Here is a 115,043-nt window from a genome sequence, read left to right as displayed (position 1 = left end):
TCTTCGTCTTCAAGGACTTCGCGCACTTCATCGAGGTCTACCTGTCCGTGGTGGACCTGATCCGCGACGCCGAGGACGTGCGGCTGCTGACGTACGAGGTCGCTCGCGACATGGCGCGGCAGAACATCCGGTACGCCGAGCTGACCGTCACCCCGTACAGCTCGACCCGGCGGGGCATCCCGGACGCCGCGTTCGTCGAGGCGATCGAGGACGCCCGCAAGTCGGCCGAGTCCGAGCTGGGCGTGGTGCTGCGCTGGTGCTTCGACATCCCCGGCGAGGCGGGCCTGGAGTCGGCCGAGGAGACGGCGCGGATCGCCACCGAGCTGCGCCCCGAGGGGCTGGTGAGCTTCGGTCTCGGCGGTCCCGAGATCGGCGTGCCGCGCCCCCAGTTCAAGCCGTACTTCGACCGCGCCATCGCGGCCGGCCTGCACAGCGTGCCGCACGCGGGCGAGACGACCGGTCCGCAGACCATCTGGGACGCGCTCACCGAGCTCCGCGCGGAGCGCATCGGCCACGGCACCAGCGCCGTGCGGGACCCCAGGCTGCTGGCGCACCTGGCCGAGCACCGCATCCCGCTGGAGGTCTGCCCGACCTCGAACATCGCCACCCGCGCGGTGGCCACGCTCGACGAGCACCCGATCAAGCAGATGGTCGAGGCCGACGTCCTGGTCACCGTCAACAGCGACGACCCGCCGATGTTCGGCACCGACCTCAACACCGAGTACGCGGTCGCCGCCCGGCTGTTGGACCTGGACGCGGCAGGCGTGGCGGCGCTGGCCAAGAACGCCGTGACGGCGTCCTTCCTGGACGAGCCGGCCAAGGCGCGGCTGACGGCGGAGATCGACGCCTACACCGCGAGCGCGGCGGGGTGACGGCCACGGCCGGCTGCCACGCCGTCGGGCACCGCGGCGACCCGTACGTCCAGCGGGAGAACACCCTGCCCTCGATCCGCTCGGCGGTGCGCGCGGGTGCCCAGGCGGTGGAGATCGATGTGCGGCTGACCCGCGACGGGGTGCCGGTGCTGCTGCACGACGCCACGCTGGAGCGGCTGTGGCGCCAGGACCGCCCGCTGGCCCGTCTCTCCGCCGCCGAGGTGCGCGGGCTGACCGGCGGCGGGGTGCCCACCCTGCACGAGGCGCTGGCCCTCACGGAGTCGGTGCGCACCCTCGTCGACCTGCCCGACGCGGCGGCGGCGTCCGCCGCCGTGGCCGGGGCGCGTGAGAGCGGGGCGGCCGACCGGGTCTACTACTGCGGCTCGGTGGCCGCGATGCGCGCCGTACGCCGCGCGGACCCGGCCGCCGAGCTGGCCCTGACCTGGACCACCCTGGCCCCGCCGCGCCCCACCCTGCTCGCCGAGTTGCGCCCGCGCTGGATCAACTACCGCTTCGGGCTGCTCTCCCGCGCGCTGGTGGACCGCAACCACGCGGACGGGCTGCTGGTCTCCGCGTGGACCGCGGACACCCGTTGGTCGATGTCCCGGCTGCTGACCGTCGGCGTCGACGCGATCACCACCAACCGGGTCGGCGCGCTGTGCGCGCTGCTGGCCACGCGCCGCTGAGCGAGCGGCCCACGACGCCGCCGCGGGCCGACGCCCACGGCGCCCACGGCGCCCACGCCCACCCTCGCAGGGCTACACCACCGCCCGGCACACCGCGCCGTCCTCTCCGCAGAACCCGCGCCCGCCCCCGTAAGCCCACGGCGCCCATCGCACCATCGCACGGCACACCGCGCCGCCCTCTCCGCAGAGCCCGCACCCACGCGCCCTCGCCCCGCCGCCCATGCCGGACGACAGCCTCCGCGCACCGCCACCGACGTGACGGCCGGGGCCGGTCCGCGGCCGGGGTACCGGGCCTCCGGAAGGCCGGTGCCCGCGGCGCGCGGGGGTCACGAGCGGAAGCTGTCGTGCCCCTGCCACGTAGCGCGGAACGGTGCCATGCTCGCTGACGTCCAGCAGCTCTTCGGCACGGCCGCCACAGAGGGAGTCTGTCGTCGATGTCATCACCCACACCCCCCACCGCCCGCCCCCGGTTACCGCGTCCACGGCGGGGTGCGGCGCGGCGGGGAAGCACCGCAGCCCTCGTGCTCGCCGCCGCGAGCGCGCTGATCTTCAGCGGAGCGCAGGGTGGCGCGGCGGGCGCCGCCGGCGCGCGGCGCGCGACACCCGTCGGCGCCGAGGCCGTCCCGCTCGCCCCCGCGCAGCGGACCGCCCTGATCGCGGACGCCCAGGCCGCCGGCGCGGCCACGGCCGACCGGCTCGGCCTGGGTCCGCGCGAGAAGCTGATCGCCGTCGACGTGGTCGAGGACGCCGACGGCGCGCGGCACACCCGCTACCAGCGCACCTTCGGCGGCCTCCCGGTCCTCGGCGGGGATCTGGTCGAGCACCGCGCGGCCGGCGGGCGCACCACGGTGACCCGTGCCTCGGCCGCCGCCATCGCGGTTCCCACCACCACTCCCGTCCGCACCCCCGCCACCGCGCGGCGGGCCGCGCTCGGCGCCGCCGCGGCGGAGGGCGACTCGAGGGTCCGCGCGGACCGCGCGCCACGGCTGGTGGTCTGGGCCGCCGCCGGCCGGTCCGCCCTGGCCTGGGAGTCGGTGGCCACCGGGCGGCGGCCCGACGGCTCGCCGAGCGAGCTGCATGTGATCGGCGACGCGACCACCGGGAAGGAGCTGTTCCGCTACCAGGCGGTGCGCAACGGCACCGGGATCAGCACCTACAGCGGTCCCGTCGGCCTGGACACCACGTACAACGGCACGACCCGCCGCCATGAGCTGGTCGACCCCAAGCGCGGCAACCACCGCACCTGCGATCTGCGCCGGCAGACCTCGGGCGCCTGCGTCCCGATGTCCGACCTCGACGACGTCTGGGACCACGTCAGCCAGCGCACGGGCGTGGACGCCCACTACGGGCACGCGGTCACCTGGGACTACTTCTCGTACGTGCACGGCCGGAACGGCATCAGGAACGACGGCCGGGCCGGCACCAGCCGGGTCAACTACGGCAACGGCTACGTCAACGCGTTCTGGCAGGACAGCTGCTTCTGCATGACCTACGGCGACGGCGGCGGCTCCCGCCCGCCGACCAGTATCGACGTGGCCGCGCACGAGATGTCCCACGGCGTCACCTCGGCCACCGCGAACCTGCTGTTCAGCGCGGAGGCGGGCGGGCTGAACGAGGGCACGAGCGACATCTTCGCCGCCTCCGTGGAGTTCCACGCGGCCAACCCGTACGACCCGGGCGACTACCTCATCGGCGAGAAGCTCAGCGCCGACGGGACTCCGCTGCGGTCCATGGACCGGCCCTCCCGGGACGGGCGGTCCAAGGACCACTGGTACCCCGGCATCGGCTCCATCGACGTCCATCACTCGTCGGGCGTCGCCGACCACTTCTTCTATCTGCTCGCCGAGGGCAGCGGGCGGAAGGTGATCAACGGGGTCGCGTACGACAGCCCGACCTTCGACGGCGTGCCGGTGACCGGCATCGGCCGGGCCGCCGCCGAGAAGATCTGGTACCGGGCGCTGACCGTCTACATGACCTCCACCACCGACTACCGGGCCGCCCGCGCCGCCACCCTGCGCGCCGCGGCCGACCTCTACGGGCAGGGCAGCGCCCCGTACGGCGGCGTCGCGGCCGCCTGGGCCGCCGTCAACGTGAGGTAGAGGCAGGCGCCGGGCACAGGGCCGGGGTCCGGGTTCTCGGCCGTGCGCCGCCGCGTAGGGCTACAGCCCCACGATCGAGTTCCACTCCCGCGCGAAGTCCCCGCGCTCCGCCGACGTGATGTCGCGGGCCACCGCCAGCCGCCCGCGCATCGCGTCGTCGGGGAAGATCAGCGGGTTCTCGGCGAGCTCGGCGGTCTCCGCGTCCTTGGCGGAGGCGAGGATGTCGCGCGCGGCCGGCACCGGGCAGACGTAGTTGACCCAGGCCGCGAGCTCGGCGGCGACCTCCGGCTCGTAGTAGTAGTCGATGAGCCGCTCGGCGTTGCGCTTGTGGCGCGCCCGGTTGGGGATCATCATGCTCTCCGCCCACAACTCGGCGCCCTCCTCGGGCACCACGAACTCGATGTCCGGGTTGTCGGCCTGGAGCTGGATGATGTCGCCGGAGTACGCCTGGCAGGCGAGCACGTCGCCGCTGGACAGGTCCTTCAGATAGTCGTTGCCGGTGAACCGGCGGATGTGGCCGCGGTCCACCAGGCGGCGCAGCTGGTCGGTCATCCGGTGGAAGTCGTCGGCCGTCCAGCGGGTGACGTCCACCCCGTCGCCCTGCATGAGCAGGGTGAACGCCTCGTCGAGCCCGGACAGCAGGGTGACCCGGCCGCGGAGGTCGGAGTGCCACAGGTCGGCGGTGCTCCGGATCTCGCGCCCGAGCCGCCTGCGGTCGTAGGCGATGCCGGTGATCCCGGACTGCCAGGGCACGCTCTGCCGACGGCCGGGGTCGAAGGCCGGCTTGCGCAGCAGCGGGTCCAGGTACTTCTCGACGTTGGGCTGGTGGGGCCGGTCCATCTCCTGGACCCAGCCGAGGCGGACGTACCGGGCACACATCCAGTCGCTGATGACGACGATGTCCCGGCCGGTGTCCTGGTGGTTCATCAGCGCCGGGCTGATCTTCCCGAAGAACTCGTCGTTGTCGTTGATCTCCTCGACGTAGTCGACGGATATCCCGGTGCGCTCCTCGAAGGCGTCCAGCGTGGGCCGCTTGCGCTCGTCCGCGTCGTCGACGTCGATGTAGAGCGGCCAGTTGGCGAAGGTCAGCCGCTTCTCCTGGGCGGACCGGTCGCGGGCGGCGCGGTCGCCCGGCTCCACGTAGGCGGCGGGCACCCCGCACCCGGCGGTCGCGGCGGCGAGGGCGGCGGTGAGCCCCGCCGCGCCGGAGGAGCGGAGGAACCCGCGACGGGAGAGCCCACGGCCGGGGGCTCGCAGGCCCGGAGCCGCGAGGTCGGGGGCCCCACGGCCGAAGAGCCCGCGGCGGGAGGGCGTGGGGCGGTTAAGCGCTGGCATGCGGAACACCTTGATACGCGAGGGGCGGAGGAGGCAACCGACGGATCGTCGGCCCGGCCCCCTCCGCCCGCTCCACACCGTCAGGCGACGGCCGGTCGGGACCGGCCGTCGGTCGGCGTGTCGTCTCGTCAGCCGTCGAGCGAGGTCATCACGTGCTTGATGCGCGTGTAGTCCTCGAAGCCGTACGCCGACAGGTCCTTGCCGTAGCCGGACTTCTTGAAGCCGCCGTGCGGCATCTCGGCGACCAGCGGGATGTGGGTGTTGATCCACACGCAGCCGAAGTCGAGCGCCTTGGACATGCGCATCGCGCGGGCGTGGTCCTTGGTCCACACCGAGGAGGCCAGCGCGTACTCGACGCCGTTGGCGTAGGAGACGGCCTGGTCCTCGTCGCTGAAGGACTGGACGGTGATCACCGGGCCGAAGACCTCCTGCTGGACGATCTCGTCGTCCTGCTTGAGGCCCGAGACGACGGTGGGGGCGTAGAAGTAGCCCTTGTCGCCGACGCGGTGGCCGCCCGCCTCGACCTTGGCGTGCGCCGGCAGCCGGTCGATGAAGCCGCTGACCTGTGCCAGCTGGTTGGCGTTGTTCAGCGGGCCGTAGAGCACGTCCTCGTCGTCCGGGGCGCCGGTCCGGGTCTCGGCCGCGGCCTTGCCCAGCGCCGCCACGAACTCGTCGTGGATGGACTCGTGGACCAGCACGCGGGTGGCCGCGGTGCAGTCCTGGCCGGCGTTGAAGAAGCCGGCCACGGAGATGTCCTCGACCGCCTTGGCGATGTCGGCGTCCTCGAAGACCACGACCGGGGCCTTGCCGCCGAGCTCGAGGTGGACCCGCTTGACGTCCTTGGCCGCGCTCTCGGCGACCTGCATGCCGGCCCGCACCGAACCGGTGATGGAGGCCATGGCGGGCACCGAGTGCTCGACCATGAGCCGGCCGGTCTCGCGGTCGCCGCAGATGACGTTGAAGACGCCCTGCGGGTGGCCGAGCTCCGCGAGCACCCCGCCGATGATCTCGGCGATGAGCACGGTGGAGGCCGGGGTGGTGTCGGACGGCTTGATGACGACGGTGTTGCCCGCGGCGAGCGCCGGGGCGAACTTCCACACGGCCATCATCATCGGGTAGTTCCAGGGGGCGACCTGCGCGCAGACGCCGACCGGCTCGCGGCGGATGATGGAGGTCATCCCGTTCATGTACTCGCCGGCCGAGCGGCCCTCCAGCATCCGGGCCGCGCCCGCGAAGAACCGGATCTGGTCGACCATGGGCGGGAGCTCCTCGCTCCGCGTGAGGCCCAGCGGCTTGCCGGTGTTCTCGGACTCGGCCGCGATGAGCTCCTCGGCCCGCGCCTCGAAGGCGTCGGCGATCTTGAGCAGCACCTTCTGGCGCTCGCCCGGTACCAGGTCGCGCCAGGCGGGGAAGGCGGCCGCGGCGGCGGCCATGGCGGCGTCGACGTCGGCCGCGCCGGACAGCGGTGCGGTGGCGTACGCCTCGCCCGTGGCCGGGTTGACCACCTCCGTGGTCCGCCCGTCCGCGGCGTCCCGGAATTCTCCGTCGATGTAGTTGCGCAGACGACGCAGCTCGGTGGTCACTGCCACCCCTCCAAGTCAGATGTCCGATGGGTGAGACACCCACACTAGTCGGCCAGGCGACGCATTCAACATACCCGCCGGGCCACAACTACGGAATCCGTGAAATCTGGTCCGTGGGACAACGAATTTCATATGTCCAGGGGTTGCGAGACTGCTGACTTCTCGTGCACAGTGAGGACGTGGCCACACCTGACAAGAACGGCACGCCGTCGATCGACTCCGTCTCCCTGGCGATCATCGAGCAGCTCCAGGAGGACGGCCGACGGTCCTACGCCGCCATCGGCAAGGCCGTGGGCCTGTCCGAGGCGGCCGTACGGCAGCGCGTGCAGAAGCTGCTCGACCAGGGCGCGATGCAGATCGTCGCGGTCACCGACCCCCTCACCGTGGGGTTCCGGCGGCAGGCGATGGTCGGCATCAACGTCGAGGGCGACCTCGATCCGGTGGCGGACGCGCTGACCGCCATGGACGAGGTCGAGTACGTGGTGGTGACCGCGGGCTCCTTCGATCTCCTCATCGAGATCGTCTGCGAGGACGACGACCACCTCCTCGAGACCATCAACAAGCGGATCCGCACGCTGCCCGGCGTGCGCTCCACCGAGAGCTTCGTCTACCTCAAGCTCCGGAAGCAGACCTACACCTGGGGAACGCGATAGCCATGAGCGCCGACCTGTCCAAGACGGCCTACGACCACCTGTGGATGCACTTCACCCGCATGTCGTCGTACGAGAACGCCCCCGTGCCCACCATCGTGCGCGGCGAGGGCTGCTACATCTACGACGACAAGGGCAAGCGGTACATCGACGGCCTCGCCGGGCTGTTCGTGGTCAACGCCGGTCACGGACGGGTCGAGCTCGCCGAGACCGCCTACAAGCAGGCCCAGGACCTCGCCTTCTTCCCGGTGTGGAGCTATGCCCACCCCAAGGCGGTGGAGCTCGCCGAACGGCTGGCCGACTACGCCCCCGGCGACCTCAACAAGGTCTTCTTCACCACCGGCGGCGGCGAGGCCGTGGAGACCGCCTGGAAGTTGGCCAAGCAGTACTTCAAGCTCCAGGGCAAGCCGACCAAGTACAAGGTCATCTCCCGCGCGGTCGCCTACCACGGCACCCCCCAGGGCGCGCTCTCCATCACCGGCCTGCCCGGGCTGAAGGCCCCCTTCGAGCCGCTGGTCCCCGGCGCGCACAAGGTCCCCAACACCAACATCTACCGCGCGCCGATCTTCGGGGACGACCCCGCGGCCTTCGGCCGCTGGGCCGCCGACCAGATCGAGCAGGAGATCCTCTTCGAGGGCCCGGACACCGTCGCGGCCGTCTTCCTGGAGCCGGTGCAGAACGCCGGCGGCTGCTTCCCGCCGCCGCCCGGCTACTTCCAGCGGGTCCGCGAGATCTGCGACAAGTACGACGTGCTGCTCGTCTCCGACGAGGTCATCTGCGCCTTCGGCCGACTGGGCACGATCTTCGCCTGTGACAAGTTCGGCTACGTCCCGGACATGATCACCTGCGCCAAGGGCATGACCTCGGGCTACTCCCCCATCGGCGCCTGCATCGTCTCCGACCGGATCGCGGAGCCGTTCTACTCCGGCGACAACACCTTCCTGCACGGCTACACCTTCGGCGGCCACCCGGTCTCCGCCGCGGTGGGCCTGGCCAACCTCGACATCTTCGAGCGCGAGGGCCTCAACCAGCACGTGCTGGACAACGAGAGCGCCTTCCTCTCCACCCTCCAGCGCCTCCACGACCTGCCGATCGTCGGCGACGTCCGCGGAAACGGCTACTTCTACGGCATCGAGCTGGTGAAGGACAAGGCCACCAAGGAGTCCTTCGACGCGGAGGAGACCGAGCGCGTCCTGTACGGCTTCCTCTCCAAGGCCCTCTTCGAGAACGGCCTGTACTGCCGCGCCGACGACCGCGGCGACCCGGTCGTCCAGCTCGCCCCGCCGCTGATCGCCGACCAGCGGCAGTTCGACGAGATCGAGCAGGTGCTGCGCGGCGTGCTGACGGAGGCGTGGACGAAGCTCTGACGGACGGTCCCGTCGACGCGCCGCGGTGCCGGTCCCACGGGCACGGGACCGGCACCGGGGCGAGCGCGGGGAGCGGGGGTAGGGGGCGAGCACCCATGGGTGCTCGCCCCCTACGCGTCTGCCGTCGCCCCCCCCCGGCGGGGCCCGCCGACGGCTGATCGGAGGAACCCCGGGGCCGCCCGCGCCGAGCCTGGGCGCCGGCACGGGGTCGGAGTCCTTACCGTGCCAGTGACTCATCGGCCCTTGTCGTCGTTCCCCCAAGCGGGGGAACAGACAAACATCAGTCGAACCGAGGTGCTCTGCATGGTGGCCCCGCCGGACAACGACGTGCTCTGGGCACGCACCCTCACGTACGCGTACCGCGGGTCACCCGCCCTCGTCGGTGTCTCCCTCGGCGCGCGCGAGGGAGAGATCCTCACGGTGCACGGCCCGCGCGGAGCCGGGAAGACCACCCTCCTCAAGTGCCTGTCCGGCCAACTCGCCCCCGACCACGGCGAGGTGTGGTTCAACAGCCGCCCCGTGCACACCCTCTCCGCGGCGCGCCGGGAGCGGCTGCGGCGCGAGCGCTTCGCCTGGATCGGCAGCGAGCCGGCCCTGGTGCCCGAACTGACGGTCTGGGAGAACGTCGCGCTGCCGCTGATGCTGCGCCGCGCGGGCCGCCGCGTCGCGAAGCACACCGCGCGGGAGTGGCTGGACCGGCTGGACATCGGCGACCTGTGGCGCGCCCGGCCGGCCGCGCTGCCCCAGTCGCAGCGGCAGCGTGTCGCCGTCGCCCGCGCGCTGGCCGGTGCCCCCGCGGTGCTGTTCGCCGACGAGCCCACCGCCCCGCTGCACCGCGCGGACCGCGGACAGGTGCTGCGGACGCTCACCGCCGCGGCCCGCTCGCACGGCATCACCGTGCTGCTCGCGACCCACGACGAGGAGGCCGCCGAGTTCGCCGACAGCGCCGTCACCCTGGTGGACGGCCGCCGGGTCGGGGCGATCCCGGCCCCCGACGCGGAGGGCCGAGGCGCGTGCTCAGTCTCCGCCTAGCCCGCGGCACCCACCCGCTCGTCCTGCTCCGCCGGCTGCTGGTCACCGCCGCGTCGGCGGGCACGAGCTTCCTGCTGCTGTGCACGCTGGCGTACGCGGCCGCGCACCCCGAGGAGGCCGGCCACGCGCTGCTGCGGCTGCTGTGGTGTCTCATCCCCCTGTCCGCGACGGCGCAGCTGGCCGTCGTGGTGGCGCGCACCGCCTTCGGCGCCCGCACGCACCGAGGGCTGACCGCCGCCGGTTTCGGGCCGGCCCGCCACACGCTGCTCGCGGCGGCCTCCACCGCGCTCTTCTGCGCCCTGGGCAGCGCGCTGGCGCTGCTGGCGTTCCTGGCCGTGCGGGGGCACTTCGGCGGCTGGCGGCCGTCGGCCCGGCTGGTCGCGGAGTTCGGCGACGGCGGACCTCTCCCGCTGGGCGCGGTGCTCATCATGGTGGCCGTGGCCCCGTTGACGGCGGCCGGGGCGACGGCGGTGTGTCTGCGGCCCCCGTCGTCGACGTCCCCGCGCGGCCCCGTCGGCCGACGCCGCGAGGCGGCGTTCGCGCGGTTCCTGTCGGCCGGCCGGCCGGCGCCGCTCCCTCAGCCCGACCTGGGGGACGGGGAGGTGACGGAGCCACAGCCGCTGACCGGGGCGACCGGCGGGCCGCGGGCCACGGCGGCGGCTCCTCCCCCGGGCGACGCGCCGGAGCGGGAGGCGGCCGCGCACGAGGCGCCGCACCAGGGGACTTCGCGGGAGGGCGCGCCGCGGGACGGGGCGGCGCCCGAGGCACCCCGGCCGGCCCCGGCGCCGCTCGACCTCGGCGCCCTGCTGCCGCCGGCCCCCGAGCCGCCGTCCGCGGCCACGCTGGCCGGACTGCCCTGGGGCACCACGCTGATCGCGGCGGGCCTGGCGCTCGAGGCGTACACGGCGCACGAGAGCCCCGACGCCACCAGCGATCTGCTGCCCTTCCCGGGCCCGGTCGCCGGGAGCCCGCCCGGCATCGTCGGCGGCTGGGCGCTGACCGTGCTGGGGCTGATCCTGGCCGGCCCGGGTCTGACCATCGTCTGCGGCCGCCTGCTGGCCGCCTGCCGGCCCGGCGCGCTGCGGCTGCTCGCCGGCCGGGCCCTCCAGGAGGAGGCCGGGCTCATCGGCCGCCCGCTGGGCGTGCTGTGCGCCGTCGCCGCCGGTGCGTACACCGTGGTCGAGCTCTACGGCCCGGCCCTGCGCTCCGCCGGGCCGCTCACCGGCCTGGGCGCGGCCCTCGTCATGATGTGCACCACCGCCGCCGCGCTCACCGCGACGCTCGACGTGAAGGCCGTACGCGAACCCACCACCGCGGCCCTTCGACAGCTGGGCACCTCCCGCCGCGCCCTGCGCACCGCCGCGACCCTTCGCGGTGCCGCGCTCCTCACCCTCCTGGCGGCGTTGACCTGGGGGATCGCCGAGCTCATGACCCTGCCGCTCACCCGCTGAACGAAAAGCCCGCCCGGCTACCTCAACACCACGACGTCCTCCGCCTCGAAGGCGACCCGCACCCGCGCGCCGGCCTCCGGGGCGTCCCGCAGCGCACAGGACGCCTCCAGCCGGGGCCCTGCCTCGGGATCCAGGAGCAGGGCGACGTGGTCGCCCCGGAAGGTGCGGCCCGCCACCGCGCAGGGCAGCCCGTCGTCGTCGGCTGTCAGCCGTACCCCGGCGGGGCGCACCAGGAGCCGGCACGGGCCGGCCGGCGAGCCGGCGGGCACGGGGACCGGCCCCCAGGGGGTGTCGGCGACGGCCTCGCGGACGGTGGCCTCGACCACGTTGTCGAAGCCGAGGAAGCGCGCGACGAACTCGGAGGCGGGCCGCCGCCACACCTCCAGCGGGGTGCCGGTCTGGGCGATCCGACCGCTCTCCATGACCACCACCCGGTCGGCGAGCGCGAACGCCTCGCCCTGGTCGTGGGTGACCGCCAGCACCGTGGTGCCGAGCCGGTCGAAGAGCTGGCGGAGTTCGACGACGAGCCGCTCGCGCAGGGAGCGGTCGAGTTGGCCGAGCGGCTCGTCCAGCATGAGCAGCCGCGGCCGCGGGGCGAGCGCCCGCGCGAGCGCCACCCGCTGTTGTTCGCCGCCGGAGAGCGCGGCCACGGCCCGCCGCTGGGCGCCCGGCAGGCCGACCAGGTCCAGCAGTTCGGCGACCGTGCGTTCCCGCTCGGCGCGCGCGACGCGCCGCATGCGCAGCCCGAAGGCGACGTTGCCGCCCACGTCGCGCTGCGGGAAGAGCTGGTGGTCCTGGAACATCAGGCCCACGCCGCGCCGATGGGTGGCCACGCCGCTCTGGTCCCGCCCGGCGAGCCAGACCCGACCGGCGTCGGCGCGCTGCAAGCCGGCCACCACGCGCAGCAGGGTGGACTTGCCGCTGCCGCTGGGTCCCAGCACGCACACGGTCTCCTCTTCGGCGACCTCCAGGTCCACCGCGTCCAGCACCGCGCGGTCGCCGAAGCGCACCGTCACCCCGTCAAGTCGCAGCGAGGCCATCAGAACTCTCCCGAACGGTCGGTGCGGATGCGTTCCAGCGCCAGCAGCGCCACCGCGCACACCAGCATCAGCAGGGTGCTCAGCGCCATCGCCTGCCCGTAGTTGAGCTCGCCGGGCCGGCCCAGGAAGCGGGCGACGGCCACCGGCAGCGTCGGGTTGTCGGCGCGGGCGATGAACACCGTGGCCCCGAACTCGCCGAGCGAGACGGCGAAGGCGAAGCCCGCCGCGATGCCCAGCGCCCGGCCGACCAGCGGCAGGTCCACTTCGCGCCAGGCGCGCAGCGGGGAGGCGCCGAGCACGGCGGCGGCCTCGCGGAGTCGTGCGTCGACCGCGCGGAGCACCGGCAGCATGGTCCGTACGACGAAGGGCACGCCGACGAGGGCCTGGGCGAGCGGCACCAGGATCCAGGAGGCGCGCAGGTCCAGCGGCGGCTCGTCCAGCGCGATGAGGAAGCCGAAGCCGACGGTGACCGCGGAGGTGCCCAGCGGGAGCATCAGCAGGGCGTCGAAGCCGCGTACCAGCCGGCCCGCGCGGCGGGTGAGGGCGGCGGCCGCGAGCCCGCCGACCAGCAGCGCGATGAGGGTGGCGACGGCCGCGTAGCTGAGGGAGGTGCCGATGGCCTCCACCGGGGGCTCCAGAAACATCCCGCCGCTGTCGGCGGCGGAGCCCAGCGCGCGGTAGTAGCCGAAGCCGTAGCCGTCGGGGGTGTCGAGGGAGCGCTCGACGAGCACGCCGAGCGGCAGCAGCACCAGGAGCACGACGGTGAGCAGCACTCCGCCCAGCAGCGCCCACTGGCCCGCCCCGCGCGGGCGGCGGGCGGTCAGCGCCGGGTCGACGAGCCTCAGGGCGCTCTCTCGGCGGCGCACGGTCCAGGCGTGCACTCCCAGCAGCGCGGCGACGGCCGCGAACTGCACCAGGGTGAGCACGGCGGCGGCCGGCAGGTCGAGCAGCTGCGCGGTCTGCCGGTAGATCTCCACCTCCAGGGTGGCGTAGTGCGGTCCGCCGAGGATCTGGATGACGCCGAAGGAGGTGAAGGTGAAGAGGAAGACCATGAGGGCGGCGGCGGCCACCGCGGGGCCGAGCGCCGGCAGGGTCACCCGCCGCCACGCCCCGAGCCGGCTCGCGCCGAGTACCCGCGCGGCCTCCTCCTGGCGCGGGTCGAGCTGGGCCCACAGCCCGCCGACGGTCCGTACGACGACGGCGTAGTTGAAGAAGACGTGCGCGAGCAGGATCGCCCACACGGTGGTGTCGAGCCGTACGCCCCACAGCTCGTCGAGCAGCCCGCCGCGGCCCAGCAGGGCCAGGAAGGCGCTGCCGACGACGACGGTGGGCAGCACGAAGGGCACGGTGACGACGGCGCGCAGCAGTTGCTTGCCGGGGAAGTCCAGCCGGGCGAAGACGTAGGCGCCGGGCAGCGCGATGAGGAGGGTGAGAGCGGTGGAGGCGGCCGCCTGCCAGGCGGTGAACCACAGCACGTCCAGGATGTGCGGGTCGGCGAGCGCCTCGCCGACCCTGCCCAGCCGCCACCGGCCGTCCTCTTTCAGGCCGCGGGCGACGATGGCGGAGACCGGATAGCCGAAGAAGACCGCGAGGAAGGCGATCGGCACGGCCATCAGGCCGCAGCGCACCGCCGCGCCGCGCGGATCGCGCTCGCGCGGGGCGGCGGTGCGGGGCGCGCGCGGCCGGGTGCCGGCCCTGCGGCCGGCGGAGGTCCCGTCGGGCCGTTCCGGTCCGGCGGGCTCCGTGCCGGGCCGGACCGGAGCGGCCTTGGCGGGGTCGTTCCCTACAGAACGAGGGAAGACCATGACTTGATCCACCGCTCACGGTTCTCGGCGATCTTGCCGGGTTCCATGGTCTGCGGCTTGTCGACGGTGACTCCGAAGTCGGAGTAGAGCTTCGGGAGCTCGGCGCCCTTGACGACCGGGTTCACGAACATGGTCAGCGGCATGTCCTCCTGGAACCGCTTGCCGACCAGGAAGTCCAGCAGCGCCTTGCCGCCCGCCTCGTTCTTGGCGCCGTCGAGCAGGCCGGCGAACTCGGTCTGGCGGAAGCAGGTGCCGGTGGCGACACCGGTCGGCGCCTTCGTGGGCTGCGGCTTGGAGAAGTACACCTCGGCCGGCGGGCTGGAGGCGTAGGAGACCACCAGCGGCCGGTCGCCGCCGGCCTTCTTGCCGCCCGTGGAGCCGGAGAAGCGCGCGTTGTACGCCTGCTGCCAGCCGTCGGTCACCTCGACGCCGTTGTCGCTCAGCTTCTTCCAGTAGTCCTCCCAGCCGTCGTCGCCGTAGCGCGCGGCGGTGCCGAGCAGGAAGGCGAGGCCGGGCGAGGAGGTGGCGGGGTTCTCCACCACCAGGAGGTCCTTGTACTCCGGCTTGACCAGGTCGTCGAAGGACTTCGGCGGGGCGAGCTTCTTGTCGGCGAAGTACTTCTTGTCGTAGTTGACGCAGACGTCGCCGGTGTCGATCGGGGTGACCCGGTGCTCGCCCTTGTCGAGCTGCAGGGCGTCGGGGATCCGGTCCAGGCCCTTGGGCTCGTACGGGGCGAACAGGTCGTTGTCGAGCGCGCGGGACAGCAGCGTGTTGTCGACGCCGAAGAAGACGTCGCCCTGCGGCTTGCCCTTGGAGAGCACCGCCTGGTTGACGGCGACGCCGGCGTCCCCGCTCTTGAGCACCTTGAGCCGGTAGCCGCTCTCCTCCTCGAACCGCTTCTGCACCTCGGGGGAGATCTGGAAGGACTCGTGGCTGACCAGGACCACGGTCTTGGAGCCGGCGCCACCCTTCGCGTCGGAGTCGTCGTCCGAGCCGCAGCCGGTCAGGGCGGTGGCGCCGAGCGCGCCGAGAAGGGCGGTGCCGATGGCACGCCGAAGGATGGTGTTCATGGTCGAGCTGACTCCCTACGCCGGTATGACCCGGATCAGGTCCGAGGGTCTGCGGCCGTGCCGCACTCTCAGCGCTGTGTGCGCTCCCCTGTCGGAATGTTCATTTGTGCGAATGCACCGTATCAGCCGGTGCGGGCGGGAACGGCCGGCGGTGAAGCCCGCCCCGTGGGCGGCCGTACGGGCGGGCCCGGCGCCGGCCTGCCCCTGCGGCTCGCGCTCGGCGACGGGCCCGGCGACGGCCTGCCCGCGCGGGGCGCCCTCGGCCGTGGGCGGGCCCGGCGCCGCCTGCCCGCGCGGGTCAGCGCTCGGCGGCCGCCAGCTGCCCGCAGGCGCCGTCGATCTCCTGGCCGCGGGTGTCGCGCACGGTCACCGGCACACCGTGGGACTCCAGCGCCGCCACGAACGCGCGCTCGTCCTCGGGCCGGGAGGCGGTCCACTGGGAGCCGGGGGTCGGGTTGAGCGGGATCAGGTTGACGTGCACCCGCTTGCCCTTGAGTAGCCGGCCCAGCAGGTCACCCCGCCACGCCTGGTCGTTGATGTCGCGGATCAGGGCGTACTCGATGGAGACCCGGCGGCCGGACTTCTCGGCGTACTCCCAGGCCGCGTCGAGCACCTCGCGGACCTTCCAGCGGGTGTTCACCGGCACCAGGGTGTCGCGCAGCTCGTCGTCCGGGGCGTGCAGCGAGACCGCGAGACGGCACTTGAAGCCCTCGTCGGCGAACCGCAGCATCGCCGGGACGAGGCCCACGGTGGAGACCGTGATGCCGCGCTGGGACAGGCCCAGGCCGTCCGGCTCCGGGTCGGTGAGTCGGCGGATGGCCCCCACGACCCGGTTGTAGTTGGCCAGCGGCTCGCCCATGCCCATGAAGACGATGTTGCTGAGCCGCGCGGGGCCGCCGGGGATCTCGCCGTCCCGCAGCGCCCGCATGCCGTCGACGATCTGGTGCACGATCTCGGCGGTGGACAGGTTGCGGTCCAGGCCGGCCTGGCCGGTGGCGCAGAACGGGCAGTTCATGCCGCAGCCCGCCTGCGAGCTGATGCACATGGTGACCCGGTCCGGGTAGCGCATCAGCACGGACTCCACCAGCGTGCCGTCGAAGAGCCGCCAGAGCGTCTTGCGGGTGGTGTCGTCGTCGCAGGAGATGTGGCGGACCACGCTCATCAGGTCGGGCAGCAGCTCGCCGGCGAGCTTCTCACGCGAGGCGGCCGGGATGTCGGTCCACTGCGCCGGGTCGTGGGCGTACCGCGCGAAGTAGTGCTGCGAGAGCTGCTTCGCGCGGAACGGCTTCTCGCCGATGGCGGCGACGGCCTCACGGCGCTCGGCGGGCGAGAGGTCGGCGAGGTGCCGCGGGGGCTTCTTGGCTCCGCGCGGGGCGACGAAGGTGAGCTCACCGGGTGCGGGCGGTGCCATGGGCGGAAACTCCTCAGTACGACTGGCCGGGCGATCCCCGCTGTCGCGGAGCAGGCGGCTGGATGACGCCGACGCCCGGCGATCACACGGGGCGCTCCCGCGGCCGCGGGGCCGGAAAAGGGCCCGCCGCAGAAGCGACGGGCCCCTCCAGGGTACCGGGCGCCGTTCAGCCCGCCCCGACGAAGATCACCAGCAGCAGCCAGACCACCGGCGCCGTCGGCAGCAGCGAGTCCAGCCGGTCCATGATGCCGCCGTGGCCGGGCAGCAGGTTGCCCATGTCCTTGATGCCGAGGTCCCGCTTGATCATGGACTCGCCCAGGTCGCCGAGGGTGGCGCTGACCGCCACCGACAGCCCCAGCAGCAGGCCCTGCCACCAGACGCCGTCCTCGACCACGTACTGCATGCACAGCGCGCCGGCCACCATCGCGAACGCCACCGCGCCCAGCAGCCCCTCCCAGGACTTGCCGGGGCTGATCCGGGGCGCGAGCCTGCGCTTGCCGAAGCGCCAGCCCACGGCGTACGCGCCGGTGTCGCTGACCACGGTGAGCAGCAGGAAGGTCAGCACCCGCTGCGGACCGTCGTCGGCCGCCAGCATCAAAGCCACGAACGTGGCCAGGAAGGGCACGTAGAAGGCCGCGAACACGCCGGCGGTGACGTCCCGGAGGTAGTTCTCGGGGGGCTCGGTCATCCGCCACACGAGCACCGCGAGCGCGGTCAGCGCGACCGCCACCCACGCCCCCTCGGCTCCGCGCACATAGCCGGCGACGACCATGGCGACGCCGCCGACGGCGAGCGGGATCAGCGGGGCCCGGATCTCCTTGCGCTCGGACAGCCGGGAGGTGAGCTCCCAGAGCCCGACGACCACGGCGAGCGCTATCACGCCGATGAACACCGGCTTGTAGACGAAGAGCGAGGCGACGATGACCGCGCCCAGCCCGACGCCGACCCCTATCGCCGCCCGCAGGTCGCGGCCCGCGCTCTTCTTCGCGGGCGCGGGCTGCGGTGCGGGCTCCGACGGCCGCGCGGCCGGATCCGAGGGGGAACCGGGCGAGCCGGGCGGCTGCGGCGACTGGTGCGACCGGTTCGCCGAGTCCGGCTCCTCACGGAACAGGGGGCCGCTCAGCCGAGCGGCCCCCAGGTCACGGTCGTCCTGGTCTCCGCCTGCGTGGGGCACGGTGGGCATGGGCCGAGTCTGCGCCGCCTCGCCCACCTGATGCGCGGGACCCGCCGAGACGGCGGGACCCTGGTCGGTCGGGCCCCAGTAACCGGCGCTCGGCGGGGCTCCCCAGGAAGAGTCACTCATCAGACTTCGAGCAGCTCGGCTTCCTTGTGCTTCAGCAGCTCGTCCACCTGCGCGACGTACTTCGCGGTGGTGTCGTCGAGCTCCTTCTCGGCGCGGCGGCCCTCGTCCTCGCCGACCTCGCCGTCCTTGACGAGCTTGTCGATGGACTCCTTGGCCTTGCGTCGGACGCTGCGGATCGAGATCTTCGCGTCCTCGCCCTTGCCCTTGGCGACCTTGATGAACTCCTTGCGGCGCTGCTCGGTGAGCTCCGGGAACACCACTCGGATGATGCTGCCGTCGTTGCTCGGGTTGACGCCCAGGTCCGAGTCACGGATCGCCTGCTCGATGTTGCGCAGCGCGCTCTTGTCGAACGGGGTCACCACGGCCATCCGCGGCTCCGGCACCGAGAAGGACGCCAGCTGGTTGATCGGCGTCATCGCACCGTAGTAGTCCGCCACGATCTTGTTGAACATCGCCGGGTGCGCACGCCCGGTGCGGATCGCGGCGAAGTCCTCCTTGGCGACCACAACGGCCTTCTCCATCTTCTCCTCGGCCTCGAGGAGGATCTCTTCGATCACCACTTGCTCCTGGTGTTATGGGTAAGCAGAGCCTCGCCCCTGCGTGCGTCTTCTCCTGCACGGTGTCCGACCGGCAGGCCGTTGTCCATCCCCGTAACGGGCTGTGTACGAGCGGTGTCGGCCCGGCTAGGACCGAGTGCCCTGGTCGCTCACGAGCGTGCCGATCTTCTCACCCTTGACCGCGCGGGCGATGTTGCCCTCGGTCAGCAGCTCGAAGACCAGGATCGGCAGGTCGTTGTCCCGGCACAGGGTGATGGCGGTGGCGTCGGCGACCTTGAGGTCCCGCGCGATCACCTCCCCGTACTCCAGCGCGTCGAACTTCACCGCGTCCGGATTGGTCTTCGGGTCGGAGTCGTAGACCCCGTCCACGCCGTTCTTGCCCATGAGCAGCGCCTCGGCGTCGATCTCCAGGGCGCGCTGGGCCGCGGTGGTGTCCGTGGAGAAGTACGGCATGCCCATGCCCGCGCCGAAGATCACGACGCGTCCCTTCTCCAGGTGGCGCACGGCACGCAGCGGGATGTACGGCTCCGCGACCTGGCCCATGGTGATGGCGGTCTGGACGCGGGAGTCGATGCCCTCCTTCTCCAGGAAGTCCTGGAGCGCCAGGCAGTTCATGACCGTGCCGAGCATGCCCATGTAGTCCGAGCGGGCCCGGTCCATGCCGCGCTGCTGCAGTTCGGCGCCGCGGAAGAAGTTACCGCCGCCGATGACGATGGCGATCTCGGCGCCATCCCGCACCACGGCGCCCACCTCACGGGCGATGGCGTGCACGACGTCGGGGTCGACGCCGAGCCCGCCGCCTCCGGAGAACGCCTCTCCGGACAGTTTCAGCAGGAACCGGCGGCGCTTGGTCCGAGCGTCGGTGCGCTTGTCGTCGGCGGCCAGTGTGGCGTCCGCACCCTGATTCATTGGAGATCTCCTCGTGCACATACCAAGAAGGCCATTGCCGAATGGGTCCTTGTTCGACCTCTGCGGCAATGGCCTCCTCGTCACATCTGCGGCCGGCCGGGTGACGGCTGGCTGCGTACGACCCTATCGGGCCGCACACCGATCGCTGCCCGCGTGGGCTCAGGCGTCGCTGCCCTGGTGGGCTCAGGCGCCGACGCGGATGCGCGCGAAGCGCTTCAGCGAAACGCCGGCCTCGGCCAGCACCTTCTCGACGGACTTCTTGTTGTCCTTGGCGAACGGCTGGCTCAGCAGCACGCTCTCCTTGAAGAAGCCGTTGACGCGACCCTCGACGATCTTCGGCAGGGCGGCCTCCGGCTTGCCCTCCTCGCGCGCGGTGGCCTCGGCGACGCGACGCTCGTTCTCGACCGTCTCGGCCGGGATCTCGTCCTTGGTGAGGAACTTCGGCGCGAAGGCGGCGATGTGCTGCGCGACGTCCTTGGCGGTGTCGGCGTCGGCCTTGTCCAGCTCGACCAGGACACCGACCTGCGGCGGCAGGTCCGGGCTGGTGCGGTGCATGTAGGCGTAGACGAAGCCGTCCGCGTACTGCGCGAAGCGGTCCAGGACGATCTTCTCGCCCAGGGTGGCGTTGGCCTCGTCCACGAACGCCTGGACGGTCTTGCCGGCCTCGATCTCGGAGGCGAGCAGGGCCTCCAGGTCGGCCGGGGTGCTCTTGGCGACGTGGGCGGCGAGCGCGTCGGCGACGGCCACGAACTTCTCGCCCTTGGCGACGAAGTCGGTCTCGCACTTCAGCTCGAGCAGCACACCGGAGGTGTGGTCGTCGGCGATGAGGGAGACGACGGCACCGTTCTCGGCGCTGCGGCCCTCACGCTTGGCCACGCCCTTCTGGCCCTTGACGCGCAGGATCTCGACGGCCTTCTCGACGTTGCCCTCGGCCTCGTCCAGCGCCTTCTTGCAGTCCATCATGCCGGCGCCGGTGAGCTCGCGGAGCTTCTTGACGTCAGCGGCGGTGAAGTTCGCCATGGTCTGTGAATCTCTTCTCGAAAGTCTCGGAAGTCTGAGAGGTCAATGCTCTACGGGTGGACGGCGGGGGCGTGTCGCCCCCGCCGTCAGCAACCGCGAGGTATTGAGGTTCAGGCCTGCTCGGCGTCGGCGGCCGGGGCCTCGGCGGCCTTCTCGGCCTCGGCGGGCTCGGCGGCCTTCTCGGCCTCGGCGGCAGCCGGCTCGTCGGCCTTCTTGTCGCCCTCGAGCAGCTCGCGCTCCCACTCGGCCAGCGGCTCGCCCGCGGCCTTGTCGCCCTTGCCACCCTCGGCGACACCGGAACGGGCCATCAGGCCCTCGGCGACGGCGTCGGCGATGACGCGGGTGAGCAGGGTGACGGAGCGGATCGCGTCGTCGTTACCCGGGATCTTGTAGTCGACCTCGTCCGGGTCGCAGTTGGTGTCGAGGATCGCGACGACCGGGATGCGCAGCTTGCGCGCCTCACCGACGGCGATGTGCTCCTTCTTGGTGTCCACGATCCAGACGGCGCTCGGCACCTTCTGCATCTCGCGGATACCACCGAGGGTCTTCTCCAGCTTGGCCTTCTCGCGGGAGAGAACCAGCAGCTCCTTCTTGGTGAGGCCGGAAGCGGCCACGTCCTCGAAGTCGATCTGCTCAAGCTCCTTGAGGCGCTGCAGACGCTTGTAGACGGTCGAGAAGTTGGTGAGCATGCCGCCCAGCCAGCGCTGGTTGACGTACGGCATGCCGACGCGGGTCGCCTGCTCGGCGATGGCCTCCTGCGCCTGCTTCTTGGTGCCGACGAACATGATGGAGCCGCCGTGCGCGACGGTCTCCTTGACGAACTCGTAGGCGCGGTCGATGTACGACAGCGACTGGAGCAGGTCGATGATGTAGATGCCGTTGCGCTCGGTGAAGATGAAGCGCTTCATCTTCGGGTTCCAACGGCGGGTCTGGTGCCCGAAGTGGACGCCGCTCTCCAGCAGCTCCCGCATCGTGACGACGGCCATGGCCGTACTCCTTGAGGTACTCGGTTCCGCGACGGCCGGGCGGCCGTCACGCCTGACGCCCCGACGCGCCATGCCGCGGAGCTCCGAGCGGAGCCTGCCGAGGACCGAGGAACGCGACCACCGGTTCTGCGCCGGTAGCGGGGCGTGCGAAGTCGACCCGGTGACCCGGATCGCCATAAGAAGTGTACGGGACCGTCGCTGTGCTGGGTGACGGCGATGTCCACAACCAGCGAGTAGTCCCCAGATCTCACCCGACCTCCCCACACCCCGCCCCCGCTGGGCCACCCTGCGGACATGACCCAGACCACGCGCGCACGGACACCACGGCGGACCCGCTCGAGCGACGCGCTCCACACCCACCACGGGCACCGAGGCCACGCCCCGACCGGTCGGGGCCGGGGCGGCCGGAGACCGGTCGGGCGGAGCCGGGGCGGTCGCGCCCCGGATGATCGCGCTCTGGGCGGTCTGGGCCCGGACGATCGCGCCCCGAGCGGTCGCGCCCTGGGCGGTCGGAGACCGGGCCGCCGGAGCCGAGGCGGTCAGCCGGTGGGCGGTCGGGGCCCAGGCGCCCGGGGTCCGGGCGGGCGGGATCCGGGCGGGCGGGGTCCGACGTGCGTCGGGGCGTGCCGGCCGGTGCGGGGCGACTCTCTGCCGACCCCGCGGACGGCGGCTCCCCGCGGGGTGGGGGCGGCGCGGAGCGTCGTGCCCGCAGCGACGGGAGCGTCCGGGGCCGGGCCAGCGTCGCGGGTCCGCAGACCGTGGGCTGCGCGGCGCGCCGCGCAGGGGGCGGCGGGGGCGGCGGGGATCGGCACGCGCCGTGCGATGTCGCTGCTCGCACACGGGGCGGCGCGCGCCGTCGGGGCGGCGCTGATGGGCCTGAGCGTGCTCATGGTGCTGGTGGTGATGGTGCTCGCGCTGGCGCCGCGGTCCGCGGCATACGCGACACCCGTCGGGGCAGCGGCGGGCTTCGGGGTCACCGTGTCTGCCGAGGTCGCCGAGGTCGCCGGCGGCGGGGCCGAGGGGGGCCGTTCCTGGCCGGTCGGCGGCCGTCCGCCGGTCCTGCGGGGCTGGGAGCCGCCCGACTCGCCATACGGCCCGGGACACCGCGGGGTGGACCTGGCGGCCTCTCCGGGCGAGCCGGTGCTGGCGGCCGCCCCCGGTCGGGTGTCCTTCGCCGGCCGGGTGGCCGGTCGCGGAGTGGTCTCCATCGAACTCGACGGCACCGGCGCCCCGCCGCTGCGGACCACCTACGAGCCCGTGCGAGCGAGGGTGCGGGTGGGCGAGGCGGTGAAGGCGGGGCAGGTGGTGGGGGTGCTGGAGCCCGGACCGTTCCACTGCGCGGTCGGCTGTCTGCACTGGGGTCTGCGCCGTGCCGATCGCTATCTCGACCCGCTCTCCCTGCTGCCCCCGTGGCTTCTCCGGCGCGGCCCCTCCCGACTCTTGCCGATCTTCGACGTGCCGCGGGGCGCGCCGCTGGTGCCGAGCGGGGGCTCGGCGGCAGGAGCGGTGTGGGCCGGCGCCACGACGTTCGACCCGGACCGTCCCGGAGGCGCCTCCATGCCCCGGGCCCGGACCGCCGCAGGCGGCCAGCCGACAGGCTGCGCGGACCTGGCCCCGCCGGCGATGCTGGCCGGCGCCGCGGCCTGGGCCCGGCGCCGTCTACACCGCCCACCGACGCGCCGGACCGCCCGGAGGCCGCGACGGGCCCCCGTCGAGCCGGCCTCCGGCCGCTGCCGGGGATACCGGGGGCAAGCCGGTCCAGGTCCCATACGGATACGCGATCGGCGTTGCGCCAGCCCGAGCGGCCGGCCGACCAGCGGCGCCGCCCGGTCACCGAGCCGGGGGGCCGCCCCCGGGTCAGCCGCACCTGGAAGCGGCATCGCCCGCCGGGCGTGAAAGCGCGACGGCCAGCCAGACCACCGACGCGCCCGTCAGGGCGACGGGCGCGGCCGCGAGACAAGCGGCGCGGCCACGCGCGCACGGCGCAGACAGGCACGAGGGGCAGGCACGACGGCGGGCCGGAACGGGCAACGCCCGCTCGAAGACGCTGACACCCGCCACCACGGCAAGGCGCCACCCGCCAGACGAAGCGACCAGGCCGCGCGCACGGCGGAGACACCGCAAGGGGCGAGCGCAGCGAGAGGCCGGAACGACCAACGGCCACTCCAACACCGCGGGCCCCGTCAGGTCGTCGGTGAGCAGGCCCAGGGCTATGGGTCGGGACAGCGCCCGTTGGAGGCGGACCCGGCGAGGGAGCGGGTCAGCCCCGCACGCCGCGGAGGGCCATGGCGACGGCGGCCTCGGTGATGGTGTCCGGGTCTTCGGCGGCGCCGAGCTCGATACGGCGGACGGCGGCGTCGACCACGCCCTGGAGCAGCATGGCGGCCAGCCGGGGCTCCTGGTGGCCGAGGGTGCCGAGGGCGTCCACGACCATGGCGACCAGCCCGCCGTGGGCCGCGCGGATCTTCTCCCGGGCGCCGGCGTCCAGCTCCAGCGCGGAGATCGCGACCACGGCCCGGTGGCGCCGGTCGCCGACGAGCGTCAGCTGCTGGCGCACATACGCCTCGATCTTGTCCTCGGGCGTGTCGGCGCGCTCCATGGCGGCTTCGACCTCGGCGGCCCAGACGGGGAAGTCGACGGCGCACAGCTCTTCGACGACGGCCGCTCGGGAGCGGAAGTACTCATAGACCGAGGACCGCGCGAGGCCCGTGCGCTCGGCGAGGGCGGGGAAGGTCAACGCCTCCGTTCCACCCTCGGACAGCAGGGAGCGGGCGGCGTCCAGCAGGGCGCCGCGCTGCATCGTCCGGTGCTCAGCCACTGAGGCCGCTCGAATCCTTGGCACATGACCACTTTACGGAGCACCCGGCCGAGGGGCGATGTTGGAGGGACGATTCAGCGTCCGAGGTCCTGCAGTTTGGCCCGCAACTGGAGCACGGACTTGGTGTGGATCTGGCTGACCCGGCTCTCGGTCACGCCCAGGACCTGCCCGATCTCGGCCAGGGTGAGCCCCTCGTAGTAGTACAGGGTGACCACCGTCTTCTCCCGTTCCGGGAGCGTGTTGATGGCGCGGGCCAGCAGCCGGCGCAGCTCGCGGTCCTCGGCCACCTCGACCGGGTTGTCGGCGGCGGTGTCCTCCAGGGTGTCCATGAGGCTCAGTCCGTCGCCGCCCTCGCCGCCGACGTGCAGCATCTCCTCCAGCGCCACCACGTTGGCGAGCGACAACTGGCTGAAGAGACCGTGCAGTTCGTCCAGCGAGATCTGCATCTCGGCGGCGACCTCGGCTTCGGTGGGGGTGCGGCGCAGCGCCGCCTCGAGCGTGGCGTAGGCGCGTTCGACCTCGCGCGCCTTCTGGCGGACCGAGCGCGGGATCCAGTCCAGGGCGCGCAGTTCGTCGATCATGGCGCCGCGGATCCGGGTGATGGCGTACGTCTCGAACTTGATGGCCCGTCCGGGGTCGAACTTCTCGATGGCGTCGATGAGTCCGAACACGCCCGAGGAGACGAAGTCCGCCTGCTCGACATTGGACGGAAGCCCCACGCTGACCCGACCCGCCACGTACTTCACCAGCGGCGAGTAGTGCAGGATCAGCTGTTCCCGCAGTCGCTCGTCACCGGTGGCCTTGTACGTCCGCCACAGCTCGTCCAGCGATGAGGGCGCGGCGGGGCGCACGACACCGCGGGCAGCGGACGGCGCTGCCGTGCGGTCAGACCCGGAGATGTGCTGGGGCATTCGTCGCCTTGTGCCGTTCTGCGGAGATGAAGGTGTGGGGGTTGGAGTGCTGCGTTCCCGCCAGAAGCCTTGTGAGCGTAGCGTGACGGAGGCGTCGCGTTAAGCGATGAGACTCGATTGCGTGGTGTGGGGATACGGTCATCGCCCCAACCCTTTCACCCGATTGCCCCAAATTCAGGGACCGCCTCGCCGTGGGCCGCCCCGCCGACCGCCGGCGTGGTTCAACTCCCATCGATCGCCCTGTCGGTTGACGAATCCCAGCGCGAGCAGCTCCTGGAGCCGGCGGAGCGCCTCGTCGCGACCGGTCCCGGAGCCCCGGGCCACCTCTTCCACCTCGTTGCCGCCCCGCGCGGACAACGCTTCCAGGACGCGCGCCGTCACGGGATCGAGCGCGTCGCGTGCCACCACGGGTCCGCGCCGCTCGGGGGGCGGCTCCTCCCCCACCTGCCCGACCAGCTCGGTCACGTCCGCCACGTCGGTCACCAGAACGGCCTCCCCGCGCAGGAGTTCGTGCACCCCCGCGGAGAGAGCGCTGGTGACCGGGCCCGGCACCCCCATGACGACGCGGCCCAGGTCCCGGGCGCGGCGCGCGGTCACGAGGGAACCGCTGCGGTAGCAGGCCTCGACCACGACCGTGCCACGGGTGAGGGCCGCGATGACCCGGTTGCGGAGCACGAACCGACCGCGGGTGGGGTGGGCACCCGGCGGCAACTCGGCGAGGATCAGACCCTGTTCCGCGATGCGGGCGATCAACTCGGCGTGCCCGCGCGGGTAGGGCACGTCCACCCCGGAGGCGAGTACGGCGACGGTCGTCCCGCCGGCGGCCAGCGCCCCCCGATGAGCCGCCCCGTCCACGCCGTGCGCCGCGCCGGAGGTGACCACGAAGCCGCGCTCGGCGAGCCCCGCGCCGAGGGTGGTCGCGACCCGCGCGCCGTAGTCGGTGCAGGCCCGGGCGCCGACCACGGCGACCGACCGCAGCGCCCACAGCCGCAGCGACGCCCTGCCGCGGACCCACAGTCCGACCGGTCGGGCGTCCCCGAGGTCGTCCAACTGTCGAGGCCAGTCCAGGTCGCCGGGGCAGACGAAGGCGCCGCCCAGCCGGGCGATGGCGGCGAGGTCGGCCGCCGGGTCGAGGTCCGCGGCGCGGAGCGCGCAGCCGGCCAGCCGCTGCGGGCCCGCCCCGAGCGGGGGCGCCGCCTCGCCGATGAGCGCGCGCCACAGCTCCACGGGCCCGAGCTCCCGCAGCCACCGCCCCACCGTGGCGTCCCCGGGCTCGACCAGGCGGGTGAGCGCCGCCCTCGCCATCCGCTCCTGATCGGCGACCTCGGCCACCCCGACCTCGTCCGGCACCTCCGCCTCCTCAGACACCTCGGACACCTCGGACATCGGCTCCGGTGGGCGCCCCGCGCGGTGGGCCCGGCCGAGTCCGGCGCACCTCCCTCGTGTGCCGGGTCACCAGTCCGCCCCGACAGGCGTGCCGCGGGTGACGCCGGTGCGCAGCTCCAGAGCCCGGACCACGTCGTCGTGGGTGGGGCGGTCGTGGCCGGCGAGGTCGGCGATCGTCCAGGCGACGCGGAGCACCCGGTCCAGGCCGCGCGCGGTGAGCAATCCGCGCTCCAGATCGACCTCGGCCTCCCGCAGGGCGTCCGGCTCGACCGGCCAGCGCGTCCGCAGCTCGTGTCCCGGGACCTCGCTATTGGTGCTCCAGGGAGTGCCGGCGTAGCGGGCGAGGGAACGCTCCCGGGCCTCGCGCACCCGGGCGGCGACCCGGGCGGTCGGCTCGCTGTCGCCGGGTGGGCCGGCCAGCTCGGCGCGGCTCACCGGCGCCACATGGACCCGCAGATCGATCCGGTCCAGCAGCGGGCCGGAGAGCCGACCCTGGTAGCGGCGGATGGCCATGGGCGTGCAGTCGCAGCCCTCGCCGACCAGTGAGTAGCGCCCGCAGGGGCAGGGATTCGCGGCGAGCAGCAGCAGGAACCGGGCGGGCATCCGCATCATGCCCGCCGACCGGGCGATCACCACATGCCCGGACTCCAGCGGTTGCCGCAGCGCGTCCAGCGCCCGGCCGCTGAACTCGGGCGCCTCGTCCAGGAACAGCACTCCGCGGTGGGCCAGGGAGACCGCGCCCGGCCGCGGCATCCCGTTCCCGCCGCCGACGAGCGCGGCCATCGTGGCCGAGTGGTGCGGGGCGCAGTACGGCGGGGTGTCGACCAGGGGCTTGCCGGGCGGCAGCACCCCGGCCACCGAGTGCACGGCGGTGACCTCCAGGGCGTCCTGCGCGGCGAGCGGGGGCAGCAGTCCGGGGAGCCGCTCGGCGAGCATGGTCTTCCCGGCACCGGGCGGGCCCAGGAAGTACAGGTGGTGCGCCCCGGCGGCGGCGACCTCCAGGGCCCTGCGGGCCGCGTGCTGCCCGGCCACATCGGTCAGGTCCGGCTGGCGGGGGTCGCCGGCGACCCGGGACAGTACGCCGGTGCCGGTGCCGGCCCCGGGAACGGTGAGACCGGCCAGCATCGCGTCCGGCCGTCCGCTGTCGGCCGGCTCCGGTTCCTCCGGCACCGGCTCGTCGGTCAGCACCGCGATGAGCTGCCGCAGGCTCCGTACACCCAGCACCGAGACGCCGGGGACCAGAGCGGCCTCGGCGGCCGTCTGCTCGGGGACGACGACCTGGCGGTACCCCGAGTCGGCCGCCGCCAGCACCGCGGGCAGCACCCCGCGCACCGGCCGCACCCTGCCGTCGAGGCCCAGCTCGCCGATGAGCACCAGATCGGCGATCTCGCGCGGGTCGATGCGCTCCGCCGCGCCCAGCACCGCGCAGGCCACCGCCAGGTCGAAGCCGCTGCCCGCCTTGGGCACGGAGGCCGGGCTGAGCCCCACGGTGAGCTTCTTCTGCGGCCACTCGGCGCCGGAGTTGACCACGGCGGCGCGCACCCGGTCGCGGCTCTCGAACAGGCTCTTGTCCGGCAGCCCGACCAGTGTGAAGGCGGCCACCCCGGGCTCCAGGTCCGCCTGGACCTCCACCACCACGCCCTCGACGCCCACCAGCGCCACCGAGCAGGTGCGCGCGAACCCCATCAGGCGACCCCCCTGACGTGCTCGACGACGGGCCCGCCCCGGTCCGGCAGCACCACGCCCACCAGGTCGATCCGCACCCCGTCCGGCGGCGCGCCGCCACAACGCTCCAGCCAGCACTCGGCCAGCCGTCGCAGCCGCTCCGTCTTGCCGTGGGTGAGGGCCTCCATCGGGTGCTCGTACCCGTGCGACCTGCGGGTCTTGACCTCACAGACGACGAGGGTGTCGCCCTCGCGGGCGACGATGTCCAGCTCGCCCTCCCGGCACCGCCAGTTGCGCGCCAGCACCGTCATCCCGGCCTCGGTCAGCCGTCGGGCGGCCAGCTCCTCCCCGTACCGCCCGAGCGCTCGACGGGCCGCGTCCCGGCCGGGCGGCCTCGCCGTGCCTGTCGACCCCGCCGTCCCCGGGCCCCGTGCCGTCCCCGGGCCGAGCGTCGTCCCCGAGCGCTGGGTCGTCTTCCTCAGGCCCACGGTCGACCCCGAGCCCTGGGCCGTCTCCCCCGGGGCCACCGTCGAACCCGAGCCCTGGGTCATCCTCCCCGGGCCCGCGGGCGTCTCCGCTCCCGCGCACCGCCGCGTCCGCGACATCGGCACCACCTCCGGCACCGACTGTGACGCCTCCGCCCCACCTTGTTGGATCTTGGTGGACAACCGGGCGGATGTGGAAAACCCGATCACTCGAACGGGTGGTCATACTCGGCGCCGCGGCCCCGGAGGTCCGCGGCGCGGCCCCGGACGCGGGCTCGGCCGAGCGCCCTCGGACCGCGGGATCAGCCGCCCGGAAGGTCGAGGTCGCTCTTGTTCAGCTCCTCGATGTTCACGTCCTTGAAGGTGAGCACCCGCACCTGCTTGACGAAGCGGGCCGGCCGATACATGTCCCAGACCCAGGCGTCGGCCATCGACACCTCGAAGAACACCTCGCCCTGGACCGAGTGCACCTGCATCTCGTAGTCGTTGGTGAGGTAGAACCGCCGCTCGGTCTCGATCACGTATTTGAACAGTCCGACGACGTCGCGGTACTCCCGGTAGAGCTTCAGCTCCATCTCGGTCTCGTACTTTTCGAGGTCCTCGGCGCTCATGGCATGTTCCCCTTCAGCCGTGCGTCCCCCCATTGTGCGTCAGACACACTCAGTCTCCAGGATCACCGGTGAGGCCGGGGGTCCCTCGTCCAGCAGCGTACGCAGGAGTCCGGCGAGCCTGGTCGGGTACACGGTCTCACGGGTGGCGGCCAGTTCCTCGTACGTCCACCACCGGAGCCCGGTGACGCTGCGCCGCTCCAGGTCCGTATGGCCGCCCGTCTCGGTGGCGGTCCGCTCGGTGCGCCCCAGGTAGTACCACTCGTCCTGATCCCAGCGCCGGCCGTCGAAGGGGAAGGAGCACACCCGCCGCCAGAGCACGGGCCCCAGCTCCACCTCGGTGATGCCCGTCTCCTCGGCCAGCTCCCGGCGTGCCGCCTGCTCCCGGCTCTCGTCGCCCTCCAGCCCGCCGCCCGGCGTGAACCACCAGGTCGACGAGGGGTCGTCCGGCTCGAAGCCGTGCAGCAGCAGGATCCGGTCCTGCCGGTCCAACAGCACGACCCGGGCGACCCTGCGCAGCTCCTGCCCGCCCCCGGCCGCCGCCGCGGTCCCCGTGCCCATGTCCGGGTTCGTGTCCGCGCCCGCGTCCGCGTTCGCGCCCGGCATCGTCTCAGCCACCGACCGTCGCCGCCTTCCGTTCGCCCTTGTCCCGGCGCCGCGCCGCGATCTTGGCGATCGGGCCGTACGCCGCACCTCCCAGGATGAGCACGGCGCCGATGGTGACGGCGTAGGTGAGCGGTGTGACCGGGCCCGGCTCGGAGATCCCGCCGGGGAGGGCGGCGAAGCCGGTCGGCCGCTCCAGCATCCCCATGGCGTCCTGCGGCCAGACGACGGCGTCGACACGGGCCCGCACCGTGTCCCGGGGCACCGTGCCGTGGGCCCCGTCGGCCAGGTGCTCGGGCGAGTCCACCGAGTCGACCCGGTGGTCGCCGAGCAGGAACAGCTCACCCTTGGGCACGGTGGCGGAGAAGAAGCTGCTCGTGCCGGTGGCCTTGGTGTCGGGCAGATACGGTTCCTCGATCGGCTTGCCGTTGACCATCAGCCGGCCCCGCCGGTCGCAGCACTCGACCTTGTCGCCGTCGACGCCGACGACCCGCTTCACCATCGGCGTGTCGCCCCAGACCTTGTCCTGGAAGACGACGACGTCGCCGCGGCGCACCTCGTCGCCGTCTATTCGCTCGGCCAGCACCCGCGCGCCCTGCTTGATCGACGGCGCCATCGAGTTGGTCGGGACGGTGTACGGCTTGTAGAGGAACGCTCCCCAGGCGAATCCGCCGAGGAACAGCACGCAGCCGATGGCCACGGCCACCCCGGAGAGCACGCTGCCCCGGGTGCGCCTGCCGCCATCCGTGCTTCTGGCCCCGCTCATGCCCACTCCCACCCCGCGGAGGCGATGCCGTGTTCCGCGTAGAACATCCGGTTCCGTATGCCCTTCGGCATGGAATCGCACCCTACCCGGCAGTACGACGGCCGTCAGCCGTCGTACCCGACGCACCGGCCGTCACGCCCCGGCTTCGGCCATCGTCCGCGCGTCAGCCCTCGCTCCCGTGCCCGCTGCCGTTCCCGTCGCCGTCCTTGGCCAGGAGCCGGCGGCGGCGCCACAGCACGATCGGCAGCGCGCCCGCCAGTCCGAGGGCGGAGGGGGCCGCCGCCATCGCGGTGCTCAGCGCCGGCTGGTCGAAGGTGTCCGGCACGGGAAGCGTCGACCAGCGGTCGATCGGCCAGGCGACGACGATCGCACGGCCCACGACCCCTTCCACCGAGATCGTGCCCTTCTCCAGATCCTGGTGGTAGCGCGAGTCGAGCGAGTCCTGGCGGTGGTCGCCCATCACCCACAGCCGACCCTCCGGGACCTTCACCGGCCCGAACGGCTTGTCGTCGCAGGCGGTGTCGCCGGGGAAGATGTACGGCTCGTCGAGGGGCTTGCCGTTGACCTTGACCGGGCCGCCCTTCTTGCACTCCACCGTGTCGCCGCCGACCGCGATGACCCGCTTGATCAGGTCCTTCTCCTCAGCCGAAGGCATCAGCCCGATGAAGCTGAGCACCTTCTGGACGCCCTCCATGATCGGGCCGGAGTCCTGCGGCTCGGTCTCCCCGAGCCAGCCGCCCGGATCGTGGAAGACCACGACCTCGCCGCGCTCCGGCTCGGCTCCGAACCACGGGGTGAGCTTGTCCACCAGCACCCGGTCGCCGCGCTGGAGGGTGTTCTGCATCGAGTCGGACGGGATGGAGAACGCCTGCAGCAGGAAGGTCTTGATCAGGAGCGCCAGCAGCAGCGCGATACCGATCAGCAGCGGCAGCTCCTTCCAGAAGGAGCGCTGCTTCGGCTTCGGCTTCCTGTCGTCGGCGCCGTCGCCCCCGGGGGCCGCGCCGCTCCGGTCCTCGCCGTCACCATCGGAGCCGGCGGAGTCAGCGGAGTCACCGGCGGAGTCGGCGGAGCCGGGGGCGGAGTCGGCGGAGCCCGCGCGGGCGTCAGCGCCGCGGTCGCCGCCCTCGCCCCGCCCGGCCGCGGGGCCGCCCACGCCCTCGGCGTCCTCCCGGGCCGCCACCCCGGCCTGCGCTGCCCCGCCCGTGGGCCGCGTGCCCGCGGGCACCGCTTCGATACCGGCCGGCGCGCCGGCTCCCGCAAGCGCAGCGCGCTCGGCCCGCGCGTCGTTCTCGTGCCGCGGGGAACGCTCGGGTGAGGGTGGCACGGTCCCCGGAGCGCCGCCTACCGGAGCCGCGGCGCCCGGAGGTACGGCCCCCGGCACCCCGGCCCGTTCAGCCGTCTCCTCGACGGGCGCGCCCTCCGGCGGCCCGGGCTGCCGCTCGGGCTCCTCGTGACCGGATCGTGCGCCGACCGCCAAATCCCCCACATCCACTCCTCTTGCCGCACTGCCGCCTGTGCCACGAACGGCGCAGGCCCACCACTCCCATAACGAGCGGGAGTTCCGCAGGGGTCGGGAGCTGGACCATTCCGTGCTGGTCCATGGGGGCAAGCCTATGCTCCGAGCCGCCGTCCGCCCGTGTCGTCGCCGTCGGCGCGTCCCGCACGGAGGCGTATGTTTCGGGCTCCTCCAGTCGCCGCCAGTGTCCGAACGGCCACGCGATGACCATGGCCCGGCCGACCACCAGGTCCTCCGAGATCGTGCCCTGCCCCTCCTCGTCGAGGTGGTAGCGCGAGTCCGCGGAGTCCTCGCGGTGGTCACCCATCACGAAAAGCCGTCCCTTGGGCACGGTGACCTTGAACTTCACCTCCGAGGGCCGGTTGCCGGGATGCAGATAGGACTCGTTCAGCGGGGTTCCGTTGACGGTGACCCGACCGTCCTTGTCGCAGCACTCCACCGTGTCGCCACCGACGCCGATGACGCGCTTGATGAGGTCCTGCTCGTCGTCGGAGGGCAGCAGCCCGATGAAGGTCAGGAACTGCTTGCCCTGCTTGATGACGACCGGATCCTCCTTGGGGGGCTTGCGCTCGTCCTTCAGCCAGTCGCCCGGGTCCTTGAAGACCACCACGTCCCCGCGCTCCGGCTTGGCGCCGAACCACGGGGTCAGCTTGTCCACCAGCACGCGGTCGCCGATCCGGATCGTCTGCTCCATCGAGCCGGACGGGATCACGAACGCCTGCACCAGGAAGGTCTTGAGCACCAGCGCGATCAGCAGCGCCACGCCGACCAGGATCGGTATCTCCTTGACGGCCGAGCGGCGCCGCCGACGCTTGATGCGGCGCAGGGTCTTCCGCCGCTCCGCGCGACCGACCGGCGCACGCCTCGGCGCACGCCCCGGCGGGCGCATCTCCTCGCCCGCGCCCGTATCCGTGCCTGTATCCAGGCCCGTGCTCGTGTCCGGAACGGCGCCCCGCGCGGGGCCCGACGCCCGGCGGCTGCCGTAGCGGGGGCGCCCACGGCTACCCATGCGCGCCTCCCGGCGCTCCGGCGCCCGCCCGCTCGCTCGGCGCGTCACCACCGCTCGCACCGCCATGGGCGCCCCCGTGCGCCCCGCTGGGCTCCGGCACCCGATCGAACGCCCGGGGCCGGTCCACCGACGTCCAGCGGCCGATCGGCCAGCCGATCCAGTCGACCCTGCCGATCACCTTGTCGAGCGGGACACCGCCGCCGCCCGGCGCACCGAGGCGGTCGCGGGAGTCGCGGGAGTCCGAGCGGTGGTCGCCCATGACCCACAGCCGCCCGCGCGGCACCACGATGTCGAAACGCACCTGAGAGGGGGCGTCCCCCGGATACAGGTAACCCTCCTCGTCCACGGATTCCCCGTTCACGCTGATCCTCCCCCGTCTGTCGCAGCAGGTGACGCGGTCACCGCCGACGCCGATCACGCGCTTGATGTAGTCGGTCTCGGCCGGCTCGGCCAGTCCGACGGCCGCCCCGACCTTGCGCAGGAGCCCGGTCACCGGATTCTCCTGGGGCCCCTCCGGCGCGAAGGAGCCCGCGCCGTCGAAGACCACCACATCGCCGCGACGCGGCTCATCCCCGAAACGGTACGCCAGCTTGTTGACCATGACACGGTCTCCGGGCCGGAAGGTGTTCTCCATCGAGCCGCTGGGGATCAGGAAGGGCTGCACGACAAAGCTGCTCAGCAGCAGCACCACGGTGCAGCAGACCGCTGTGATCAGGACGTACGTCCGCCAGCTCCGCCACCGGGAGCCGTCCTGCGACGGCTCGCCCGGGTCGGAGGCATCCGCCGGGTCGGAGGCATCCGCCGAGTCGCGGGCGTCCCCCGACTCTGGGACATCCCCCGCATGTCGACCGCCGTCCCGCGACTCGGCTGCGGCCACAGCGTCCCGGCCCTCCCCCGAGCGGGAAGCGGTCCCCGCGTCCCGGCCGTCCCCCGAGCCGGAGTCAGTCCCCGCAGCGTCCCGGCCGTCTCCCGAGCCCGAGTCAGTCCCCGTCTCCGAGACCTCCCGCTGGTCCGAGAGAACCCGCGAACGCGAAGAGCGCGACCCCTCCTCCATCCCCTCGTCGGGTGCGGAAGAGCGGTCGCGCTCTGAGCGCTTCGCGAGCTGTGCCTCGGTGCCGGTCTCGGTGTCCATCGGGCCCAGAGCCTATCCGGCCGGGCCCGCCGGACCCCCGGCGCCTGCTCAGTTCTCGCGCTTCTCCTTGATCTTCGCGGCCTTGCCGCGCAGCTCACGCAGGTAGTACAGCTTGGCGCGACGCACGTCACCGCGGGTCACGACCTCGATCTTCTCGACGATCGGGGTGTGCACCGGGAAGGTGCGCTCGACGCCGACGCTGAAGCTGACCTTGCGGACGGTGAAGGTCTCGCGCACGCCCGAGCCCTGGCGGCGGATCACGACGCCCTTGAACTGCTGCACACGGGAGCGGTTGCCCTCGATGACGCGGACGTGGACGTTGACCGTGTCACCGGGACGGAAGCCCGGGATGTCGCTGCGCAGCGACGCGGAGTCGACGGTGTCGAGCACGTGAGACATGATCGTCTGCTTTCCTCGCTGATGCCACAGGTCATCAGCGGTACGTTGGGAGTTGTCGGTTGCCGCGCCCCGGGCCGAAGGGCCGTTCGCGGCTCTGTGCCCGGCGGCGTCGTGTCCCCCTGTGGCAGGGGCGCGCGCCGGACGCACAGCAGCTGCCTATTGTTCCACGGACTCGCCCGGGCGCCCAAATCGACCGTCCGGCAGCTGCTCCCAGCCCAGCTCGGCCAGCAGCCTGCGGTCGTGCTTGTCCAGCGCCGCCGGATCGCAGCGCTCGATCAGATCGGGACGGTTGCGGCTGGTGCGGCGGAACGCCTCGTCCCGCCGCCAGCGGGCGATCTTGCCGTGGTGCCCGCTGACCAGCACCTCGGGGATGCCGCGGCCGCGCCACTCCGGCGGCTTGGTGTAGACGGGACCTTCCAGCAGGTCCGCCATGGCGCCGGGCGCGAAGGAGTCGTCGCGGTGGGACTCGGCGTTGCCCAGTACACCGGGCAGCAGTCGTGCCACCGCCTCGGTGATCACCAGGACCGCCGCCTCGCCGCCGGCCAGGACGTAGTCGCCGATGGAGACCTCGTAGACATCGAGGCTCTCGCCGTACGCCTCGATGACGCGGCGGTCGATGCCCTCGTAACGGGCGGGCGCGAAGATCAGCCACGGGCGCTCGGAGAGCTCGACGGCCAGCGTCTGGGTGAACGGGACGCCGCTGGGCGTCGGCACGACCAGCACCGGCTTCCCGGTCGCCGCGCCACCGCCGGCGGAGTCCTCCCGCTCGCCGCCGACGGAACCCGCGTCCGCGCCCGACGCGATGATCTCGTCCAGCGCCTCGCCCCACGGCTCGGGCTTCATCACCATGCCGGGGCCACCGCCGTACGGCGTGTCGTCGACCGTGTGGTGCCGGTCGTGCGTCCAGGCGCGCAGATCGTGCACGCGCACATCGAGCTGGCCGCGGGCGCGCGCCTTGCCGACCAGCGAGACGTTCAGCGGCTCCAGGTACTCGGGGAAGATCGTGACGACGTCGAGCCGCATCAGGACTCGTCCCGGTTGGAGGCGATCTCGGCCTGGGCCTCGTCCAGGAGTCCCGGCGGCGGGTCGATGACCGCCCGCTGCGCCTCCAGGTCGATCTCCGGCACGATCTCGGAGACGAAGGGCACCAGGACCTCGCTGCCGTCGGGGCGCTCCACGACCAGCAGGTCCTGGTACGGCAGGTGCGAGATCTCGGAGATCCGGCCGACCTCGGTGCCGTCCACGGTGACCACGTCGAGGTCGACCAGCTGGTGGTCGTAGAACTCCTCGGGGTCCTCCGGGGTCTCCTCGGGGTCGACATCCGCGATCAGCAGCACGTTCCGCAGCGCCTCCGCGGCCGTACGGTCCGCGACCCCGGCGAAGCGCAGCAGCAGCCGTCCGCTGTGCACCCGGCCGGTCTCGATGGTCAGCGGGCCCACCGAGGCGGGCTCGGTGGCCAGCCGGGCGCCCGGCGCGAGCCGCTGCTCCGGCTCGTCCGTCCGCACCTCCACCGTGACCTCGCCCTTGATGCCGTGGGCGCGGCCGATCCGCGCGACTACCAACTGCACTTAGCTCAAGTCCTTCTGCACTCAGCTCACGTCCCTTCGCCCGCGCCGTCTCGCGCCGGCCGGGCCTGTCACCCGCGCCGCGCCCCCCGAACGGGCCTGTCACCGCACCGTCGGCGCGGGCCCGGGCCTGTCGCCCGTATCACGCACACGGGCCGGGAACGGCAACTGCCGCCCCCGGCCCGTGCCGGTACTCCTTGCCGCTGCTCAGCGGACCTGGTCCACGTCGACGAGGTCGACCCGGATGCCCCGGCCGCCGATCGCGCCCACGACGGTCCGCAGAGCGCGCGCGGTGCGGCCGTTACGGCCGATCACCTTGCCGAGGTCGTCGGGGTGCACCCGGACCTCCAGCACGCGCCCACGGCGCAGGTTGCGCGAGGCGACCTGCACGTCGTCGGGGTTGTCGACAATGCCCTTCACCAGATGCTCAAGGGCTTCCTCAAGCATGCTGCTCAGGCTTCGGTCGACTCGGTGGACTCGGCCTCGGCAGCCTCGTCCGCCTTCTTGTCAGCCTTCTTGGCCTTCGGGGTGATGGCCTCACCCTTGGCCTCGTCGCCCTCGAGCGCCTTGGCGAAGGCGTCGAAGGAGGCGCGCTTGTCTTCCTTGGTCGCCGGGGCCAGCAGCGGCTTCTCCGGGGCCGGCAGGCCCTTGTGCTTCTGCCAGTCGCCGGTGAGCTTCAGGATGGCCAGAACCGGCTCGGTCGGCTGGGCGCCGACGGACAGCCAGTACTGGGCGCGCTCCGAGTTCACCTCGATGCGCGACGGGTTGTACGTCGGGTGGTACAGACCGATCTCCTCGATGGCCCGGCCGTCACGGCGGGTGCGGGAGTCGGCGACGACGATGCGGTAGTGAGGCGAACGGATCTTGCCCAGACGCTTCAGCTTGATCTTGACTGCCACGGGAGTGGTGTCTCCTGGTCTTGACGTGGTGGGGCACAACGAGATGCCACGTGGGGTTGCGGTACCCGAGTGCCCGATGGACGCGTCAGCCGGAGGAGAGAGGGGTCCTATGCGACTGTCGAGTACAGCTGACCATTGTGCCACACCGCGGCGGCGACACCGCACGCTGGTCGCGCCGCCGCGGTCGCCCGGACCCCCGCCCCGATGACCGGCATGGCGCCCATGGCCGGACCGGCGGGACGCGGAGTCCGACCACTCAGGCGGCGGCGGCCTCGGGGATCCGGAACGGCTGGCCACACCCTCCGCACATGATCGGCGCCTGCGCCAGGACCGAGGGGACGACCCGGACGTTGCGCCCGCAGTCGCAGACCGCCTTCACCCGGACCCCTCCACCGGAGGAGCCGTGCCGCGCGGCCGGACCCCGGAAGGTCCGGGCGGTGTCGGCGGCGGTGGCGACGGTGTGCGCCTTGAGCGCGCGCTGCAACCGGTCGATCGTCGGCCGATACCGCTTTCTCGCCTCGGGGCTGAGGCTGACCAGGGAGAAGCCGCTACTGGGGTGTGGCTCCTCACCGTGCTCAAGCCCCAACTCCTCGGCGATCGCCAGAAAACGGCGATTGTGATAGCGGCCGGCGCGCGAGGTGTCCCGGATGCCGCGGGCGGCGGCGATGCCGTGGACTGCCTCGTGCAGCAGCCTCTCGAAGGAGAGCTCGGCTCCGCAGGCGGACGACGACTCTCCGATCAACGATTCGGGCGCGGCGAGATCCGGCAGCTCGGGGTGGTGCCGTTGAATGTCGGCCCACGCCTGCGCCAGCTCCGCGGCGAGAACAGGTGGTGTCGTGCTCACGTCGTGACAACGAGTCGGGACCGCCTGGTGTTCCGATTCCGGGCCATCCCAAATAATTTGCACGTACCAGTCAGTTCACGCTGATGCGACCCGACGAGGGCGGGTGCGCCAATGTGTGGACGAGCCCGCGCAGCTCCCACCAAGGCGGTACGTACCCGCGCGTACGCCCCGGCGCGTAGGCAATGCCCACGCGCCGGGACAACACCACGTCGTCGGCCCACGTGTCCGTGACCGAGCGACCCCGATCAGTAAGCGCGCGCGACGATGGCGACGTTACCGGGTGCGTCATCGGCGTCCGGCACCGACCCGTCCTCGGCCACCAGGCAGCGCACCGACACCGCCTCGCCGGCCAGCACCGCCTCGCCCTCGGGGCCCAGGTCGGCCCACGGGATACGAGCCCAGCCGCCGGCGGCCGCCACCTCGGCGGCCTCCGCCACGGTGCGCACGTCCTTGGTGCGGGCCTCGCGGCGCTCGCGCGACTGGCGCAGCAGCAGCGCCTGGTCCTCTTCCAGGATCTTCGGCAGCAGGTCGGTCAGCGCCTCGATCCGCACCGGCTCCTTACCGCCCGGGATCCGGCGGGCCACCATCGCGGTGCCGTTCTCCAGGTCGCGGGGGCCGACCTCGATGCGGACCGGGACGCCCTTGAGCTCCCAGTCGACGGCGCGCCGGCCGAACGGGGTGTCGGTGCGGTCGTCGACCTGCACCCGCACGCCCGCCGCGCGCAGCCGGTCGCCCAGCTCGCGGACCTTGGCGATCACCGCGTCATCGCCCTTGATCGCCAGCACGACGGCCTGCACCGGCGCCAGGCGCGGCGGCACGCGCAGCCCGTTGTCGTCGCCGTGCGACATGATCAGACCGCCGACCATGCGGGTCGACACGCCCCAGGAGGTCTGCCAGACCAGCTCCTGCTTGCCGTCCTTGGACAGGTAGGAGGTGTTGAACGCCTTCGCGAAGTTCTGGCCGAGCTCGTGGCTGGTGCCCAGCTGCAGCGCCTTGCCGTCGCCCATCATGCCCTCGAGGGTGAGGGTGTTGATCGCGCCGGCGAAGCGCTCCTTGGGGGTCTTGCGGCCCAGCACCACGTCGATGCCCAGCACGTTGACCATGAAGTCGTAGTAGACGTCACGGTGGATGCGGGCGGCGTAGTCGCGGGCGTCCTCGTAGGAGGCGTGCGCGGTGTGGCCCTCCTGCCAGAGGAACTCGCTGGTGCGCAGGAAGACGCGGGGGCGCATCTCCCAGCGCACCACGTTCGCCCACTGGTTGATCAGCAGGGGCAGGTCGCGGTAGCTCTGCACCCACTTCGAGAAGTACTCGTTGATGATCGTCTCGGAGGTGGGCCGGACCACGACCGGCTCTTCCAGCTCCTTGCCGCCGCCGTGCGTGACGACCGCCAGCTCGGGGGCGAAGCCCTCGACGTGCTCGGCTTCCTTCGTCAGGTACGACTGCGGGATGAACAGGGGGAAGTACGCGTTGGAGGCGCCCACGGCCTTGATGCGGGCGTCCATCTCCTGCTGCATCCGCTCCCAGAGCCCGTACCCGTACGGTCGGATGACCATGGTGCCGCGCACGGGGCCGTTGTCGGCCAGCTCGGCCTTGTTGATCAGATCCTGGTACCAGCGCGGGAAATCTTCCGCCTGGGGGGTGAGTACGGGAGCCTTTGCCATGCCGCAGATCGTACGGCGCTGGCGCGCGGAATCGTGAATCGGGCCGCGGCGGCGACGGCCGCGCGACCTCCGCGCGGGGCGTGGCGGCGCGACGCGCGCACGGGGGCGCATCGGGGCGTACCGAGGCGCACGTGGGGGGCATGCAAGCACGGCCGTCGCAACTCTGGACGCGCGCGCGGAAGCGCTGTTGGCTGGCATGAGGGACCGCCGCGAGCTGAACCGGGCGGCGGTTCCGGCACGGCCGGGGGGCCACACGTCACGGGCAGCACCACGCGCACACTTCACGGGCACTTACCTGGGGGGCGGACCTCGACACGGCACGCTCACGGCGGATTGAGGCGCTTTCGATGACACCGAGGACACCGACGCTCGCACAGCCGCACCACCGGAACCCGCACCCGTACGACTCCACCGACGCGACGACGATCGGCACGGCCGAGGCGACCGGCGGGGGTGGCCCGGCGGACCGCCCGGCCGACGCCGGCTCCCTCGTCGGCCGCCCCACCGGCGCCGGCTCGGGCACCCTGCGGCCCGCCGCGGACGCCCGCGGACGCGCCGTCGACTGGGCCGAGATCCAGGAGAGGATGCTGGCCCCGCTCTACGAGGCGGTCTACGACCGGCTCTCGGTGGGTGCCGAAACGCGTCTGCTGGCCCTGCGCTGCGGCGCCGGCCTGTCCCTGCTGATGGCCGCCGCCCGAGGTGCCGCGGTGTACGGGGTCGAGGCCGACCCGGAGCGGCGGGCGCTGGCCGGGGAACGGCTGGCGCGGCGCACCGGCGAGGTGCGGGAGTCGGGGGCGCGAGAGCCCGACGGCGCGTCGGAGCACGGCGGGCGCACCCCGCGGACGTCCCGCGCGCTGCCCGCCCCGGAGCCCGACGGCCCGCGCTTCTCGGTGGTGACCGCCTTCGAGGTGCCGCCGCCGCTGGGCGGCGACGCGACCGGGGCGCTGGTCGAGGAGGTGCGGTCGGCCGCCGCCCGCACCGAGCGCGGCGGCGCCGTCGTCCTGGCCGGCTGGGGACCGCCCGAGCGGTGCGCGACCTCCGCGGTGCTGCGGGTGGCCGCGCGGCTGGCGGACCCGATGTGCGCCGCCGCGCGGTGGCGCCCCTGCGGCCGCGACGACCTGGAGCGCATCGCCGACCGCGCGGGCCTGCGCCCGGACGGCTCCGGCCGGGTGGCCTGCCCCTTCGGCTACGCCGACCCGGACAGCGCGGTCCGCGGCCTGTTGTCCACCGGGCTCTTCGACCCGGCGGAGCGGGCGACCGACCTCGCCCAGGTGGCCAAGGAGATCGCGGAGGCGGTGCATCCACACCAGCGCCATGACGGCACGGTGTGGATGCCCAACGTCTTCCGCTACCTCATCACGCGGGTCTGAAGAGACGCGCACGTCGCCGTAACGCGTCGAGCGCGCATGCGGTTTCCCTTGCGGCGCCCGGTTGTCCCGAGCGCTCGTCCGCGCGGAGTCGCCCGGCGATCCGCGGAGCGGAAACGCTACGGGGTTCACGGGGCGGTGCGTTTCGTACGCCCGCCCCGAGGCCCGTTACTTGCCGCCCAGCATGTCCTTGAACTCTGCCGGCAGTTCGAAGTCCGCCGCGCTCTGGCCGGCGCCCGGCAGCCCGAACGCGCCGCCGTCCTCGCCCTCCGCCCTGCGCTGCGCGGCGGCGGCCTCCTCGGCCTTCCGCTTCATCGGGTTGCCGCTGCGCTGGCGCCCCTTGGCCTGCTTCTGCTTCTTCTTCTGCCGGCCCGGGCCGCCGCCCATGCCCGGCACGCCCGGCAGCCCCGGCATGCCGCCGCCCTGGGCCATCCGCGACATCATCTTGCGCGCCTCGAAGAAGCGCTCGACGAGGTTCTTCACCGCGCTCACGTCGACGCCGGAACCGCGGGCGATACGGGCGCGCCGGGAGCCGTTGATGATGGTCGGGTCCTGGCGCTCGCCCGGCGTCATCGACTTGATGATCGCGGCGGTGCGGTCCACGTCCCGCTCGTCGAGGTTGTTGATCTGCTCCTTGATCTGCCCCATGCCGGGCAGCATGCCGAGCAGCTTGGAGATGGAGCCCATCTTCCGGACCTGCTCCATCTGGGCCAGGAAGTCGTCGAGCGTGAACTCCTTGGGGCCCTTCGCCAGCTTGGCCGCCATCTTCTCGGCCTCTTGCTGGCTGAAGGTCTGCTCGGCCTTCTCGATGAGCGAGAGCATGTCGCCCATGCCGAGGATGCGGGACGCCATGCGGTCCGGGTGGAACGCGTCGAAGTCGTCCACCTTCTCGCCGTTGGAGGCGAACATGATCTGCTTGCCGGTGATGTGCGCGATGGAGAGCGCGGCACCACCGCGGGCGTCGCCGTCGAGCTTGGAGAGCACCACGCCGTCGAAGCCGACGCCGTCGCGGAACGCCTCTGCGGTGTTGACCGCGTCCTGACCGATCATGGCGTCGACGACGAAGAGGACCTCGTCGGGCTGGACCGCGTCGCGGATGTCCGCGGCCTGCTGCATCATCTCGGCGTCGATGCCGAGGCGGCCGGCGGTGTCGACGATGACGATGTCGTGGACCTTGGACTTCGCGTGGCCGATCGAGTCCTTGGCCACCTGGACCGGGTCGCCCACGCCGTTGCCCGGCTCCGGCGCGTACACCGCGACGCCGGCGCGCTCGGCGACGACGCTCAGCTGGTTGACGGCGTTCGGCCGCTGGAGGTCACAGGCGACCAGCAGCGGGCTGTGCCCCTGCCCCTTGAGCCACCAGGCCAGCTTTCCGGCGAGGGTGGTCTTACCGGCACCCTGCAGACCGGCGAGCATGATGACGGTCGGCGACTGCTTGGCGAAGCGGAGGCGCCGGGTCTCACCGCCCAGGATCTTGATCAGCTCGTCGTTGACGATCTTGATGACCTGCTGCGCCGGGTTCAGCGCCTGGGAGACCTCGGCGCCGAGGGCCCGCTCCTTGACCTGCTTGATGAAGGCCCGGACGACGGGGAGCGCGACATCCGCTTCCAGTAGGGCGATGCGGATCTCACGCGCCGTGGCGTCGATGTCCGCCTCGGAGAGGCGGCCCTTGCCCCGGAGGTTCTTGAACGTAGCTGCGAGGCGGTCGGAAAGGGTATCGAACACGGTGGTCGCGAATCCTTCTGGTCGGATGTCGGGTCGGTGGTCGGCCTCCAAGGGTATCCGCACGCTGCGGGAACGGTCTGCCCCCGTGCCGCCGACAGCGGCGGCGGAATCCGCGGCCGGGGCGCGTGCGGCGGCTCCGCCCCGCTCCGCCGGTGCCCGTCGAACCGGGACCCGCGCCCAGGGCCCCTGGTCGGCGAGGGTGCGCTAGTCGGCGAGGGCCCGCTCGATCTTCCGGGCCAGCTCCGCCGCCTCCGCGTCCGGCAGCGGCGCCCCGCCCGGCCCCGTCACGTAGAACGCGTCCACCGCGTTGGATCCCAGCGTGCTCACGTGCGCGCTGCGGACCCGCGCCCCGGCGCCCTCCAGGGCCCGGCCGATGCGATGCAGCAGACCGGGGGCGTCCTGGGCCCGCACCTCGATCACCGTGGCGTGCTGGGAGCCGTCGGGGGCGACGGTGACCCGCGGCGGCGGGGCCTGCGGCCCGCGGCGGCGCGGGTACCGCGCGTACGCGGCCTCCCGCTCGGCGAGCCGGGCGGCGATGTCGAGCGAGCCGTCGAGCGCCCGCAACAGGTCCTTGCGCAGCCGTACGGGCTCCGGCAGCGAGCCGTACTCGGCGGCGACCCGCCAGCTCAGCACCAGCGCGTAGCCGGGTGCGGCCCCGGGGGAGGCCGCGTCCGGGGCCGTCAGCTCGGCCGGCAGCTCCACGGAGCGCAGGTCCGCCGCGCGGACCGTCAGCCGGTGCAGGGCCAGCACCCCGGCGGCCGCCGGGAGCACCCCGGGCTGGTCCGGCACGGCGATCAGGAGCTCCACCCCTATGGGCTCGGTTCCGGTCGGCTCGGTTCCGGTCGACCCGACGTCCGTCGGTTGGCGCGCGGGCTCCGCGGTGCCGGCGGCCGCCGTCGCCCCGTCCGGGCAGGCGCGCAGGGCCAGCACCGGGCCGCCGGTGCGCCATGCCTCGACGGCGAGCCGTTCCTGCTGGGCGGTGGTCCGCGGCGCGGGCGCACGGGCCGGCTGCGGCTCGCCGTCGAGCCGCGCGGAGACCCGGCCGACCAGGTCGGCGACGAGGGAGCCGCGCCAGGCGCTCCAGGCGGCGGGCCCGGTGGCGAGCGCGTCGGCCTCGGTCAGCGCGTGCAGCAGCTCCAGCGTGGAGCGGCCACCGACGGCCTCGGCGACCGTCCGTACGGTCGCCGGGTCGTCCAGGTCGCGCCGGGTGGCGGTCTCGACCAGAAGCAGGTGGTGGCGGGCGAGAGCGGCCAGGACGGCCGTGTCGGCGGCGTCGAAGCCGACCCTGGCGGCGATCTCCCGGACGACGGCCTCGCCGGCCTCCGAGTGGTCGCCCGGCCAGCCCTTGCCGATGTCGTGCAGCAGCGCCCCGACCAGCAGCAGGTCCGGGCGGTCCACCCGGCGGGTGAACGCGGTGGCCCGCACCGCCGTCTCCACCAGGTGCCGGTCCACGGTCCAGCGGTGCACGGGGTTGCGCTGCGGCCGGAAGCGGACCCGTTCCCACTGCGGCAGCAGCGCGGAGATCAGGCCCTCGGCCTCCAACGCCTCCCACACCGGCACCGTCGAGTCGCCCGCCCCCAGCAGGGTCACCAGCTGGTCGCGGGCCTCGGCGGGCCACGGCACCGGCAGCGGGTGCTCGGCGGCGACCGCGGCCAACCGACGGACCGCGTGCGGCGACAGCGGCAGCCCGGCCTGGGCCGCGGCCGCCGCGGCGCGCAGCGGGAGCACCGGGTCCCGCTCGGGGCGCGCGCTGCGGGCCAGCACCACCTCGCCGTCCTGCTCGACGACGCCCTCGGCCAGCGGGCGGCGGCCGCCGGCCGCGTCACCGCCCGGCACCCGCCCGCCGCGCCCGGCCAGCAGTCCGCGCAGCCGCGGCCGGGCCGACCGCGCGCGCAGCACCCGACCGACCTCGCGCCAGGTGACGTCGGCGGCGTAGGCGACCGTACGCGCCGCCTCGTAGACCTGCCGCAGCAGCGCGTCGGCGTCCGCCAACCCCAGACCGGCGGCCACCTGGTCCTGCTCCTGGAGCGCGAGCCGGTCGGTGGCCCGCCCGGTGGCCAGATGCAGCGCGTCGCGCGTGTCCAGAAGCCGCCCGCGCGCCTCCTCCAGCCCCTCGCGCGGGGCGTCGGCGAGCCAGGAGGCGGCGATGGCGCGCAGGGCGGTGGCGTCGCGCAGCCCGCCACGCGCCTCCTTGAGATCGGGTTCGAGCAGGAAGGGGAGCTCGCCGTGGCGGCGGGCGCGCTCCTGGCACATCTCCCGCAGCTCGGGCAGTCGCTTGGGGGCCCGGGCACGCCAGTCGGCGAGGAGCGTGGTGCGCAGCGCGGCGGTGAGCGCGGGGTCGCCCGCGATGTGCCGGGCGTCCAGCAGCCCCAGGTGGGCCTTGAGGTCCTCGGCCGCGGTTCTGCGGGCCTGGGCCGGGGTGCGCACCGAGTGGTCGAGGTCCAGGCCCATGTCCCACACCGGATACCAGACGCGGTCGGCGAGCGCCGCGACGGCGGCCGGGTCCGCCCTGTCCTCGTGCAGCAGCAGCACATCGAGGTCGCTGCGCGGGGACAGCTCCCCGCGCCCGTAGCCGCCCACGGCGACCAGCGCCACGCCGGGCGCGTCCCCCAGCAGCGCGGCCAGCCAGGCGTCGGTCAGCCGGGCCAGCGCCGCCCGGCGCGGGGCGCCCGTGCGCGGCTCCTCCTGGAGAAGCCGCAGCCGGGCCGCCGCGTAGCCGCCGGGCCCCGGGCCGCTGGTGTCGGTCATGGTGACGCTCTCCGTCAACTCGGGCTCCTTCGTGACGTCAGCTGTACGCCGGAGGGTCGGGCCCGCCGGCTTTCGCACCGCCCTCCGGCGAGCGCCGAGCCGAACGGCTCGGCACGTCCGGGCCCACCGGACCGCCCCGGCAGGCGCCGGAGGGCGGCGCCCCCGACTCGGCGGATCCGGCTCCGTCGGACCAGCCGCCTTCGCCAGACGCCGAGCCAGGCGGCTGGCTCCGAACGTCCGGGCGCACCGCCGCAACGGAAGGGCCCCGGCAGGCGCCGGAGGGCGCCGCCCCCCGACCCGGCGGATCCGGCTCCGTCGGACCCGGACCGTCCACCGGACGCCCCCTCCCGAGCCCACCACCCGGAACACCCGGCCCCGAACCACCGCCCCACCACATCCCGAGAGGCGCCGGCCCCACCGGCACCGCCCCGATGTCGACGCGTTCGCCGACGGCCGGGCGACGGCGAGGCACCGGCCCGCGCCACCCGCGGTGTCCCGCGGTCCCGGTTGGCCTTGGCCGGCGACGCCTGCTGGCGGTGCGCACCGATGGCGGGCCCACGCTGGTCCCCGACGGGGCCGCCGCTCCCCCGTGAAGCCAGGCCCGGCAGACCGTGTCCGGAAGACCCGATCCCCGGGTGACGGCTCCCGCCGGGAAGCCGTCGCCGGCCGTTCGCCCCCGGCCTCGGCTCGGCCTGTCGGCCGCCGCCCGGCCCGCCCGAGGGCCGGACCCGCGCGGCGGCCGGTGCCGGTGACCGGTGGTCCCGCCCCCGCCGGGACCTTCCATACGCCGCCGGCCGTCCGGCCCCGGGGCGCCCGGCCCCGACGGGTGACCCGACGGGCCGAGGTACAGGCCCCGTGGACCGGGGCCGCGCGGCCGTCGGAGAAGGCCGGTCACGGTAGGCAGCGCCGCCGCGCACCGCCCCGCGGGGCCCCGACCGCGAGGCCGCCGACCGGAGAGGGCCGCACGTCCCGCCAGGCGTCCTCCACGGGACCGCCCGGCCTGCCGGAACTCCCGACTCCCGGCTCCCGGTGCGCCAAGCCCCCGGCCACCCGAGCCACCGAGCACCGGCCCTCCGGAACACCCGGGCGGCCGGCCCGGTCAGGCCAGTCGGCCCGGCCGGCCCGGTCGGGCCCGCTCACGCGGGGTGCTACAGCGCCTCGGGGCCGCGCTCGCCCGTGCGGACGCGGACCACCGTGTCCACGGGGATGCTCCACACCTTCCCGTCGCCGATCTTGCCGGTGTGGGCGGCCCGGACGAGGACGTCGATGACGTCGTCGGCGTCGTCGTCCTCGACGAGTACCTCTATGCGCACCTTCGGCACCAGGTCGATCTTGTACTCGGCGCCTCGGTAGACCTCGGTGTGGCCGCGCTGCCGTCCGTAGCCGCTGGCCTCGCTGATGGTCAGGCCCTTGACCCCGAACGCCTGGAGGGCCTCCTTGATCTCGTCGGACTTGAACGGCTTCACAACCGCGGTGATGAGCTTCATGCGTCCACCTTCTTGCTGATCGGGGCGGCGGCGGCCTCGGCCGGCCGGGGCGCCGCGGTGCGGCCGGTCGGCGCGCCGCCCACCGCGCTGAAGTCGTACGCCGTCTCGGCGTGGAACGCCTGGTCGACGCCGCTGACCTCGTCGTCCTCGCTGGCTCGGAAGCCGATGGTGGAGTCGACGAGCTTGGCCAGGAGGTAGGAGACGACGAAGGAGAACGCCATCACCGAGAAGGCACCGACCGCCTGCCTGCCCAGCTGCTCCAGGCCGCCGACGCCGTCGATGGCGAGCACGCCGACCAGCAGCGTACCGATCACACCGCCGACCAGGTGGACGCCGACGACGTCCAGCGAGTCGTCGAAGCCCAGCTTGAATTTCCAGCTGACCGCCCAGGAGCAGGCGACGCCGGCGACCAGGCCGATGAGGATCGCGCCGAAGGCGTTGACCGCGGCGCCGGAGGGGGTGATGGCGACCAGGCCGGCGACCGCGCCGGAGGCCGCGCCCAGGGTGGTGAACGCGCCGTGCCGGATGCGCTCGTAGGCGAGCCAGCCGAGCATCGCGGCGCCGGTGGCGACCTGGGTGTTGAACGCCATGGTGGCGGCGGTGCCGTTGGCGGCCAGCGCGGAGCCGGCGTTGAAGCCGAACCAGCCGAACCACAGCAGCGCGGCGCCGAGCATCACCAGGGGCAGGCTGTGCGGTCGCATCGGGTCCTTCTTGAAACCGATCCGCTTGCCGACCACCAGCACCGCGGCGAGCGCGCCGACGCCGGCGTTGATGTGCACCGCGGTACCGCCCGCGAAGTCGATCACCTCAAGCTGGAACAGCCAGCCGTCGGCCTGCCATACCCAGTGCGCGACCGGGAAGTAGACGACGCTCACCCACAGCGTGATGAACAGCGCCCAGGCGCTGAACTTCACCCGGTCCGCGAGCGCGCCGCTCATCAGGGCGGGCGTGATGATCGCGAACATCAGCTGGAAGAGCGCGAAGGCGAGGACCGGGATGCCCTCCTTGCCACCGGTCAGCGTCTCCGGGTCGATGCCCTTGAGGCCGATGTGGCTGAAGTCGCCCAGCAGCCCGCCCCCGATGTCGTCACCGAAGGTGAGCGAGTACCCGTACAGCACCCACAGCACGCTGACGATGCCGAGCGAGATGAAGGACATCATCAGCATGTTGAGGGCACTTTTCACCCGCACCATGCCGCCGTAGAAGAAAGCCAGGCCGGGCGTCATCAGCATCACGAGCGCGGCACTGATCAAGACGAATGCCGTGTCTGCACCATTCAATGTCGACGTCTCCCTCGAAGCGGCGGCCCGTGCGGGAAGTGGAGAAAGGGATGGGCCGGTTTTCGCCATGAGGTTGGCGCGCCGCGGTTTCCGTCGATGCCCGACGGTGTTTCGCGGCAGTGACGAAGGCGCACGACGTGTTACGTCCGCGTGAACCCGCGGTACGGCGCGCGGGCACGCCCGGTGGCTGAAAGCGGTCGGTCAGACCGCGCGGGCCGCGCCCTCGCCGGAGTCGGGCAGCTGGACCATGAGCTGCTCGTGCAGCTGCGCCACCGCGGGCACGTCGCCGAAGTCCCGCACGGCGGTGTCCACCGTCTTGCGGAGCCGGTTGTTCACCCGCTCCGAGCGCACCCGCTTGGCGAAGGGCAGCGCCTTCTCGGCGAGCTGCGCGGACTGCTCCGGCTCGCGCTGGAGCAGATGGACGGTGGCCATGCCGATCAGGTTGAGCGCGTACGAGCGGGTGTGCCCGTCCTCCTGCTCGGCCTCCTCGGCGAACAGCTCCACGGCCCGGCGCATGTACGGGGTGGCGCGCTCGGCGTAGGTGGGGCTCCGCCCGGCCACATAGGCCAGATCGCGATAGGAGTGGGCGTTCTCCGCGTTGAGCTCGGCCTCGGAGAAGAACCGGATCCAGTCCGGGTCGCCGTCGCCGCGGGCGCAGTCGCTGAAGGCGTCCTCGGCCAGCCGCACCGCGCGGTGGCACTTGTTGGGCTGGCCCATATTGGCGTAGGCCCGCGCCTCCATCGCATACAGCATGGCCTGGGTGCGCGGGGTGGCGCTCTGCTGACTGCCGTACTGCGCCAGGTGGATCAGCTCCAGGGCGTCGTCCGGGCGCCCCAGGTGGATCATCTGTCGGCTCATGCTGGAGAGGATGTACGACCCCAGGGGCCGGTCACCGGCCTCCTTGGCGGCGTGCAGCGCGAGCACGAAGTACTTCTGGGCGGTGGGGTGCATCCCGATGTCGTAGCTCATCCACCCGGCCAGCTCGGCGAGCTCGGCGGCGACGGTGAACAGCCGCTTGCCGCTGGCCTCCGAGTGGTTCTCCTGGAGCAGGTCGGTGACCTCGTGCAGCTGGCCGACGACGGCCTTGCGGCGCAGCCCGCCGCCGCACTGGGCGTCCCACTTGCGGAACATGACCGCGGTGGCCTCCAGCAGCTCGAGCTCCGGCCTGGAGAGCCGGGACGACCGGCGCGAGCGGTCGCCGTCGGCCTGCGACGGCTGCCCGCCGGTCGGCAGCGGGGTGAGCCACCGCTGCATCGGCTCGATGAGCGCGGGGCCGGCGGCCAGCGCCAGCGAGGTGCCGAGGAAGCCCCGGCGGGCGAGCATCAGATCGCTGCGTGAGAACTCGCTGAGCAGCGAGACCGTCTGCGGGCCGGCCCAGGGCAGGTCGACACCGGAGACCGAGGGCGACTGGTGCACCGGGCGCAGTCCGAGGTCCTCGACGCCCACCACGCACCCGAAGCGCTCCGAGAAGAGCTCGGAGAGGATCCGCGGGATCGGCTCGCGCGGCTGCTCGCCGTCCAGCCAGCGCCGCACCCGGGAGGTGTCGGTGCTGATGTGGTGCGCGCCGATCTGCCGCGCCCTGCGGTTCACCTGGCGCGCCAGCTCGCCCTTGGACCAGCCGCTGCGCACGAACCACGATCCCAGCTGCTCGTTGGGGCGCTTGTCAGCGCTTCCGCCGGTGCCGCTCACAGGAACGCCCCCATCCCACGAAACCTTTCGAATCGCCATCAGAACGCCGCCGTCGGAGCCCGGTTGGCCTCTTGGAGGAGGACCGTAACGCGCCGAACGAGCCACTCCGGACGGGCCGCCGTGTCATCGGCATACCCCGCGGCGGGCGATGGCACCCAGGGCTCATGCACCGAAAGTAATCCTACGATCACGCTCCTGGCGAGGTCGTTTACTTAAACGCCACCATTCGCCACCCCTTCGACTGAACTGCTGCGCGGCTTCGCGCGATTCACTTGACTCAGGACGATCAGACAGTGGGTGCAACGGCGCACACAAGGGCGCGAGCGGCGCTGCACGCCACTGCGCCTCGCCTCCATGCGCCGCCGCCACGCCCGACGGCGACACCCTGTGAGCGCGAGACTCCGGGTCGTAACCATCGATGAGCGCGACCCGTTGGAGGGGGCATGGGCTTCACGATCGGCGGCATCCGGGACCACCGGAACAAGGGGGCCGGCCCACGGCGCCGCGGCCGCACGCCCGAGTGCACCACGGTGGCGGAGTACACCGGGCTCTGGGGCTGGGACGTGGTGCCCGGCGCCCGCGCGGCCGTCCGCGGCTCGGGCGGCAGGGCGGAGTGCTCCTGCGGCACGGCCGGATGCCCGGCACCGGGCGCACACCCGCTCTCCTTCGCCCCGACGGTGCCCGCCGGGGCCACCCTCGACGACGCCGCGGCGGCATGGGGCGAGGTGCCCGGGGCCGCCGTGCTGCTCCCGGTCGGCGGCGCCTTCGACGTCCTGGACGTCGCCGAGCAGGCCGGCCAGCACGCCCTGGTGCGGATGGAGCGGATGGGCCTGCCGCTGGGCCCGGTGGCCGCCACCCCGCACGGGCGGGCGCAGTTCTTCGTCGCCCCGGGCGCCGCCGCCGAGTTGCCTCGGCTGCTCTACCGGATGGGCTGGGACGACGCGGACCTCGATCTGCGCTGCCTGGGCCCCGGCGACCACGTCACCGCCCCGCCCTCCGACCTCGGCGGGCTCGGCCCGGTCCGCTGGCTGCGCCCGCCGACGCTGGAGACGGCCGGCCGGCCGCCGGAGGCCCGGCTGCTGCTGGGCACGCTGGCGTACGCCTGCAACCGCGCCCCCTTCTGCGGCTGAGCGGCCGGCCGCGGCCGAGCCGCCCCCAGGGGAAGACCGCACGCCCGGGGGAAGACCGGCATGCCCACGGACCCGGGAAGACCGCAGCCCGGAAGCCAGGGAAGGGCCCCACCCCGAGAGACGACGACGCCACGCGGCGACAGGCCGCCAGCGAGGGCGGACTTCCGACGGCCGCCCCCGCCCGCGGAGCGGTTCTCGCGTGGCGCCGGGAGAAGCCGGGAGAGAAACGGACGGGCCCGCCGACTCGCTGGAGTCGGCGGGCCCGTGGTGCGGTCCGCGGCGCGAGCGCCGTGGCGGCGCTCGGTCAGGTCAGTCCCCGTTGCCGATCAGGGCGTCGACGAACGCCTCCGGCTCGAAGGGGGCCAGGTCGTCCGCGCCCTCGCCCAGGCCGACCAGCTTGACCGGGACGCCCAGCTCACGCTGGACGGCGATCACGATGCCGCCCTTGGCGGTGCCGTCCAGCTTGGTGAGGACGATGCCGGTGATGTCCACGACCTCGGCGAAGACCCGCGCCTGCACCAGGCCGTTCTGACCCGTGGTGGCGTCGAGGACGAGCAGCACCTCGTCCACCTCGCCGTGCTTCTCCACGACCCGCTTGACCTTGCCCAGCTCGTCCATGAGCCCGGTCTTGGTGTGCAGTCGGCCGGCGGTGTCGACGAGGACGACGTCCGCGCCCTCGGCGATGCCCTCCTTGACCGCGTCGAAGGCGATGGACGCGGGGTCGCCGCCCTCGGGGCCGCGGACGGTGCGGGCACCGACCCGCTCGCCCCAGGTCTGCAGCTGGTCGGCGGCGGCGGCGCGGAAGGTGTCGGCGGCACCGAGGACGACGGACTTGCCGTCGGCGACCAGCACCCGGGCCAGCTTGCCGGTGGTGGTGGTCTTGCCGGTGCCGTTGACCCCGACGACCAGGACGACGCCCGGCTTCTCCCGGCCGTCCTCGGTCATGCCGCTCTCGGTGTGCACGGAGCGATCGGCCTCGGTGCCGATGAGCAGCAGCAGCTCCTCGCGCAGCAGGCCGCGCAGCTCCTCGGGGGTGCGGGTGCCGAGCACCTTGACCCGCTCGCGCAGCCGGTCGACGAGCTCCTGGGTGGGCTTCACGCCGACGTCGGCGGTCAGCAGCGTGTCCTCGATCTCCTCCCAGGTGTCCTCGTCGAGGTGCTCACGGGACAGCAGCGTCAGCAGGCCCTTGCCCAGGGAGTTCTGGGAGCGGGACAGCCGGGCGCGCAGCCGCACCAGGCGGCCGGCGGTGGGCTCGGGGACCTCGATGGCGGGGGCGGCCGGCAGGGCCTCCTCCGGTGCGACCTCGACCGGCGCCGGAGCCTCGGGCTCGGCGACCGGGAGGTCGACCTCCTCGATGGTGCGGCGCGGTTCGGCGCGTGGGGTCTCGGCCTCCTCGCCGACGTGCGGCTCGGCGGGCGGCGCGGTGACGGACGGGCTGCTCGGCGGGGCCGGGGGCAGCTGCCGCTTCTTGCGGCCGCTGACGACGAGCCCGCTGATCGCGGCGAGCGCGACCACAGCGATGACTACGGCAAGGATGACGAATTCCATAACGCACCCAGTATCAACCACGCCTCCCGCGGAACAGCCCCTGTCGCCGGGATCGAGGACCAATGGCTCTAATCAGGCGAAGTCGGAGCAAACTACTATGGCGACCCGGGACGCGACGCGCGTAGAGTCCCTTGCGTCCCCCATCCATCTCGGCTTCCCGCCCCACGACCATCTCGTACGGAGCGCTCCAACCCCATGGAAAACATGGCCCATACGGACAGCCTGGACAACGACGTCACCGCGTCCTCCGCCTCCGCCACCGCGGAGGCGGGCGCCATCGAGACCAGAGGCATCGAACCGGTGCCGGAGAGCGAGCGACACGGGCGGGCGCGGGAGCTCTTCCCGACCTGGGTCGCGGCCAACATCAGCGTGCTGCTGCTCACGATGGGCGCCGGCCTGGTGGTCTTCAACGGTCTGAACATCTGGCAGGTGCTGATCGTCGGCGCCTGCGCCTCCGCCGTCTCGTACGGCATGGTCGGCCTGGTGTCGATCGCCGGCAAGTGGGGCGGCGCCCCCGGGCTGCTGCTGTCGCGCGCCACCTTCGGCGTCCGGGGCAACTACTTCCCCGGCATGATCCTCTGGATAGCCCGCTTCGGCTGGGAGACGATCAACGCCGTCACCGGCGCGTACGCCCTGCTGACCGTCCTGCGGCTGCTGTTCGGCATCGAGTCCAGCACCCCGCTGATCGTCGTCACCCTCTTCGCCTTCGTCGCCTGCACCTTCCTGGTGAGCGGCATGGGCCGCAAGGTGCTGGCGGTGTGCAACACCTGGTCGACCTATCTCTTCGGCGCGTTCAGCGTGCTGGTCCTCGGCTATCTGGTCTGGAAGATCGACTGGGACCAGATCTTCTCCCGTCCGGCCGGCTCCACCGCCATGCTGATCGCGGGCATCGGCACCATCGCGGCCGGCGGCATCAGCTGGGTGCCCTCGGGTCCCGACTTCACCCGCTACCTGCCCGGCCGCACCTCCAGCCGGGCGATCGTCGGCACCACGGTGTCGGGCGCGGCCATCGTGGTCGTCCCGATGGTGCTGATGGGCGCGGTCATGGCCGCCGCCCAGCCGGACCTGGCCTCGGCGCCGGACCCGGTCTCCTTCCTGGGTGACGTGCTGCCGACCTGGCTGGCCGTGCCGTACCTGATCACCGCGCTGGTCGGCATGCTGCTGATCAACAGCCTGTCGATGTACTCCGCCGGGTTCACCGCCCAGACGATGGGCGTGAAGCTCCCGCGCGCCCTGGCCGTCAGCGTCAACGCCGTCATCAGCCTGGTCGGCGGTCTGATCCTGATGCTGGTCGCCAAGAGCTTCCTCTCCTCCTTCATCGCCTTCCTGACCCTGCTCGCGGTCTCCTTCTCCGCCTGGATCGGCGTCTTCGGCGTCGACATGCTGCGGCGTCGCGACCGCGCGGTGAAGTACGACCCGGAGGGTCTGATGGACACCGGGCGCGGCAGCCGCTACTGGTACGCGGGCGGCTTCTGCTGGCAGGCGATGACCGCCTGGGGGCTGGCCCTGGGCTTCGGCCTCTGCTTCACCAAGGTCGACTGGTTCACCGGGCCGCTGGCCACCACCTGGATCGGCCGCAACGGTCTGGGCTGGGCGGTGACGATCCTGGTCTCCGCGCTGCTCTACGCGGTGCTGCCGGCCGCGCGGGAGGACGTGGACGCCCCGGAGCGGGCCGAGACCGAGCGCGAGACGGTGTCCGCGGGCTGATCCCGCCCCCGCCGCGGGCCGGTCCGACCCGCGGGGACGAGAGAGCGGAACAAGCGACTGCCCCGGCTCACGGTGTGAGCCGGGGCAGTCGCTTGTGGAGATGAGGCTGGCGGGGGGGTTAGCCCATCTCCTCCAACGCCTTGCCCTTGGTCTCCGGCACCCACTTGAGGATGAACGGGACGGAGAGCGCGGCGAAGACCGTGTACATCACGTACGTGCCCGAGAGGTTCCACTCCGACAGGCTCGGGAAGCTGGCGGTGATGGCCCAGTTGGCGACCCACTGGGCGGAGGCGGCGACGCCCAGCGCGGCGGCGCGGATCTTGTTCGGGAACATCTCACCGAGCAGCACCCAGACCACCACACCCCAGGACAGGGCGAAGAAGAGCACGAAGGCGTGCGCGGCGATCAGCGCGACGGTGCCCTCGGTGTCCGGCAGCACCACGTCGGCGCCGGCGCCGGTCTTGGCCGAGAAGGCCCAGGCGACCAGCGCGAGCGAGACCGCCATGCCGACCGAGCCGATCAGCGCCAGCGGCTTCCGGCCGATGCGGTCGACGAAGATCATCGCGATCACGGTGCCGAGGATGTTGATGATCGACGTGGTGAACGAGTAGAAGAACGAGCTGCTCGGGTCGACGCCGACCGACTGCCACAGCGTGGAGGAGTAGTAGAAGGCGACGTTGATGCCGACGAGCTGCTGGAAGACGGAGAGGCCGATGCCGATCCAGACCACCGGAAGCAGTCCGGCGCGGCCGCCCATCAGGTCCTTGAAGGTCGACTTCTGCTCGCTGTCCATCGCCTGCTGGATCTCGGCGACACGGGCGTCGAGGTCGGTGCCGGCGCCCTCGACCTCGGCGAGCACCTCCTTGGCGCGCTCGGTCTTGCCGACCGAGATCAGGAAGCGGGGCGACTCCGGGATGGCGAAGGACAGCAGGCCGTAGAGCGCGGCCGGGACGACCATCACGCCGAGCATCCACTGCCAGGCCTCGATACCGGCGATCTCACCGCGCTGGTCGCCGTCGGCGAGGTTGAGGATGCCCCAGTTGACGAGCTGGGAGATGGCGATGCCGATGACGATCGCGGCCTGCTGGAAGGAGGCCAGTCGGCCGCGGTACGCGGGCGGGGCCACCTCGGCGATGTAGGCCGGGCCGATGACGGAGGCCATGCCGATGCCGATGCCGCCGAGCACCCGCCACATGGCCAGGTCCCACAGCGAGAACGGCAGCGCGGAGCCGACCGCGCTGACGGTGAACAGCGCCGCCGCGATCTGCATGACGCGGATCCGGCCGATCCGGTCGGCCATCCGGCCGGCGGTGGCGGCACCGACCGCGCAGCCGATCAGGGCGACGGCGATGACCTGGGCGAGGGCGGCGGAGCCGATCTCGTAGCGGTCACGGATCGCCTCGACCGCACCGTTGATCACGGCACTGTCGTAGCCGAAGAGGAAGCCGCCCATCGCGGCGGCCGCGGTGATGAAGATGACATGGCCGAGGTGGTCCGGCTGGGCCTTGCGGCCCTCGGACGCCTGCGCCGTCGCGGTGCTGGTCAACGTTCACTCCTCTGGCCCGGCTGCGCTGCCGGACCTTGAAGGTAAAAACAACGTTGCAGAGACTATGCCTTCAAGTTTCGAAGTCAATAGGGCGTGGCTAAGAAGTTACGCCGCAGCGCTCCCCGGCTTGACTTCAAGAATTGAAGTACTTTGAAGACGATCTTCAGCGCAGCCGCTGACTGACGACCTTGGAGACCCCGTCACCCTGCATCGACACGCCGTACAGCGCGTCGGCGACCTCCATGGTCCGCTTCTGGTGGGTGATCACGATCAGCTGCGAGCTCTCCTGGAGCTCCACCATGATCCGGATCAGCCGCTGGAGGTTGGTGTCGTCCAGCGCCGCCTCGACCTCGTCCATCACATAGAACGGGCTGGGACGCGCCTTGAAGATCGAAACCAGCAGCGCCACGGCGGTCAGCGAGCGTTCGCCGCCGGACAGCAGGGACAGCCGCTTGACCTTCTTCCCCGGCGGCCGGGCCTCCACATCCACCCCGGTGGCCAGCATGTCCTCGGGGTCGGTGAGCACCAGCCGCCCCTCGCCACCGGGGAACAGCCGGGAGAAGACGCCCTCGAACTCGCGCGCCGTGTCGCGGTACGCCTCGGTGAAGACCTGCTCGACCCGCTCGTCGACCTCCTTGACCACCTGGAGGAGGTCGGCGCGGGTCTTCTTCAGGTCCTCCAGCTGCTCGCTGAGGAACTTGTGCCGCTCCTCCAGCGCCGCGAACTCCTCCAACGCCAGCGGGTTCACCTTGCCCAGCTGCTGGTACGCGCGCTCGGCGGCCTTGAGCCGCTTCTCCTGCCGGCCTCGGTGGAAGGCCACGGGCTGGTTCCGGGGATGCTCCGGATCCTCCGGAAGCACCTCGCCCTCGGCCGGTGGGGAGGGCGGAACCGGCTGGTCGGGGCCGTACTCGGCGATCAGCCCGGCCGGCTCGACACCGAGCTCCTCCAGCGCCTTGGCCTCCAGCTGCTCGATGCGCAGCCGCTTCTCCGCGCCCAGCACCTCGCCCCGGTGCACCGAATCGGTCAACTTGTCCAGCTCGCCCTTGAGCTCACGCCCCCGGTTGCGCTCGGCGATCAGCTCCTGCTCGCGCTCGGCCTTGGCCCGCTCGGCGGTGTCCCGCTCCGCCTCGGCCCGTACCAGCGACACCTCCACATGCGCCAACAGCTGCCGGGCGCCGGCCGCGACGGCGCCGGCCACCCGCGCCTCGTGCCGCAGCCGGTCCCGTCGCTGCTCGGCCCGCGCCCGCGCCTCCCGCTCGGCGCGCGCTCCCCTGTCCAAGGCGTCCGCCCGCCCGGCCAGCCCCTTGACCCGCTCCTCGTGGGTGCGCACCTGGAGCCGCGCCTCCATCTCGGTCTGCCGGGCGTTGGCCCCGTCCGCCGCCAGCCGGTCCCGTACGGAGGTGTCCGGCTCCTCCTGCCCGGGCTCCTCCTCGGCCACCGCCAGCCGCTCGGCCAGCTCCTCGGCCTCCTCCTGGGCCCGCGCCAGCGCCTCCTCCGCCTTGGCGGCGGCGGCCGTCATCCGCTCGGCCTCCCCCGCGGCCGCCCGCGCCTGTCCGGCCAGCCGCCCCAGCGCCTGCGCGACCTGCGACTTCTCCCGGTCGGCGGCGCTGCGCCGGGTGGCGAGCTCCTCCACCAGCGCGGCGCCGGCGGTACGCCGCTCGGCCGCCCGCCGCTGCGCCTCGGCCAGCTCCTCGCACCGGGTGCCCAGCTCGGTCAGCTCCGCGGCCGCCTCGTCGACCGACGCCCGCACCTCCAGCAGGCTCGGTGCCCCGGCGGACCCGCCCTGGGCGAAGTGCGCGCCCAGCAGATCGCCCTCGGCGGTCACGGCCGTCCACCGCCGATCGGACCCGACCAGCTCTTCGGCGTCCTCCAGGGTGTCGACCACGGCGACGCGGTCCAGCAACCGCCGCACCGCGGGCAGCAGCCCGGCGGGGCCGCTCACCAGGTCCGCGGCGGCAGCCCACCCGGCGGGGGCCGCTGCCGGCGCGGCCGGTTCGGCCGCGCGGGCCCCGGGCACCTGACCCGGCCGCACCGCCGCGGCGAGGGGCACGGCCGCCGCCGGGCCGGCGCCGTAGGCGGCAGCGCCGGCACCCGTCTCTCCGGCCGCCACGCCCGGGGCCGGCGCGGAGTCGTCGCCGGGCGCCGGGGCCGACGGGTGCGGGCCGGGATCGTCGGGAACGGCCAGCAGCAGGGCCGCCCGGCCGGCGTCGTGCTTGCGCAGCAGACGCAGCGCGTCGGCCGCGGTGGCGGGGTCGGCGACGGCCAGCGCGTCGGCGGCCGCGCCGAGGGCGGCGGCGACGGGGATCTCGTAGCCGGGGGCGACGGTGAGCAGTTCGGCGGCGGGGCCGAGCAGCCCGGTGAGCCGGTCGGTGGCGGCCAGCAGGGCGCCGGTGCCGTCCTTCCGGCGCAGCCCGAGGGCGAGCGCGTCATGTCGGGCGGAGGTCGCGGCGCGCTGGCGCTCGGCCGTGGTGAGGGCCTCGCGGGCGGCGGCCAACGCGGCGTCGGCGTCGGCCAGCTCGCGCTTGGCGGCCTCGTGCCGCTCGGTCAACTCGGCGTCGCCGGCGTCGAGTCCGTCCACCTCCGTCTGGAGCTGCTGGTACTCCTCCTGCGCGGTGACCGCCCGCTGGCGCGCCTCGTCCCGTGCGGCGGCCAGCCGGTCGATCTCGGCCTGGGCGGAACCGGCCCGGCCACGGGCGGCGTTCACCTGTCCGTGCAGCCGGGCCAGCCCCTCGCGGCGGTCGGCGACGGCGCGCGCGGCGTCCCGGAGCCGGCGCTCCTCCTCGGCCAACCGCCGCTCCAGCTCGGCGCGGTGCGCGACGGTGTCCTCCAGCGCCCGGGTCGCCGCCTCCAGCGCGGCCTCCAGCTCCGCCTCCTGCTCGCGGATGCGGGCGGCCTCGCGCTCCATGTCCTCCGGATCGCGGCCCCGCCGCTCCTCCACCGGCGCCGAGGTGGCGCTGGTGACGCGGGCGTCGGCCAGGCTGACGGTGCCCCGGACCCGCTCCGCCAGCTGCGAGAGCTCGTACCAGGTCTGCTGGGCGCGCTGGAGCCGGGGGGCGAGCCGACGCACCTGCTCCTCCAGCGCGGCCTCCCGCTGGAGCGCGCCGCGCAGCTGCTCCTCCGCCGCCTCCTTGCGCTCCTTGAGGGCGGCCTCGTCGGCGATCTCGGCGCGCAGGGCCGAGCGCAGGGTCACCAGGTCGTCCGCGAGCAGCCGCAGCCGGGCGTCGCGCAGATCGGCCTGGATGACGGCGGCGCGCCGGGCCACCGCGGCCTGCCGGCCGAGCGGCTTGAGCTGGCGGCGCAGCTCGTCGGTGAGGTCCTGGACGCGGGCCAGGTTGGCCTGCATGGCGTCCAGCTTCCGCAGCGCCTTCTCCTTGCGCTTGCGGTGTTTGAGGACGCCGGCGGCCTCCTCGATGAACGCGCGGCGGCCGGCCGGGTCGGCGTGCAGCACGGAGTCGAGCTGGCCCTGGCCGACGATGACGTGCATCTCCCGGCCGATGCCGGAGTCGGAGAGCAGTTCCTGGATGTCGAGGAGCCGGCAGGTGTCGCCGTTGATCTGGTATTCGCTGCCGCCGTTGCGGAACATGATCCGCGTGATGGTGACTTCCGAGTAGTCGATGGGCAGCGCGCCATCGGAGTTGTCGATGGTGAGGGAGACCTCGGCGCGGCCCAGCGGGGGCCGGCCGGTGGTCCCGGCGAAGATGACGTCCTCCATCTTTCCGCCGCGCAGCGACTTGGCACCCTGCTCCCCCATGACCCAGGAAAGCGCGTCCACCACATTGGACTTGCCCGAACCGTTGGGGCCGACGACGCAGGTGATGCCGGGCTCGAACCGGAGCGTCGTCGCGGAGGCGAAGGATTTGAAGCCTCTGAGGGTCAGGCTCTTGAGGTGCACGCCGTTGGACTCTACCGTTCGTGTTCGGTTTCACCGGTGAACGTGCAGGGCACATCAGACGGTAAAGGAATCGCGGTGGCGACATCGCGGTGAAGAGAGACTCTCGTCAGCACGGCTTCGGGGGTGCCGCGAGGTCACGGCAGGGGCTTCGCGCGGACGGCGCGCATGGGATGCACGGCGGACGACGACGATCCGCGGCGCTTACGGGGACGGCGGCACGACAGGACGCGACGGGACGCGACACGACGCGGGTCGACGGACGGACGCGGAGGACACGGCCAGGCACCGCGGCGGCACCGCGGACCGGACATGACACGAGCAGACGACACGAGCACGGGTACGACGCCTGGATGCCGGCGGAGGCGAGACGGATACGACGAAGGGACGCCGAGGCGTCCCTTGCAAAATCTCCAAGCGGCTGACGATTCAGCCCGACCGGCCCGGGCGGGCTCGGGTCAGGCGAGCGCAGGCTCCGCCTTGGGTACGTCGATGCTGTCGAGCAGCGAGTCGCTCTGGTGCGCGGCGGCAGCAGAAAGCGCGTCGTTCTCGGCCTGGATCCGGATGAGCTCGGATTCGAGGTCCTGGACGCGCTGCTGAAGCCGTCGCATCTCGGCGAGGACTCGGGGGTCGGAGCCGCCGACGTAACCGAGAAGCGCCTTTGCCATGATGGATGGTCCTCCACACTGAGTGACCGACCGAAGCGGTGTGGGTCGTGAGGGATTCGCACCCGCGGTGTCTGTCATCACTACCGTGCTCAATGCCAAACAGCTAAGGTGCGCGGGGCTTCCAGCGTCTCACCAAATGGTTTGACGGTCAACACGATCACACACCGCAACGACCACCGGGCCGGGGGCGTACGGCCGCCCGATCCGGCGGCTTCGCCTCTCCAAAGACCCCGCAGGGGTGTGGAGATCATCCTTAGCCCGCAGCCTTCCATGGAGCGGCCCGCTTGGCAACCACCTGCCGGTTTCTGCCCCGCGCGGCCCGGCGTAACACCATGAGACGGGTAAGGCTGTGCTGCGGCGAGACCGGCTGGGGCGCCGGGCTCAGCGGATCTCGAAGGTCTCGTAGCCGCCGCGCGGTGTGCCCCAGATCTCGGTCACCCCGTCGACGCGCCCGGGCGTGTCGCCCGCGCGCAGCCAGTCGAGCAACTGTTCGCATTCGTTTCGCGGCCCCTCCGCGACCACCTGCACCCGCCCGTCGGCGAGGTTCGAGGCGAAGCCCACCAGGCCGCCGATGGCCAGCGCGTTGGCCCGCGTGAACCAGCGGAAACCGACTCCTTGCACCCTGCCGCGCACCCAGGCCGTCAGGCGGACATCGTCATTCATGCCTGCACGCTAACCGGCCAATTGCCTATGGAGCACCTCGACTCCAAGTCCCATGGCGTACAGTCCCGGCACACAAGTACTCACCCATATGAGTGATAGACGTTGACGCCGAGCACGCAAGGAAGGCGGGAGACAGCAGATGGGTCGCCATCGACGATCTGCCCCCGAAACCGAGGCAGCGCCCGAGCGGGTCACCACCCCGACGAGGGCCACCACGCCCGCTGCCCCCGCCCCCACCCCCGTGGCACCCTCGGACCCGGCCGCCGGACGGCATCGGAGCGGCCGCCGCGGCCGCCTCACCCCGGTGCGCACCGGCCTGCTGGGCGTTTCCGCCGCCGTCGCGCTGGGCGCGGTGGCGATGGCCTCCGGAGTGCTGCCGGGCGGTGACCACACCCTCGCCGGGGGGACCGACGACCACGGCACGGTCCGCGCCCACCAGCCGCCGGCGGGTGTCCCGGTGAACGCGGGCGCCCCGTCCAGCGCCACGGAGGACCGCGAGGAGCCGGCCGCCAGCCGCGCCGCGGACCGCTCCGCCAGCCCGTCGGCGACCTCCTCGCCCTCGCCCTCGACCTCGGCCTCGCCCCGCTCCCCCCGCCCCGCGCCGTCGTCCTCGACCCCGCCCTCGGCCCCGGCGGAGCGGGAGCCGGACCGCGCCGACGACGAGGGCCCGCGGCCGTCCCGCGGCGCGCCCGCGCCGCACAAGCCGAAGGCGCCGCACCCGACCAGCGCGCCGGACTCCCCGTCGCACAGCCGCCACTCCGCCGTCGAGCGCGAGGTGCTCGCCCTGGTCAACCAGGAGCGGGTCGAGGCCGGCTGCTCCCCGGTGACCGCGGACCCGGAACTGGCGGACCTGGCCGGCGACTTCAGCCGGGACATGGACCAGAGGGACTTCTTCGACCACACGGACCCGGACGGGGCCACACCCTGGGACCGGGCCAAGAAGCGGGGCATCGACGATCTGGGCGGGGAGAACATCGCACGCGGCCAGAAGGACGCGCCGGCGGTGATGGACACCTGGATGGGCAACACCGGACACCGCGCCAACATACTCAACTGCGAGTACAGGACCCTGGGCGTCGGCGCGCACTTCGCCGAGGGCGGTCCCTGGTGGACCCAGGAGTTCGGTTTCTGAGGAAGCCCCGACATGCGCCGATGCCCGCCTCTCGTCCAAACGAGAGGCGGGCATCGGCGCGTTCGGCGGCGTACCGGCCCGGAGGAGGCCGCCGGCGCGCGGCGCGGCCGAGGTCGCGGGGCGTACGGACGGGTCGTCAGACGGCGGCGACCGCGGCGCGGCCGGCGATCTGCACCCGGGCCTGCTCGGCGACCCGGCGGCCCAGGTGGTCGGCGGTGGCGATGTCGGCCTTGTGGACGCCCTCCGGGCCCTGGTCGTCGTTGCTCTGCGCGGCGGCGCCCAGGAAGAAGCCGAGGCGGTTGATGTCGTTCTCGGAGCCGGTGGAGCTCTTCCAGCCCGGGAGCAGGTTGAGGCTGACCCAGTGCATGCCGTGCTGGGCGGCGAGCACGGTGAAGAACTGCAGGGTGTGCAGCTTGTCGCCGCTCTTGGAGGCGGAGTTGGTGAAGCCGGCGGCGATCTTGTCCTGCCAGGCCCGGGTGAACCAGCGCTGGCTGCTGGCCTCGGCGAAGGCGTGGAAGGCGCCGGAGGCGGTGCCCATGTACGTCGGCGAGCCGAAGACGATCGCGTCGGAGGCGTCGAGCAGCTCCCACTCGGCCTCGGTGATCTCGTCGACCTTGACCAGGTGCACGGTGGCCCCGGCGGCGACCGCGCCGTCCCGAACGGCCTCGGCGAGGACGGCGGTGTGGCCGAAGCCGGAGTGGTAGGCGATGGAGACGACAGGGGTGGTCACGGCGGGGCTCCTTGGCTGGTAGAGCGCTCGGTGGCGGCGCCCCACCAGAGAAGCACTAACTTTTAGAAAGCGCAACCCACAAGTTAGCGCTGTGCGCGAGTAGGGTGGCTCTATGGAGACTCAGAGCAGCACGGCGCCCGCGGGAGCGGCGGTGGGGGAGGCGGGCGAGGCGGACGAGAACCTGCCGTTCGACGTCTTCGCCAAGTCCTGTCCCTCCCGGGCCACGCTGGAGCACGTCACCGGCCGCTGGGGCGGCCTCACGCTGACCGCCCTCCGGGAGGGCACGCTCCGCTTCAACGAGCTGCGGCGGCGGGTGGACGGCGTCAGCGAGAAGATGCTGTCCCAGACCCTGCACGCGCTCGAACGCGACGGTCTGGTCCGTCGCGAGGCCCAACCGACCAACCCGCCACGGGTGGACTACGAGCTCACCGCGCTCGGCCGGGACGTCGCCGATCGACTGCTGTCGCTCATCCACCTCCTTGAGGACCGGATGGCGGAGGTGCTGACGGCCCAGGAGCGCTACGACACGGAACGGGGCTGAGCGCGGCGGGCCTGGGCGGCGGAGCGGGGCGAGGCCGAGCGCGGCGGGGCGGGGCTGAGCGCTTGCGGACGGGGCCTAGCGCTTGCGGGCGGGGCCTAGCAGACGGCGGGTCGGGGGGCCCGCTGACAGCGCGGGCAGAAGTAGCTGGAGCGGTTCATCCACGGCCGGCGACGCATGGGCGTCCCACAGCGGTTGCACGGCTCGTCCTCACGGCCGTAGGCGTCCAGGGAGCGCGAGAAGTAGCCCGACTCGCCGTTCACGTTGACGTAGAGGCTGTCGAAGCTCGTGCCGCCCACCGCCAGCGCGTCGTTCATCACGTCCCGGACGTGTCCGAGGAGTTCGGTGCTGCGCGGTCGGGTGAGGGTCGCCGTCGGCCGCTCGTAGTGCAGTCGGGCGCGCCAGAGTGCCTCGTCGGCGTAGATGTTGCCGACCCCGCTGATCAGCGACTGGTCCAGCAGGGCCCGCTTGAGGGTGGTGCGGCGGCGGCGCAGCGCCGCGTGGAAGGCCGCCTCGTCGAAGGCCGGGTCGAGCGGGTCCCGGGCGATGTGCGCGATGACGTCCGGAAGGCCGTCGGGGGTGGTCTCGTGCAGCGAGAGCCCGCCGAAGGTCCGCTGGTCGACGAAGCGCAGCTCGGTGCCCTCGGAGTCGTCGAAGCGGACGCGGATGCGCAGGTGCCTCTCGTCGGCGGCGTCGCGCGGCTGGACCAGCAGCTGGCCGCTCATCCCCAGGTGGGCCAGGACCGAGCTCTGAGCGCCGTCGACCGGCAGCCACAGGTACTTCCCGCGGCGGTGCGCCTCCCCGATGCGCCGCCCGGTGAGCCGCGCGGCGAAGTCCGCCGGCCCCGCGGCGTGCCGCCGGATGGCCCGCGGGTGCAGCACCTCGACCGACGCCACCGTACGGCCGCTCACCCAGCGGGCCAGTCCACGGCGTACGACCTCGACCTCGGGCAGCTCGGGCACGGTTCTCCTCCGGAGCGGGTGGCTGGTCCTGGTGCGGGCACCCCACGATTCCGGTGCGGGCACCGGTGGCTCGTGGCGCGGGCACCCCGCGATTCCGGTGCGGGCATTGGTGGCTCGTGGCGCGGGCACCCCGCGATTCCGGTCGGGCACCGGTGGCTCGGGGCGCGGGCACCCCGCAGTATGCCCGGTCCCTCGCCGGCCGGGTGTCCCGGCCCTACCTCTCCAGCGTCGCATCCGCGACGGGGGCTTCCGCCCGGGTGCGCCCTTCGGTGGTTTGGCCGCGGCCGCCGGCCATTCCGCCGGACCCGCGACGTCGCGGCCGTTCGCCGTCGCGGCGGAAGGGGTTGCGCGCCTTCGCGGCGAGCTCGCCGACGCGGCGGACGGAGGGTGCGCCTCCCTGGCGGGCTCGCCGACGCGGCGGACGGAGGGTGCGCCTCCCTGGCGGGCTCGACGTCGCCGATGGCACCCGGGGGTTCCTGGCGTGGGCACCCCGCCTCGCCGCCCGGGCGTCTCCCCCTCAGGCGTTCGGCCGCGGCCGACGGCCATTCCGCCGGACCCGCGACGTCGCGGCCGCTCGCCGTCGCGGCGGAAGGGGTTGCGCGCCTTCGCGGCGAGCTCGCCGACGCGGCGAAAGGAGTGCGCGCCTTCCCCGCGGGCTCGCCGACGCGGCGGACGGAGGGTGCGGCTCCGAGTGCGGACATACGCACGCGCCGGTGGTGGTCAGGCGGGTGCCTCTCCACCACCGGCGCGCGGGGTGTCGATTCAGCAGGCGGGTCAGAGGGTGTCGCCGGCCGCCGCGGGGGCGGCCTTCGCCTCGTCCGCCGCGGCGCGGATCGCGCGCCAGGCGGCCTCGGCGGCCTGCTGCTCGGCTTCCTTCTTGCTGCGGCCGGTGCCGGTGCCGTACGCGACACCACCGACGCGGGCAGCAGCCGTGAAGGTCTTCTCGTGGTCGGGGCCCTCCTCCGTGACCAGGTACTCGGGCACGCCGAGTCCCTCCGTCGCGGTGAGCTCCTGGAGGCTGGTCTTCCAGTCCAGGCCGGCACCGAGATTCGAAGACTTCTCGATGAGCGGGTCGAAGAGCCGGTGCACCAGCTCGCCAGCGGCGTCCAGACCCTGGTCCAGATAGACCGCGCCGATCACCGCTTCCAGGGTGTCGGCGAGGATGGACGCCTTGTCCCGGCCTCCGGTGCCCTCTTCGCCCCGGCCGAGCCGGATGAAGGCGCCGAGGTCGAGGCCGCGACCCACCTCCGCCAACGCGCGCGAGTTGACCACCGCGGCCCGCAGCTTGGCCAGCTGACCCTCGGGCAGGTCGGGGTGGACGCGGTACAGCGTGTCGGTGACCACCAGGCCGAGCACGGAGTCCCCGAGGAACTCCAGCCGCTCGTTGGTGGGCAGCCCGCCGTTCTCGTACGCGTAGGAGCGGTGGGTCAGCGCACGCACCAGAAGGGCGGACTCAACCTGATAGCCGAGCCGCCCTTCCAGAATCGTGTGGGACGAGGCTGTGTCCGCCGGCGTCGATTCACCCCCGCGCTTGCGGGGAGACGTATAGGCGTCTGACATGGAGCCGTATCCCCCAGCCGATCAGACCGCGAGGACCTGACGCTTGTTGTAGGTGCCGCAGCTCGGGCACGCGATGTGCTGCTGCTTCGGCTCGTGGCAGCGCTCGCACGCCACCAGGGTGGGGACCGCAGCCTTCCACTGCGACCGGCGGTGGCGCGTGTTGCTGCGCGACATCTTCCGCTTCGGAACAGCCACGGCTACTTCTCCTGCTTCTCGTCGACGCCCGCATCGGCGCCGCCCATGTTGTCCTTCTCGCCGTCCTTGATGGTGTCGGCGAGTCCCTGCAGTGCCGCCCAACGGATGTCGACGGCGTCGTGGTGGTGGTCCGGGTCGTCCGTCAGCCGCATCCCGCAGTCGGGACACAGGCCGAGGCAGTCCTCCCGGCACACCGGCTGCAGCGGCAGTGACAGCACCACCGCGTCCCGCAGCACGGGTTCGAGATCGAGCAAGTCGTCCTCGAGGAAGAGCCTGTCCTCCTCCTCGGCGTCGTCGTCCGAGTCCGCTTCGCGGCCCCAGGCGTCGGCGTCGGGGTAGGAGTACATCTCCTGGAAGTCCGCTTCGAGCTCACGCTCCAGCGGCTCCAGACACCTTACGCACTCCCCCGTGAGCGGTGCACGGGCGGTGCCTGTGACGAGCACCCCTTCCATGACCGACTCCAGGCGGAGGTCGAGCTGCACCGTCGCGCCCTCCCGCACCCCGATGACCTCGATACCGAGGTCCTTGGGGGCGGGCACGGAGCGGGAGAGCCGCTTGAGCGCACCAGGACGCCGCCCGAGCTCGCGTGTGTCGAACACGAGCGGGGCACGGTGGTCGAGGCGGGCGTTCAGGGCTTCCTGCTTTCTACGTGTTACGACGCTTTACGCTGCGGAACGGCTCACCCCGCCACGGCGCGTCGACGCGAAGCGGGCAGCCTAGATCGCGGACGTAGGCGCGACCGAAGAGCCAGGATACTGGACGCGCCGCTCTCGTCCCAATCCGCGGCCCCCGGCGACCGCCCGGCGTCGGTTTCGACGCCGCCCGGCAGGGGCGCGGCGGCGGCCCGGCGAGCCCCTGCCGGCCCGCCCTCCGGGCTCAGCGACCTTGCTCGTACTGGCGCAGCTGATCGAGGTTGATCATGCTGGTGTCGAAGAGGCTGGTCTCGTCGAGCGCCGCGCCCTGCACCCCGTGCTGCGCCGGCTGTGCCTGGTGCCCGCCGTAGCCGCCGCCCGTCGCGTAGCCGTCGTAGCCCTCGTAGCCGGACGCCTGGGGCTGCTGCCAGCCGTACGGGTCCTGTTGCGGGTAGCCGGCGGTCGCGGGCTGCGCGGCGTACGGGTCGTGGCCCTGCGGGTACGTCTCCGGATAGCCGTAGCCGCCCTGCTGCTGGTAGTCCGCGGTCGCGGCGTAGTAGTCCTGCTGGGCCGGCGGGGCGGGGATCCGCGGGGGCGCGGTGGGGGCGGCCGGGATGTCCGGCTGCGCCGAGGGGACCGGGGGAACCGGGTCGTGGGCCGGCGGCTGGGGCACCGCGGGGGCCGGGGCCTGGGGGGCGGCGTGGCCCGCGAGGCCGGCCAGGAAGTCGGCGTCGCTGGTGTGGTGCAGCGCGGCGGGGTCCTGGGCGGCGTCCTGCGCGGCCATGTGGGCGCCCAGCTCGTCGATGGGGCGCGCGCCCAGCAGCTTCTGCCGGCCGCGGCCGGCGGCCTCCAGGGTCTTGGCCAGTACGGCGGAGACGGCGCCCAGCTTGGCGTCCACGTACTCGTCGGCGCGGCGCCGCAGGGTCTCCGGGTCGGCGCTGCGCTCGGGGGCGTCGTCCGGCCGGCCGTCGGGGGTCATCCCGTCGCCCCCGGGGACCCGGCCCAGCAGCTTCTCGCGGCCGCGGTCGACGGCGCCGATGGTCTTGGTGAGCACGACCTCGAAGTTGGCGAGCTTGCTGTCGACGTAGTCGTCGGCCTCGGCGCGGATCTCCTCCGCCTCCCGGCGGGCCTCGGTCAGGATGCGGTCGGCCTCCTCCCGGGACTGCCGCGCGACCTCGGTGTCGGAGATCAGCGAACCGCGCTGGGCGTGCGCGGACTCGATGATCCGGTCGGCCTCCTGGCGGGCCTCCTCGACCATCTGCGCGCGGCCGCCGAGCACCTCCCGCGCCTGGGCGAGGGAGCCGGGGAGGGCGGCGCGCACCTCTTCGAGCATGGCGAGCAGCTCGGCGCGGTTGACCACGCACGAGGCCGACATGGGCATGGACCGGGCGCCGGCGACGGCGTCGACGATCTCGTCGAGCTTCTTCGATACGTCCACCTGGGGCTCGCCACTCTCTCTGACGGATGGGAGGGAACACGAACAGACGCCGACGACTGTACGGCCCAGCGCCCCCGCCCGACACCTACTGACGGGCCGTCACCGGGTCAGCGCTCGCCGAGCCGCTCGGTGAGTGCCCGGAGCACCGTCGGGGGCACCAGGTGGGAGACGTCGCCGCCCCAGGCGGCGACCTCCTTGACCAGGCTGGAGGAGAGGAAGCTGTAGGTGGGGTTGGTCGGCACGAAGAGCGTCTCCACGCCGGACAGGCCGTTGTTCATCTGGGCCATCTGGAGCTCGTAGTCGAAGTCGCTGACCGCCCGCAGCCCCTTGACGATGGCGGGGATGTCGCGTTCCTTGCAGAAGTCGACCAGCAGCCCGTGGAAGGCCTCGACCTCCACATTGCCGAACTCGGCCGTCACCTCACGCAGCAGCGCTATGCGCTCCTCGACGGTGAACAGGCCCTGCTTGGACTTGTTGATCATCACCGCGACGTGCACGACGTCGTACAGCTTCGACGCTCGGGCGATGATGTCCAGGTGTCCGTTGGTGACGGGGTCGAAGGACCCCGGACAGACTGCGCGGCGCAACAGTGGTTCCTCGCTCTCCAGACCGGTCATGACGCGTTGTCGCACGTAGAGGCGGCGCGACCGTACCAAAGCGTGCCCTCGCCGTAGCGACGGGCCCGCAGCCCCTCGAAACCTGCGGGCCACCGGAACTCCCCGCCTCTGGTGCTGCGCTCCACGGTGGCCAGCGCGTCGTCCGTCAGCCACCCGTTACGGAGGAGTGTGAGCAGGATCTCCCGGAGATCGTCGTCGCCGACGGCGTAGGGCGGGTCCAGGAAGACCACGTCGTACGGGCGGTCCGGGGCGGGGGCGGCGGTGATCTGCTCCGCCTTCGCGGTGCGCACCTCGGCGCCGGGCAGCCCGATCGCGCGCACGTTCTCCCGGATGGTGCGGGCGGCTCGGGTGTCCGCCTCCACCAGCAGCACATGCTCGGCGCCGCGCGACAGGGCCTCCAGGCCGACCGCGCCGGAGCCGCCGTACAGGTCGAGCACGCGGGTCCCGTGCAACGAGCCGAGCAGGGACTCCCAGGTGGAGAAGAGGCCCTCGCGCGCCCGGTCCGAGGTGGGTCGGGTGCCGTTGCCTGGCGGCACCGCGAGGCGGCGCCCTCCTGCCGCACCGGCGATCACGCGGGTCATGTAGGTGGGCCGCCCTTCGGTTCGGTCCGCGGCTCGGGCCGCGGCTTCGGTCCGCGGCTTCGGTCGGAGTGTCGGTCCGCGGTTTCGGTCTGCGCTCGCTGCGCATCCATTATTGGCGCATTCCCGACCGGTCCGGACCCGGGCTCAGCCCTTGTCCAGGTACTCCTCCCGCTCCGCGGACAGCAGGGCGTCCAGGACGGTGCGCAGCTCGGGCTGGCCGGCCAGCTCGGGATCGGCCGCCACCAGCGCCTGGGCCTCCTCGCGGGCCGCGGCGATGACCTCCTCGTCGTCGATGACGGCGAGCATCCGCAGCGAGGAGCGGGCGCCCGACTGAGCCTGGCCCAGCACATCGCCCTCGCGGCGCTGCTCCAGGTCGATACGGGACAGTTCGAAGCCGTCCAGGGTGGCGGCGACCGCGTTCAGCCGGGTGCGCGCCTGGCTGGCCTCGGGCATCTCGGTGACCAGCAGGCACAGCCCGGGGGCCGAGCCGCGGCCCACCCGGCCGCGCAGCTGGTGCAGCTGGGAGACGCCGAAACGGTCCGCGTCCATGATCACCATGACGGTGGCGTTGGGGACGTTCACGCCGACCTCGATGACGGTGGTGGCCACCAGCACGTCCACCTCGCCGGCGGAGAACCGGCGCATCACGTCGTCCTTGGCCTCCGGCTGCATCCGGCCGTGCAGCACCTCCACCCGCAGCCCGCGCAGCGGGCCGGCGCCGAGCTGCTCGGCGATGTCCAGCACCGCCAGCGGCGGGCGCTTCTCCGCCTCGTCCTCCGGCGACGGCTGCGCCTCGCCCTTGCCGGCCTTGCCCCGCTTCGCCTCGGCCGCCTCGTCGACGTCGTCGCCGATGCGCGGGCAGACCACGTACGCCTGGTGGCCGCCCTCGACCTCCTCGCGGACCCGTTCCCAGGCGCGGGTCAGGAAGTGCGGCTTGTCCCGCGCGGGCACCACATGGGAGGCGATCGGGGAGCGGCCGGCCGGGAGCTGGTCGAGGACGGAGGTCTCCAGGTCGCCGAAGACGGTCATGGCGACCGTGCGCGGGATGGGGGTCGCCGTCATGACCAGCAGGTGGGGCGTTCGCCGCTCACCCTGGGAGTCCCCCTTGGCCCGCAGCGCGTCGCGCTGCTCGACGCCGAACCGGTGCTGCTCGTCGACCACGACCAGGCCCAGGTCGTGGAACTTCACCTTGTCCTCGATCAGCGCGTGGGTGCCGACCACGATCCCGGCCTCGCCGGTGACCAGGTCCAACAGCGCCTGGCGGCGGGCGGCGGCGCCCATGGAGCCGGTGAGCAGCACCACCTTGGTGCCCGTCTCGGCGCCGCCGGGCATGTCGCCACCGTCACCCTCGCCGGATGGCGCTCCGCGCCACAGTCCCCACCGCTCGGCGAGGTCGCCCATCATCTCCGTGATGGAGCGGTGGTGCTGCTGGGCGAGCACCTCGGTGGGCGCGAGCATGGCGGCCTGGCCGCCGGCGTCGACCACGCCGAGCATGGCGCGCAGCGCGACCATGGTCTTTCCGGATCCGACCTCGCCCTGGAGCAGCCGGTGCATGGGGTGTTCGACGGCGAGGTCGGTGAAGATCTCGGCGCTGACCCGGCGCTGGCCCTCGGTGAGCTCGAAGGGCAGCCTGGCGTCGAAGGCGTCCAGGAGGCCGCCGGAGGAGGGCTTGCGGGCGACCGCGGGCGCCTGCGTGTCGGCGTACCGGCGCCGGGCGAGGGCGACCTGGAGCACGAACGCCTCGTCCCACTTGAGCCGCTCGCGGGCGTCGTGGATGTCGGCCTTGGTGCGCGGCCGGTGGACCTTGAGCAGGGCCTCGGGAAGCGGAACCAGGCCGCGGCCCTCGCGCAGCGCGGGCGGCAGCGGGTCGACGGCGTCCCCCGCGCTCGGGAGCACCGCGTCAACGGCCTTGGCCAGCTTCCAGGAGGCCATCTGCTGGCAGGCCGGGTAGATCGGGATCAGCTGGTTGGCGAAGGCGTCGACCGTCTCCTCCCCGCTGTCCTTGTCCAGCAGCTGGTACTCCGGGTGGGCCAGCTGGAGCTTGCGGTTGAAGACGGAGACCTTGCCGGCGAACATCGCGCGGCGACCGGGCAGCAGCTCCTTGTGCGGCTTGTGGATGCCCTTGCCGAAGAAGACCAGCTGGAGCCGGCCGCTGCCGTCGGTCAGGGTGACCTCCAACCGCTGGCCCCGGCCCCGGTTGAAGGTCAGCACGCGGGCGTCGGCGACCTGCGCGACGACGGTGACGTGCTCGTCCAGCGGCAGGTCGGCGAGGCGCGTCAGCTCGCCGCGCTCGGCGTACCGCCGCGGGTAGTGGTGCAGCAGGTCGCCGACCGTGTGCAGGTCGAGGTGGTCGGCCAGCACCTTCGCGGTGGTGCCGCCGAGGATCTTCTTCAGGGGTTCTTGCAGCGCGGGCACGTCACCCATTGCACACCACACCGGTGACATCGGGGACCGAACCGCGCACCGCGCCGCCGACAACCGACCCGCCCCGCGGCACCTGAGCGGCCCCGATCGCGCTGCCGAAAGGAAGAGCGCCCGGCCTCACGGCTGCGGACACACTCCGGCCCCGTACGCACCGGCGAGTGAGCCGAAGGGCGCGCGGCTGCCGAAAGGGAGAGCGCCCCCGCCTCACGGCTGCGGACGTCCTCCCGCCCCGCACGCACCGGCGAGTGAGCCGAAGGGCGCGCGGCTGCCGAAAGGGAGAGCGCGCGGAGCCTGTGAGGAACGAGCAGGCGAGCACGGTCGAGTGTCGGCAGTCGCTTACAGCGCCCGGAGGCGAACCGAGCCCTGAAAAGGCGCGCGCCCGTTATTCGATGCCGATGATCAACGGTACGGCCTGCTGCTCGCCCCGGTACGCGACCGTGTCGACGGCCAGGTGCCCCTCGCGTACGTGCCCCGTCAGGAGCTCGGAGACGGTGTCGGGGACGCCCTCGCCCAGTACCAGGGTGACCAGTTCGCCGCCGGCGGCCAGCATCCGGTCCAGCACCGTGCGGGCGGTGGCGACCAGGTCGCGGCCGATGACCGCGACATCGCCGTCGATCAGTCCGAGCACGTCGCCGGCCTGGCACACCCCGGCCATGGTCCAGGACTGGTGCTCGGCCACCACCAGCTCGGCGTGGCGGGTGGCCCCGGCGGCGGCGGTCATGGCGACGACGTCCTCGTCGAAGCGGCGGCCGGGTTCGTGGACGGCGAGCGCGGCGATGCCCTGGACGGCGGAGCGGGTGGGGATGAGGGCGACGCGCACTCCCTCGGTGCGGGCCTGTTCGGCGGCGGCCGCGGCGGTGTGCTGGAGCGTCGCGTCGTTGGGCAGCACCACCACTTCGTGGGCGTGGGCGCGCCGGATGGCCTCCACCAGTTCCCCGCTGACCGGCGGCTCCCCGGGCCGGGTGGCGACGACGACGGCGCCCGCCTCCCGGTGGAGCGCGGCCAGTCCGGCGCCCGGCACCACCGCGACGACCGCGCGGGGGGCGCGTTCGCGGCGCGGACCCGGGCCCTCGCCGCCCGGGGCGTCCTCGGCGGTCGCCGCGCCCGGGGCGCCGTGCCCTCGTCCGGCGGCGGCTGCGGCGCCGAAGTGGGTGATGCGGATGCGGTACGGGCGGCCCGCCTGGACGCCGGCCTCGACGGCGGCGCCCGCGTCGTCCACGTGCACATGGACGTTCCACAGCCCGTCGCCGCCGACGACGACCAGGCAGTCGCCGAGCGCGTCCAGCCGGGCCCGCAGCCGGTCGACCGCGGCTTCCTCGGCCTCCAGCAGATAGATCACCTCGAAGGCGGGGCCACCCGCGTGTGCGTCGGCCGTGGTCGACGCGTCGACCACGCAGCTCGCCGCGGGCCCCGCTCCCGGAGTCCTTCCCGAGGCCGGAGCCTTCCCCGATCCGCCGCCGGCCTCGCGTCCGGCGCCGGCCCGCGATCCCGGTGCGGCGGTGCGCGGCGGCGCCGCGGTCGCGCCCGAGAGGGCCTGGGCCAGCGCGCCGAGGACCGCCACCAGGCCGGAGCCACCGGCGTCGACGACGCCCGCGCGGGCGAGCACCTCCAGTTGGTCGGGGGTGGCGTCCAGCGCTCCGCGGGCGCCCTCGTGGGCCGCGCGGGCCACGGCGGCGGTGTCCCCCTCGGCCCGCTCGGCCGCGTCGGCGGCGGCCGCCGCCACGGTGAGTACGGTGCCCTCCACGGGGTGTGCGACGGCCGCGTAGGCCGACTCCGCGGCGTGCCGCAGCGCGCGCTTGAGTACTCGGGGGTCCGCCGTGCGGGGGGCGCCGGCGGCCGCCATCACGTCGGCCATGCCGCGCAGCAGCTGCGCCAGGATGGTGCCCGAGTTGCCGCGCGCGCCGATGAGCGCGCCGTGGGCCATGGCCCGTACGGCATCCGCCAGGGTGGGGTGGGAGGGCGTGCCGGTGGCGGCGGCGTGGCCGTCGAAGGCCGCCTCGACGGCCTGGGCGGCCGACTCGGCGGTCAGATAGAGGTTGGTGCCGGTGTCCCCGTCGGCGACCGGGTAGACGTTGATCGCGTCGATGTCCGCACGGGCTCGTCCCAGCGCCTCCAGCGCCAGCCCGCACCATTCGCGTACCGCCTCGGCGTCGAGCGTGTGCGGCACGGACGTCCTCCTCGGGGGGAGACTCTCGGGGGAGACTGGCTGGCGGATCGGCTTCGCAGCGTAGTCCTGGTGCCAGGGCCCGCGCGGCCCGGGTCGCGCAGGTCATGGTAGTTTCGTTGTACGGGAGCGGTCGTTGTATGCTGCTCCGGTTGCCTGATGCGAATCGGGCCTTTTTTCCCCCTGGCTCTTTCCGCCGGGGCACCTACCGTAAGTGTCTGTCTCCTCGCGAATGCGGGGCTGACCCGTCTTTGGAGTAACCCGTGGCTGCCAACTGCGACGTCTGCGGCAAGGGGCCGGGCTTCGGCAACAACATCTCGCACTCGCACCGCCGCACCCCTCGTCGTTGGAACCCCAACATCCAGACGGTGCGCGCTGTGATCGGTCGGACGCCGAAGAAGCTCAACGTCTGCACCTCTTGCATCAAGGCCGGCAAGGTCTCGCGCTAACGCTGAACTGTCAAGCCGGTCCACCCTGCGGGTGGGCCGGCTTTTCGCATGCCCGGAAACCCCATGGCGCATCCCCCGCGCCCTGCCCCGACCAGCGCCCGAGCGATCAGCCCGTCCGCCAGCGCCAGCCGTGGTCGACCGGGCCGATGCCGGCGCCCAGTGCGAAGCCGGCCGCGATGGCGCCGGTGACGTAGTCCTTGGCGGCGGCGACGGCCGCCGGCACCGGAAGCCCCCGGCCGAGCCCCGCCGCGATCGCGCTGGCGAGGGTGCAGCCGGTGCCGTGGGTGTGCCGGTTGTCGTGGCGGGGAGCGCGCAGCCAGTGCTCCTCGGTGCCGTCCGTCAGCAGGTCGACGGCGTCCGCGGCACCGCCGTCCAGGTGTCCGCCCTTGATCAGCGCCCAGCGCGGCCCGAACTCCAGCACCGCGTCGGCCGCTCGCCGCATGTCGGACTCGTCCGCGACCCGCACGCCGGTCAGCTGAGCCACCTCGTCGAGGTTGGGGGTGGCCACGGTGGCGGTCGGCAGCAGCCTGGTCCGCATCGCGCCGAGGGCGCTGGTGGCCAGCAGCGCGTCGCCGTGCTTGGAGACCCCGACCGGATCCACCACCACCGGCGCCCCGACGTCCGTGAGCAGTTCGGCCACGGTCTCCACCAGTTCGGCGGAGGCGAGCATCCCGGTCTTGACCGCCTGGACGCCGATGTCGTCGACGACGCTGTGGAACTGCGCCCGTACGGCGGCCGCCGGCAGCTCCCAGGCGCCCTGCACACCCACCGAGTTCTGGGCCGTCACCGCCGTGAGCACGCTCATGCCGTGCACGCCCAGCGCCAGCATCGTCTTCAGGTCGGCCTGGACGCCCGCACCGCCGCCGGAGTCGGAGCCGGCGACGGTGAGGACACGGGGCGGTATCGGGGCGGGTGTCTGCGGCATGCCGCAGAATCTACTCGGCCTCCGGCTCGTCGCCGAAGTGGTCCCAGCCGCCGTGCGGCCAGGGCGCGCCGTCGACCGTCACCTGCGGCAGCGCCGAGGGGTTGAGCACCTCGCCGATGACCTTCCAGCGGGCCGGCAGCTTGGCGTCCGGCGGGAAGGTGGCCACGATCGCGTGGTCTTCTCCCCCGTTGAGCACCCACTGGAGCGGGTCCACGCCGACCGCCTGGGCGATGTCGGACATCTGCGAGGGGACGTCGATGTCGCCGGAGCGCAGATCGATGCGCACCTTGCTGGCTTCGGCGATGTGCCCCAGGTCGGCCACCAGCCCGTCGCTGACATCCGTCATCGCGGTGGCGCCGAGCCCGGCGGCCGCGGGGCCGGCGTGGTACGGCGGCTCCGGCCGGCGGTGCGCCTCGACGAAGGCGCGCGGGGAGCGGAAACCGCGGGAGAGCACCGCGTGCCCCGCGGCCGACCATCCCAACCAGCCGGTGACCGCGACCACGTCGCCCGGCTGAGCACCGGATCGAGTGACCGGGTCATGGTTACGGAGGTCCCCCAGCGCGGTGATGGCGACGGTGATGGTGTCACCGCGCACCACGTCGCCGCCGACCACGGCGGCGCCGGCGACCTGGCACTCGTCGCGCAGCCCGTCCATCAGCTCGGTCGCCCAGGTGGTCGGGAGTTCGGCGGGGACGACCAGGCCGAGCAGCAGCGCCGTGGGCACCGCGCCCATCGCCGCGATGTCGGCGAGGTTCTGCGCGGCCGCCTTGCGGCCCACGTCATAGGCGGTGGACCAGTCCCGGCGGAAGTGCCGTCCTTCGAGCAGCACGTCCGTGCTCGCCACCACCCGACGGTCGGGGGCCGCGACCACCGCCGCGTCGTCCCCGGGGCCCAGCCGTACCGCCGATGTGGTGGTGAGCCGGGCGGTGAGCTCTCTGATGAGCCCGAACTCACCCAGCTCCCCCACGGTGCCTTTCACTGCGCTTCTCCTCACGGTGTCACGGTGTTGGTGTCCACGGGCGTCCACGGCCTCGCCACGCCGGGGACGCCGCGCGGGTCTCCCCTCGCCACTCGGCGACGCGGTACCGTGGCGTCCCTTCTCCCCACATGATCCTCGAAGCCGCCCTGGAGGTTCCGTGGTACAGGCGTACATCCTGATCCAGACCGAGGTCGGCAAAGCGTCGACCGTGGCCGATGTGATCAGCAAGATTCCCGGTGTCATCCAGGCCGAGGATGTCACCGGTCCCTACGACGTGATTGTGCGCGCCGAGGCCGAGACGGTGGACGAGCTCGGACGGATGGTGGTGGCCAGGGTGCAGCAGGTGGACGGCATCACCCGCACGCTGACCTGCCCGGTCGTCCATCTCTAGTCCCCCGTCCCCGGCCGCCCCCGTACGGACGGTCGCCTGCGGCCCCCGTATGCTCGGCCGGTGACTCCAGCACGTCCCCGGTCGTCCCGGCGCTCCGCCCTCGTCACGATGGCGGCCCTGTTCGCGGCGACCGGTTGTTCCTTCGCTGACGACTCCGACGCCGCCCCCTCGCCCGTGGTTCCCACCCCGCCCGCGAGGGAGGCGGCGCTCTGCCGTGCCCTGCACCGGGCGCTGCCCGAGCGGGTGGACGGGTTGGCGCGACGGGACACCGCACCGGCGTCGGATCTCACCGCGGCCTGGGGCGATCCGGCCGTGGAGCTGCGCTGCGGCGTGCCCAAGCCTGACGTGCTCACGCCCGGGACGGAACACTACAACCCCAAGCACCCCGCCGTGGAGATCAACGGTGTGGAGTGGCTGCTGGAGGAGCTGGACGAGGGCTATCGCTTCACCACCGTGCTGCGGAAGACCTTTGTCGAGGTCTGGGTTCCGGGGGCTCACGCCCCCGAGGTCAACGTGCTCACCGACCTCGCGAAGCCGGTGCGGAAGACGATCCCGTTCGGCATCTGAACCTGAGGTACGGCCTCCGGGGCACGGGCGCGCACGACACCGGGGCGGAGGGAGACCCCGCCCCGGCGGCACGCGCGTCGGCGGCTAGCGCAGCCCCGTGGAGCGGCGCAGCGCGGCCTGGATCAGGCGGTCCACCAGCTCCGGGTAGCTCACGCCGGACTCCTGCCACATCCGCGGGTACATCGAGATGGGGGTGAAGCCGGGCATCGTGTTGATCTCGTTGATCACGAACTCTCCGCTGTCCAGCAGGAAGAAGTCCGCCCGCACCAGGCCCTCGCAGGACGCCGCGTCGAAGGCGCGCACGGCGAGCTCCCGCACCCGCGCGGTCTGCTCCTCGGTCAGCGGGGCGGGCACGATCCCGGAGGCGGAGTCGATGTACTTCGCCTCGAAGTCGTAGAAGTCGTGGGCGGTGACCGGCGGGATCTCGGCCGGCACGCTGGCCCGCGGCCCGTCCTCGAACTCCAGCACGCCGCACTCGATCTCGCGGCCGCGCAGCAGCGCCTCCACGATGATCTTCGGGTCGTGGCGCCGGGCCTCCTCGATCGCCTCGTCCAGCCCCGCGGGGTCGTCGACCTTGGTGATGCCGAAGGAGGAGCCGGCTCGCGCGGGCTTCACGAACAGCGGCCAGCCGTGCTCGGCGGCGAACTCCACGACCTTCTTGCGGGCCGCGGCCGGGTCGTTCTCCCACTCGCGGGGGCGGATCACCTCGTACGGGCCGACCGGCAGCCCGAAGGAGATGAAGACCCGCTTCATGTACTCCTTGTCCATGCCGACCGCGGAGGCGAGCACGCCGGAACCCACGTAGGGCACACCGGAGAGCTCCAGCAGGCCCTGAAGGGTGCCGTCCTCGCCGTAGGGGCCGTGCAGCATGGGGAAGACGACGTCCACGTCGCCCAGCGCCTTGGGCACCGCGCCCGGCTCGGTGTAGACCACCTCGCGGCTGGTCGGGTCGACGGGCAGCAGCACCCCGCCGTCCGCCGACTCCGCCAGGTCGTCGACGCTCGGCAGCCGCCGCTCGGCGATGGCCATCCGTTCGGGTTCGTCGGCGGTCAGCGCCCAACGGCCGTCCGCGGTGATGCCGATCGGCAGCACGTCGTACTTGGTCCGGTCGATGGCGCTCAGCACGGCGCCGGCGGTGACCACGGAGATGGCGTGCTCGGAGCTGCGGCCGCCGAAGACGACGGCGACGCGCGGCTTACGGCCGCCTGCAGGGCTGGGGGTGGAGGTCTCGCTGCTCATATCGCGATGAGGTTACCTTGCGGTCGCGTCCACGTCAGTGCCGCTCCGGCTTGGCGCTCCGCGACATCAGCTCCTTCAGTGCCACCAGCGGCGGCTTGCCCTCGTGCACGATCCCCACCACGGTCTCGGTGATCGGCATGTCGACGTCGTGCCGGCGGGCCAGATCCAGCACCGACTCGCACGACTTGACCCCCTCGGCGGTCTGCTTGGTGACCGCGATGGTCTGCTCCAGCGTCATGCCGCGGCCCAGGTTGGTGCCGAAGGTGTGGTTGCGGGAGAGCGGCGAGGAGCAGGTGGCGACCAGGTCGCCCATGCCCGCCAGGCCCGCGAAGGTGTGCGCGTCGGCCCCCATGGCCAGGCCCAGCCGGGTGGTCTCGGCCAGGCCCCGGGTGATCAGGGACGCCTTGGCGTTGTCGCCGAGCCCCATGCCGTCGGCGATGCCGACGGCGAGCGCGATGACGTTCTTCACCGCGCCGCCGAGCTCGCAGCCGACCACGTCGGTGTTGGTGTACGGACGGAAGTACGGGGTGTGGCAGGCGGCCTGGAGGCGCCGGGCCACATCCTCGTCGCGGCAGGCCACCACGGCGGCGGCGGGCTGCCGGGCGGCGATCTCCCGGGCCAGGTTGGGCCCGGTGAGCACCGCGACCCGGTCCGCCGGGGCCTTGGCGACCTCCTCGATGACCTCGCTCATGCGCTTGGCGGTGCCGAGTTCGACGCCCTTCATCAGGGAGACCAGCACGGTGTCGGAGGGCAGCAGGGGCGCCCATGCCGCGAGGTTGCCGCGCAGCGTCTGGGAGGGCACGGCGAGCACCGCGAACCGCGCGTCCCGCGCCGCCTCGGCGGGGTCGGTGGTGGCCCGTACCGTCCGCGGGAGCTCGACGCCCGGCAGGTAGTCGGGGTTGGTGCGACCGGTGTTGATGGCCTCGACCAGGCCCGCCCGGCGCCCCCACAGGGTCACCTCGCAGCCGGCGTCGGCGAGCACCATCGCGAAGGCGGTGCCCCAGGAGCCGGTGCCGTAGACCGCGCAGCGCGTCACTTGCGTTCCTCCTCGGCCTCGCGGGCCTGCCGGGCCTCGGGGGCCTTGTCCGTCGCCGGGGTCCGCGCGGCCCCGGAGTCGCTCTCCGTCTCGCCGGTCCGCTCCGCCGGGACGCTCCGCTCCGCCGCGCGGGCCCTGCGCTGCACGGGGGGCCGGTCGGGAACGGGCTCCCCGCGCACCTCGGCGAGGAGTTCGGTGATGGCGGCCATGATGGCGTCGGTGGCGCCGCGCAGCACCTCGACGGTCGGCTCCTGGCCGTAGAACTCGCTCAGGTCCACCGGCGGGCCGGCCTGCACCCGCAGCGTCTTGCGGGGGAAGAGCCGCAGCCGCTTCTCCTTCGCGTACGGGGGCATCGCCTCGTTGGCGCCCCACTGCGCGACGGGGATGACCGGGGCCTTGGTCAGCAGCGCCACCCGGGCGGCGCCGGTCTTGCCGCGCATCGGCCACTGGTCGGGGTCGCGGGTGAGGGTGCCCTCCGGGTAGAAGGCCACACACTCGCCCTTGTTGATGGCGTCCACGGCGGCCCGGAAGGCGTTCGCGGCGTCGGTGGACTCCCGGTAGACGGGGATCTGGCCGGTGCCGCGCAGGAAGGTTCCGACAAAGCTGCCCTTGAAGAGCCCCGCCTTGGCGAGGAACCGCGGCACACGTCCGGTGTTGTACTGAAAGTGCGCGTAGGAGAGCGGGTCGAGATACGAGTTGTGATTGATCGCGGTGATAAATCCACCCTCAGCAGGAATGTGCTCCATTCCTCGCCAGTCCCGCTTGAACAGAACCACTAGCGGCGGTTTTACCAAGACCGCTGCTGCGCGGTACCAGAAGCCGATTCTGCGGCCGGACACTCGGAACACCTCTCTTGAACCCTGCTGACCTGCTGGCTTGCTGCCGTCCGGGCAGCCGCACAAGTGTCGCCCCAGGTACCCGGTCTGTCGAGGACACCGTAACCCCGCCTGGTCCCGGCGGGTCGCGGCAGCAGGCGAGAATGGCACTCGTGCGAGGAATGGGAGCGGCCCCGACGGCGGGTACGACATGGACCCTGGTGGTCCCGCTCAAGCCCTTGTCCCGGGCCAAGAGCAGGCTCGCCGACGCGGTTCCGCGGGACCGCCGGCCCCGGCTGGCACTGGCCTTCGCGCAGGACACGGTCGCCGCGGCACTGGCCTGTGAGGCGGTACGGGATGTGGTGGTCGTCACCGACGACCCGCGTGCGGCGTGCGAGCTGTCGGCCCTCGGCGCGCATGTGGTGCCCGACGCTCCGGGGCGACCCGCGCCCGGGCTGAACGCCGCGCTCGCCCAGGGAGCGCGGGCCGTTCGCGCGCGCCGTCCGCACGCCCCGGTGGCGGCCCTCAACGCCGACCTCCCGGCGCTGCGCGCCATCGAGCTCGCTCAGGTGCTCGAGGCCGCCGCCGCCCACTCACGCGCCTTCCTGGCCGACGCCGCCGGCGTCGGCACCACGTTGCTCAGCGCGGTCGGCGGAGTGGAGCTGGCCCCGGCGTTCGGCGGCGCGTCCCGCGCCCGACACCGGGCGTCCGGCGCCTGGGAACTCGCGCTGACCGGTGTCGACAGCGTCCGCCAGGACGTGGACACGGCAGAGGACCTGGGGTCGGCGCTACGGCTGGGAGTGGGCCCCCGGACGGCGTCCCTGCTCTCCGAGGGGTCATCGGAGACGGAGGGGCTGCCGGCGGCGGAACCGCTGCGGTGATTTCGGCGCCCGCCTCCAGCCACCGCTGGAAGGCGCCGGGCTCCCTGCCCGCCCCCAAAAGCCCTCCAGGGGAAGGGTCACAAGGTCTGCAACGTCACAAAGGTGACGCGCCGCCCCTCGCCCTCACCCTCGACCTCGATGCGCACCCGCTGACCGGGGCGCAGCAGCCGCAGCCCGCCGGCGTCGAAGGCGGCGGCGTCGAACGGCAGCGGAGTGCCGTCGTCGAGCAGCACACTGCCGGCCCGGGTGTCGGAATCGTAGGTGAACGCGGTTGCCTGCATGCCCAGAGCCTAACTCCGACGGGCTCACCCCCCGCCCGTCGGCCGTCCCCACCTCCGGCTTCCCCCGAAACCGGGCTCCCCCGAGCCCGGCCTCGCCCGGACCGGCCGACGCCGGGCACACCGCGGGCCGGGCTCCCCTGGGGAGCCCGGCCCGGCGCGTGACGCTGCCGACGGCCGCGGTTACTTCTTCCGGGCGGTGGTCTTCTTCGCCGTGGTCTTCCGGGCGGTGGTCTTCTTCGCCGGGGCCTTCTTGGCGACGGCCTTCTTCGCCGGAGCGGTCTTCTTGGCGGCGGCCGTGGTCTTCTTCGCCGCCGGCGTGGCGGTGGTGGTCTTCTTGGCGGCGGCCGTGGTGGTCTTCTTCGCCGGTGCCTTCTTGGCGGTGACCTTCTTCGCGGCGGCCGTGGTGGTGGCCTTCTTCGCCGGGGCGGCCTTCTTCGCGACGGCCGTGGTCTTCTTGGCCGCGGCCTTCTTCGCGGTCGCCTTCTTGGCGGCGGCCTTCTTCGCGGCGGCGCCGACCTGGAGGCTGCCCTTCGGCGCCTTCTTGACGGAGACCTCGCCGCCCTTGGGCAGCTTCTTGGAGCCGCTCACCAGGTCCTTGAAGCCCTGACCGGCGCGGAAACGGGGGACCGAGGTCTTCTTGACCCGGACCCGCTCGCCGGTCTGCGGGTTACGGGCGTAGCGAGCCGGACGCTCCACCTTCTCGAACGAGCCGAAACCGGTGACCGAAACCCGATCCCCGGCGACGACCGCGCGGACGATTGCGTCCAGGACCGCGTCGACAGCGTCGGCGGCGTTCTGACGCCCGCCGAGCTTGTCCTGAATCGCCTCTACTAGCTGCGCCTTGTTCACGTCTTCCCCTTCGGAGACATTGCTGAAACCAATGTGTTCAAGCTTTTTCGCACGTTAGGCAGATATATACCGCAAATCAAACACGAAACGGGCTAATCACCCTTGTGCCGCAACGATCTGGACCGTCACGGAGTTCGGTCGTCGTTGGGGTCTTGGGGAAAACGACCCTTGTCGAGGTCGTCCATCAACCGGTCCAGACGCCGCGCCGCGTCTGCCAGATCGTGTTTTGCCGCGGCCGTGATGACCAGCAGCTTCCGGGTCAGCGCCATCCGTACGCCCTCCGGGACTTGCAGTGCGCGCACCATGGAGTGCGCTCGCTTGAGTCGGTCGGCGACAACCCGGTAGAGCTCGAGTTGGGTGTCGCGTTCCATGCGCTGATTGTGCCATCTGCGGCGAGTTGTCGCCTCATGGGGCCTCAACATGCCGATGCGCCGCCGGTCGGTGGACCGGCGACGCATCGTGTCAAACGCGCTCTGCGCAGGGAGAACCGGGGTGGCTCAGAGCTCAACCGTGCTGGGCTTGAAGGAGGGTCGCCGGGCCTCGTAGGCGGCGATGTCGGCCTCTTCCCGGAGGGTCAGGCTGATGTCGTCCAGCCCTTCCAGCAGCCTCCACCGGGCGTTCTCGTCAAGCTCAAATTCAGCCGTGATGCCCTCGGCTCGAACCTGTCGGTCGACCAGGTCGACGGTGACCTCGGCGGCGGGGTCGGCTTCGGTCAGCTCCCACAGCCGGTCCACGGTCTCCTGGGGCAGCACCACGGTCAGCAGACCGTTCTTGAGGGAGTTGCCACGGAAGATGTCGGCGAACCGCGCGGAGATCACGGCCTTGAAGCCGTAGTTCTGCAGCGCCCACACGGCGTGCTCGCGCGAGGAGCCGGTGCCGAAGTCGGGGCCGGCGACCAGCACCGAGGCGCCCTGGCGCTCGGGCCGGTTCAGCACGAAGTCCGGGTCCTTGCGCCACGCCTCGAACAGCCCGTCCTCGAAGCCGTCGCGGGTGACCTTCTTCAGCCAGTGGGCGGGGATGATCTGGTCGGTGTCGACGTTGCTGCGGCGCAGCGGGACGGCCCGGCCGGTGTGGGTGGTGAAAGCTTCCATGGTTCTCAGACTCCGGCAGGCGTGCGGGCGGCGGACGTGTCGTGCAGGTCGGCGGGCGAGGCCAGGTGGCCGAGGACCGCGGTGGCGGCGGCGACCTGCGGGGAGACCAGGTGGGTGCGGCCGCCCTTGCCCTGCCTGCCCTCGAAGTTGCGGTTGGAGGTGGACGCCGAACGCTCGCCGGGGGCCAGCTGGTCGGGGTTCATGCCCAGACACATCGAACAGCCCGCGTGCCGCCATTCGGCGCCGGCCGCGGTGAACACCTTGTCCAGGCCCTCCTCGACGGCCTGCAGCGCCACCCGCACCGAGCCGGGCACCACCAGCATCCGCACCCCCTCGGCGACCGAACGACCCTCCAGCACGGCGGCGGCCGAGCGCAGGTCCTCGATCCGGCCGTTGGTGCAGGAGCCCACGAAGACGGTGTCGACGGAGATGTCGCGCAGCGCCTGACCAGCCGTCAGACCCATGTACTCCAGGGCCTTCTCGGCGGCCAGCCGCTCGCTGGGGTCGGCATACGAGGCGGGGTCCGGAACGTATGCCGACAGCGGCGCGCCCTGGCCCGGGTTGGTGCCCCAGGTGACGAAGGGGGACAGCTCGGCGGCGTCGATGACGACCTCGTGGTCGAAGACCGCGTCGTCGTCGGTGCGCAGCGTGCGCCAGTACTCGACGGCGGCGTCCCAGTCGGCTCCGCGCGGGGCGTGCGGACGGTCCTTGAGGTAGTCGAAGGTGGTGTCGTCGGGGGCGATCATCCCGGCCCGCGCGCCCGCCTCGATGGACATGTTGCACACGGTCATCCGGGCCTCCATCGACAGCTTCTCGATGGCGGAGCCGCGGTATTCGATGACATAGCCCTGGCCGCCGCCGGTGCCGATCCGGGCGATGATCGCCAGGATCAGGTCCTTGGCGGTGACGCCGTCGGGCAGCTCGCCCTCGACCGTGATGGCCATGGTCTTGAAGGGGGCCATCGGCAGCGTCTGGGTGGCCAGCACGTGCTCGACCTGACTGGTGCCGATGCCGAACGCCAGCGCGCCGAAGGCGCCGTGGGTGGAGGTGTGGCTGTCGCCGCAGACCACGGTGGTGCCCGGCTGGGTCAGCCCCAGCTGCGGTCCCACCACGTGGACGACGCCCTGCTCGACGTCGCCCAGCGGGTGCAGCCGTACGCCGAACTCCGCGCAGTTCTTGCGCAGCGTCTCCAACTGGGCGCGGGAGACCGGGTCGGCGATCGGCTTGTCGATGTCGAGGGTGGGGGTGTTGTGGTCCTCGGTCGCGATGGTGAGGTCGGTGCGGCGCACCGCGCGACCCGCCTTGCGGAGACCGTCGAACGCCTGCGGGCTGGTCACCTCGTGCAGCAGGTGCAGATCGATGAAGAGCAGGTCGGGCTCGCCTTCGGCGCGCCGGACGACATGGTCGTCCCAGACCTTCTCCGCCAGTGTCCGTCCCATTGCTTTCCCTCCGGCCGGCGGCTTTGCCGGCCCATCTCGAAGCCTGCGAGCCCTGGTCCCGGGGCCGCAATTACAGAGTGACGGGTCTGCTGGGAAATTGAACTTGCGTTTCACAGTGTGAGACGCAAGTATCGTTGCATGGACAACTCTAGCGGCGTCGGCGTTCTCGACAAGGCGGCTCTGGTTCTCAGCGCATTGGAGTCCGGTCCGGCCACCCTCGCCGGGCTGGTCGGCGCGACCGGGCTGGCGCGCCCCACGGCGCACCGGCTCGCGGTGGCGCTGGAACACCACCGGATGGTGGCGCGTGACATGCAGGGCCGGTTCATCCTGGGCCCGCGGCTGGCCGAGCTGGCCGCGGCGGCGGGTGAGGACCGGCTGCTGGCCACGGCCGGTCCGGTGCTCACTCACCTACGGGACGTGACCGGCGAGAGCGCCCAGCTCTATCGCCGCCAGGGCGACATGCGGATCTGCGTGGCCGCGGCCGAGCGGCTGTCCGGCCTGCGGGACACCGTGCCGGTGGGCTCCACGCTGCCGATGAAGGCCGGCTCCGCCGCCCAGGTGCTGCTGGCCTGGGAGGAGCCGGAGCGACTGCACCGCGGACTCCAGGGCGCCCGCTTCACCGCCACGGCCCTGTCGGGCGTGCGGCGCCGGGGCTGGGCCCAGTCCATCGGCGAGCGGGAGCCCGGGGTGGCCTCGGTCTCCGCGCCCGTCCGCGGGCCCTCCAACCGCGTCGTCGCCGCCGTGTCCGTCTCCGGCCCCATCGAGCGACTCACCCGCCACCCGGGCCGGATGCACGCCCAGGCCGTCATCGACGCCGCCGCCCGCCTGAGCGACTCCCTCCGCCGCGCGGGCTGACCCCCGCCCAGGTCGGCTCTCTTCGGGCTTCCGCCCACACCCGCCCCTCCTCGGGCTTCCGCCCGCCCGGAACCACAGCACAGGGCCCCTGCGCCCGCCCGCCACCGCGCGGGCCGGCGCAGGGGCCCTGTCGCGCCCGAGGCACCCTGAGGCGCCCGGGAGGGTCGACAGCGTCGAATTCCGGCGACTGCGTGAGCGGCGTCTCACCGTGGGGCGGCATTCGGCTCGGCCGACCGCGGCTTTCGTCTCGCGCCTCCGGCGCAAAGAAGGCGACAACGGGGAGGGAGGGGGCGGCCACGCGCCATCGCCGTCTGACGGCCGCCTGGCGACCGCACGGCCGGCATCGCGCCACGGGGCGGCATTGCGCCCGGCCGACCGCACCTCTCGTCTCGCGCCTCCGGCGCAAGGAAGGCGACAACGGGGAGGGAGGGGGCGGCCACGCGCCATCGCCGTCTGACGGCCGTCCGGCGACCCGCACGGCCGGCATCGCGCCACGGGGCGGCATCGCGCCCGGCCGACCGCACCTCTCGTCTCGCGCCTCCGGCGCAAAGAAGGCAGCTACGGGAAGGAAGGCCGGAGTCTGTCGCCGTCGCCGTCTGACGCTCGGCGGGCGATGGACATGATCGGTCCCCGGCGAGGCCCGGTATGTCCCTGCAGAATCGCTTGATGCGTATCAAGCACCAGGTCAAACGACTCTGCGAAGGGTCTCTGGATGCCCGGCGAAACGCGCTCCTCGTCCATCGACTCCGACCCACCGGCCGACAGACGGCGACGGCGGCAGGCCCGCCCCCTTCCTCGCCGTAGCCGCTCTCTGTGCGCCGAAGGCGCGAGACGAGAGCCGCGGTCGGCCGAGCCGAATGCCGCCCCACGGCGAGAACCCGCGCCACGGCCGAACCCGCACCACCACCGACCACGCACCACCACCGACCACGAGAAGCCCCCGGCGCCGGCGGCGGCACTCGTAGCGCGGGGGTCGTCCGGCGCACGGCGGGCGCGCGGCACGCCGCCGCGGCAGGGGCGTCAGGCGGGCTTGAGGCGGTCGGCGGCGCGCTCGCCGCGGCGGGCGACGGGGACCGGGCCGCCGGTGGCGGCGGCGAGGCCGAAGGGGGGCATGTTGATGTAGACGTTCTCGTACGAGCCGGGGCGAGAGATGAACGTCTCGTGCCAGAAGCCGACCTTGCCCCTGCCCTCGCGGAGCCGGCGGTTGAAGGCGGCCCAGGCGGGACGGTGCTCCTTGCCCTGGTCGGCGGCGTAGGCCAGCAGCTTCTCGGGAGACTCCCAGTACTGGACGACGTACAGCAGTCGGGGCCAGCCCAGCAGCAGCTGATAGCCGAGCATCCCGCTCTCCTTGTCCTGCGACAGCTCCTTGAGCATGCGCGGCATCGCGGTGAACACCGGCCACCAACTGCGCACGGCGCGGAAGCTGTTGAACCGCATCCCGATGTGGAAGACGGTGACGTCGCCCTGGACGTCGGCGGTGTACCGGCCGGGAATCGGCTTGCTGCTCATGATCGCTCTCCTCACGCAGTACTCCGACGACTCCCGTCGCCGGGTTAGATAGCGCCGCTATCCATGCTTAGATAGTGCCACTGTCCAATGGGAGGCGCAAGAGGACATGCGACTGGCGGAGTTGAGTGCACGGAGCGGAGTGCCCACCGCGACGATCAAGTACTACCTACGGGAGGGGCTGCTGCCTCCGGGCGAGCGGATCACCGCCACCCAGGCGGAGTACGGCGAGGAGCACCTGCGCCGGCTGCGGCTGGTGCGGGCGCTGATCCAGGTGGGCCGGATGCCCGTGGCCACCGCGCGCGAGGTGCTCGCCGCCACCGAGGACGAGGCGCTGGACATCAGCAGGCGGCTGGGCGCCGCGGTCTGGGCGCTGCCGCACGGGCCGGAGCCCGAGCCGGAGACCCCGGCGACGACCGCGGCGAGCGAGCAGGTGGACGCCCTGCTGGAGCGGATGGGCTGGGAGCACTGCCGCGCGTACGGGGACACCTCCCCCGCCTATCGGGCCCTGGTGGCGGCCATCGCCACGCTCGCCCGGCTGGGCTACCCCCACGAGACGGAGCATCTGCTGCTCCAGGCGCGGGCCGCGGACGAGCTGGCCGTCGCCGACCTGGATCTGGTGGAGACCTATCCGCCCGAAAGCCGGATCGAGGCCGCCGTGGCGCTGACCGTGCTCTACGAGCCGGTGCTGCAGTGCCTGCGACGGCTGGCGCAGACCGAGGAGACCCACCGCCGCTACGACGGGACCTGAAACGAAAAGAGCCCCTCCATCGAAATGGAGGGGCTCTTTTCCTTCTGTACCCCCGACCGGATTCGAACCGGCGCTACCGCCTTGAGAGGGCGGCGTGCTAGGCCGCTACACAACGGGGGCCTGAGTACCTGCGGTACTGCGCTGGGCTACCAGGACTCGAACCTAGACTAAATGAACCAGAATCACTCGTGCTGCCAATTACACCATAGCCCATGGTATTAACCAGTACCCCCGACCGGATTCGAACCGGCGCTACCGCCTTGAGAGGGCGGCGTGCTAGGCCGCTACACAACGGGGGCCCTAGCGATCCCATCGACCCGAAGGTCTTCGAGATCAGTACCCCCGACCGGATTCGAACCGGCGCTACTGCCTTGAGAGGGCAGCGTGCTAGGCCGCTACACAACGGGGGCTTGGTCCTGCTGAGGACAAGAGATCCATGAAGGATCTCTTGCTGGGGTACCAGGACTCGAACCTAGACTAAGTGAACCAGAATCACTCGTGCTGCCAATTACACCATACCCCACCAAAACGCCACCCCCGAGGGGGTTTTGTTTGGCTGCGCTTTCCGGCCCGGCCTCTCGGCCCGTTCCGTCCGGCGCAGGAAGAACATTACCCGATGGTGGACGGGCCACCAAAACGAGTACTTCAGGCCGCGCTCAGCTTGGCCAGCGCCGCGTCGACGCGGGCCAGCGTGCGGTCCCTGCCGAGCACCTCAAGGGACTCGAACAGCGGCAGGCCCACGGTGCGGCCGGTGACGGCGACACGGACCGGCGCCTGGGCCTTGCCGAGCTTCAGGCCGTGCTCCTCGCCGGCGGCGACGACGGCCTCCTTGAGGGCGTCGGCGGTCCACTCGGCGTCGGCGAGCTTGGCGCGGGCGGTGCGCAGCAGCGCCTCGGAGCCCTCCTTCATCGCCTTCTGCCAGGACGCCTCGTCCTCGACCGGCTCGTCGAGGAAGAGGAAGTCCACATTGGCGGTGATGTCGGAGAGGACCGTCAGCCGGGTCTGGGCGTGCGGCGCGATCGCCTCCCAGGCGGCCCGGTCGAAGGACTCCGGGGCCCAGTTGGCGTGCGGGGCCTGGAGCCAGGGGGCGCACGCCTCGACGAAGGCCGCCGGGTCCAGCCGCCGAATGTGGTCGGCGTTGATCGACTCGGCCTTCTTCAGGTCGAAGCGGGCCGGGTTGGCGTTGACGGCCGTCACATCGAAGGCCGCGACCATCTCGTCCATGGAGAAGACGTCGCGGTCGGCCGCGAGCGACCAGCCCAGCAGGGACAGGTAGTTGAGCAGCCCCTCGGGAAGGAAGCCGCGCTCGCGGTAGAGGTTCAGCGAGGACTGCGGGTCGCGCTTGGAGAGCTTCTTGTTGCCCTCGCCCATGACGTACGGCAGGTGGCCGAAGGCGGGGACGCCCTTGGCGATGCCCAGCTCCGTCAGCGCCCGGTAGAGCGCGATCTGCCGCGGGGTGGAGGAGAGCAGGTCCTCGCCGCGCAGCACATGGGTGATCTCCATCAGCGCGTCGTCGACGGGGTTGACGAGCGTGTAGAGCGGGGCGCCGTTGGCCCGGACGATGCCGAAGTCCGGCACGTTCTCCGGGGTGAAGGTCAGCTCGCCGCGGACCAGGTCGGTGAAGGTGATCGGCTCGTCCGGCATCCGGAACCGCACGATGGAGGGGCGACCCTCGGCCTCGTAGGCGGCGGCCCGCTCCGGGCCCACGGTGCGGCACTGGCCGTCGTAGCCGGAGGCCCGGCCGGCCGCACGGGCGGCCTCGCGGCGCTCCTCCAGCTCCTCGGCGGTGCAGTAGCAGCGGTAGGCGTACCCGCCGGCCAGCAGCTTGGCGGCCACGTCGGCGTAGATGTCCATGCGCTGCGACTGGCGGTACGGCGCGTGCGGGCCGCCGATCTCCGGCCCCTCGTCCCAGTCGAAGCCCAGCCAGCGCATCGCGTCCAGCAGCTGCTCGTAGGACTCCTCGGAGTCGCGGGCGGCGTCGGTGTCCTCGATGCGGAAGACCAGGGTGCCGCCGTGGTGGCGGGCGAAGGCCCAGTTGAAGAGGGCGGTGCGGACCAGACCCACATGCGGGTTGCCGGTCGGCGAGGGACAGAAGCGGACGCGTACGGGAGACGCGGAGGGAGCAGGGGATGCTGCGGATGCGCTAGCCACGCTTGATCACCTTGTTGGTGAGAGTGCCGATGCCTTCGATGGTGACGGCGACCTCGTCGCCGACGTTGAGGGGTCCGACGCCCGCCGGGGTGCCGGTGAGGATGACGTCGCCCGGGAGCAGCGTCATCGCCTCGGTGATGTGCACGATCAGGTCCTCGACCGTGCGCACCATCTCGCCCGTGCGGCCCAGCTGGCGCTGCTCACCGTTGACGGTGCACATGACGGTCAGGTCGCGCGGGTCGAGGTCGGTCTCCACCCAGGGGCCCAGTGGGCAGGAGGTGTCGAAGCCCTTGGCGCGGGCCCACTGCGCCTCCCGGCGCTGCACGTCGCGCGCGGTGACGTCGTTGGCGCAGGTGTAGCCGAGGATGACGTCCTTCACCCGCTCGCGAGGGACCTCGCGGCACATCCGTCCGATGACCACGGCCAGCTCGGCCTCGTGGTGCACCTCGGAGGAGAAGGAGGGGTAGACGATGGGGTCGCCGGGGCCGACCACGGCGGTCGACGGCTTGAAGAAGGCGACCGGGACCTCGGGGACCTCGTGGCCCAGCTCGGCGGCGTGCTCGGCGTAGTTGCGGCCGATCGCGACGATCTTGTTGGGCAGGACCGGCGACAGCAGGCGGACCTTGTCCAGCGGGATCTTGGTGCCCGAGCGTTCGAAGTCGCCGTAGGGGATGCCCTTGATGATGTCGAGGGTCTCGCCCTCGACCACACCGTAGGCGACGTTGCCATCGATGGAGAATCTGGCGATGCGCACGGGAAGCTGGCGCCCTTCGAGATAGCTGACGGGGACTGACGCTTCAGGCTATCTCGCGGGGGCGCACGGCCGCCCGGTCGGCGAGGCGGCCCGTCAGCCGGTGGGGGCCTCCATCAGCACGGTGCGCCTGGGGTTCGCGGTCTGCGTCGGCAGCTCGACCGGGTGCTCCGGACGGTCGGCGGGGGCGACCAGGAGCTCCTCGGCGTCCGTGAGGTGTGCCAGCGTGGTGCGGCGGGGATTGGCTATGTTGCGGATCATCATCGTCGTCTTCATTCGGGTTCTCCCCCCATTGCCTCTTTGTCGTTTACACGGGTTGTGTAAAGCGTCAGGCTAGACGCGCCCATGCCCACGCATACAAAGAAGAACTCATGTGGAACGTGTGAGTTTCCTCACGACGTCACGGGCAAATGCGACATAAAAGGCGGCCAACTCAACCGAATGAAACGGACATTGCACACCTGAACCTGACGTTCCGCTCTTGATCATGACTACCGGGACACCAGGCCATGACGAGCAACTCGCGGGCAAAAGTCCGTTATCGGAGACATGACTTTCTACGTCCGGTAATGACTCCCATACTGAGCGTCACGCCCGTCATGTCCGCACCACTCGCCCTTGTTGATGCATCCGGCCCTGTGCTGGAATTCCCAGCACCGCCGCAAGATTCAGCCGGCGCGCAGGGGGCGCACGAGAATGGCGCCGAGCGGCGGTGGCTCCTCCTCTCGAACGAAAGGTGAGCGCGCCGGTCACTCACGACCGCTACGGGGGGCCGCGGTCCCCATCGACTCGACACCGTTTCGCCGGTCTCCGGTGAAGCGCCTGGTCCAGAGGTTGCGACGCTAGTGCAGGGACGTTTCAAGAGGGAAGGCAGCGCTTCGGCGGATCCGGAGCCGCGCGGTGGGTCCGACCGCGGCTCCTCGCCCCAGCGCGCCCAGTCCACCGGATTGACGCCGGGCGACCGCGGCTCCGACGCCGGATCCGGTTCCGGCGCGCAGCCGGGCGCCCCGGCCGGCGGTGGCGGCGGTGGCGGTGGCGAGGGTGCCGACAAGGCCCAGCCGAAGGCGAAGGGACCCACCGGGCCCGGCGCCCGAATAGCCCTGCGCAACTGGCGCATCTCCACCCGACTCGTCTCCCTGCTCGCGCTCCCCGTGGTCGCCGCGACCACCCTGGGAGCCCTGCGTATCGAGACCTCGCTGGAGAACATCCAGCAGCTGGACCACATGAAGCTGCTCACCGAGATGACGCAGCAGGCGACCCAGCTGGCCGACGCCCTCCAGGAGGAGCGCGACAAGTCCGCGGGTCCGCTGGCCGGCGAGGGCAGCCAGAAGGACGACCGCGTCGTCGCCACCCGGGAGAAGACCAGCCGCGCGATCACGGCCTTCCAGGAGGCCACCGCGGACGTCGACCCCAACGACCCGACCATGATCGGCGTGCAGTCGACCCTGGTCGACATCAGCAAGCAGCTCGGCAAGATCCGGTCCATCCGCGACACGGCGTACGACGACAAGACGTACATCGCGCAGACCGTCGAGAGCTACAACGAACTCATCACCTCGCTGCTCTCGCTCTCCCAGGACATGGCGCAGGCGACCAGCAACAGCGAGATGATCAACAGCACTCGCGCGCTGGCCACCTTCTCCGCCGCCAAGGAGTACGCGTCCATCCAGCGCGCGGTCATCAGCGCCGCCCTGGCCAACCCCAAGGGCGCCGCCCTCTCCGCCAACGACCGCCGGTACGGCAAGTCGGCCCTGGACAAGGAGACCGAGGCGCTGCGGCGCTTCGTGCAGATCCGCCGGGACAGCTCCGAGGACCTGCTGGAGCCGCTCAACGGCGGCCGCCCGGACATCACCGCGGCCGACAAGTACGCCCAGCGCGTGCTGCGCGACGCCAACGGCCTCAGCTCCGAGAAGCGGACCTACCCGGACTGGTACGACCAGGACACCATCAAGCTCGACGAGATGTCGAAGATCGAGCAGACGCTGCTCAGCGAGATGGAGGCCAAGGCCCGCGAGCTGCGTTCGGACGCCGAGCGCGACGCCTACCTCAACGGTGTGCTGATCCTGCTGGTCCTCGGCATCTCGCTGGTCGGCGCGTTCGTCGTGGCCCGCTCCATGGTGCGCTCGCTGCGCCGGCTCCAGGAGACCGCCCAGGAAGTCGCCCAGAAGCGCCTTCCCGAGCTGGTCAAGCAGCTCTCCGAGGCCGACCCGCAGGACGTGGACACCTCCGTCGAGTCCGTCGGTGTGCACAGCCGGGACGAGATCGGAAAGGTGGCCGCGGCCTTCGACGACGTGCACCGCGAGGCGGTGCGACTCGCCGCCGAGCAGGCGCTGCTGCGAGGCAACGTCAACGCGATGTTCACCAACCTCTCGCGCCGCAGCCAGGGTCTTATCCAGCGCCAGCTCTCGCTCATCTCCGAGCTGGAGAGCCGCGAGGCCGACCCGGACCAGCTGTCCTCGCTGTTCAAGCTCGACCACCTCGCCACCCGTATGCGCCGTAACGGTGAGAACCTCCTCGTTCTCGCGGGTGAGGAGCCGGGTCGCCGGTGGACCCGCCCGGTGCCGCTGGTCGACGTGCTCCGTGCCGCCGCCTCCGAGGTGGAGCAGTACGAGCGCATCGAACTGAGCGCCGTTCCCGGCACCGAGGTCGCCGGCCGCGTCGTCAACGACCTCGTGCACCTCCTCGCCGAGCTGCTGGAGAACGCCACCTCGTTCTCCTCCCCGCAGACCAAGGTCAAGGTCACCGGTCACGCGCTGCCGGACGGCCGGGTGCTGGTCGAGATCCACGACACCGGCATCGGCCTCTCCCCGGAGGACCTGGCCGCGATCAACGAGCGGCTGGCCAGCCCGCCCACCGTGGACGTCTCGGTCTCCCGCCGCATGGGTCTGTTCGTGGTCGGCCGCCTGTCCCTGCGACACGGCATCCGCATCCAGCTGCGTCCCTCCGACTCGGGCGGCACCACCGCCCTGGTCATGCTGCCGGTCGACGTCGCCCAGGGCGGCAAGAAGCCGGGCGCGCCCGCGGGCAAGCCCGGTGCGCCGGCCGCCCCGCAGGGTGGCGGCTCCGGCGGCGGTGCCGGCCTCATCGGCTCCGCGCCCTCCCGCCGTCAGGTCCCGCAGTCCGGCTCGCGCCCCGCGCTGCCCGGCAGCGGCCTGGCCGGCCTGCCCACCCGCAAGGCGGGCGCCTCCAGCGGCGGCCCCGCTCCGACGGGCGGCAGCCTGTTCGACGCGGGTCGGCCGCCCGGCGCCGAGCCCCGACGCTCCCCCGGCACGCCTCCCGGCCTCCCCGGCGGCCGCGGCGGTCTGCCGGTGCGCGGCGACAACCCCTCGGTGGCCCCGCCGACCGGCGCCCCGACCCGCGGGGAGGGCCCCGGCCGCCCCGCCGGCCCGGCCGCGTCCGGCGCACGGCCGCAGCTCCCGGCCCGCGAAGCGGCGCCCGAGCTGCCCTCCTCCCAGGCTCCCGGCACCAGCTGGGGCGCGCGTCGCGCGGCCCAGGGTGGGGACGACGACTGGCCGTCGGGCCCGCCGTCGCCGGAGAGCCGGGGCGGGCGTGACGCGCTCGACGCTCCGCGCGGGCACGACGACGTCGACACCGGCTCCCAGACCTCGCAGTTCGCCCGCCCCGATCTCGGTCAGGGTCCGGGCGACACCGGACAGTTCCCGCAGCCCGACCTGGGACGGGACACGGCACCACCGGCCAGTACGCGCGCCCCGACCTCGGTCAGGGCCCCGGCGACACCGGCCAGTTCCCCCAGCCCGACCTCGGACAGGGACACGGCACCACCGGCCAGTACGCGCGCCCCGACCTCGGTCAGGGCCCGGGCGACACCGGACAGTTCCCGCAGCCGGAGCTGGGCCAGGGTCCGGGCGACACCGGCCAGTACGCCCGCCCCGACCTCGGCCAGGGGCACGGCACCACCGGACAGTTCCCCCAGCCGGAGCTGGGCCAGGGCCCGGGCGACACCGGCCAGTACGCCCGCCCCGACCTCGGTCAGGGGCACGGCACCACCGGACAGTTCCCGCGCCCGGGTGCGGCCTCCGGCGGGTACCTCCCGCAGGGCGGCCCCGGCGTCGGGCTCGGCGGCGACACCGGCGAGTACCCGCGGCCGCAGGCCGACGCGCACGGTTCCGCCAACGGGGTGGCCCACAGCTCCCCGCTGGACGACCCGGCACCGGTGGCACCCGCCGCGTCCGGTGACCTCCGTACGCCGATCTTCGACACCATCGAGTCGAACTGGTTCCGGGGCGCCCAGGCCGGAGCCGCCGAGCAGGACCGCCAGGCCGCGCCGGCACAGCCGTCCCGCGAGGGGCGGCCGGCGCAGGACCAGGGCGGCCGGCAGCGGCAGCCGGCCCGTGCCGCCGACACGGGTGCGTCCGACGGCTGGAACTCGTCCAACGACGAGCACTGGCGGCGCGCCGAGCAGGTGCGCGAGCCCGCCTCGGGCGGCATCACCTCCTCCGGGCTGCCGCGCCGTGTGCCGCGCGCCAACCTCGTGGAGGGCACCGCGCAGCAGCAGACCCCCCAGACCGGTCCGCAGGTCTCCCGCGCGCCCGACGACGTGCGCGGGCGACTGACCAACCTCCGTCGGGGCATCCAGCAGGGCCGTCAGGCCAGCCCCGGTCAGGGGTCTCCCGGCAGCAATCACGATCGCGGCGTTGGCCCGACTTACCAGCAGGAGCGTTAGTTGAGCCCGATGAGCCAGGCGGCGCAGAACCTGAATTGGCTGATCACGAACTTCGTGGACAACACCCCCGGGGTGTCGCACACGGTCGTGGTCTCCGCCGACGGACTCCTCCTCGCGATGTCCGAAGGGTTCCCCCGCGACCGCGCGGACCAGCTGGCGGCGGTCGCCTCCGGTCTGACCTCGCTGACCGCCGGAGCCTCCCGCATCTTCGAAGGCGGTGCGGTCAACCAGACCGTCGTCGAGATGGAGCGCGGCTTCCTCTTCATCATGTCCATCTCGGACGGATCCTCGCTGGCCGTCCTCGCCCACCCCGAGTGCGACATCGGCCTCGTCGGCTACGAGATGGCCCTGCTGGTCGACCGCGCGGGAAATGTCCTTACCCCCGATCTGCGCGCCGAGCTCCAGGGCAGCCTGCTGAATTGACCGACCGCCCACCGGCACCCGCCGCCGGCACGACCGTCACCTCGCTGTCCCGACCGGAGGATTCATGACCCCGCCCCCTGCTTCGCCGTACGGCGGCCATCATCAGTCGTACGGAGGCGACGACCAGCCGCTGGTGCGTCCGTACGCCATGACCGGCGGCCGGACCCGGCCGCGCTACCAGCTCGCCATCGAGGCCCTGGTCAGCACCACGGCCGACCCGGCCGCGCTGCAGGGTCTGCTCCCCGAGCACCAGCGCATCTGCCACCTGTGCCGCGAGGTCAAGTCGGTCGCCGAGGTCTCGGCGCTGCTGAGCATTCCGCTCGGCGTGGCCCGGATCCTCGTGGCCGACCTGGCCGAGGCGGGGATGGTCACCATTCACCAGCCGGGCGGCAGCTCGGAAGCCGGCGGCACGCCGGATGTGACACTGCTGGAAAGGGTGCTCAGTGGACTTCGGAAGCTCTAGCGGCGGCGTGTCGACCCGCTCCACCACCTCCGCGAAGATCGTGGTGGCGGGCGGCTTCGGCGTGGGCAAGACCACGTTCGTCGGCGCGGTCTCGGAGATCAACCCGCTGCGCACCGAAGCCGTGATGACCTCGGCGTCGGCGGGGATCGACGATCTGAGCCACGTTCAGGAGAAGACCACCACCACGGTGGCGATGGACTTCGGCCGTATCACGCTGGACGACGATCTGATCCTGTACCTGTTCGGTACGCCGGGTCAGGACCGCTTCTGGTTCATGTGGGACGACCTGGTCCGCGGCGCCATCGGCGCCGTCGTGCTGGTCGACACCCGCCGTCTCGCCGACTGCTTCCCCGCGGTCGACTACTTCGAGAACAGCGGCCTGCCCTTCGTCGTCGCCCTCAACGGCTTCGACGGCCACCAGCCGTACGGCCCCGAAGAGGTCCGCGAGGCGCTCCAGATCGGCCCCGACGCCCCGATCATCACCACCGACGCGCGGCACCGGAACGAGACGAAGAGCACGCTCATCACGCTCGTCGAGCACGCGCTCATGGCCCGGCTGAAGTGACGATCCGCGTGGATCGGACGGCATTGCGGTAACCCGCGCATGACGATCACGCAAGAAGATCAATTCGGCCGATAATGCCGGAAGTTATGCCCCGCGGCGGGTTGTGTCATACGACACGACCCGCCCGGGGCTTCATAACGTTTCGACAGAGAATTACTCACGTGTGCATACGCAACGCTTACGTGGCGTTCCCCTCCGCACACAACTGCCTCGCCTTCTGCCCCGCCTGACGCTTTATGCCCGTTTTATCTGCGTGTCGGGGGCGCGTCTTGATGCTTTGCCCACTGTTTGGAACCGGCCCGCGTGACGTGCTGGAATTCCTTGAACTGGGCAGTAAGGGCTCAGCCGAGAACGGCACGGAATCTGGTGCCGGGGCCGAGAGGTTGTTGGTCGAGTGAGGCGAAGCAAACCGAACTCCGCGCAAACGCAGGCGCGCGGGAACTTCACCCCGCCGCAGCGTGCGGCGGCGGCGAGCGAGGACGCGCCCGAGACTTCCGCACCGTCGGTCGGCAAGGGGGGTGGGCGGCTGTCGCCGGGCAACTGGCGCGTGCCCACCCGACTGAACGCCATCCTGCTCATCCCCGTGCTCGTCGCGCTGGTCTTCGGTGGCTTCCGTGTGGAGTCCTCGCTGGCGACCTGGAGCGAGGCACAGGACGCCGAGCGGACCGCCCGGGTGGTGCGGGCCGCGGCCGCGTACGGCCAGGCGCTGGTCAACGAGCGCGACGTCACCGCCAAGCCGCTGCTGACCAAGACAGACACGGATGTGGTCCAGCAGGCGCGGGCGGCGACCGACACGGCGGCGGACGAGTTCGCCAAGCAGGTCAAGGACATGCCGGATTCGGCCAGCCTCAAGCGCCGTCTCAAGGCGTTCGAGGCCGTCGAGCCGCAGCTGGAGACGCTGCGTCGGAACGCCTACACCTCCGAGCTCTCCGGTGGGAAGACCGAGGAGGGCTACGTCCAGGTCCAGCACCCGCTGATGGAGTTCGCCAACGAGCTCGGTCTGGGCACGGGCAACATCACCTCCTACGGCCGCACCGTCTACGCGGTGTCGCTGGCCAAGGCTGCTGGATCGCTTCAGCGCTCGCTCGGCACCCATCTCCTGGTCGAGCCCGTCAGGGGCAGCGAACGCAGGGCGATGTTGACCGCGCTGGCCTCGTACGTCTACCTGGAGAAGATCGCTCTCGACGAGTTCAAGTCGGGTGGCCTCCCGGAGGACGTCACCCTCATGGACGACGAGCTCGCCAAGGCGGCCAGCACCCACGAGGAAGAGGTCGCGCGGGACAAGCAGGAGGCCGAGGGCGTCGGCGAGGACTTCGTCGCGCCGCCGTCGATGGAGCGGATGCTCGGCGAGATCACCTCGCCGACCGCCTCGAAGGCGAAGCTCCAGGCGCTGGGGATCACGGCCGACAGCTGGTTCGAGACCACCACGCACAAGTTCGAGGCCTACCGAAACGTCGAGTCCAAGCTGACCGACAAGGCGGTGGAGGAGGCCGCGCAGATCTCCTCCGACGCCAAGACCGACGCCATCGTCAACTCCGCGATCGTGCTGGTCGCGCTGCTCGCCGCGTTCATCGTGGCCGGCATGATGGCCCGCTCCATGAGCCGCTCCATGCGCCGGCTGCGCGCCGCCGCCTTCGAGGTGGCCGAGCAGCGCCTGCCGGCGCTCGTCGACCAGCTCTCGCGCACCGACCCGGGCCGCGTCGACACCCGGGTGGAGCCGATCAAGATCACCACCAAGGACGAGATCGGCGAGGTCGCCCGCGCCTTCGACCAGGTCCACCGCGAGGCCATCCGGCTCGCCGCCGAGCAGGCCCTGCTGCGGGGCAACGTCAACGCGATCTTCACCAACCTCTCCAGCCGTAACCAGGGTCTGATCGAGCGCCAGCTCACCCTGATCACCAGCCTGGAGAACAACGAGGCCGACCCGGACCAGCTGGAGAACCTCTTCAAGCTGGACCACCTGGCCACCCGCATGCGCCGCAACGGCGAGAACCTGCTGATTCTCGCCGGCGAGGAGCCGGGCCGCCGCTGGAACCAGCCGGTTCCGCTGGTCGACGTGCTGCGCGCCTCCGCCTCCGAGGTGGAGAGCTACGAGCGCATCGAGATCGACGGCGTCCCGGAGAGCGAGATCCACGGCCAGGCCGTGACCGACCTCGTGCACCTGCTCTCCGAGCTGCTGGAGAACGCCACCACGTTCTCCTCCCCGCACACCAAGGTCCGGGTCACCGCGACCAGGCTGCCGGACGGCCGCGTCATGATCGAGATTCATGACAAGGGCATCGGGCTGACCGCCGAGGACTTCGCGGACATCAACCACAAGCTCGCCAATCCGCCGACGGTGGACGCCGCGATCTCCCAGCGCATGGGGCTGTTCGTGGTCGGCCGACTGGCGAACCGACACGACATCCGGGTGCAGCTGCGCCCCTCCGGAGAGCAGGCCGGCACCACCTCGCTGGTCATGCTCCCGGACGCGATCACGCACGGTGGTGGCGGCGACGAGCTGCCGGACGACTTCACGGTCTCCCGGATCGTGCCCGAGCAGCCGCACGCCACCCAGGAGACCCCGATCCTGCGCTCCGCGGCCGATCTGGGCTTCGACGACTCGCACTACGGCGACCAGCAGGCCCAGCGTCCCGCGGCGGGGCAGAGCGACCTGAATCCGATCGAGCGCTCGCTGCAGCGTGGCGAGCGGCGCGCGGCGCTGGGGGCGCAGGCCCACCGGCAGCAGCCCACCGATCCGGCGACCGGCTACCCGGCGGCCGAGGCGGGCTACGCCGACCCGGCGAGCGGGTTCCAGCAGCCGGCGGCCGGCTATCCGGAGGCGGGCCCGCAGGCCGGCTATGCGGAGGCGGGCTACGGGCACCAGACGGACCCCCAGCAGCAGCCGTACTCGGACTACAACTCCCCTGTCGACCAGGGCGGGTGGGGTGCACAGGGCTCCTACGAGGCCGGGTACGCACCGGAGCACAGAACGCAAGCGGAATCCACACCCAGCGTTCCCGAAGCTTCCCGTGAACGCGTAGAGTTCAACCATTCGGACTCCTCGGCGCCTTCGGCGGGCGGCGGCCACTCCCTGACCGGCGCGGGTCTGCCGCGGCGGAACAGGGGATGGCAGCAGCCCGACGGCAGCACCGCGGGTGCGGCGGACGCCGCCCCGGAGCAGTCCTCGGAGCAGTCGCTTCCGCGGCGCACCCCGGGGGCCGGACTGTCCCAGCAGGGCCGGCCCGAGAACGCCTCCGGCGACGGCTCCGGTGACGGTGACGGCTGGCGCTCGGCCAATGACGAGCGTTGGCAGCGGGCCGGTCGGATCCGCGAGCCGAAGGCCGGCGGGGTCACCTCCTCCGGGCTTCCGCGACGGGTGCCCAAGGCCAACCTCGTCGACGGCGCGGCGGAGCAGTCCCCGCAGGGCGGCCCCCAGGTCTCCCGGACTCCGGAAGCCGTTCGGGGCAGGTTGAGCAACCTGCGCCGGGGCGTCCAGCAGGCCCGTAACGCGGGTTCCGAGAGCAGCACCGAGCAAGACCAGCATGACCAACAGGGCTTCGGCCCCGGCAGCACCTACGATCAGGAGCGTTAGTGTGAGCCCGATGAGCCAGGCGGCGCAGAACCTGAACTGGTTGATCACGAACTTTGTGGACAACACCCCCGGGGTGTCGCACACGGTCGTGGTCTCCGCCGACGGACTCCTCCTCGCGATGTCCGAAGGGTTCCCCCGCGACCGCGCGGACCAGCTGGCGGCGGTCGCCTCCGGTCTGACCTCGCTGACCGCCGGAGCCTCCCGCATCTTCGAAGGCGGTGCGGTCAACCAGACCGTCGTCGAGATGGAGCGCGGCTTCCTCTTCATCATGTCCATCTCGGACGGATCCTCGCTGGCCGTCCTCGCCCACCCCGAGTGCGACATCGGCCTCGTCGGCTACGAGATGGCCCTGCTGGTCGACCGCGCGGGTGGGGTGCTCACCCCCGACCTGCGGGCAGAACTGCAAGGAAGCCTTCTCAACTAGCAAAGAGACAGTGCGCTTCGCGCCACCGCCCCATAGGGTGCGGTGGCGCGACCGGCAAACAGGCGAGTTGGAGGAGGAGCCGTGGAAACGCCCCCTAGCGGATACCCGTACGGGTTCGGGCAGCAGCCCGAACCGCAGCAGGATGGCCCGCTGCAGCGCTTCAACTTCCCCTCCACTCCCAGCCACTACCGCCAGCCACAGGGGTACCCGCAGCAGCAGCAACCCCAGCCGCAGCAGCAACAAGGGCCCCCGTCTGGCTATAACCCGTCGTACGAACCGCAGCGCCCGCCGCGCAACCAGCCGGCCCAGTCGCAGCGGCGACGCACCGCGCCGGAGCCGCCCGTGGGCGGCGCGCACAACCCCCTGGTGCGTCCGTACGCCATGACCGGAGGCCGAACCCGGCCTCGCTACCAGCTCGCCATCGAGGCGCTGGTGCACACCACGGCCGATCCCTCCCGGTTGCAGGGCCAGTTGCCCGAACACCAGCGGATCTGCCAGTTGTGCCGGGAGATCAAGTCGGTCGCAGAGATCTCCGCGCTCCTCACCATCCCCCTCGGCGTCGCCCGAATCCTCGTCGCCGACCTGGCCGAGGCCGGGCTCGTCGCCATCCATCAGCCCGGCGGCGACGAGACCGCCGGCGGCCAGCCTGACGTGACACTGCTCGAAAGGGTGCTCAGTGGACTTCGGAAGCTCTAGCGGTGCAGCCCGCTCCACCACCTCTGCGAAGATCGTGGTGGCGGGTGGCTTCGGCGTGGGCAAGACCACGTTCGTCGGCGCGGTCTCGGAGATCAACCCGCTGCGCACCGAAGCCGTGATGACCTCGGCCTCGGCGGGGATCGACGACCTCACGCACGCCCCGGACAAGACCACCACCACGGTGGCGATGGACTTCGGCCGTATCACCCTGGACCAGGACCTGATCCTGTACCTGTTCGGTACGCCGGGTCAGGACCGCTTCTGGTTCATGTGGGACGACCTGGTCCGCGGTGCCATCGGCGCCGTCGTGCTGGTCGACACCCGCCGTCTCGCCGACTGCTTCCCCGCGGTCGACTACTTCGAGAACAGCGGTCTGCCCTTCGTGATCGCCCTCAACGGCTTCGACGGCCACCAGCCGTACGGCCCCGAAGAGGTCCGCGAGGCGCTCCAGATCGGCCCCGACGCCCCGATCATCACCACCGACGCGCGGCACCGCAGCGAGGCGAAGAGCACGCTGATCACCCTCGTCGAACACGCCCTCATGGCCCGGCTCCGGTAGTCACCGGCGCCGTCGGCCGTGCAGAAAGGTCCCCGCACCCCCGGAAGGGGGGACGGGGACCTTTCTCGTGTGCCCCTGTGGGCCCTGGCATGGCCATGTTGCGAGCCGTGGTGTGGGCCCTGCCGTGTGCCCTGGGTGCGCCGTTCGCTGCCCGGTCGCGGCAGACGAAACGCCGGGCGGGCTGGAGATCCAGCCCGCCCGGCGTTCGGTGCGAAGAGGTCAGCCCTGCCAGCTGTGCGGGGCGCGGAAACCCGACTGGCGCTCCAGGCGGCGCCAGCGGGCGGTGTCCCGGCGCGGCCGGGTCGAGGCGGCGCCCCGGTGGCGGTGCGCCGCACCCGCGCGGGCGAGCAGGACCGCGGTGACGGCGGCCAGTTCCTCCGCGTCGGCGTGCCCCTTCTCGACGCGGACGAGCGTGCCGGCGGTGGCGGACATGGCGGTATCGCTGGGAGTACTCACGGTGGGCTTCGTCTCCATCAGCCGCGTCACTGCGGCGGGTTGCCGTGCTTGCGAGAGGGCAGGTCGGCGTGCTTGGTGCGCAGCATCGCCAGGGAGCGGATGAGGATGGCGCGGGTGTCGGCCGGGTCGATGACGTCGTCGACGAGTCCGCGCTCGGCCGCGTAGTACGGGTGCATGAGCTCGGACTTGTACTCCTTGACCATGCGGGAGCGCATCGCCTCGGGGTCGTCCGCCTCCGCGATCTGGCGCCGGAAGATGACGTTGGCGGCGCCCTCGGCGCCCATCACCGCGATCTCGTTGGTCGGCCAGGCGTAGGTGAGGTCGGCGCCGATGGACTGGGAGTCCATGACGATGTACGCGCCGCCGTACGCCTTGCGCAGGATCACCGAGATCCGCGGCACGGTGGCGTTGCAGTACGCGTAGAGCATCTTGGCGCCGTGCCGGATGATGCCGCCGTGCTCCTGGTCGACGCCGGGCAGGAAGCCGGGCACGTCCAGCAGGGTGATCAGCGGGATGTTGAACGCGTCGCACATCTGGATGAAGCGCGCGGACTTCTCCGACGCCTCGATGTCCAGCACGCCGGCCAGCGACTGCGGCTGGTTGGCGATCACACCGACGACCTGACCGTCGAGCCGGGTCAGGGCGCAGATGATGTTGGTGGCCCAGCGCTCGTGGACCTCCAGGAACTCGCCGTCGTCGACGATCTCCTCGATCACCTTGCGCATGTCGTACGGGCGGTTGCCGTCGGCCGGGACGAGGTCCAGCAGTATGTCGCCGCGCCGGTCCACGGGGTCCTCGGACTCCACGACGGGCGGGTTCTCCCGGTTGTTCTGCGGGAGCATCGACAGCAGGTAGCGCACCTCCTCCAGGCACGACTCCTCGTCGTCGTAGGCGAAGTGGCAGACGCCGGAGGTCTCGGCGTGCACATCCGCACCGCCGAGGCCGTTCTGGGTCACCTTCTCGCCCGTCACCGCCTGGACCACGTCCGGGCCGGTGATGAACATCTGCGAGGTCTCCCGCACCATGAACACGAAGTCCGTGAGCGCCGGGGAGTAGGCCGCGCCACCGGCGCACGGGCCGAGCATCACGCTGATCTGCGGGATGACGCCGGACGCCTTGGTGTTGCGCTGGAAGATGCCGCCGTAGCCGGCGAGGGCGGAGACGCCCTCCTGAATGCGGGCGCCGGCCCCGTCGTTCAGGGAGACCAGCGGCGCCCCGGCCGCGATCGCCATGTCCATGATCTTGTGGATCTTCGTGGCGTGGGCCTCGCCCAGCGCTCCACCGAAGATCCGGAAGTCGTGTGCGTACACGAACACCGTGCGTCCGTGAACGGTTCCCCACCCCGTGATCACACCATCGGTGTACGGCCGCTTGGCCTCCAGGCCGAAACCACTGGCCCGGTGTCGGCGCAGCGGCTCCACCTCGTTGAAGGAACCCTCGTCCAGCAGCAGATCGATCCGCTCCCGAGCCGTCAGCTTCCCCTTGGCCTTCTGAGCCTCGGTCGCCCGCTCGCTCGGACCCCGCCGAACCTGCTCGCGGATGGCGTGCAGCTCGGCGACGCGCCCGCGGACGTCACTCGCCACTTCGGGCGCACCTTCGAGATTGGTCATGCATTGAACGGTACGTGCCAGGGGGCCGGGAGGCCGATGTCGTTTTCCTACAACGTCGCACCCGTTTTGGTGGGCAGGCAGAACAGAACTGCACAGTGCGTTTGGGCGTCAACGGCTGTACCTAAGGACAACGGCCACTGTTGGCACTCCACAAAGGGAACCCGGGGTATGCGGTAGCTGCGGCGGTCTGACCACGCCGAACGGTCACCCGGTCGGCTGGCGCGGTACGGCCGCGCGGGGTATCCGGACACCGGGTGGGACGGCAGCAGCCTAGCCGCGCCGGACCCCGCCCCCTACCCCTTTCGACCCCACTCGACCCCCCTCCCCGCGCGCCGCCCCCACCCCTGACCCTCCCGGCCGCCCAGCAGCACCTCGCAGCGGTGCCCGGCGCCCGCGGCGCCGGCGTTCACCCGCAGCCGCAGCGTGGCGCCCGTGGTCAGGACCTGAACGGACGGGTCCTGCGCGAGCACCCGGCGCACCGGCCGGGCCCAGTCGAGCTCCACCGGCGCGCCCGACCGCGCGGGGTCGGCGATCCACAGCGTCGCGCGCCCCCCGCGACACCGCACCAGGACGCTCGCCGGGCCGTCGGCGGTCAGCTCTCCGACCGTCCCCGCCCGCCAGAAGTTGACGGCGGTCAGCCCCAACGAGGCGACGGCGACCCCCTGCTGCCGCTCGCTGTTGGCGAGGAGGCTCAGCCATCCGGAGTCGGCGGCGCGGGCGGCGAGGGTGCGCCGATCGGCCCCGGGCAGCAGCAGATAGGCGTACGAGGCGTCCACCGGGTCGGTGCCGTGGTCGTGCCAGAGCGTCAGATAGCGCCGGGTGAACGGGTCGGGCGCCCCGCCCGCGTTGATGTCCCGCCATGCTCCCGTCCGCGCCTCGCGCAGCGCGTTCAACCGGGCGCCGCCGGGGAACACATAGCCGCCGTGGCCGTGCAGATGCGCCCAGCGGGCGCGCCGGAAGGTCGCGCTCCAGCCGAGCTCCGCGGGCTGCTCCACCCCGTCCACGGTGAGGGCGTGGGTGCCGTCGGCGCCGAGGTTGCGGTGGTCCACGATCGTCTCCACCGGGGTGCCGTCGGCGGCGGTGACGCCCGCGCCCAGACAGATCACGGCGTCGGCGACGAAGAACCAGGACTTCTTGGCGCGCAGCGTGCTGGAGAGCCCGCGCAGGTCCTGGCCGATCGCGGCGAACTCGCCGTCGGTGACCCCGCCCACCCAGCGCGCGGCCGGCTTGGGCTGGCCCCAGCCGCCGCCCTCGTTGTCGGCCAGCCGCTTGGTGGAGACGGTGGTGCCGGGCAGCCGGTAGGGGTCGGCGGTCGGCCAGAAGGCGTCCGTGTACTGGGCGAGCGTGCCCTCCCCCGCCCACCAGCCGAGCATGCCGGCTCCGGTGTGCCAGCCGCGCGGGTGCTCGCCGTTGCCGTTCTCGTAGTAGGAGATCCGGTCCGAGGCCATGGCGAGGTTGGCGGTCCAGCCGGGGCGCCGGTGCACCGCCCGGTCCATGGCGGCGAACAGCCGGTGCTCCACCGGCGCGGCGGCCACCGGCCCCGGCCGTTCCGCGATGGCGCGCAGCCGCGCCAGTTCGGCCACGCCGAACTGCGGGTCGGTGAGGATCGGGCTGACCGTGTCCCGCGCGATCCAGCCCCGGATCATGGCGTGCCACTCCGCCCGCTCGGCCGCCGGGGCGCCGTCGCCGAGCAGCGCGACGGCGGCGATCAGTTGGTGGCCGCGCTGGTGGTCGCTCTGCACGACCTGGCGGGTGTCGCCCCGGGTCAGGCCCCGGCTGACGGCCCGTCCGGAGACGCTGTCCATCACCAGCCCGTCGTGGATCAGCGGCGCCCAGGCGCGCGTCACGCTGTCGTGGATGATCCGCCGTCCGGGGTCGACGACCTCCCAGGGGGAGCCGGCCAGCAGCGCGAAGAGCCGGCCGAGGCCGTCGAGGAGCACACAGCCGTAGGTGCCGGAGTAGGCGACCCAGGTGTGTTGGATGAAGGAGCCGTCGGCGTAGAGGCCGTCGCCCCGGGTGACATGGGGGAAGACCGGGGAGAGCGCGTCGCGGGCGAGCGCCAGTTTCCCGGCGGTCCGCCCCAGCACGCCGCGCAGCGCGACCACCCGGCACAGGTCGACCCGGTTGGCCCCGGTGCTGGTGCCGGTGTAGTCGCCGAGCATGCCGTCCGGCACGAAGTGGTCGACGGCGGCCAGGGCGCGGCCGCGCAGCGCCTCGTCGACCCGGTCGTGGGCCATGGCGAGGGTGTCGAGCAGCAGCCGCGGGCTGCCGATCTGCCACTCCCACCAGTTGCCGTAGCGGGTGGTCGCCGGGGAGTAGACCGTTCGGTCGAGGTGGTCCAGGCCGCGCACCAGGTCGGCGGCGAGCCCGGGGTCGCCGGTGAGGCCGGTGCCGGGCTGCGCGTACGCCTGCGCCATGGTGTGCAGCCGGGCGTAGCCGAGGGTGATCCCGGCGGGTGGGTCGTAGGGCGCGTCCGGCCACAGCGAGGCGGCGGTGGGCGCCATGCTCGCGCGGTACGCGGCGGCCCGCTCGCCGGTGCGGCGCAGCCGGGAGGCGTAGGGCTCGGCCGCGGGGTCGAAGCCGGCGCCCAGGGCCAGTTCCAGCCAGCGGCGGCGCAGCGCGTCGAAGTCGTCGTCGGCCCTCCGGGTGCCGATGGCGGGGCCCGTTCTCGGTACGGCTTCGGCGGCCCGGGCCGGGCTCGCGAGGGCCGCGCCGAGGCCGAGCGCTCCGGTGCCGGCCATGAGGGTGCGTCGTCTGACATCCCGTCCCATGCGGGGGCCTCCTGCTCGGTGGACCGTGCTGCGGACGCGTCGGTTGAGCCGTGGGTGGCGCCGGCCCGAGCATGCCGGACCGCCCCGCACCTCGCCAGACCGACTACACCATCGACCCCGGCCACAGCGGCATCGGCTTCACGGTGCGGCACGCGATGGTCACCAGCGACAAGGGCCCCGTCCGAGGACGGGGCCCGCGCCGTGGCCGCGGCCGGTCGGACGGCCGCGCGCCTCACTCCTGCGGTTCGACGCCGAGGCGGCGCAGCCCGTAGGCGTAGGCGTCGTCCAGCGCCTGCCAGGACGCGGCGATCACGTTCTCCGCGACGCCGACCGTGGACCACTCGCCACGCCCGTCGGTGGTCGAGATGAGCACCCGGGTCGTGGACTGGGTGCCGTGCTTGCCCTCCAGGATGCGGACCTTGTAGTCCACCAGCTCCAGCTTGGCCAGCTGCGGGTAGATGCGCTCCAGCGCGACGCGCAGCGCGCGGTCCAGGGCGTGGACCGGACCGTTGCCCTCAGCGGTCGCGACGATCCGCTCGCCCTTGGCCCACACCTTCACCGTGGCCTCGTTGGCGTGGCTGCCGTCCGGGCGGTCCTCGACGATCGCCCGCCAGGACTCGCACCGGTAGTAGCGGCGGGCCCGCCCCTCCACCTCGGCGCGCAGCAGCAGTTCGAAGGAGGCGTCGGCGGCCTCGTAGGTGTAGCCCGCCAGCTCACGCTCCTTGACCCGCTCCACCACCCGGCCCAGCAGCTCGCGGTCGCCGCCCAGGTCGACGCCGAGCTCCTTGCCCTTGAGCTCCACCGAGGCGCGTCCGGCCATGTCGGAGACCAGCATCCGCATGGTGTTGCCGACCCGCTCCGGGTCGATGTGCTGGTACAGGTCGGGGTCGACCTTGATCGCCGAGGCGTGCAGCCCGGCCTTGTGGGCGAAGGCGGAGAGGCCGACGTAGGGCTGGTGGGTGGCGGGGGTCAGGTTGACGACCTCGGCGATGGCGTGCGAGATCCGGGTCATCTCGGCCAGCGAGCCCTCGGGCAGCACCCTGCGGCCGTACTTCAGCTCCAGGGCCGCGACGACCGGGAAGAGGTTGGCGTTGCCGACCCGCTCGCCGTAGCCGTTGGCGGTGCACTGCACATGGGTGGCGCCCGCGTCCACGGCGGCGAGGGTGTTGGCGACCGCGCAGCCGGTGTCGTCCTGGGCGTGGATGCCCAGCCGGGCCCCGTTGTCGGCGAGCACGGTGGCCACGACCGCCTGCACCTGGGCCGGCAGCATTCCGCCGTTGGTGTCGCAGAGCACCACCACGTCGGCGCCGGCCTCGTGGGCGGTGGTGACGACCCGCTTCGCGTAGTCCGGGTTGGCGCGGTAGCCGTCGAAGAAGTGCTCACAGTCGACGAAGACGCGGCGGCCCTGCTCCCGCAGGTAGGACACGGTGTCCGCCACCATCGCCAGGTTCTCCTCCAGCGTGGTGCGCAGCGCCAGCTCCACATGGCGGTCATGCGACTTGGCCACCAGCGTGATCACCGGGGCGCCGGACTCCAGTAGCGCCGCCACCTGGGGGTCGTCCGCCGCCCGCACCCCGGCCCGCCGGGTGGCGCCGAACGCGACCAGCCGCGCGTGCCTGAAGTCGATCTCCTGGCGCGCCCGGGCGAAGAACTCGGTGTCGCGGGGGTTGGCGCCCGGCCAGCCGCCCTCGATGAAGCCGACACCGAAGTCGTCCAGGTGCCGGGCGATGGTCAGCTTGTCCGCGACGGTGAGGTTGATGCCCTCGCGCTGCGCGCCGTCGCGCAGGGTGGTGTCGAAGACGTGGAAGCTGTCGTCGCCCCACGGGGTATTCGCTGCGTCGCTCATGCTGTCTGGACTCCTGAGGTCTCGGTCTACCGGAATAACCGGCTCCGCGCCCTCCTATGATCCCTCGCGCTCCGCGTCCCCGACGGGGTCGGCCGGGAAACGAAAAAACCTCTCGCGGGTGCGAGAGGTCTGCGCGCGGGTCTGGGGGCACGGTGGCCGCGCCGTACCGGATGGTGGTGGTACGGGGCGGTCACTGCGGACCGGCGCGCCTGCTGCCAATAATCATGGCGAACGAGAGCACGGGGGCAGTCTGGCACACCACCACCCCCGCGCCGCACGCTGTCTCAGATTCTGGGCGCTCGCGTCTTTTGGCCCGGTTCGCCTCCGGGCGCTGTCAGCGGCTGACGTAGACGTCCCGGGTGTCGTCGGCGTCGCTCAGCGCAGTCGGGCCGCCTTGAGGGCCATGTGGAGCAGCAGCCGGTGTTCCCCGTCGTCGAGGTCCAGGCCGGTGAGCTGCTCGACGCGGGAGAGCCGGTAGTAGAGGGTCTGCCGGTGGATGCCCAGGGCCTGGGCGGTACGGCCGGCCTGACCGGCGCAGTCCAGGAACGCCTCGGCGGTGCGGGCCAGTTCGGTGTGGGCGCGCTCCAGGAGGGGGCGTACGGCGGGGTCCGGGCCGGTCGCGGGCAGGTGGGACAGCAGCCGGTACGGGCCGACGTCCGCCCATGAGGCCACCGGGCCCAGCCGTGGTTCGGCCCGCGCGGCGTGCGCGGCGGCCAGCGCCTCCCACCAGGCGGCGGGGAGCTCGTCCAGCCCGCGGCGCGGATCGCTCACCCCGGCCACGGCCCGCCCCTCCGCCACGGTGACCTTGGCGCGACCCGCCGCGGTGCCACGGCCGGTCGCCGCCGCGTCGCCGCCTACGCCGGTCCGACCGCGGGCCGCCGCGGCGGAGCCGGCGTTCCCCGCGAAGCCGCGTCCACGGCCGTCGGCAGGGGCCGGGGACCCCGAGGCCGGGGCTCCGGAGCTCGGGTTGCCGGGGGCGGGGGCGCCCGAGAACCGGGGCTCGGGGGCCGGGCCGCCGCCCCCGACCGCGTCCGCGCGGGGTGAGCTCAGCAGCCGCTCGGCCGCGGTGCGGGCCGGGTCCACGGCGGTTCCGGTGCGCAGCCTGACCAGCGCGGCGAGGCAGCCGTCACCGCCCGAGGCGCCCGCGGCGCCGGAGGGGCTCGCCACGCCGGACGGGGGAACGGGGGCCACGGCGACGACGCCGGGGATGTTCGGAGACGGGGAGGCGTCGCCGTCCTCGCCGGTGGCCCAGGGCAGCACCGCGACCAGGGCCAGCGGGCCGTCCGCCGTGACGCGCAGCGCGCCGCGCAGCCCCGCCCGCGCCATGTCCCGGCCGCCGGGCGGACCGGTCAGCAGCTCCCGGAGCAGCTCGCCGAGCTCCGCGCCGGCCCGCGCCTCGGCGGCCAGCAGCGCCCCGATGCGCGCGGCGGTCTCCATGGCCTGGGCCAGCCGCGGGTCCGGCGGGGTGCCGCGGCCGCCCAGCTCCAGATCGGCCAGATGGCCGTCGTCCAGCAGCCAGACATAGCCGCGCACCACGCCCTGGTGGCGGGCGGGGAGGCAGATGCGGCCCATGAAGACCCCGGCCGCCGGGTCCGGCGGGATCCTCAGCGGCGCCTGGGCCCGGGCGATGCCGAACCCCTCGAACCAGGTCCGCACCGCCGCCGTGGAGCGCCGCTGGAGGATCGAGCGGGTGCGCACCGGGTCAAGCGCCAGCTCACCGATGTCGCCGCTGTCGTGCGCCCCGAAGGCGATCAGGGCGAAGTCGCGGTCCTCCAGGGTGGCGGGCGCGCCGAGCACGGCCGAGATCTCGTCCACGAGCTGCTGGTAGTCGCCGCGCATCGGCCGTGCCGCTCCCTTCCACTCCTCCGGCGCTCTCCTCCGGCGCTCCGCGCCCCGTCGGCGCCACCCGGCGAGGGACGCACCCGAGTGAAGCGCCCGGTCCCCATTGTCATACATCTGTCTGAGATCTCGGCCACGAATGCCCGACAGCTGTCGATGGTCGTCGTCTGGCGGGATCCTTATGTTTCACGGTGGCTCACCTTGCCGCCGCGACCCACGTGTATGCCGTGGCCGCGGCAACCCCCGAAGAACCGTCCATGGAGGTGCCCCGTGCTGGGTCCCGTGCTGCTCGCCGCCTCGCGCAGCGACGCCATCCGCCGTATCGTCTCGGCCACGCCGGTCACCCGCCCCGTGGTGGACCGCTTCGTCGCCGGTGAGCGGCTGGACGAGTCCATGAACGCCGTACGGTCGCTGGCCGACCGCGGCATGGAGGTCACCCTCGACCACCTGGGCGAGGACATCACCGACCCCGCCGAGGCGCTGCGCAACCGCGACGCCTACCTCGCGCTCACCGAGGCCCTCGCCCCGCTGGAGCTGGGCGCCAAGGCCGAGATGTCCGTCAAGCTCTCCGCCTTCGGCCAGGCGCTGCCGGGCGGCCACGAGCTGGCCCTGAAGAACGTGACGCCCGTCGTCGAGGCCGCCGCCGAGATCGGCACCACGGTCACCCTGGACATGGAGGACCACACCACGGTCGACTCCACCCTGGCCATCCTGGCCGAGCTGCGGAAGCGCTTCCCGCAGACCGGCGCCGTCGTGCAGTCCTACCTGTTCCGCACCGAGGAGGACTGCCACGCGCTCGCCGGGGAAGGCTCCCGCGTGCGCCTGGTCAAGGGCGCGTACAAGGAGCCCGCGAGCGTCGCCTTCCAGGACAAGCACGAGGTCGACAAGGCGTACGTCCGCTGCCTGAAGATCCTGATGGCCGGCGACGGCTACCCCATGATCGGCTCGCACGACCCGCGCATGGTCGCCATCGCGCAGGAGCTCGGCAGCCAGTACGGGCGCAAGCTCGACGAGTACGAGTTCCAGATGCTGTACGGCATCCGCGAGGCCGAGCAGCAGCGACTCGTATCGGAAGGTCACCGTATGCGGATTTACATCCCGTATGGAACAGACTGGTATGGATACTTCATGCGCCGCCTCGCGGAGCGCCCCGCGAACCTCGTGTTCTTCCTGCGCTCCCTGGTCAGCCGCGGCTGACGACGGTGAGCAGCGGGCAGGCCGGCTGGGGGTCCGGGGGTCGCCCCCCGGGAACTGCAGCCTTCCTGCGCTCGCTGGTCAGCCGCGGCTGACGACGGTGAGCAGCGGGCAGGCCGGCTGGGGGTCCGGGGGTCGTCCCCCGGGAACAGCGGCCTTCCTGCACTCGCTGGTCAGCCGCGGCCGACCGCCCGCACTCGCCAGCCGCCGACACCCCGCCCCCTCGCACATCCCTCGATCGAAGGAGACAACGGCCACCATGGACGCTGTGACCCAGGTCCCCGTGCCGGTCAACGAGCCGGTGCACACCTACGCCCCCGGTACCCCGGAGCGCGCCCGCCTGGAAACCAAGCTCAAGGAGCTGGGCCAGAACCCGATCGAGCTGCCGATGACCATCGGCGGCGTGAAGCGGATGGGCGGCGGTGAGCGCTTCGACGTGGTGCAGCCGCACAACCACTCCGCGGTGCTCGGTACCTACGCCAACGCCACCGAGGCCGACGCCCGGGACGCCGTCGACGCCGCCCTGGCCGCCGCCCCGGCCTGGCGCGCGACCTCCTTCGACGACCGCGCGGCGATCATCCTGCGCGCCGCCGAGCTGCTGGCCGGCCCCTGGCGCGAGACGATGGCCGCCTCGACCATGCTGGGCCAGTCCAAGACCGCCCAGCAGGCCGAGATCGACACCCCCTGCGAGCTCGTCGACTTCTGGCGCTTCAACGTCGCGTACGCCCGCCAGATCCTGGCCGAGCAGCCCCCGGCCAACGCGCCGGGCGTGTGGAACCGCATGGACCACCGCCCGCTGGAGGGCTTCGTCTACGCGATCACCCCCTTCAACTTCACCGCGATCGCGGGCAACCTGCCGACCGCCCCGGCCCTGATGGGCAACGTGGTCGTGTGGAAGCCGTCCCCGACGCAGACGCACTCCGCCGTGCTGCTCATGCAGCTCCTGGAGGAGGCCGGCCTGCCGAAGGGCGTCATCAACCTGGTGACGGGCGACGGCCTGGCCGTCTCCGAGGTGGCCCTGAACCACCGCGACCTGGCGGGCATCCACTTCACCGGCTCGACCAAGACCTTCCAGCACCTGTGGAAGACGGTCGGCAACAACATCGAGAAGTACCGCTCCTACCCGCGCATCGTCGGCGAGACGGGCGGCAAGGACTTCGTGGTGGCGCACCCGAGCGCCGACCGCGCCGCGCTGAAGACCGCGCTGACCCGCGGCTCCTTCGAGTTCCAGGGCCAGAAGTGCTCCGCGTCCTCGCGCGCGTACATCCCGGCCTCCATCTGGAACGACGGCTTCAAGGAGGAGTTCGCGGCCGAGGTCGACGGCATCACCATGGGTGACGTCACCGATCTGTCGAACTTCATCGGTGCCGTCATCGACGACCGCGCCTTCGCCAAGAACAAGGCCGCGATCGACCGCGCCGCCGCCGACCCGAGCTGCACGATCATCGCCGGCGGCAGCTACGACGACTCGGTGGGCTACTTCGTGCGCCCGACCGTCATCGAGTGCACGGACCCGGAGAACGAGGTCTTCAAGGCCGAGTACTTCGGCCCGATCCTCGCGGTGTACGTGTACGACGACAGCTCGGACGAGAAGTACGACGAGATGCTGACCCAGATGGAGTCGGTCTCGGACTACGCCCTGACCGGCGCGGTCATCGCCAACGACCGCGCCGCCGCCGCGTACACGATGGAGAAGCTCCGCTTCGCCGCGGGCAACTTCTACATCAACGACAAGTCGACCGGCGCCGTCGTCGGCCAGCAGCCCTTCGGCGGCGGCCGCGCCTCCGGCACCAACGACAAGGCGGGCGCCCCGCAGAACCTGATGCGCTGGACGCTGACCCGCGCCATCAAGGAGACGCTGGTCCCGCCGACGGACTACCGCTACCCGCACATGGGCTGAGCCCCGACGGGCTGACGGCGCGTCCGTCCCAAGACACCGCCCCCCTGCCGGTCCTCACACCGGCAGGGGGGCGGTTTCCATTGCGGCGCCGCCGCACCGCAAGGGAGATGTCCGTCTGACCTGACCTCCTCGGCCTACCTGACCCGGCCGTACCAGACCTGGCTGGTCCAGATCTTCTCCAGCCGCACCGACTTGCCGGGCTTCGGAGAGTGCCAGATCTTGCCCTGACCGGCGTAGATGCCCACGTGGTAGACGTTCGAGCCGGAGTGGAAGAACACCAGGTCACCCGCCTTGCGGGAGCCCCTGGAGATATGCCGGGTCTTGTTGTACTGCGAAGCCGCCGTGCGCGGCAGCTTCTTGCCCGCCTTCTTGTACGAGTACTGGGTCAGCCCCGAGCAGTCGAAGGCGTTCGGCCCCGTGGCGCCCCAGCGGTAGGGAGCCCCCTTCTTCGAGGCGGCGACCTTCAACGCCGTCTTGGCCGGTGCCGGCTTGGCCTGGGTGGCAGCCTGGGCCTCGGCCGACATGACGGGCACGAGGGCGGTCGCGGCGACAGCCGCGGTGGTCAGGGCACAGGTCGCCCCGGCCTTGGAGATGAGCGCGGGTATGCGAGTACGCGGAGAACGCGTGGACATGCAAGAGCCCTTCGTCATCCGCCTACGAAAGATGACCTGTCGGGTTCGGGCTGGCGAAGTTGCCCGGCCACATACGTGGCTTCACCCCAAGGGCCACCGGTTTCGTGGCCCGTCGTGCTTGGGTCTCCCGCTCCTGCCGAACTCGTGGTTTCCGAGCGTGGATCCGGGCGGTGGCAGGACTCGGCGTCCGTCCGGATCGCCCCGTCGGGATGACGGGGACTGAACAACGGTTATGGATACTGCGTCATGAACGGCCGGAATACCGAGCTGAAACGATCACTTGTGAACTTATTCACGGCTTAGCACGCCGGGCGCGCCACGCCCGTCATGACGGAAGTAGGGGGATTTGTACGGTGACTGAGCGGGTGTCGGCGGACCGCCCGTAACCCGCCCGTGACCTGGGAACCGGGCCGGGCGCACAACGGGCCGTCATCGGTCAAGCCGAGATGGCGGTTGGCGGGGCGTCAGCCGAGGCACCCGGCGCGCTCGCGCCAGGGTGGGAAGGCGGCACTCCGCGCGTCTTCGGGCACGCGTCGAGGGCACTCGGGGGGCGCTCGTCGGCGCGCTCGCCGGGGGCCGCGCGGGACC

At 72.6% G+C, this 115,043-nt stretch carries 97 protein-coding genes, 5 tRNA genes, 1 pseudogene and 2 riboswitches (1 of these 105 cut by a window edge); of the genes and pseudogenes, 29 read left to right on the top strand and 74 right to left on the bottom strand.

Annotated features, from left to right (window positions below; all coding sequences use genetic code 11):
* The 3 genes from CD790_RS05290 to CD790_RS05280 form a co-directional block, all read left to right on the top strand.
* On the top strand, positions 1-872 hold the 3' portion of the coding sequence (locus CD790_RS05290) for an adenosine deaminase (protein ID WP_399216961.1). The gene continues 199 nt to the left of window position 1, outside the view; only the last 872 of its 1,071 coding nucleotides appear in the window; its start codon lies beyond the left edge, outside the window; the stop codon is at positions 870-872.
* Positions 869-1,558 carry a glycerophosphodiester phosphodiesterase gene (locus CD790_RS05285; protein ID WP_144381747.1) on the top strand — a complete coding sequence of 230 codons (690 nt, stop codon included), beginning with the start codon at positions 869-871 and terminating at the stop codon, positions 1,556-1,558. The genes CD790_RS05290 and CD790_RS05285 overlap by 4 nt, the downstream gene beginning before the upstream one ends.
* A gap of 521 nt (positions 1,559-2,079) precedes the next feature.
* Complete coding sequence (locus CD790_RS05280) at positions 2,080-3,657, top strand: M4 family metallopeptidase (RefSeq protein WP_260867320.1); 1,578 nt, start codon at positions 2,080-2,082, stop codon at positions 3,655-3,657.
* A 60-nt stretch (positions 3,658-3,717) separates the two neighbouring features.
* Here CD790_RS05280 and CD790_RS05275 read toward each other — a convergent pair whose 3' ends face one another.
* Entirely contained in the window at positions 3,718-4,992 is a 1,275-nt protein-coding gene (locus tag CD790_RS05275; protein ID WP_144381745.1) for a spermidine/putrescine ABC transporter substrate-binding protein, read from the bottom strand.
* Between the two features lie 128 nt (positions 4,993-5,120).
* A complete protein-coding gene (locus CD790_RS05270; RefSeq protein ID WP_144381931.1) occupies positions 5,121-6,575 on the bottom strand; it encodes a gamma-aminobutyraldehyde dehydrogenase in 1,455 nt (484 codons plus the stop codon).
* 179 nt (positions 6,576-6,754) lie between these two features.
* Between CD790_RS05270 and CD790_RS05265 the strand changes: the two genes are divergently transcribed.
* The 4 genes from CD790_RS05265 to CD790_RS05250 all read left to right on the top strand — a co-directional run bounded on the left by CD790_RS05265 (position 6,755) and on the right by CD790_RS05250 (position 11,075).
* A complete protein-coding gene (locus CD790_RS05265; protein ID WP_144381744.1) occupies positions 6,755-7,228 on the top strand; it encodes an Lrp/AsnC family transcriptional regulator in 474 nt (157 codons plus the stop codon).
* A gap of 2 nt (positions 7,229-7,230) precedes the next feature.
* Positions 7,231-8,592: an aspartate aminotransferase family protein gene (locus tag CD790_RS05260; RefSeq protein ID WP_144381743.1), complete on the top strand. Its 1,362-nt coding sequence runs from the start codon at positions 7,231-7,233 to the stop codon at positions 8,590-8,592.
* 303 nt (positions 8,593-8,895) lie between these two features.
* Positions 8,896-9,624, top strand: coding sequence for an ABC transporter ATP-binding protein (locus CD790_RS05255; RefSeq protein ID WP_144381742.1), 729 nt, complete (start codon positions 8,896-8,898; stop codon positions 9,622-9,624).
* The gene (locus tag CD790_RS05250; protein ID WP_144381741.1) at positions 9,606-11,075 is read left to right on the top strand and encodes a hypothetical protein; all 1,470 of its coding nucleotides are present in this window, start codon (positions 9,606-9,608) and stop codon (positions 11,073-11,075) included. The genes CD790_RS05255 and CD790_RS05250 overlap by 19 nt, the downstream gene beginning before the upstream one ends.
* Before the next feature lie 17 nt (positions 11,076-11,092).
* Here CD790_RS05250 and CD790_RS05245 read toward each other — a convergent pair whose 3' ends face one another.
* The 9 genes from CD790_RS05245 to rpsB all read right to left on the bottom strand — a co-directional run bounded on the left by CD790_RS05245 (position 11,093) and on the right by rpsB (position 21,176).
* Entirely contained in the window at positions 11,093-12,115 is a 1,023-nt protein-coding gene (locus tag CD790_RS05245; RefSeq protein WP_144381740.1) for an ABC transporter ATP-binding protein, read from the bottom strand.
* Entirely contained in the window at positions 12,115-13,728 is a 1,614-nt protein-coding gene (locus CD790_RS05240; protein ID WP_144381930.1) for an iron ABC transporter permease, read from the bottom strand. Before CD790_RS05240 ends, CD790_RS05245 begins: the two co-directional genes overlap by 1 nt.
* A 170-nt stretch (positions 13,729-13,898) precedes the next feature.
* Positions 13,899-14,990, bottom strand: a complete 1,092-nt coding sequence (locus CD790_RS05235; RefSeq protein WP_144381739.1) for a thiamine ABC transporter substrate binding subunit — start codon at positions 14,988-14,990, stop codon at positions 13,899-13,901.
* Positions 14,986-15,090: riboswitch (TPP riboswitch) on the bottom strand. It overlaps the preceding gene by 5 nt.
* Before the next feature lie 198 nt (positions 15,091-15,288).
* On the bottom strand, positions 15,289-16,401 hold the full coding sequence (rlmN, locus tag CD790_RS05230) for a 23S rRNA (adenine(2503)-C(2))-methyltransferase RlmN (protein WP_144381738.1): 1,113 nt from the start codon (positions 16,399-16,401) through the stop codon (positions 15,289-15,291).
* 166 nt (positions 16,402-16,567) lie between these two features.
* On the bottom strand, positions 16,568-17,704 hold the full coding sequence (locus CD790_RS05225; RefSeq protein ID WP_144381737.1) for a phosphatidate cytidylyltransferase: 1,137 nt from the start codon (positions 17,702-17,704) through the stop codon (positions 16,568-16,570).
* Complete coding sequence (frr, locus tag CD790_RS05220; RefSeq protein WP_135340115.1) at positions 17,704-18,261, bottom strand: ribosome recycling factor; 558 nt, start codon at positions 18,259-18,261, stop codon at positions 17,704-17,706. The genes CD790_RS05225 and frr overlap by 1 nt, the downstream gene beginning before the upstream one ends.
* 126 nt (positions 18,262-18,387) lie before the next feature.
* Positions 18,388-19,170: a UMP kinase gene (gene pyrH, locus CD790_RS05215; protein WP_144381736.1), complete on the bottom strand. Its 783-nt coding sequence runs from the start codon at positions 19,168-19,170 to the stop codon at positions 18,388-18,390.
* A 183-nt stretch (positions 19,171-19,353) separates the two neighbouring features.
* Positions 19,354-20,190 (bottom strand): translation elongation factor Ts, encoded by an 837-nt coding sequence (gene tsf / locus CD790_RS05210; RefSeq protein ID WP_144381735.1) that lies wholly within the window; start codon positions 20,188-20,190, stop codon positions 19,354-19,356.
* Between the two features lie 110 nt (positions 20,191-20,300).
* Entirely contained in the window at positions 20,301-21,176 is an 876-nt protein-coding gene (gene rpsB / locus CD790_RS05205) for a 30S ribosomal protein S2 (RefSeq protein ID WP_144381734.1), read from the bottom strand.
* A gap of 822 nt (positions 21,177-21,998) precedes the next feature.
* On the opposite strand from rpsB, the gene CD790_RS36760 reads away from it, so the two are divergent.
* Positions 21,999-23,072: a murein hydrolase activator EnvC gene (locus tag CD790_RS36760; protein WP_144381733.1), complete on the top strand. Its 1,074-nt coding sequence runs from the start codon at positions 21,999-22,001 to the stop codon at positions 23,070-23,072.
* Between the two features lie 364 nt (positions 23,073-23,436).
* Here CD790_RS36760 and CD790_RS05195 read toward each other — a convergent pair whose 3' ends face one another.
* The 18 genes from CD790_RS05195 to proS form a co-directional block, all read right to left on the bottom strand.
* Positions 23,437-23,994, bottom strand: coding sequence for a TetR/AcrR family transcriptional regulator (locus CD790_RS05195; protein WP_144381732.1), 558 nt, complete (start codon positions 23,992-23,994; stop codon positions 23,437-23,439).
* Between the two features lie 74 nt (positions 23,995-24,068).
* A complete protein-coding gene (gene whiG / locus CD790_RS05190; protein ID WP_144381731.1) occupies positions 24,069-24,905 on the bottom strand; it encodes an RNA polymerase sigma factor WhiG in 837 nt (278 codons plus the stop codon).
* 174 nt (positions 24,906-25,079) lie between these two features.
* The gene (gene dprA / locus CD790_RS05185; RefSeq protein ID WP_260867356.1) at positions 25,080-26,210 is read right to left on the bottom strand and encodes a DNA-processing protein DprA; all 1,131 of its coding nucleotides are present in this window, start codon (positions 26,208-26,210) and stop codon (positions 25,080-25,082) included.
* Between the two features lie 147 nt (positions 26,211-26,357).
* Complete coding sequence (locus tag CD790_RS05180; protein WP_144381729.1) at positions 26,358-27,977, bottom strand: YifB family Mg chelatase-like AAA ATPase; 1,620 nt, start codon at positions 27,975-27,977, stop codon at positions 26,358-26,360.
* On the bottom strand, positions 27,977-28,507 hold the full coding sequence (locus CD790_RS36755; protein ID WP_144381728.1) for a YraN family protein: 531 nt from the start codon (positions 28,505-28,507) through the stop codon (positions 27,977-27,979). Before CD790_RS36755 ends, CD790_RS05180 begins: the two co-directional genes overlap by 1 nt.
* Before the next feature lie 236 nt (positions 28,508-28,743).
* Entirely contained in the window at positions 28,744-29,052 is a 309-nt protein-coding gene (locus CD790_RS05170; RefSeq protein ID WP_009714730.1) for a DUF2469 domain-containing protein, read from the bottom strand.
* Positions 29,053-29,091: 39 nt separating this feature from the next.
* Positions 29,092-29,610: an NUDIX hydrolase gene (locus CD790_RS05165; protein ID WP_144381929.1), complete on the bottom strand. Its 519-nt coding sequence runs from the start codon at positions 29,608-29,610 to the stop codon at positions 29,092-29,094.
* Between the two features lie 49 nt (positions 29,611-29,659).
* Positions 29,660-30,418, bottom strand: coding sequence for a signal peptidase I (gene lepB, locus CD790_RS05160; RefSeq protein WP_144381727.1), 759 nt, complete (start codon positions 30,416-30,418; stop codon positions 29,660-29,662).
* Between the two features lie 163 nt (positions 30,419-30,581).
* Positions 30,582-31,571, bottom strand: a complete 990-nt coding sequence (gene lepB, locus CD790_RS05155; protein WP_144381927.1) for a signal peptidase I — start codon at positions 31,569-31,571, stop codon at positions 30,582-30,584.
* Between the two features lie 238 nt (positions 31,572-31,809).
* Positions 31,810-32,943 carry a signal peptidase I gene (gene lepB, locus CD790_RS05150; protein WP_144381726.1) on the bottom strand — a complete coding sequence of 378 codons (1,134 nt, stop codon included), beginning with the start codon at positions 32,941-32,943 and terminating at the stop codon, positions 31,810-31,812.
* The gene (gene lepB, locus CD790_RS05145; protein WP_222108218.1) at positions 32,936-33,820 is read right to left on the bottom strand and encodes a signal peptidase I; all 885 of its coding nucleotides are present in this window, start codon (positions 33,818-33,820) and stop codon (positions 32,936-32,938) included. The genes lepB (CD790_RS05150) and lepB (CD790_RS05145) overlap by 8 nt, the downstream gene beginning before the upstream one ends.
* Before the next feature lie 303 nt (positions 33,821-34,123).
* Positions 34,124-34,474, bottom strand: coding sequence for a 50S ribosomal protein L19 (gene rplS / locus CD790_RS05140; protein ID WP_144381725.1), 351 nt, complete (start codon positions 34,472-34,474; stop codon positions 34,124-34,126).
* Between the two features lie 156 nt (positions 34,475-34,630).
* Positions 34,631-35,497, bottom strand: a complete 867-nt coding sequence (gene trmD, locus CD790_RS05135; protein ID WP_144381724.1) for a tRNA (guanosine(37)-N1)-methyltransferase TrmD — start codon at positions 35,495-35,497, stop codon at positions 34,631-34,633.
* A complete protein-coding gene (gene rimM / locus CD790_RS05130; RefSeq protein WP_144381723.1) occupies positions 35,497-36,042 on the bottom strand; it encodes a ribosome maturation factor RimM in 546 nt (181 codons plus the stop codon). The genes trmD and rimM overlap by 1 nt, the downstream gene beginning before the upstream one ends.
* A gap of 204 nt (positions 36,043-36,246) precedes the next feature.
* Positions 36,247-36,486: an RNA-binding protein gene (locus CD790_RS05125; RefSeq protein WP_005311361.1), complete on the bottom strand. Its 240-nt coding sequence runs from the start codon at positions 36,484-36,486 to the stop codon at positions 36,247-36,249.
* Positions 36,487-36,491: 5 nt separating this feature from the next.
* Positions 36,492-36,938 (bottom strand): 30S ribosomal protein S16, encoded by a 447-nt coding sequence (rpsP, locus tag CD790_RS05120; RefSeq protein ID WP_144381722.1) that lies wholly within the window; start codon positions 36,936-36,938, stop codon positions 36,492-36,494.
* A gap of 256 nt (positions 36,939-37,194) precedes the next feature.
* Positions 37,195-37,782, bottom strand: coding sequence for a hypothetical protein (locus tag CD790_RS05115; RefSeq protein WP_144381721.1), 588 nt, complete (start codon positions 37,780-37,782; stop codon positions 37,195-37,197).
* A gap of 245 nt (positions 37,783-38,027) precedes the next feature.
* Positions 38,028-39,443: a proline--tRNA ligase gene (gene proS / locus CD790_RS05110; protein WP_144381720.1), complete on the bottom strand. Its 1,416-nt coding sequence runs from the start codon at positions 39,441-39,443 to the stop codon at positions 38,028-38,030.
* A 584-nt stretch (positions 39,444-40,027) separates the two neighbouring features.
* Here proS and CD790_RS05105 point away from each other — a divergent pair.
* The gene (locus tag CD790_RS05105) at positions 40,028-40,813 is read left to right on the top strand and encodes an SAM-dependent methyltransferase (RefSeq protein WP_144381926.1); all 786 of its coding nucleotides are present in this window, start codon (positions 40,028-40,030) and stop codon (positions 40,811-40,813) included.
* Between the two features lie 165 nt (positions 40,814-40,978).
* Here CD790_RS05105 and ffh read toward each other — a convergent pair whose 3' ends face one another.
* The 5 genes from ffh to CD790_RS05080 form a co-directional block, all read right to left on the bottom strand.
* Positions 40,979-42,535 (bottom strand): signal recognition particle protein, encoded by a 1,557-nt coding sequence (gene ffh, locus CD790_RS05100; protein WP_144381719.1) that lies wholly within the window; start codon positions 42,533-42,535, stop codon positions 40,979-40,981.
* 204 nt (positions 42,536-42,739) lie between these two features.
* Complete coding sequence (locus CD790_RS05095) at positions 42,740-45,301, bottom strand: [protein-PII] uridylyltransferase (protein ID WP_399216954.1); 2,562 nt, start codon at positions 45,299-45,301, stop codon at positions 42,740-42,742.
* Between the two features lie 1,130 nt (positions 45,302-46,431).
* Positions 46,432-46,770, bottom strand: coding sequence for a P-II family nitrogen regulator (locus CD790_RS05090; RefSeq protein ID WP_144381718.1), 339 nt, complete (start codon positions 46,768-46,770; stop codon positions 46,432-46,434).
* A complete protein-coding gene (locus CD790_RS05085) occupies positions 46,767-48,050 on the bottom strand; it encodes an ammonium transporter (RefSeq protein ID WP_144381717.1) in 1,284 nt (427 codons plus the stop codon). The genes CD790_RS05090 and CD790_RS05085 overlap by 4 nt, the downstream gene beginning before the upstream one ends.
* Positions 48,051-48,251: 201 nt before the next feature.
* Positions 48,252-49,739, bottom strand: coding sequence for a hypothetical protein (locus tag CD790_RS05080; RefSeq protein ID WP_144381716.1), 1,488 nt, complete (start codon positions 49,737-49,739; stop codon positions 48,252-48,254).
* A 443-nt stretch (positions 49,740-50,182) separates the two neighbouring features.
* On the opposite strand from CD790_RS05080, the gene CD790_RS05075 reads away from it, so the two are divergent.
* Complete coding sequence (locus CD790_RS05075; RefSeq protein ID WP_144381715.1) at positions 50,183-50,869, top strand: bifunctional DNA primase/polymerase; 687 nt, start codon at positions 50,183-50,185, stop codon at positions 50,867-50,869.
* Positions 50,870-51,178: 309 nt separating this feature from the next.
* On the opposite strand, the gene ftsY is transcribed toward CD790_RS05075, so the two are convergent.
* On the bottom strand, positions 51,179-52,417 hold the full coding sequence (gene ftsY / locus CD790_RS05070; protein ID WP_144381714.1) for a signal recognition particle-docking protein FtsY: 1,239 nt from the start codon (positions 52,415-52,417) through the stop codon (positions 51,179-51,181).
* 204 nt (positions 52,418-52,621) lie between these two features.
* On the opposite strand from ftsY, the gene CD790_RS05065 reads away from it, so the two are divergent.
* The gene (locus tag CD790_RS05065) at positions 52,622-54,124 is read left to right on the top strand and encodes a cytosine permease (protein WP_144381713.1); all 1,503 of its coding nucleotides are present in this window, start codon (positions 52,622-52,624) and stop codon (positions 54,122-54,124) included.
* A gap of 118 nt (positions 54,125-54,242) precedes the next feature.
* On the opposite strand, the gene CD790_RS05060 is transcribed toward CD790_RS05065, so the two are convergent.
* From CD790_RS05060 to CD790_RS05045, 4 genes are all read right to left on the bottom strand, one after another.
* A complete protein-coding gene (locus tag CD790_RS05060; protein ID WP_144381712.1) occupies positions 54,243-55,670 on the bottom strand; it encodes a sugar porter family MFS transporter in 1,428 nt (475 codons plus the stop codon).
* Between the two features lie 163 nt (positions 55,671-55,833).
* Entirely contained in the window at positions 55,834-59,562 is a 3,729-nt protein-coding gene (locus tag CD790_RS05055) for an AAA family ATPase (protein WP_144381711.1), read from the bottom strand.
* Between the two features lie 455 nt (positions 59,563-60,017).
* A complete protein-coding gene (locus CD790_RS05050; RefSeq protein ID WP_144381710.1) occupies positions 60,018-60,227 on the bottom strand; it encodes a hypothetical protein in 210 nt (69 codons plus the stop codon).
* 381 nt (positions 60,228-60,608) lie between these two features.
* Entirely contained in the window at positions 60,609-60,890 is a 282-nt protein-coding gene (locus CD790_RS05045; RefSeq protein WP_144381709.1) for an acylphosphatase, read from the bottom strand.
* 304 nt (positions 60,891-61,194) lie between these two features.
* Between CD790_RS05045 and CD790_RS05040 the strand changes: the two genes are divergently transcribed.
* Positions 61,195-62,022, top strand: coding sequence for a CAP domain-containing protein (locus tag CD790_RS05040; RefSeq protein ID WP_260867317.1), 828 nt, complete (start codon positions 61,195-61,197; stop codon positions 62,020-62,022).
* 136 nt (positions 62,023-62,158) lie between these two features.
* Here the strand turns inward: CD790_RS05040 and CD790_RS05035 are convergent, their stop codons facing one another.
* Complete coding sequence (locus CD790_RS05035) at positions 62,159-62,752, bottom strand: flavodoxin family protein (RefSeq protein WP_144381707.1); 594 nt, start codon at positions 62,750-62,752, stop codon at positions 62,159-62,161.
* Between the two features lie 112 nt (positions 62,753-62,864).
* Here CD790_RS05035 and CD790_RS05030 point away from each other — a divergent pair, with 112 nt between their 5' ends.
* Positions 62,865-63,293: a helix-turn-helix domain-containing protein gene (locus CD790_RS05030; protein ID WP_144381706.1), complete on the top strand. Its 429-nt coding sequence runs from the start codon at positions 62,865-62,867 to the stop codon at positions 63,291-63,293.
* A gap of 95 nt (positions 63,294-63,388) precedes the next feature.
* Here CD790_RS05030 and mutM read toward each other — a convergent pair whose 3' ends face one another.
* From mutM to CD790_RS04985, 9 genes are all read right to left on the bottom strand, one after another.
* Positions 63,389-64,252 (bottom strand): bifunctional DNA-formamidopyrimidine glycosylase/DNA-(apurinic or apyrimidinic site) lyase, encoded by an 864-nt coding sequence (gene mutM, locus CD790_RS05025; protein ID WP_144381705.1) that lies wholly within the window; start codon positions 64,250-64,252, stop codon positions 63,389-63,391.
* Between the two features lie 774 nt (positions 64,253-65,026).
* A complete protein-coding gene (rnc, locus tag CD790_RS05020) occupies positions 65,027-65,812 on the bottom strand; it encodes a ribonuclease III (RefSeq protein ID WP_144381704.1) in 786 nt (261 codons plus the stop codon).
* A 21-nt stretch (positions 65,813-65,833) separates the two neighbouring features.
* Positions 65,834-66,007, bottom strand: a complete 174-nt coding sequence (rpmF, locus tag CD790_RS05015; RefSeq protein ID WP_099201005.1) for a 50S ribosomal protein L32 — start codon at positions 66,005-66,007, stop codon at positions 65,834-65,836.
* Positions 66,008-66,009: 2 nt separating this feature from the next.
* The gene (locus CD790_RS05010; protein WP_260867316.1) at positions 66,010-66,606 is read right to left on the bottom strand and encodes a DUF177 domain-containing protein; all 597 of its coding nucleotides are present in this window, start codon (positions 66,604-66,606) and stop codon (positions 66,010-66,012) included.
* A gap of 277 nt (positions 66,607-66,883) precedes the next feature.
* Positions 66,884-68,077: an ATP synthase F0 subunit B gene (locus tag CD790_RS05005; RefSeq protein WP_144381702.1), complete on the bottom strand. Its 1,194-nt coding sequence runs from the start codon at positions 68,075-68,077 to the stop codon at positions 66,884-66,886.
* 107 nt (positions 68,078-68,184) lie between these two features.
* Positions 68,185-68,664 carry a pantetheine-phosphate adenylyltransferase gene (coaD, locus tag CD790_RS05000; RefSeq protein WP_186318865.1) on the bottom strand — a complete coding sequence of 160 codons (480 nt, stop codon included), beginning with the start codon at positions 68,662-68,664 and terminating at the stop codon, positions 68,185-68,187.
* A gap of 26 nt (positions 68,665-68,690) precedes the next feature.
* Complete coding sequence (rsmD, locus tag CD790_RS04995; protein ID WP_144381700.1) at positions 68,691-69,275, bottom strand: 16S rRNA (guanine(966)-N(2))-methyltransferase RsmD; 585 nt, start codon at positions 69,273-69,275, stop codon at positions 68,691-68,693.
* Between the two features lie 144 nt (positions 69,276-69,419).
* On the bottom strand, positions 69,420-71,699 hold the full coding sequence (gene recG / locus CD790_RS04990) for an ATP-dependent DNA helicase RecG (RefSeq protein ID WP_144381699.1): 2,280 nt from the start codon (positions 71,697-71,699) through the stop codon (positions 69,420-69,422).
* A 382-nt stretch (positions 71,700-72,081) separates the two neighbouring features.
* A complete protein-coding gene (locus tag CD790_RS04985) occupies positions 72,082-73,866 on the bottom strand; it encodes a DAK2 domain-containing protein (protein ID WP_144381698.1) in 1,785 nt (594 codons plus the stop codon).
* 260 nt (positions 73,867-74,126) lie between these two features.
* Between CD790_RS04985 and rpmB the strand changes: the two genes are divergently transcribed.
* The gene (gene rpmB / locus CD790_RS04980) at positions 74,127-74,312 is read left to right on the top strand and encodes a 50S ribosomal protein L28 (RefSeq protein ID WP_144381697.1); all 186 of its coding nucleotides are present in this window, start codon (positions 74,127-74,129) and stop codon (positions 74,310-74,312) included.
* Between the two features lie 106 nt (positions 74,313-74,418).
* Here rpmB and thiD read toward each other — a convergent pair whose 3' ends face one another.
* Positions 74,419-75,237 carry a bifunctional hydroxymethylpyrimidine kinase/phosphomethylpyrimidine kinase gene (thiD, locus tag CD790_RS04975; protein WP_144381696.1) on the bottom strand — a complete coding sequence of 273 codons (819 nt, stop codon included), beginning with the start codon at positions 75,235-75,237 and terminating at the stop codon, positions 74,419-74,421.
* A gap of 10 nt (positions 75,238-75,247) precedes the next feature.
* On the bottom strand, positions 75,248-76,216 hold the full coding sequence (locus tag CD790_RS04970) for a thiamine-phosphate kinase (protein ID WP_144381695.1): 969 nt from the start codon (positions 76,214-76,216) through the stop codon (positions 75,248-75,250).
* A gap of 157 nt (positions 76,217-76,373) precedes the next feature.
* On the opposite strand from CD790_RS04970, the gene CD790_RS04965 reads away from it, so the two are divergent.
* Both CD790_RS04965 and CD790_RS04960 read left to right on the top strand, forming a co-directional pair.
* A complete protein-coding gene (locus CD790_RS04965) occupies positions 76,374-76,607 on the top strand; it encodes an Lrp/AsnC family transcriptional regulator (RefSeq protein ID WP_144381694.1) in 234 nt (77 codons plus the stop codon).
* Positions 76,608-76,667: 60 nt separating this feature from the next.
* The gene (locus CD790_RS04960; protein ID WP_260867315.1) at positions 76,668-77,174 is read left to right on the top strand and encodes a DUF3515 domain-containing protein; all 507 of its coding nucleotides are present in this window, start codon (positions 76,668-76,670) and stop codon (positions 77,172-77,174) included.
* An 84-nt stretch (positions 77,175-77,258) separates the two neighbouring features.
* Here CD790_RS04960 and CD790_RS04955 read toward each other — a convergent pair whose 3' ends face one another.
* Genes CD790_RS04955 through CD790_RS04945 form a run of 3 tightly spaced genes read right to left on the bottom strand, consistent with a single transcriptional unit; the run spans position 77,259 to position 80,288 of the window.
* Positions 77,259-78,413 carry a D-alanine--D-alanine ligase family protein gene (locus tag CD790_RS04955; protein WP_144381693.1) on the bottom strand — a complete coding sequence of 385 codons (1,155 nt, stop codon included), beginning with the start codon at positions 78,411-78,413 and terminating at the stop codon, positions 77,259-77,261.
* A gap of 34 nt (positions 78,414-78,447) precedes the next feature.
* Positions 78,448-79,449, bottom strand: a complete 1,002-nt coding sequence (locus CD790_RS04950) for an NAD(P)H-dependent glycerol-3-phosphate dehydrogenase (RefSeq protein WP_144381692.1) — start codon at positions 79,447-79,449, stop codon at positions 78,448-78,450.
* On the bottom strand, positions 79,446-80,288 hold the full coding sequence (locus CD790_RS04945) for a 1-acyl-sn-glycerol-3-phosphate acyltransferase (RefSeq protein WP_144381691.1): 843 nt from the start codon (positions 80,286-80,288) through the stop codon (positions 79,446-79,448). Before CD790_RS04945 ends, CD790_RS04950 begins: the two co-directional genes overlap by 4 nt.
* A 158-nt stretch (positions 80,289-80,446) precedes the next feature.
* Here CD790_RS04945 and cofC point away from each other — a divergent pair, with 158 nt between their 5' ends.
* Positions 80,447-81,145: a 2-phospho-L-lactate guanylyltransferase gene (cofC, locus tag CD790_RS04940; RefSeq protein WP_144381923.1), complete on the top strand. Its 699-nt coding sequence runs from the start codon at positions 80,447-80,449 to the stop codon at positions 81,143-81,145.
* A 77-nt stretch (positions 81,146-81,222) separates the two neighbouring features.
* On the opposite strand, the gene CD790_RS04935 is transcribed toward cofC, so the two are convergent.
* From CD790_RS04935 to leuC, 5 genes are all read right to left on the bottom strand, one after another.
* On the bottom strand, positions 81,223-81,426 hold the full coding sequence (locus CD790_RS04935) for a hypothetical protein (RefSeq protein WP_144381690.1): 204 nt from the start codon (positions 81,424-81,426) through the stop codon (positions 81,223-81,225).
* Positions 81,427-81,606: 180 nt separating this feature from the next.
* Positions 81,607-82,275 carry an HU family DNA-binding protein gene (locus tag CD790_RS04930; protein WP_144381689.1) on the bottom strand — a complete coding sequence of 223 codons (669 nt, stop codon included), beginning with the start codon at positions 82,273-82,275 and terminating at the stop codon, positions 81,607-81,609.
* A gap of 125 nt (positions 82,276-82,400) precedes the next feature.
* Complete coding sequence (locus CD790_RS04925; RefSeq protein WP_144381688.1) at positions 82,401-82,646, bottom strand: hypothetical protein; 246 nt, start codon at positions 82,644-82,646, stop codon at positions 82,401-82,403.
* Between the two features lie 126 nt (positions 82,647-82,772).
* On the bottom strand, positions 82,773-83,366 hold the full coding sequence (gene leuD, locus CD790_RS04920; RefSeq protein WP_144381687.1) for a 3-isopropylmalate dehydratase small subunit: 594 nt from the start codon (positions 83,364-83,366) through the stop codon (positions 82,773-82,775).
* A gap of 5 nt (positions 83,367-83,371) precedes the next feature.
* On the bottom strand, positions 83,372-84,805 hold the full coding sequence (gene leuC, locus CD790_RS04915) for a 3-isopropylmalate dehydratase large subunit (protein ID WP_144381686.1): 1,434 nt from the start codon (positions 84,803-84,805) through the stop codon (positions 83,372-83,374).
* Between the two features lie 138 nt (positions 84,806-84,943).
* On the opposite strand from leuC, the gene ndgR reads away from it, so the two are divergent.
* Entirely contained in the window at positions 84,944-85,660 is a 717-nt protein-coding gene (gene ndgR / locus CD790_RS04910; RefSeq protein ID WP_144381685.1) for an IclR family transcriptional regulator NdgR, read from the top strand.
* Positions 85,661-86,680: 1,020 nt separating this feature from the next.
* Here ndgR and CD790_RS04905 read toward each other — a convergent pair.
* A complete protein-coding gene (locus CD790_RS04905) occupies positions 86,681-87,169 on the bottom strand; it encodes a DUF4188 domain-containing protein (protein ID WP_144381684.1) in 489 nt (162 codons plus the stop codon).
* A 106-nt stretch (positions 87,170-87,275) separates the two neighbouring features.
* On the opposite strand from CD790_RS04905, the gene CD790_RS04900 reads away from it, so the two are divergent.
* On the top strand, positions 87,276-87,917 hold the full coding sequence (locus CD790_RS04900; RefSeq protein ID WP_144381683.1) for a MerR family transcriptional regulator: 642 nt from the start codon (positions 87,276-87,278) through the stop codon (positions 87,915-87,917).
* A 47-nt stretch (positions 87,918-87,964) separates the two neighbouring features.
* On the opposite strand, the gene CD790_RS04895 is transcribed toward CD790_RS04900, so the two are convergent.
* The 8 genes from CD790_RS04895 to CD790_RS04860 form a co-directional block, all read right to left on the bottom strand.
* Positions 87,965-88,037 (bottom strand) — tRNA-Glu (locus tag CD790_RS04895).
* A 21-nt stretch (positions 88,038-88,058) separates the two neighbouring features.
* A tRNA-Gln gene (locus tag CD790_RS04890) sits at positions 88,059-88,130 on the bottom strand.
* Between the two features lie 13 nt (positions 88,131-88,143).
* Positions 88,144-88,216, bottom strand: a tRNA-Glu gene (locus CD790_RS04885).
* Between the two features lie 38 nt (positions 88,217-88,254).
* A tRNA-Glu gene (locus CD790_RS04880) sits at positions 88,255-88,327 on the bottom strand.
* A gap of 41 nt (positions 88,328-88,368) precedes the next feature.
* Positions 88,369-88,440: transfer RNA gene (locus tag CD790_RS04875), tRNA-Gln, on the bottom strand.
* A gap of 122 nt (positions 88,441-88,562) precedes the next feature.
* Positions 88,563-90,068 carry a glutamate--tRNA ligase gene (gene gltX, locus CD790_RS04870; protein WP_144381682.1) on the bottom strand — a complete coding sequence of 502 codons (1,506 nt, stop codon included), beginning with the start codon at positions 90,066-90,068 and terminating at the stop codon, positions 88,563-88,565.
* Positions 90,061-90,822, bottom strand: coding sequence for a fumarylacetoacetate hydrolase family protein (locus tag CD790_RS04865; RefSeq protein ID WP_144381681.1), 762 nt, complete (start codon positions 90,820-90,822; stop codon positions 90,061-90,063). The genes gltX and CD790_RS04865 overlap by 8 nt, the downstream gene beginning before the upstream one ends.
* Before the next feature lie 93 nt (positions 90,823-90,915).
* The gene (locus CD790_RS04860) at positions 90,916-91,095 is read right to left on the bottom strand and encodes a hypothetical protein (RefSeq protein WP_144381680.1); all 180 of its coding nucleotides are present in this window, start codon (positions 91,093-91,095) and stop codon (positions 90,916-90,918) included.
* 569 nt (positions 91,096-91,664) lie between these two features.
* On the opposite strand from CD790_RS04860, the pseudogene CD790_RS04855 reads away from it, so the two are divergent.
* The 8 genes and pseudogenes from CD790_RS04855 to CD790_RS04820 all read left to right on the top strand — a co-directional run bounded on the left by CD790_RS04855 (position 91,665) and on the right by CD790_RS04820 (position 102,207).
* A pseudogene (locus CD790_RS04855) lies at positions 91,665-95,503 on the top strand (nitrate- and nitrite sensing domain-containing protein).
* A 9-nt stretch (positions 95,504-95,512) separates the two neighbouring features.
* Positions 95,513-95,926: a roadblock/LC7 domain-containing protein gene (locus CD790_RS04850; protein ID WP_009714795.1), complete on the top strand. Its 414-nt coding sequence runs from the start codon at positions 95,513-95,515 to the stop codon at positions 95,924-95,926.
* A 64-nt stretch (positions 95,927-95,990) separates the two neighbouring features.
* Positions 95,991-96,389 (top strand): DUF742 domain-containing protein, encoded by a 399-nt coding sequence (locus CD790_RS04845; protein WP_144381679.1) that lies wholly within the window; start codon positions 95,991-95,993, stop codon positions 96,387-96,389.
* On the top strand, positions 96,370-96,954 hold the full coding sequence (locus CD790_RS04840; RefSeq protein ID WP_144381678.1) for an ATP/GTP-binding protein: 585 nt from the start codon (positions 96,370-96,372) through the stop codon (positions 96,952-96,954). Before CD790_RS04845 ends, CD790_RS04840 begins: the two co-directional genes overlap by 20 nt.
* A gap of 394 nt (positions 96,955-97,348) precedes the next feature.
* A complete protein-coding gene (locus tag CD790_RS04835; protein WP_144381677.1) occupies positions 97,349-100,528 on the top strand; it encodes a nitrate- and nitrite sensing domain-containing protein in 3,180 nt (1,059 codons plus the stop codon).
* 10 nt (positions 100,529-100,538) lie between these two features.
* The gene (locus CD790_RS04830) at positions 100,539-100,952 is read left to right on the top strand and encodes a roadblock/LC7 domain-containing protein (protein WP_179285426.1); all 414 of its coding nucleotides are present in this window, start codon (positions 100,539-100,541) and stop codon (positions 100,950-100,952) included.
* Between the two features lie 81 nt (positions 100,953-101,033).
* On the top strand, positions 101,034-101,648 hold the full coding sequence (locus CD790_RS04825; protein ID WP_144381676.1) for a DUF742 domain-containing protein: 615 nt from the start codon (positions 101,034-101,036) through the stop codon (positions 101,646-101,648).
* Positions 101,629-102,207 carry an ATP/GTP-binding protein gene (locus CD790_RS04820; protein WP_144381675.1) on the top strand — a complete coding sequence of 193 codons (579 nt, stop codon included), beginning with the start codon at positions 101,629-101,631 and terminating at the stop codon, positions 102,205-102,207. Before CD790_RS04825 ends, CD790_RS04820 begins: the two co-directional genes overlap by 20 nt.
* A gap of 219 nt (positions 102,208-102,426) precedes the next feature.
* Here the strand turns inward: CD790_RS04820 and CD790_RS04815 are convergent, their stop codons facing one another.
* The 5 genes from CD790_RS04815 to CD790_RS04790 form a co-directional block, all read right to left on the bottom strand.
* Positions 102,427-102,639 carry an acyl-CoA carboxylase subunit epsilon gene (locus CD790_RS04815; protein WP_144381922.1) on the bottom strand — a complete coding sequence of 71 codons (213 nt, stop codon included), beginning with the start codon at positions 102,637-102,639 and terminating at the stop codon, positions 102,427-102,429.
* A 50-nt stretch (positions 102,640-102,689) separates the two neighbouring features.
* Complete coding sequence (locus CD790_RS04810; RefSeq protein ID WP_144381674.1) at positions 102,690-104,273, bottom strand: acyl-CoA carboxylase subunit beta; 1,584 nt, start codon at positions 104,271-104,273, stop codon at positions 102,690-102,692.
* A gap of 293 nt (positions 104,274-104,566) precedes the next feature.
* Positions 104,567-107,044 carry a polysaccharide lyase 8 family protein gene (locus CD790_RS04805; RefSeq protein ID WP_144381673.1) on the bottom strand — a complete coding sequence of 826 codons (2,478 nt, stop codon included), beginning with the start codon at positions 107,042-107,044 and terminating at the stop codon, positions 104,567-104,569.
* A 232-nt stretch (positions 107,045-107,276) separates the two neighbouring features.
* Entirely contained in the window at positions 107,277-108,890 is a 1,614-nt protein-coding gene (gene cimA / locus CD790_RS04795; protein WP_144381672.1) for a citramalate synthase, read from the bottom strand.
* Between the two features lie 375 nt (positions 108,891-109,265).
* The gene (locus CD790_RS04790) at positions 109,266-110,729 is read right to left on the bottom strand and encodes a CdaR family transcriptional regulator (protein WP_144381671.1); all 1,464 of its coding nucleotides are present in this window, start codon (positions 110,727-110,729) and stop codon (positions 109,266-109,268) included.
* Positions 110,730-110,999: 270 nt separating this feature from the next.
* Between CD790_RS04790 and CD790_RS04785 the strand changes: the two genes are divergently transcribed.
* Together CD790_RS04785 and pruA are read left to right on the top strand one after the other, a co-directional pair.
* The gene (locus CD790_RS04785; RefSeq protein WP_144381670.1) at positions 111,000-111,926 is read left to right on the top strand and encodes a proline dehydrogenase family protein; all 927 of its coding nucleotides are present in this window, start codon (positions 111,000-111,002) and stop codon (positions 111,924-111,926) included.
* A 256-nt stretch (positions 111,927-112,182) separates the two neighbouring features.
* Positions 112,183-113,823 (top strand): L-glutamate gamma-semialdehyde dehydrogenase, encoded by a 1,641-nt coding sequence (gene pruA / locus CD790_RS04780; RefSeq protein WP_144381669.1) that lies wholly within the window; start codon positions 112,183-112,185, stop codon positions 113,821-113,823.
* Positions 113,824-113,957: 134 nt separating this feature from the next.
* Here the strand turns inward: pruA and CD790_RS04775 are convergent, their stop codons facing one another.
* Positions 113,958-114,455 (bottom strand): C40 family peptidase, encoded by a 498-nt coding sequence (locus CD790_RS04775; protein ID WP_144381668.1) that lies wholly within the window; start codon positions 114,453-114,455, stop codon positions 113,958-113,960.
* A gap of 3 nt (positions 114,456-114,458) precedes the next feature.
* Positions 114,459-114,635: riboswitch (cyclic di-AMP (ydaO/yuaA leader) on the bottom strand.
* Positions 114,636-115,043 lie beyond the last annotated feature (408 nt).

The organism is Streptomyces sp. SAJ15 (genome assembly GCF_007595705.1).
In the GTDB taxonomy this organism is placed as follows: Bacteria; Actinomycetota; Actinomycetes; order Streptomycetales; family Streptomycetaceae; genus Streptomyces.
The sequence above is the reverse complement of the archived record's forward strand: the minus strand, read 5'-3'. Positions and strand labels throughout refer to the sequence as shown.

What these genes read in the sequence shown, in the direction of transcription:
- CD790_RS05125 (WP_005311361.1), bottom strand. Translation starts at nt 36,486, where the DNA reads ATGCTTGAGGAAGCCCTTGAGCATCTGGTGAAGGGCATTGTCGACAAC.
- CD790_RS04810 (WP_144381674.1), bottom strand. Translation starts at nt 104,273, where the DNA reads ATGACCAATCTCGAAGGTGCGCCCGAAGTGGCGAGTGACGTCCGCGGG.
- CD790_RS04925 (WP_144381688.1), bottom strand. Translation starts at nt 82,646, where the DNA reads ATGGAACGCGACACCCAACTCGAGCTCTACCGGGTTGTCGCCGACCGA.
- CD790_RS04805 (WP_144381673.1), bottom strand. Translation starts at nt 107,044, where the DNA reads ATGGGACGGGATGTCAGACGACGCACCCTCATGGCCGGCACCGGAGCG.
- thiD (WP_144381696.1), bottom strand. Translation starts at nt 75,237, where the DNA reads ATGCCGCAGACACCCGCCCCGATACCGCCCCGTGTCCTCACCGTCGCC.
- proS (WP_144381720.1), bottom strand. Translation starts at nt 39,443, where the DNA reads ATGGCAAAGGCTCCCGTACTCACCCCCCAGGCGGAAGATTTCCCGCGC.
- ndgR (WP_144381685.1), top strand. Translation starts at nt 84,944, where the DNA reads ATGGACAACTCTAGCGGCGTCGGCGTTCTCGACAAGGCGGCTCTGGTT.
- rsmD (WP_144381700.1), bottom strand. Translation starts at nt 69,275, where the DNA reads ATGACCCGCGTGATCGCCGGTGCGGCAGGAGGGCGCCGCCTCGCGGTG.
- CD790_RS05075 (WP_144381715.1), top strand. Translation starts at nt 50,183, where the DNA reads ATGGGCTTCACGATCGGCGGCATCCGGGACCACCGGAACAAGGGGGCC.
- CD790_RS05255 (WP_144381742.1), top strand. Translation starts at nt 8,896, where the DNA reads ATGGTGGCCCCGCCGGACAACGACGTGCTCTGGGCACGCACCCTCACG.
- rpsB (WP_144381734.1), bottom strand. Translation starts at nt 21,176, where the DNA reads ATGGCCGTCGTCACGATGCGGGAGCTGCTGGAGAGCGGCGTCCACTTC.
- recG (WP_144381699.1), bottom strand. Translation starts at nt 71,699, where the DNA reads ATGGGTGACGTGCCCGCGCTGCAAGAACCCCTGAAGAAGATCCTCGGC.
- CD790_RS04790 (WP_144381671.1), bottom strand. Translation starts at nt 110,729, where the DNA reads ATGCGCGGCGACTACCAGCAGCTCGTGGACGAGATCTCGGCCGTGCTC.
- CD790_RS36760 (WP_144381733.1), top strand. Translation starts at nt 21,999, where the DNA reads ATGTCGCTGCTCGCACACGGGGCGGCGCGCGCCGTCGGGGCGGCGCTG.
- CD790_RS04845 (WP_144381679.1), top strand. Translation starts at nt 95,991, where the DNA reads ATGACCCCGCCCCCTGCTTCGCCGTACGGCGGCCATCATCAGTCGTAC.
- lepB (WP_144381727.1), bottom strand. Translation starts at nt 30,418, where the DNA reads ATGAGCGGGGCCAGAAGCACGGATGGCGGCAGGCGCACCCGGGGCAGC.
- leuC (WP_144381686.1), bottom strand. Translation starts at nt 84,805, where the DNA reads ATGGGACGGACACTGGCGGAGAAGGTCTGGGACGACCATGTCGTCCGG.
- rplS (WP_144381725.1), bottom strand. Translation starts at nt 34,474, where the DNA reads ATGTCTCACGTGCTCGACACCGTCGACTCCGCGTCGCTGCGCAGCGAC.
- CD790_RS05275 (WP_144381745.1), bottom strand. Translation starts at nt 4,992, where the DNA reads ATGCCAGCGCTTAACCGCCCCACGCCCTCCCGCCGCGGGCTCTTCGGC.
- CD790_RS04860 (WP_144381680.1), bottom strand. Translation starts at nt 91,095, where the DNA reads ATGAAGACGACGATGATGATCCGCAACATAGCCAATCCCCGCCGCACC.
- CD790_RS05240 (WP_144381930.1), bottom strand. Translation starts at nt 13,728, where the DNA reads ATGGCCGTGCCGATCGCCTTCCTCGCGGTCTTCTTCGGCTATCCGGTC.
- CD790_RS04830 (WP_179285426.1), top strand. Translation starts at nt 100,539, where the DNA reads ATGAGCCAGGCGGCGCAGAACCTGAACTGGTTGATCACGAACTTTGTG.
- CD790_RS05045 (WP_144381709.1), bottom strand. Translation starts at nt 60,890, where the DNA reads ATGAATGACGATGTCCGCCTGACGGCCTGGGTGCGCGGCAGGGTGCAA.
- rnc (WP_144381704.1), bottom strand. Translation starts at nt 65,812, where the DNA reads ATGTCAGACGCCTATACGTCTCCCCGCAAGCGCGGGGGTGAATCGACG.
- CD790_RS04935 (WP_144381690.1), bottom strand. Translation starts at nt 81,426, where the DNA reads ATGCAGGCAACCGCGTTCACCTACGATTCCGACACCCGGGCCGGCAGT.
- CD790_RS04815 (WP_144381922.1), bottom strand. Translation starts at nt 102,639, where the DNA reads ATGTCCGCCACCGCCGGCACGCTCGTCCGCGTCGAGAAGGGGCACGCC.
- CD790_RS04775 (WP_144381668.1), bottom strand. Translation starts at nt 114,455, where the DNA reads ATGTCCACGCGTTCTCCGCGTACTCGCATACCCGCGCTCATCTCCAAG.
- CD790_RS36755 (WP_144381728.1), bottom strand. Translation starts at nt 28,507, where the DNA reads ATGACCCAGGGCTCGGGTTCGACGGTGGCCCCGGGGGAGACGGCCCAG.
- CD790_RS04905 (WP_144381684.1), bottom strand. Translation starts at nt 87,169, where the DNA reads ATGAGCAGCAAGCCGATTCCCGGCCGGTACACCGCCGACGTCCAGGGC.
- CD790_RS05180 (WP_144381729.1), bottom strand. Translation starts at nt 27,977, where the DNA reads ATGGGGTTCGCGCGCACCTGCTCGGTGGCGCTGGTGGGCGTCGAGGGC.
- pyrH (WP_144381736.1), bottom strand. Translation starts at nt 19,170, where the DNA reads ATGAATCAGGGTGCGGACGCCACACTGGCCGCCGACGACAAGCGCACC.
- CD790_RS05105 (WP_144381926.1), top strand. Translation starts at nt 40,028, where the DNA reads ATGCTGGCCCCGCTCTACGAGGCGGTCTACGACCGGCTCTCGGTGGGT.
- CD790_RS04850 (WP_009714795.1), top strand. Translation starts at nt 95,513, where the DNA reads ATGAGCCAGGCGGCGCAGAACCTGAATTGGCTGATCACGAACTTCGTG.
- tsf (WP_144381735.1), bottom strand. Translation starts at nt 20,190, where the DNA reads ATGGCGAACTTCACCGCCGCTGACGTCAAGAAGCTCCGCGAGCTCACC.
- lepB (WP_144381726.1), bottom strand. Translation starts at nt 32,943, where the DNA reads ATGGGTAGCCGTGGGCGCCCCCGCTACGGCAGCCGCCGGGCGTCGGGC.
- CD790_RS04955 (WP_144381693.1), bottom strand. Translation starts at nt 78,413, where the DNA reads ATGAGCAGCGAGACCTCCACCCCCAGCCCTGCAGGCGGCCGTAAGCCG.
- pruA (WP_144381669.1), top strand. Translation starts at nt 112,183, where the DNA reads ATGGACGCTGTGACCCAGGTCCCCGTGCCGGTCAACGAGCCGGTGCAC.
- cofC (WP_144381923.1), top strand. Translation starts at nt 80,447, where the DNA reads ATGGGAGCGGCCCCGACGGCGGGTACGACATGGACCCTGGTGGTCCCG.
- leuD (WP_144381687.1), bottom strand. Translation starts at nt 83,366, where the DNA reads ATGGAAGCTTTCACCACCCACACCGGCCGGGCCGTCCCGCTGCGCCGC.
- CD790_RS05225 (WP_144381737.1), bottom strand. Translation starts at nt 17,704, where the DNA reads ATGAGTGACTCTTCCTGGGGAGCCCCGCCGAGCGCCGGTTACTGGGGC.
- CD790_RS05090 (WP_144381718.1), bottom strand. Translation starts at nt 46,770, where the DNA reads ATGAAGCTCATCACCGCGGTTGTGAAGCCGTTCAAGTCCGACGAGATC.
- CD790_RS05235 (WP_144381739.1), bottom strand. Translation starts at nt 14,990, where the DNA reads ATGAACACCATCCTTCGGCGTGCCATCGGCACCGCCCTTCTCGGCGCG.
- CD790_RS05245 (WP_144381740.1), bottom strand. Translation starts at nt 12,115, where the DNA reads ATGGCCTCGCTGCGACTTGACGGGGTGACGGTGCGCTTCGGCGACCGC.
- CD790_RS04900 (WP_144381683.1), top strand. Translation starts at nt 87,276, where the DNA reads ATGCGACTGGCGGAGTTGAGTGCACGGAGCGGAGTGCCCACCGCGACG.
- CD790_RS05170 (WP_009714730.1), bottom strand. Translation starts at nt 29,052, where the DNA reads ATGAGCGCCGAGGACCTCGAAAAGTACGAGACCGAGATGGAGCTGAAG.
- CD790_RS05065 (WP_144381713.1), top strand. Translation starts at nt 52,622, where the DNA reads ATGGCCCATACGGACAGCCTGGACAACGACGTCACCGCGTCCTCCGCC.
- CD790_RS05050 (WP_144381710.1), bottom strand. Translation starts at nt 60,227, where the DNA reads ATGGCAAAGGCGCTTCTCGGTTACGTCGGCGGCTCCGACCCCCGAGTC.
- dprA (WP_260867356.1), bottom strand. Translation starts at nt 26,210, where the DNA reads ATGGCGAGGGCGGCGCTCACCCGCCTGGTCGAGCCCGGGGACGCCACG.
- CD790_RS05030 (WP_144381706.1), top strand. Translation starts at nt 62,865, where the DNA reads ATGGAGACTCAGAGCAGCACGGCGCCCGCGGGAGCGGCGGTGGGGGAG.
- whiG (WP_144381731.1), bottom strand. Translation starts at nt 24,905, where the DNA reads ATGCCCCAGCACATCTCCGGGTCTGACCGCACGGCAGCGCCGTCCGCT.
- rlmN (WP_144381738.1), bottom strand. Translation starts at nt 16,401, where the DNA reads ATGGCACCGCCCGCACCCGGTGAGCTCACCTTCGTCGCCCCGCGCGGA.
- trmD (WP_144381724.1), bottom strand. Translation starts at nt 35,497, where the DNA reads ATGCGGCTCGACGTCGTCACGATCTTCCCCGAGTACCTGGAGCCGCTG.
- cimA (WP_144381672.1), bottom strand. Translation starts at nt 108,890, where the DNA reads ATGAGCGACGCAGCGAATACCCCGTGGGGCGACGACAGCTTCCACGTC.
- ftsY (WP_144381714.1), bottom strand. Translation starts at nt 52,417, where the DNA reads ATGGAATTCGTCATCCTTGCCGTAGTCATCGCTGTGGTCGCGCTCGCC.
- CD790_RS05260 (WP_144381743.1), top strand. Translation starts at nt 7,231, where the DNA reads ATGAGCGCCGACCTGTCCAAGACGGCCTACGACCACCTGTGGATGCAC.
- CD790_RS05165 (WP_144381929.1), bottom strand. Translation starts at nt 29,610, where the DNA reads ATGGGCACGGGGACCGCGGCGGCGGCCGGGGGCGGGCAGGAGCTGCGC.